Annotated in this window: 95 protein-coding genes, 3 tRNA genes and 1 pseudogene (1 of these 99 only partly in view); 61 read left to right on the top strand and 38 right to left on the bottom strand. The window is 71.1% G+C overall.

The window, feature by feature from the left end; translation table 11 throughout:
* Together AB0C19_RS15635 and AB0C19_RS15640 are read left to right on the top strand one after the other, a co-directional pair.
* Positions 1–910: the 3' portion of an aspartate-semialdehyde dehydrogenase gene (locus AB0C19_RS15635; protein WP_196919411.1), read on the top strand. 116 nt of this gene lie to the left of the window's left edge; the window shows 910 of its 1,026 coding nt (coding positions 117–1,026); its start codon lies off the left edge, out of view; its stop codon occupies positions 908–910.
* A gap of 157 nt (positions 911–1,067) precedes the next feature.
* Complete coding sequence (locus AB0C19_RS15640) at positions 1,068–1,508, top strand: PPOX class F420-dependent oxidoreductase (protein ID WP_030488140.1); 441 nt, start codon at positions 1,068–1,070, stop codon at positions 1,506–1,508.
* A 15-nt stretch (positions 1,509–1,523) separates the two neighbouring features.
* On the opposite strand, the gene AB0C19_RS15645 is transcribed toward AB0C19_RS15640, so the two are convergent.
* The gene (locus AB0C19_RS15645; protein WP_357185064.1) at positions 1,524–2,102 is read right to left on the bottom strand and encodes a nucleotidyltransferase family protein; all 579 of its coding nucleotides are present in this window, start codon (positions 2,100–2,102) and stop codon (positions 1,524–1,526) included.
* Positions 2,103–2,208: 106 nt separating this feature from the next.
* Here AB0C19_RS15645 and AB0C19_RS15650 point away from each other — a divergent pair, with 106 nt between their 5' ends.
* The 5 genes from AB0C19_RS15650 to AB0C19_RS15670 all read left to right on the top strand — a co-directional run bounded on the left by AB0C19_RS15650 (position 2,209) and on the right by AB0C19_RS15670 (position 6,946).
* Positions 2,209–2,892 carry a TMEM175 family protein gene (locus AB0C19_RS15650; protein WP_357185066.1) on the top strand — a complete coding sequence of 228 codons (684 nt, stop codon included), beginning with the start codon at positions 2,209–2,211 and terminating at the stop codon, positions 2,890–2,892.
* Between the two features lie 72 nt (positions 2,893–2,964).
* Entirely contained in the window at positions 2,965–3,381 is a 417-nt protein-coding gene (locus tag AB0C19_RS15655; protein ID WP_091405600.1) for a CBS domain-containing protein, read from the top strand.
* A 285-nt stretch (positions 3,382–3,666) separates the two neighbouring features.
* Positions 3,667–4,038 carry an SCP2 sterol-binding domain-containing protein gene (locus tag AB0C19_RS15660; protein ID WP_091405597.1) on the top strand — a complete coding sequence of 124 codons (372 nt, stop codon included), beginning with the start codon at positions 3,667–3,669 and terminating at the stop codon, positions 4,036–4,038.
* Positions 4,038–6,098 carry a glycogen debranching N-terminal domain-containing protein gene (locus AB0C19_RS15665; protein ID WP_357185071.1) on the top strand — a complete coding sequence of 687 codons (2,061 nt, stop codon included), beginning with the start codon at positions 4,038–4,040 and terminating at the stop codon, positions 6,096–6,098. Before AB0C19_RS15660 ends, AB0C19_RS15665 begins: the two co-directional genes overlap by 1 nt.
* A gap of 95 nt (positions 6,099–6,193) precedes the next feature.
* Positions 6,194–6,946: a lysophospholipid acyltransferase family protein gene (locus AB0C19_RS15670; RefSeq protein WP_357185073.1), complete on the top strand. Its 753-nt coding sequence runs from the start codon at positions 6,194–6,196 to the stop codon at positions 6,944–6,946.
* 120 nt (positions 6,947–7,066) lie between these two features.
* On the opposite strand, the gene AB0C19_RS15675 is transcribed toward AB0C19_RS15670, so the two are convergent.
* The 5 genes from AB0C19_RS15675 to AB0C19_RS15695 all read right to left on the bottom strand — a co-directional run bounded on the left by AB0C19_RS15675 (position 7,067) and on the right by AB0C19_RS15695 (position 11,439).
* Positions 7,067–7,789, bottom strand: a complete 723-nt coding sequence (locus AB0C19_RS15675) for a hypothetical protein (protein WP_357185076.1) — start codon at positions 7,787–7,789, stop codon at positions 7,067–7,069.
* A 72-nt stretch (positions 7,790–7,861) separates the two neighbouring features.
* Positions 7,862–8,575, bottom strand: a complete 714-nt coding sequence (locus tag AB0C19_RS15680; protein WP_357185079.1) for a response regulator transcription factor — start codon at positions 8,573–8,575, stop codon at positions 7,862–7,864.
* Entirely contained in the window at positions 8,548–9,756 is a 1,209-nt protein-coding gene (locus AB0C19_RS15685) for a hypothetical protein (protein ID WP_357185082.1), read from the bottom strand. The genes AB0C19_RS15680 and AB0C19_RS15685 overlap by 28 nt, the downstream gene beginning before the upstream one ends.
* Complete coding sequence (locus tag AB0C19_RS15690) at positions 9,746–10,924, bottom strand: ATP-binding protein (protein ID WP_357185287.1); 1,179 nt, start codon at positions 10,922–10,924, stop codon at positions 9,746–9,748. The genes AB0C19_RS15685 and AB0C19_RS15690 overlap by 11 nt, the downstream gene beginning before the upstream one ends.
* A 119-nt stretch (positions 10,925–11,043) precedes the next feature.
* A complete protein-coding gene (locus tag AB0C19_RS15695) occupies positions 11,044–11,439 on the bottom strand; it encodes a VOC family protein (RefSeq protein WP_357185085.1) in 396 nt (131 codons plus the stop codon).
* Between the two features lie 140 nt (positions 11,440–11,579).
* Between AB0C19_RS15695 and AB0C19_RS15700 the strand changes: the two genes are divergently transcribed.
* Positions 11,580–12,578, top strand: a complete 999-nt coding sequence (locus tag AB0C19_RS15700) for a hypothetical protein (protein WP_357185088.1) — start codon at positions 11,580–11,582, stop codon at positions 12,576–12,578.
* Between the two features lie 25 nt (positions 12,579–12,603).
* Here AB0C19_RS15700 and AB0C19_RS15705 read toward each other — a convergent pair whose 3' ends face one another.
* Both AB0C19_RS15705 and AB0C19_RS15710 read right to left on the bottom strand, forming a co-directional pair.
* On the bottom strand, positions 12,604–13,647 hold the full coding sequence (locus tag AB0C19_RS15705; RefSeq protein ID WP_357185091.1) for a hypothetical protein: 1,044 nt from the start codon (positions 13,645–13,647) through the stop codon (positions 12,604–12,606).
* The gene (locus AB0C19_RS15710; RefSeq protein WP_357185094.1) at positions 13,647–14,144 is read right to left on the bottom strand and encodes a SigE family RNA polymerase sigma factor; all 498 of its coding nucleotides are present in this window, start codon (positions 14,142–14,144) and stop codon (positions 13,647–13,649) included. Before AB0C19_RS15710 ends, AB0C19_RS15705 begins: the two co-directional genes overlap by 1 nt.
* Before the next feature lie 693 nt (positions 14,145–14,837).
* Here AB0C19_RS15710 and AB0C19_RS15715 point away from each other — a divergent pair.
* Positions 14,838–15,140: a MerR family transcriptional regulator gene (locus AB0C19_RS15715; RefSeq protein ID WP_238678144.1), complete on the top strand. Its 303-nt coding sequence runs from the start codon at positions 14,838–14,840 to the stop codon at positions 15,138–15,140.
* Here the strand turns inward: AB0C19_RS15715 and AB0C19_RS15720 are convergent.
* The 3 genes from AB0C19_RS15720 to AB0C19_RS15730 all read right to left on the bottom strand — a co-directional run bounded on the left by AB0C19_RS15720 (position 15,125) and on the right by AB0C19_RS15730 (position 17,352).
* Positions 15,125–15,298 carry a hypothetical protein gene (locus tag AB0C19_RS15720; RefSeq protein ID WP_357185098.1) on the bottom strand — a complete coding sequence of 58 codons (174 nt, stop codon included), beginning with the start codon at positions 15,296–15,298 and terminating at the stop codon, positions 15,125–15,127. The genes AB0C19_RS15715 and AB0C19_RS15720 overlap by 16 nt on opposite strands.
* Before the next feature lie 166 nt (positions 15,299–15,464).
* Complete coding sequence (locus tag AB0C19_RS15725; RefSeq protein WP_357185101.1) at positions 15,465–16,196, bottom strand: LPXTG cell wall anchor domain-containing protein; 732 nt, start codon at positions 16,194–16,196, stop codon at positions 15,465–15,467.
* Between the two features lie 1,083 nt (positions 16,197–17,279).
* Positions 17,280–17,352, bottom strand: a tRNA-Arg gene (locus AB0C19_RS15730).
* Positions 17,353–17,513: 161 nt separating this feature from the next.
* On the opposite strand from AB0C19_RS15730, the gene AB0C19_RS15735 reads away from it, so the two are divergent.
* Positions 17,514–18,209, top strand: a complete 696-nt coding sequence (locus AB0C19_RS15735) for a hypothetical protein (RefSeq protein ID WP_357185104.1) — start codon at positions 17,514–17,516, stop codon at positions 18,207–18,209.
* A 189-nt stretch (positions 18,210–18,398) separates the two neighbouring features.
* Here AB0C19_RS15735 and AB0C19_RS15740 read toward each other — a convergent pair.
* Together AB0C19_RS15740 and AB0C19_RS15745 are read right to left on the bottom strand one after the other, a co-directional pair.
* A pseudogene (locus tag AB0C19_RS15740) lies at positions 18,399–19,337 on the bottom strand (alpha/beta hydrolase); the annotation flags it as partial.
* A gap of 162 nt (positions 19,338–19,499) precedes the next feature.
* Positions 19,500–19,919, bottom strand: coding sequence for an HPF/RaiA family ribosome-associated protein (locus AB0C19_RS15745; protein WP_357185107.1), 420 nt, complete (start codon positions 19,917–19,919; stop codon positions 19,500–19,502).
* A 304-nt stretch (positions 19,920–20,223) separates the two neighbouring features.
* Here AB0C19_RS15745 and ssb point away from each other — a divergent pair, with 304 nt between their 5' ends.
* From ssb to AB0C19_RS15760, 3 genes are all read left to right on the top strand, one after another.
* A complete protein-coding gene (gene ssb / locus AB0C19_RS15750; RefSeq protein WP_357185290.1) occupies positions 20,224–21,015 on the top strand; it encodes a single-stranded DNA-binding protein in 792 nt (263 codons plus the stop codon).
* A 383-nt stretch (positions 21,016–21,398) separates the two neighbouring features.
* Positions 21,399–22,454 (top strand): cobalamin biosynthesis protein, encoded by a 1,056-nt coding sequence (locus AB0C19_RS15755; RefSeq protein WP_357185293.1) that lies wholly within the window; start codon positions 21,399–21,401, stop codon positions 22,452–22,454.
* A complete protein-coding gene (locus AB0C19_RS15760; protein ID WP_357185110.1) occupies positions 22,451–23,989 on the top strand; it encodes a cobyric acid synthase in 1,539 nt (512 codons plus the stop codon). Before AB0C19_RS15755 ends, AB0C19_RS15760 begins: the two co-directional genes overlap by 4 nt.
* Before the next feature lie 170 nt (positions 23,990–24,159).
* Here the strand turns inward: AB0C19_RS15760 and AB0C19_RS15765 are convergent, their stop codons facing one another.
* A complete protein-coding gene (locus tag AB0C19_RS15765; RefSeq protein ID WP_357185296.1) occupies positions 24,160–24,561 on the bottom strand; it encodes a rhodanese-like domain-containing protein in 402 nt (133 codons plus the stop codon).
* 272 nt (positions 24,562–24,833) lie between these two features.
* Here AB0C19_RS15765 and AB0C19_RS15770 point away from each other — a divergent pair, with 272 nt between their 5' ends.
* The 5 genes from AB0C19_RS15770 to AB0C19_RS15790 all read left to right on the top strand — a co-directional run bounded on the left by AB0C19_RS15770 (position 24,834) and on the right by AB0C19_RS15790 (position 30,037).
* On the top strand, positions 24,834–25,475 hold the full coding sequence (locus AB0C19_RS15770) for a hypothetical protein (protein ID WP_357185299.1): 642 nt from the start codon (positions 24,834–24,836) through the stop codon (positions 25,473–25,475).
* Between the two features lie 67 nt (positions 25,476–25,542).
* A complete protein-coding gene (locus AB0C19_RS15775; RefSeq protein ID WP_357185113.1) occupies positions 25,543–26,688 on the top strand; it encodes a M48 family metallopeptidase in 1,146 nt (381 codons plus the stop codon).
* A gap of 36 nt (positions 26,689–26,724) precedes the next feature.
* Positions 26,725–28,068 (top strand): dipeptidase, encoded by a 1,344-nt coding sequence (locus tag AB0C19_RS15780; protein ID WP_357185302.1) that lies wholly within the window; start codon positions 26,725–26,727, stop codon positions 28,066–28,068.
* Between the two features lie 77 nt (positions 28,069–28,145).
* Positions 28,146–28,352, top strand: a complete 207-nt coding sequence (locus AB0C19_RS15785) for a hypothetical protein (RefSeq protein WP_030488220.1) — start codon at positions 28,146–28,148, stop codon at positions 28,350–28,352.
* 92 nt (positions 28,353–28,444) lie between these two features.
* Positions 28,445–30,037 (top strand): ATP-dependent DNA ligase, encoded by a 1,593-nt coding sequence (locus AB0C19_RS15790; RefSeq protein WP_357185118.1) that lies wholly within the window; start codon positions 28,445–28,447, stop codon positions 30,035–30,037.
* Between the two features lie 10 nt (positions 30,038–30,047).
* On the opposite strand, the gene AB0C19_RS15795 is transcribed toward AB0C19_RS15790, so the two are convergent.
* Positions 30,048–30,869: an SURF1 family protein gene (locus AB0C19_RS15795; protein WP_357185305.1), complete on the bottom strand. Its 822-nt coding sequence runs from the start codon at positions 30,867–30,869 to the stop codon at positions 30,048–30,050.
* Positions 30,870–31,074: 205 nt separating this feature from the next.
* On the opposite strand from AB0C19_RS15795, the gene AB0C19_RS15800 reads away from it, so the two are divergent.
* Entirely contained in the window at positions 31,075–32,478 is a 1,404-nt protein-coding gene (locus AB0C19_RS15800) for a cobyrinate a,c-diamide synthase (RefSeq protein ID WP_357185121.1), read from the top strand.
* A complete protein-coding gene (locus tag AB0C19_RS15805; RefSeq protein ID WP_238685465.1) occupies positions 32,475–33,044 on the top strand; it encodes a GNAT family protein in 570 nt (189 codons plus the stop codon). The genes AB0C19_RS15800 and AB0C19_RS15805 overlap by 4 nt, the downstream gene beginning before the upstream one ends.
* A 25-nt stretch (positions 33,045–33,069) precedes the next feature.
* Here AB0C19_RS15805 and AB0C19_RS15810 read toward each other — a convergent pair whose 3' ends face one another.
* Entirely contained in the window at positions 33,070–35,199 is a 2,130-nt protein-coding gene (locus AB0C19_RS15810; RefSeq protein WP_357185125.1) for a transglycosylase domain-containing protein, read from the bottom strand.
* Between the two features lie 122 nt (positions 35,200–35,321).
* Between AB0C19_RS15810 and cobC the strand changes: the two genes are divergently transcribed.
* From cobC to AB0C19_RS15830, 4 genes are all read left to right on the top strand, one after another.
* The gene (gene cobC / locus AB0C19_RS15815; RefSeq protein ID WP_357185128.1) at positions 35,322–36,407 is read left to right on the top strand and encodes an Rv2231c family pyridoxal phosphate-dependent protein CobC; all 1,086 of its coding nucleotides are present in this window, start codon (positions 35,322–35,324) and stop codon (positions 36,405–36,407) included.
* Positions 36,407–37,537: a nicotinate-nucleotide--dimethylbenzimidazole phosphoribosyltransferase gene (gene cobT / locus AB0C19_RS15820; protein WP_357185131.1), complete on the top strand. Its 1,131-nt coding sequence runs from the start codon at positions 36,407–36,409 to the stop codon at positions 37,535–37,537. Before cobC ends, cobT begins: the two co-directional genes overlap by 1 nt.
* 40 nt (positions 37,538–37,577) lie before the next feature.
* On the top strand, positions 37,578–38,819 hold the full coding sequence (gene cobA, locus AB0C19_RS15825; RefSeq protein WP_357185133.1) for a uroporphyrinogen-III C-methyltransferase: 1,242 nt from the start codon (positions 37,578–37,580) through the stop codon (positions 38,817–38,819).
* Positions 38,820–38,913: 94 nt separating this feature from the next.
* Complete coding sequence (locus AB0C19_RS15830) at positions 38,914–40,200, top strand: hypothetical protein (RefSeq protein WP_357185136.1); 1,287 nt, start codon at positions 38,914–38,916, stop codon at positions 40,198–40,200.
* Positions 40,201–40,250: 50 nt separating this feature from the next.
* Here AB0C19_RS15830 and otsB read toward each other — a convergent pair whose 3' ends face one another.
* The 4 genes from otsB to AB0C19_RS15850 all read right to left on the bottom strand — a co-directional run bounded on the left by otsB (position 40,251) and on the right by AB0C19_RS15850 (position 45,073).
* Positions 40,251–42,815 carry a trehalose-phosphatase gene (otsB, locus tag AB0C19_RS15835; RefSeq protein WP_357185308.1) on the bottom strand — a complete coding sequence of 855 codons (2,565 nt, stop codon included), beginning with the start codon at positions 42,813–42,815 and terminating at the stop codon, positions 40,251–40,253.
* 41 nt (positions 42,816–42,856) lie between these two features.
* On the bottom strand, positions 42,857–44,257 hold the full coding sequence (locus tag AB0C19_RS15840) for a trehalose-6-phosphate synthase (protein WP_030333449.1): 1,401 nt from the start codon (positions 44,255–44,257) through the stop codon (positions 42,857–42,859).
* Positions 44,258–44,399: 142 nt separating this feature from the next.
* Positions 44,400–44,792, bottom strand: a complete 393-nt coding sequence (locus AB0C19_RS15845; protein ID WP_357185140.1) for a hypothetical protein — start codon at positions 44,790–44,792, stop codon at positions 44,400–44,402.
* The gene (locus AB0C19_RS15850; protein WP_238685459.1) at positions 44,789–45,073 is read right to left on the bottom strand and encodes a hypothetical protein; all 285 of its coding nucleotides are present in this window, start codon (positions 45,071–45,073) and stop codon (positions 44,789–44,791) included. The genes AB0C19_RS15845 and AB0C19_RS15850 overlap by 4 nt, the downstream gene beginning before the upstream one ends.
* 209 nt (positions 45,074–45,282) lie before the next feature.
* Here AB0C19_RS15850 and ettA point away from each other — a divergent pair, with 209 nt between their 5' ends.
* From ettA to AB0C19_RS15870, 4 genes are all read left to right on the top strand, one after another.
* Entirely contained in the window at positions 45,283–46,959 is a 1,677-nt protein-coding gene (ettA, locus tag AB0C19_RS15855; protein WP_099856650.1) for an energy-dependent translational throttle protein EttA, read from the top strand.
* A 12-nt stretch (positions 46,960–46,971) separates the two neighbouring features.
* Positions 46,972–47,418 (top strand): thioesterase family protein, encoded by a 447-nt coding sequence (locus AB0C19_RS15860; protein ID WP_112584127.1) that lies wholly within the window; start codon positions 46,972–46,974, stop codon positions 47,416–47,418.
* On the top strand, positions 47,415–48,152 hold the full coding sequence (locus AB0C19_RS15865) for a hypothetical protein (RefSeq protein ID WP_357185146.1): 738 nt from the start codon (positions 47,415–47,417) through the stop codon (positions 48,150–48,152). Before AB0C19_RS15860 ends, AB0C19_RS15865 begins: the two co-directional genes overlap by 4 nt.
* 131 nt (positions 48,153–48,283) lie before the next feature.
* A complete protein-coding gene (locus AB0C19_RS15870) occupies positions 48,284–48,868 on the top strand; it encodes a YbjN domain-containing protein (RefSeq protein ID WP_030333460.1) in 585 nt (194 codons plus the stop codon).
* A 21-nt stretch (positions 48,869–48,889) separates the two neighbouring features.
* Here AB0C19_RS15870 and AB0C19_RS15875 read toward each other — a convergent pair whose 3' ends face one another.
* The 3 genes from AB0C19_RS15875 to AB0C19_RS15885 form a co-directional block, all read right to left on the bottom strand.
* Positions 48,890–49,318, bottom strand: a complete 429-nt coding sequence (locus tag AB0C19_RS15875; protein WP_357185150.1) for a globin — start codon at positions 49,316–49,318, stop codon at positions 48,890–48,892.
* A 123-nt stretch (positions 49,319–49,441) separates the two neighbouring features.
* Positions 49,442–50,827 carry an MFS transporter gene (locus tag AB0C19_RS15880; RefSeq protein WP_357185153.1) on the bottom strand — a complete coding sequence of 462 codons (1,386 nt, stop codon included), beginning with the start codon at positions 50,825–50,827 and terminating at the stop codon, positions 49,442–49,444.
* 233 nt (positions 50,828–51,060) lie between these two features.
* Positions 51,061–52,071, bottom strand: coding sequence for a mechanosensitive ion channel family protein (locus AB0C19_RS15885; protein ID WP_357185311.1), 1,011 nt, complete (start codon positions 52,069–52,071; stop codon positions 51,061–51,063).
* A gap of 123 nt (positions 52,072–52,194) precedes the next feature.
* Here AB0C19_RS15885 and AB0C19_RS15890 point away from each other — a divergent pair, with 123 nt between their 5' ends.
* Positions 52,195–52,428 (top strand): hypothetical protein, encoded by a 234-nt coding sequence (locus AB0C19_RS15890; RefSeq protein WP_357185156.1) that lies wholly within the window; start codon positions 52,195–52,197, stop codon positions 52,426–52,428.
* Positions 52,429–52,593: 165 nt separating this feature from the next.
* Positions 52,594–53,130: an HNH endonuclease gene (locus AB0C19_RS15895; RefSeq protein ID WP_030333470.1), complete on the top strand. Its 537-nt coding sequence runs from the start codon at positions 52,594–52,596 to the stop codon at positions 53,128–53,130.
* 15 nt (positions 53,131–53,145) lie between these two features.
* Here AB0C19_RS15895 and AB0C19_RS15900 read toward each other — a convergent pair whose 3' ends face one another.
* Positions 53,146–54,741 carry a DUF6194 family protein gene (locus tag AB0C19_RS15900; protein WP_357185160.1) on the bottom strand — a complete coding sequence of 532 codons (1,596 nt, stop codon included), beginning with the start codon at positions 54,739–54,741 and terminating at the stop codon, positions 53,146–53,148.
* 3 nt (positions 54,742–54,744) lie between these two features.
* Between AB0C19_RS15900 and AB0C19_RS15905 the strand changes: the two genes are divergently transcribed.
* Positions 54,745–55,569 carry a MerR family transcriptional regulator gene (locus tag AB0C19_RS15905; protein ID WP_357185163.1) on the top strand — a complete coding sequence of 275 codons (825 nt, stop codon included), beginning with the start codon at positions 54,745–54,747 and terminating at the stop codon, positions 55,567–55,569.
* Here the strand turns inward: AB0C19_RS15905 and AB0C19_RS15910 are convergent.
* The 3 genes from AB0C19_RS15910 to AB0C19_RS15920 form a co-directional block, all read right to left on the bottom strand.
* On the bottom strand, positions 55,512–56,288 hold the full coding sequence (locus AB0C19_RS15910; protein ID WP_357185314.1) for a class F sortase: 777 nt from the start codon (positions 56,286–56,288) through the stop codon (positions 55,512–55,514). The two genes, AB0C19_RS15905 and AB0C19_RS15910, sit on opposite strands and share 58 nt — an antisense overlap.
* 75 nt (positions 56,289–56,363) lie before the next feature.
* Positions 56,364–56,888, bottom strand: coding sequence for a hypothetical protein (locus tag AB0C19_RS15915; RefSeq protein WP_357185166.1), 525 nt, complete (start codon positions 56,886–56,888; stop codon positions 56,364–56,366).
* 99 nt (positions 56,889–56,987) lie between these two features.
* The gene (locus tag AB0C19_RS15920) at positions 56,988–57,452 is read right to left on the bottom strand and encodes an Lrp/AsnC family transcriptional regulator (RefSeq protein WP_357185169.1); all 465 of its coding nucleotides are present in this window, start codon (positions 57,450–57,452) and stop codon (positions 56,988–56,990) included.
* A gap of 148 nt (positions 57,453–57,600) precedes the next feature.
* Here AB0C19_RS15920 and AB0C19_RS15925 point away from each other — a divergent pair, with 148 nt between their 5' ends.
* The 14 genes from AB0C19_RS15925 (at position 57,601) to AB0C19_RS15990 (ending at position 70,624) form a co-directional block, all read left to right on the top strand.
* Positions 57,601–58,503: a tryptophan 2,3-dioxygenase family protein gene (locus tag AB0C19_RS15925; protein ID WP_357185317.1), complete on the top strand. Its 903-nt coding sequence runs from the start codon at positions 57,601–57,603 to the stop codon at positions 58,501–58,503.
* A gap of 14 nt (positions 58,504–58,517) precedes the next feature.
* Entirely contained in the window at positions 58,518–59,795 is a 1,278-nt protein-coding gene (kynU, locus tag AB0C19_RS15930; RefSeq protein ID WP_357185172.1) for a kynureninase, read from the top strand.
* Entirely contained in the window at positions 59,792–61,129 is a 1,338-nt protein-coding gene (locus tag AB0C19_RS15935; RefSeq protein WP_357185175.1) for an NAD(P)/FAD-dependent oxidoreductase, read from the top strand. The genes kynU and AB0C19_RS15935 overlap by 4 nt, the downstream gene beginning before the upstream one ends.
* Before the next feature lie 23 nt (positions 61,130–61,152).
* Positions 61,153–62,634: a 2-hydroxymuconic semialdehyde dehydrogenase gene (locus AB0C19_RS15940; RefSeq protein ID WP_357185320.1), complete on the top strand. Its 1,482-nt coding sequence runs from the start codon at positions 61,153–61,155 to the stop codon at positions 62,632–62,634.
* Positions 62,635–62,654: 20 nt separating this feature from the next.
* Positions 62,655–63,452: a fumarylacetoacetate hydrolase family protein gene (locus AB0C19_RS15945; RefSeq protein ID WP_357185178.1), complete on the top strand. Its 798-nt coding sequence runs from the start codon at positions 62,655–62,657 to the stop codon at positions 63,450–63,452.
* Positions 63,449–64,384: an acetaldehyde dehydrogenase (acetylating) gene (locus AB0C19_RS15950; RefSeq protein ID WP_357185181.1), complete on the top strand. Its 936-nt coding sequence runs from the start codon at positions 63,449–63,451 to the stop codon at positions 64,382–64,384. Before AB0C19_RS15945 ends, AB0C19_RS15950 begins: the two co-directional genes overlap by 4 nt.
* Entirely contained in the window at positions 64,381–65,505 is a 1,125-nt protein-coding gene (dmpG, locus tag AB0C19_RS15955) for a 4-hydroxy-2-oxovalerate aldolase (RefSeq protein ID WP_357185185.1), read from the top strand. Before AB0C19_RS15950 ends, dmpG begins: the two co-directional genes overlap by 4 nt.
* Positions 65,502–66,275: a fumarylacetoacetate hydrolase family protein gene (locus tag AB0C19_RS15960; protein ID WP_357185188.1), complete on the top strand. Its 774-nt coding sequence runs from the start codon at positions 65,502–65,504 to the stop codon at positions 66,273–66,275. Before dmpG ends, AB0C19_RS15960 begins: the two co-directional genes overlap by 4 nt.
* Positions 66,272–66,694 carry a RidA family protein gene (locus tag AB0C19_RS15965; RefSeq protein ID WP_091405437.1) on the top strand — a complete coding sequence of 141 codons (423 nt, stop codon included), beginning with the start codon at positions 66,272–66,274 and terminating at the stop codon, positions 66,692–66,694. The genes AB0C19_RS15960 and AB0C19_RS15965 overlap by 4 nt, the downstream gene beginning before the upstream one ends.
* Complete coding sequence (locus tag AB0C19_RS15970) at positions 66,691–67,215, top strand: 3-hydroxyanthranilate 3,4-dioxygenase (RefSeq protein WP_112669228.1); 525 nt, start codon at positions 66,691–66,693, stop codon at positions 67,213–67,215. The genes AB0C19_RS15965 and AB0C19_RS15970 overlap by 4 nt, the downstream gene beginning before the upstream one ends.
* A complete protein-coding gene (locus tag AB0C19_RS15975) occupies positions 67,215–68,216 on the top strand; it encodes an amidohydrolase family protein (RefSeq protein ID WP_357185193.1) in 1,002 nt (333 codons plus the stop codon). Before AB0C19_RS15970 ends, AB0C19_RS15975 begins: the two co-directional genes overlap by 1 nt.
* Positions 68,217–68,394: 178 nt before the next feature.
* Entirely contained in the window at positions 68,395–69,858 is a 1,464-nt protein-coding gene (locus tag AB0C19_RS15980; protein WP_357185196.1) for an amidase, read from the top strand.
* A gap of 75 nt (positions 69,859–69,933) precedes the next feature.
* On the top strand, positions 69,934–70,230 hold the full coding sequence (locus tag AB0C19_RS15985; RefSeq protein WP_112584149.1) for a hypothetical protein: 297 nt from the start codon (positions 69,934–69,936) through the stop codon (positions 70,228–70,230).
* Positions 70,217–70,624: a DUF5130 family protein gene (locus AB0C19_RS15990; RefSeq protein WP_091405419.1), complete on the top strand. Its 408-nt coding sequence runs from the start codon at positions 70,217–70,219 to the stop codon at positions 70,622–70,624. The genes AB0C19_RS15985 and AB0C19_RS15990 overlap by 14 nt, the downstream gene beginning before the upstream one ends.
* 71 nt (positions 70,625–70,695) lie before the next feature.
* Here AB0C19_RS15990 and AB0C19_RS15995 read toward each other — a convergent pair whose 3' ends face one another.
* From AB0C19_RS15995 to pepN, 3 genes are all read right to left on the bottom strand, one after another.
* The gene (locus tag AB0C19_RS15995; protein WP_357185201.1) at positions 70,696–70,884 is read right to left on the bottom strand and encodes a hypothetical protein; all 189 of its coding nucleotides are present in this window, start codon (positions 70,882–70,884) and stop codon (positions 70,696–70,698) included.
* A gap of 52 nt (positions 70,885–70,936) precedes the next feature.
* Entirely contained in the window at positions 70,937–74,209 is a 3,273-nt protein-coding gene (locus tag AB0C19_RS16000) for an RHS repeat-associated core domain-containing protein (RefSeq protein WP_357185203.1), read from the bottom strand.
* 249 nt (positions 74,210–74,458) lie between these two features.
* Positions 74,459–77,008, bottom strand: coding sequence for an aminopeptidase N (gene pepN, locus AB0C19_RS16005; RefSeq protein WP_357185206.1), 2,550 nt, complete (start codon positions 77,006–77,008; stop codon positions 74,459–74,461).
* A gap of 221 nt (positions 77,009–77,229) precedes the next feature.
* Between pepN and AB0C19_RS16010 the strand changes: the two genes are divergently transcribed.
* From AB0C19_RS16010 to AB0C19_RS16025, 4 genes are all read left to right on the top strand, one after another.
* The gene (locus tag AB0C19_RS16010; protein ID WP_357185209.1) at positions 77,230–77,856 is read left to right on the top strand and encodes a disulfide bond formation protein DsbA; all 627 of its coding nucleotides are present in this window, start codon (positions 77,230–77,232) and stop codon (positions 77,854–77,856) included.
* A 181-nt stretch (positions 77,857–78,037) separates the two neighbouring features.
* Complete coding sequence (locus tag AB0C19_RS16015; RefSeq protein WP_357185212.1) at positions 78,038–78,553, top strand: hypothetical protein; 516 nt, start codon at positions 78,038–78,040, stop codon at positions 78,551–78,553.
* Between the two features lie 90 nt (positions 78,554–78,643).
* Positions 78,644–79,843, top strand: a complete 1,200-nt coding sequence (locus AB0C19_RS16020; RefSeq protein ID WP_357185215.1) for a DUF1015 family protein — start codon at positions 78,644–78,646, stop codon at positions 79,841–79,843.
* 87 nt (positions 79,844–79,930) lie between these two features.
* A complete protein-coding gene (locus AB0C19_RS16025; RefSeq protein WP_112584153.1) occupies positions 79,931–80,398 on the top strand; it encodes a ribose-5-phosphate isomerase in 468 nt (155 codons plus the stop codon).
* Between the two features lie 11 nt (positions 80,399–80,409).
* Here AB0C19_RS16025 and AB0C19_RS16030 read toward each other — a convergent pair whose 3' ends face one another.
* On the bottom strand, positions 80,410–80,754 hold the full coding sequence (locus AB0C19_RS16030) for a hypothetical protein (protein ID WP_357185218.1): 345 nt from the start codon (positions 80,752–80,754) through the stop codon (positions 80,410–80,412).
* 139 nt (positions 80,755–80,893) lie between these two features.
* Here AB0C19_RS16030 and AB0C19_RS16035 point away from each other — a divergent pair, with 139 nt between their 5' ends.
* Complete coding sequence (locus AB0C19_RS16035; RefSeq protein ID WP_357185221.1) at positions 80,894–81,439, top strand: hypothetical protein; 546 nt, start codon at positions 80,894–80,896, stop codon at positions 81,437–81,439.
* Positions 81,440–81,611: 172 nt separating this feature from the next.
* On the opposite strand, the gene AB0C19_RS16040 is transcribed toward AB0C19_RS16035, so the two are convergent.
* Positions 81,612–82,376 carry a class I SAM-dependent methyltransferase gene (locus tag AB0C19_RS16040; protein ID WP_357185224.1) on the bottom strand — a complete coding sequence of 255 codons (765 nt, stop codon included), beginning with the start codon at positions 82,374–82,376 and terminating at the stop codon, positions 81,612–81,614.
* A 130-nt stretch (positions 82,377–82,506) separates the two neighbouring features.
* Between AB0C19_RS16040 and AB0C19_RS16045 the strand changes: the two genes are divergently transcribed.
* The 3 genes from AB0C19_RS16045 to fxsT are packed head-to-tail and all read left to right on the top strand — an operon-like array spanning position 82,507 to position 87,137.
* A complete protein-coding gene (locus AB0C19_RS16045; protein WP_357185227.1) occupies positions 82,507–82,878 on the top strand; it encodes a CU044_2847 family protein in 372 nt (123 codons plus the stop codon).
* A 57-nt stretch (positions 82,879–82,935) separates the two neighbouring features.
* Positions 82,936–83,940: a trypsin-like peptidase domain-containing protein gene (locus AB0C19_RS16050; RefSeq protein ID WP_357185230.1), complete on the top strand. Its 1,005-nt coding sequence runs from the start codon at positions 82,936–82,938 to the stop codon at positions 83,938–83,940.
* Positions 83,937–87,137: an FxSxx-COOH system tetratricopeptide repeat protein gene (gene fxsT / locus AB0C19_RS16055; protein WP_357185233.1), complete on the top strand. Its 3,201-nt coding sequence runs from the start codon at positions 83,937–83,939 to the stop codon at positions 87,135–87,137. The genes AB0C19_RS16050 and fxsT overlap by 4 nt, the downstream gene beginning before the upstream one ends.
* A gap of 39 nt (positions 87,138–87,176) precedes the next feature.
* Here the strand turns inward: fxsT and AB0C19_RS16060 are convergent, their stop codons facing one another.
* The 3 genes from AB0C19_RS16060 to AB0C19_RS16070 all read right to left on the bottom strand — a co-directional run bounded on the left by AB0C19_RS16060 (position 87,177) and on the right by AB0C19_RS16070 (position 90,854).
* Positions 87,177–88,277 (bottom strand): HEXXH motif-containing putative peptide modification protein, encoded by a 1,101-nt coding sequence (locus tag AB0C19_RS16060; RefSeq protein ID WP_357185236.1) that lies wholly within the window; start codon positions 88,275–88,277, stop codon positions 87,177–87,179.
* An 86-nt stretch (positions 88,278–88,363) separates the two neighbouring features.
* Positions 88,364–88,558, bottom strand: coding sequence for a hypothetical protein (locus AB0C19_RS16065; protein ID WP_146765853.1), 195 nt, complete (start codon positions 88,556–88,558; stop codon positions 88,364–88,366).
* 145 nt (positions 88,559–88,703) lie between these two features.
* Positions 88,704–90,854, bottom strand: a complete 2,151-nt coding sequence (locus AB0C19_RS16070; RefSeq protein ID WP_357185239.1) for a M14 family zinc carboxypeptidase — start codon at positions 90,852–90,854, stop codon at positions 88,704–88,706.
* Between the two features lie 179 nt (positions 90,855–91,033).
* Between AB0C19_RS16070 and AB0C19_RS16075 the strand changes: the two genes are divergently transcribed.
* Together AB0C19_RS16075 and AB0C19_RS16080 are read left to right on the top strand one after the other, a co-directional pair.
* Positions 91,034–91,543, top strand: coding sequence for a SigE family RNA polymerase sigma factor (locus AB0C19_RS16075; protein WP_357185242.1), 510 nt, complete (start codon positions 91,034–91,036; stop codon positions 91,541–91,543).
* Positions 91,540–92,370, top strand: coding sequence for a hypothetical protein (locus AB0C19_RS16080; RefSeq protein ID WP_357185245.1), 831 nt, complete (start codon positions 91,540–91,542; stop codon positions 92,368–92,370). The genes AB0C19_RS16075 and AB0C19_RS16080 overlap by 4 nt, the downstream gene beginning before the upstream one ends.
* Before the next feature lie 72 nt (positions 92,371–92,442).
* On the opposite strand, the gene AB0C19_RS16085 is transcribed toward AB0C19_RS16080, so the two are convergent.
* Together AB0C19_RS16085 and AB0C19_RS16090 are read right to left on the bottom strand one after the other, a co-directional pair.
* Positions 92,443–92,835, bottom strand: a complete 393-nt coding sequence (locus AB0C19_RS16085; protein ID WP_357185248.1) for a hypothetical protein — start codon at positions 92,833–92,835, stop codon at positions 92,443–92,445.
* 199 nt (positions 92,836–93,034) lie between these two features.
* Positions 93,035–93,108 (bottom strand) — tRNA-Gly (locus AB0C19_RS16090).
* A 313-nt stretch (positions 93,109–93,421) separates the two neighbouring features.
* On the opposite strand from AB0C19_RS16090, the gene AB0C19_RS16095 reads away from it, so the two are divergent.
* The 6 genes from AB0C19_RS16095 (at position 93,422) to AB0C19_RS16120 (ending at position 98,983) form a co-directional block, all read left to right on the top strand.
* Positions 93,422–93,495: transfer RNA gene (locus AB0C19_RS16095), tRNA-Pro, on the top strand.
* Positions 93,496–93,633: 138 nt separating this feature from the next.
* Positions 93,634–94,980: a trigger factor gene (gene tig / locus AB0C19_RS16100; protein ID WP_354945627.1), complete on the top strand. Its 1,347-nt coding sequence runs from the start codon at positions 93,634–93,636 to the stop codon at positions 94,978–94,980.
* A 245-nt stretch (positions 94,981–95,225) separates the two neighbouring features.
* Positions 95,226–95,867 carry an ATP-dependent Clp protease proteolytic subunit gene (locus tag AB0C19_RS16105; RefSeq protein WP_007464111.1) on the top strand — a complete coding sequence of 214 codons (642 nt, stop codon included), beginning with the start codon at positions 95,226–95,228 and terminating at the stop codon, positions 95,865–95,867.
* Positions 95,868–95,877: 10 nt separating this feature from the next.
* Positions 95,878–96,540 carry an ATP-dependent Clp protease proteolytic subunit gene (locus tag AB0C19_RS16110; RefSeq protein WP_030333536.1) on the top strand — a complete coding sequence of 221 codons (663 nt, stop codon included), beginning with the start codon at positions 95,878–95,880 and terminating at the stop codon, positions 96,538–96,540.
* 209 nt (positions 96,541–96,749) lie between these two features.
* A complete protein-coding gene (gene clpX, locus AB0C19_RS16115) occupies positions 96,750–98,045 on the top strand; it encodes an ATP-dependent Clp protease ATP-binding subunit ClpX (protein ID WP_357185253.1) in 1,296 nt (431 codons plus the stop codon).
* Positions 98,046–98,185: 140 nt separating this feature from the next.
* Positions 98,186–98,983 (top strand): carbon-nitrogen hydrolase family protein, encoded by a 798-nt coding sequence (locus AB0C19_RS16120; protein WP_357185256.1) that lies wholly within the window; start codon positions 98,186–98,188, stop codon positions 98,981–98,983.
* A 28-nt stretch (positions 98,984–99,011) separates the two neighbouring features.
* Here AB0C19_RS16120 and AB0C19_RS16125 read toward each other — a convergent pair whose 3' ends face one another.
* Entirely contained in the window at positions 99,012–99,236 is a 225-nt protein-coding gene (locus AB0C19_RS16125; RefSeq protein ID WP_112584164.1) for a hypothetical protein, read from the bottom strand.
* Positions 99,237–99,875 lie beyond the last annotated feature (639 nt).

Here is a 99,875-nt window from a genome sequence, read left to right on the forward strand (position 1 = left end):
CGGGCGTACGCTGCCGTGGCGCGACGGCGAGGTGACAGTCGAGGACGCCGCGACCGCCGACTATTCCGAGCTGGACATCGTGCTCTTCTCGGCCGGTAAGGGCACCGCCCGCGAGCTGGCGCCCCGGGTCGCCGAGGCTGGCGCCGTGGTGATCGACAACTCGTCGGCGTTCCGGATGGACCCGCAGGTGCCGCTGGTGGTCGCCGAGGTCAACCCGCACGCCGCACTGGACCGGCCCAAGGGCATCATCGCCAACCCGAACTGCACCACGATGGCCGCGATGCCGGTGCTGCGTCCGTTGCACGCCGAGGCCGGCCTGGTCGGCCTGGTCGTCTCCACCTACCAGGCGGTCTCCGGCGCTGGGCTGGCCGGTGTGGCCGAGCTGGACGAGCAGGTCCGCAAGGTGGCTGAGCACGCCGCCGGGCTGGCCTTCGACGGGTCGGCAGTCGAGTTCCCCGCGCCCCGCTCGTTCACCCAGCCGATCGCCTTCAACGTCCTCCCGCTCGCCGGTTCGATAGTCGACGACGGCTCCTTCGAGACGGACGAGGAGCAGAAGCTCCGCAACGAGAGCCGCAAGATCCTGGAGATCCCCGACCTGTTGGTCTCCGGCACCTGCGTCCGGGTGCCGGTCTTCACCGGGCACTCGCTCCAGATCAACGCCCGGTTCGCCCGGCCGCTCACCCCGCAGCGCGCCCACGAACTGCTGGCCGACGCGCCCGGGGTGGCACTGACCGACGTCCCGACCCCGTTGCAGGCCGCTGGTCAGGACCCGACCTACGTGGGCCGGATCCGCGCCGACGAGACCGTCGAGTACGGGCTGGCGCTGTTCTGCTCCAACGACAACCTGCGCAAGGGCGCAGCGCTTAACGCTGTGCAACTCGCCGAGTTGGTCGCCGCAGAGCGCCGCTGACCGGCACGGTTGCCGAAACACCGAGCCCTCGCCGTCCGTCGGCGAGGGCTCGGTATGCCGTTGCGGGTGGTCGCCCCGCCGTTCGGGTGGTCGCCCGCGGCGGCCGGCAGGTCGTGCTTGGATGGGTCGGAGACGATCGTCCAACCTGGAGGACACCATGCCGGATGACCGCACCCAGCAGGCGTTGACCGATCTGGTGGCCGGCCGCTCGATGGGCGTGCTCGCCACCATCAAGCGGGACGGGCGTCCGCAGCTGTCCACGGTGCTCTACTCCTTCGACCGGGACGCGGGCCTGATCCGGGTCTCGGTCACCGACGGCCGCGCCAAGACCGCCAACCTGCGCCGCGACCCGCGTGCCAGCTTCCACGTCAGCAGCGAGGACGGCTGGGCGTACGCGGTGGTCGAGGGTCGCGCCGAACTGACCCCGCCGGCCACTCAACTCGGCGACGAGACTGTCGAGGAGTTGGTGGCGCTCTACCGGGGGCTGAGCGGCGAACACCCCGACTGGGACGAGTACCGCCAAGCCATGGTCGACGAGGGACGGATCGTGCTACGCCTGCACGTCGAGCGGCTCTACGGCATGCCGCCCCGAGGCTGACCCGCCCACAGTCGATCAGCCCGGCTCGATAACTGTCACGCCGGGCCAACGCTGCGCCGGCCGGTGCCGGGCCAACCGCTGCCGCGACCCGGCCACGTCCACCCGGGCCGGGTTGTGCCGCCACACCCCGACCAGCAGATCCGTCAGGCCGTACGGGGCGCAGACCCTGAGCCCGCCGGCCGGGTCCAAGCGGACGGCCACCGCTGTCGCGTACTCCGGCCAGGTGGCGACGGCCTCGGCCACGCTTCGGTACGGCTCGATCGGGTCGCCGCCGAACTTGGCCGCGTACCAGGTGTGCACCGCCGCCTGGTTGCGCGCCTGCCACGGCGGCTGCGGCCACATCTCCGCCAGCCGGGCGGTGGCCCGGTCGTCGTCGACGCGGCTCAGCCTCGCCGGGTCGAAGAAGACCACGTCGACGTCGCGGACCCGCGCCGGATCGAACCCGTCGCCGTACCGCTCGCCCCAGACCAGGTCGCGCAGTGCGCCCGCGCCGATCCAGGCGTCCGGCAGCCCAGAGTCGCGCACCACAAGCAGCGCTCGGGTCAGCCAGGCGCTGCCGGCGACCAGTTCCCGCAACTCATCCTCGCCCGTCATCATCCGCCCACCGTAGGCAGCGGAGCCCCCGCGCGCGGGTGTCCCGCCCGTCGACGGGTATACCGCCCTGCTGCGCCATTGCGGGACGTCGGGGAGGGGGTGGGCGATGAGCGCCGGTACGAGCAGCGACGAGACCGGCCCCGCGGGCCCGACCCTGCGGCGCGAAACCTCCCGGTTGCTGTCGTTCAGCGACGGGGTCTTCGCCATCATCATCACGCTGCTGGTGCTCGATCTCCAGCCGCCTCGGGTCGGCCGGGGTCAGCTTCTGCACGCGCTGATCGAGCAGTGGCCGGCGTACCTCGCCTATGTCACGTCGTACGTGTACGTGGCGGTCGGCTGGCTGAACCACCGAGCCGCGTTCAACCGGGTGGTGAACAGCGGAAAGGCGCTCCAGTGGTACAACCTCGGAGTCCTGTTCAGCACCGCGCTGCTGCCGTTCGCCACCTCGGTCGTCTCGCAGGCAATGCGGGACGGCGACCAGGCCGACCAGCGGACCGGCGTGGTCGTCTACGGCCTGGTCGGCGTGCTGGTCTCGGTGAGCTGGCTGGGGCTGTACCACTACCTCGCCCGGCATCACGATCTGCTGGACCACACGGTGCCGCTCGGGTTCTTCCCGGCCGAACGGGCTCGGGCCGCTGTCGGCCTCCTGGGGTACGCGCTGGCGATCCTGGTCGGATTCCTGGCCAGTCCGCTGTTCGCGCTGGTGATCTTCCTGCTGCTGCCGGCGTTCTACAGCCTGACCAGCAGTGGCCTCTACGAACTGCGACGCCTGCGGCACCCGCGTCGATAGGCCGGGGCCGTCGGCGTTACCCCCTCCCGGGCGGCGGGTAGACGGCCGTGCCGACACCGAGAGGGGAGCACCATGACAACGGTCGGAGAGTTCATGACGACCCGGTTGGTGACGATGGACGGCAACGACACGCTCATCGCAGCCGCGCAGGAGATGCGTGACAGCGCGATCGGCGATGTGGTGGTGACTGACGGCGACAGTGTGGTCGGCATCGTCACGGACCGGGACATCACGGTCCGAGGTGTCGCGGAGAACATGGACCCGGGCTCGACCCGGTTGAGCCAGATCACCACTCGCGACGTGATCACGGTGAGTCAGTACGACGACGCCGTGGCCGCCGCGGACCTGATGCGGACGTACGCCGTACGCCGACTTCCGGTGATCGACGACGGGCGCCTGATCGGCCTGGTGTCGATGGGTGACCTCGCGGTCGAGCGCGAACCGCAGTCGGTCCTGGCCGATATCAGCGCCGACGACCCGAACAACTGACCCGTCCGCCGCGGCGCGCGCCGGCTCTCCCTTCCGGGAGGGCCGGCGCTGTGGCGTCTCCACCCCTTCGGTGATCAAGAGATTCGCGTCACGACACGCCGGAAGCGATGACGCAAAGCTCTTGATCACCGGCGCAGGGCGGGGTGGGTGACGGCTCACCCGAATTGGGCGAGGTTGAGCGGGGGAGTGGCGGGGACCCGTGCGGGGACGTGCAACGCCGGCCATCCGTGCGACGCGAGCGCGGTGGGTGGGATCCCGGGCCCGGCAACTGGGAGGAGTGACCCGATGGTGGACGCGACCACGAGGTTCTTCGAGGACCTGGACCGGCGGGGGTACGAACCCCTGCTGGCCAAGACCTCCGGGACGCTGCGGATCGACCTGCACGAGGGGGCGCAGACCCGGCACTGGCTGCTGAGGATCGACCACGGTCGGCTGAACGTCAGTCAGGAGGACCAGGAGGCCGACACGGTGATCGGCGCCAGCCCCGTCCTCTTCGACGACATCGCCTCGGGGCGCGAGCACGGCCTGGCCGCGCTGCTGCGGGGGGACATGACCGTGTCCGGTGACGCGCGCCTCGTCGTACAGGTCGAGCGGATCTTCCCGGGTTCCCCGGACGCCCGTGGGCCGCGTCGGCGATTCGCCGGGGAGGTGCACTGATGGGGCAGAGCAACACGATCCGGATCCTGGACGGCAACACGTTCGTCGTCTGCGAGGACACCGGTGACATCGAGGCGACGCCGAGCGAGCCCACCGGGCTCTTCTCCATCGACACCCGGTTCCTGTCGACCTGGGTGCTGACAGTCAACGGTGAGCGACTCAACTCGCTCTCCTACGACGACCTGCAGTACTTCGAGTCGCGATTCTTCCTGGTCCCGGGGATGGCCACGCACTACGTGGACGCGAAGCTGTCGATCATCCGGGAGCGCACTGTGGGCGGCAGCTTCTGTGAGCAGCTGACCATCCTCAACCACGACGAGAAGCCGGTCGACCTGGAAGTCCGGATGGACGCGGCGTCGGACTTCGCCGACCTGTTCCAGGTCAAGGACGAGATCCTGAACAAGAAGGGCGAGATCTACACCGAGGTGGAGTCGGACCGGCTGCGGCTGGGGTACCGGCGGGGGAACTTCCGGCGGGAGACCGTCATCTCGTCGTCGATGTCGGCCCGGTACGACAGCAAGGGCTTCGCGTACACGGTGCACCTGGAGCCCAACGAGCAGTGGGACGCCTCGATCGACGTGCAGACCCACGCGGTCGGGCCCGGCGGCCGGGACCTGCGCTTCGGGCTGCGCAAACACGGCACCGAGCGGCTCGCCCTCCAGCACGACCTGGAGAAGTGGATCGCCGACGCACCGAAGGTCAACAGTGAGCACGGCCGGGTGGCCAGCACGTACCGGCGCAGCCTGATCGACCTGGCGGCGCTGCGTTTCTCGCCACTGTCGCTGGGCGGCGCCACCCTGCCAGCCGCCGGTCTGCCCTGGTTCATGACCATGTTCGGCCGGGACAGCATCCTCACCTGCCTGCAGACGCTGCCGTTCACCCCGCAGTTGTCGAAGACGACGCTGCGCATCCTGGCGTCGTTGCAGGGCAGCCGGTTCGACGACTTCCGGGACGAGGACCCGGGGCGCATCCTGCACGAGATGCGCTACGGCGAGACCGCGGCCTTCGAGGAGCAGCCGCACTCGCCGTACTACGGCTCGGTCGACGCGACGCCGCTGTTCATCGTGCTGCTCGACGAGTACGAGCGGTGGAGCGGGGACGTCGCGCTGGTCAAGGAGTTGGAGCAGGAGTCCCGGGCCGCGCTGAGGTGGATCGACAACTACGCCGACCTGGTCGGCACCGGCTACATCTGGTACGAGCGACGCAACACCGACACCGGCCTGGAGAACCAGTGCTGGAAGGACTCCTGGGACTCGATCTCCTACTCCGACGGCACGCTGCCACCGTTCCCACGGGCCACCTGCGAGGTGCAGGGGTACGCGTACGACGCGAAGGTCCGCGCGGCCCGGTTGGCGCGCGAGTTCTGGGGTGACCCGGAGTACGCCGACCAGTTGGAGCGGGAGGCGGCAGAGCTGAAGGAGCGGTTCAACAGGGACTGGTGGGTGGACGACGGCGAGTACTTCGCCCTGGCCCTGGACCCGGACGGCCGGCAGTGCGACATCCTCAGCTCCAACATCGGCCACCTGCTGTGGAGCGGGATCGTCGAACCCGAGCGGGCGGAGAAACTCGCCGCGCACCTGGTCGGGCCGCGGCTCTTCTCCGGCTGGGGGGTGCGCACCCTCGCCGAGGGGGAGGCCCGCTACAACCCCATCGGCTACCACAACGGCACGATCTGGCCGTTCGACAACTCGTTCATCGCCTGGGGCCTGCGCCGCTACGGCTTCGCCGAGGAGGCCGCGACCATCGCCAACGGCATCCTGGACGCGGCCACGTACTTCGACGGCCGGTTGCCGGAGGCGTTCGGCGGTTACCCGCGGGAGCTGACCAAGTTCCCGGTGGAGTACCCGACGGCGTGTAGCCCGCAGGCCTGGTCGACGGGTACGCCGCTGTTGCTGCTGCGCACCATGCTCGGTCTGGAGCCGCACGAGGGTCACCTCGCGGTCGAGCCACGGCTGCCGGTGGGGATGGGCCGCATCGAGGTGCTGGACATCCCGGGTCGGTGGGGCCGGGTGGACGCGTTCGCCCGGGGGCGACTGGACCTGGACAACCTCGGCGACTGACCGACTGGGCCGCCGAACCGGCGGTGGCGCGCCACCCGCGACGCCGCCGGTTCTCCACCCAGCCGGTCCCCAGCCGGTCAGGGTAGATTCTGCGAATGCCGGAGCTCGTGTACCCGCCCGTTATCGCCGCCGCCAAGACGCTGTTCCGGGTCCTCGACCTGAAGATCACCATCGAGGGCGCCCACCACGTACCCCGCACGGGCGGGGCGGTGCTGGCCAGCAACCACGTCAGCTACCTCGACTTCATCTTCGCCGGTCTGGGCGCTAACGCGTCTGGCCGGCTGGTCCGCTTCATGGCAAAGGACTCGGTCTTCACGCACAGGATCTCCGGTCCGCTGATGCGCGGGATGCGGCACATTCCGGTGGACCGGCAGGCCGGTGCCGCCTCGTTCCGCGCCGCCGTGGGCGCGCTCAAGCAGGGCGAGGTCGTCGGCGTCTTCCCCGAGGCGACGATCAGCCGGTCGTTCACGGTCAAGGAGCTCAAGAGCGGCACGGTCCGGATGGCCCGCTCGGCGAAGGTGCCGGTGCTGCCTGTCGCGTTGTGGGGCACCCAACGCCTCTGGACCAAGGGTCGCCCGCGCACCCTGACCCGTCGGCACACGCCGATCACCATCCTGATCGGCGAGCCGATCAACCCGGCGGACTTCCCGGACCCGAACGTGCTGGCCGCGGAGCTGACCGCCCGCCTCAGCACCCTCGTCGACCGGGCGCAGCGGGATTATCCGGACACCCCCGCCGGTCCGGACGACACCTGGTGGCAGCCGGCGCACCTGGGCGGCAGCGCGCCCACGCCGGAGGAGGCCGCCGCTCTGGACGCCGCCTCCGAACACCGCGCCCCCAGCGCCTGACGCTGGAGGAGCGTGTCGAAGTCCTCGGCCCGCGAGCCGGCCCGCGGCTGCGACACGCTCCTCAGCTTGCTGGGATCGGGCACGGCAGCACAGTGGAAGCCGCCGCGCGGGCCGTCGGCTTCACCGATGCCCGGACGCTGCGCCGCCTGCGAGCCCGCCCCACGTTGTCGGGTCCGGTCTCGAGCGGTAGTAGTCGTCCCGGGAGTGGAACTCCACAGGCAACGAGCCGGGCAGCGTGATCCGGGTGTCGCCGGCGAGCAGACCGGGACCGGCCCGCAGCAGCAGCACGTCGCGCTCCTGGGCCGAGAGGTCGACCAGTTGTGGACGGTTGAGCCGGAACATGGCCACCGCCCGGCGGACCTGCCGGGCCAGCGCCACGACCTCGGCGGTCGTCCCGCTGAGGGCCAACGCCGGCTGCTGAATGGTGCGCAGCGCGTCGCAGACGATCAGCAACTGCGCCGGGGCGTCCGGCGCGCTCGTCGGCAGCTCCAACCGGGACGGCCACTGCCAGCGGATCTGACCGCTCATCAGGCCGTTCAGTCGGGCCGGCGGTCGGGCCCGGTGCGTGCCGTCGCCGACCAGCGACAGCTGCGAGCCACTGCCCACCCAGCAGATCCGCTGGTCGGTGACTGTCACTGCGACCGGCTCGGGCAACTGCCAACGGCGGCGCACCTCGCTCGGCCCGAGCAGGTAGCCCGCGACGAGCAGCTGGTGTCGCCCGAGCAACCGCTCGCCGGGCATCGGTCGGAGGTTGTAGCGGCGGTCCAGGGTCGGGCCCACGTCGTCGTCGGGGGCGTCGAACCGGTGGGGACCGATGAAGAAGGGGGACGCGTCGGCGTGCATCGTCACGACCTTCCGGTCAGCTGGCTGTGTACTGAAGCCTTCCGGAGCGGAGCGCCCCTGTCATGACGCCTGTTAGGGGGTCGGCCGGTCGTGTGTCGCCTGTGACCGGTAGATGCCGATCTCCTCCGGGCGGACGAGACCGTCCTCGATCGCACGGGCGAGTAGTGCCGCCTTTGTGGCGGCTGGTCGCCCCGCCCGGGTGTACTTGATCCGTGCCCGGTCGACGTACTGCTTCACAGTGTGCTCGCTGATCTGCATCCGCCGGGCCACCGACGCCTTCGACATCGACTGGAACCAGAGCAGCAGCGCCTCACGCTCCTTGTCGGACAACATCGGCCGGTCCGGCCGGGGGTCGCCTACCATCGCACCGGCCAGCGCCGGCGGCACGTACGGGCGGTCGCTCGCGGCGGCCAGCACAGTTTCCACGCAGTGTTCCCGGCCCTCGTGCTTGGCCAGGAACGCCACCGCCCCGGCGTCCAGCGCGGCGAGCATCGTCTGCGGGTCGGTGTGCTCCGAATAGACCACCACCCGCCGGCCGGCGGCGCTCAGCTCGGCCAACTTGTCCAACGCCATCCGCCCGTGCAGTCGCAGATCGAGCAGGATGACGTCGGCGTCCGGCGCCGCCCGCAGCACCGCGTCCGGGTCGTCGCCGGTGGCGAGCACCGTCAGGCGGGGCTCGGTGGCGAGCCAGGCGCGGACCCCCTCGACCACCACCGGATGGTCGTCGACGATCGCCACCCCGACCGGCCGATCGCCGGTCACCGCCGCCACCGGGTCTGCGCCCATCTGATGTTCCCGTCCCGTTCGTAGAGGTACTGCACCGGCCCGTCGTCGTGATCCCCGGGGGGTGGGCCGGTCGACTCCGGCCCCTCCCGGTCCGGCGTGACCAGGCTGACCACCACCTCGTCCGAGCCGGAGACCACTGTCAGACGCGCCCATCCCCGGGCGTCGGCGAGGGTGCCGGTGAGCGGGTCGGCCAGCCTGCGGCGGACCTCCACCGGCAGCGGCGGCGGGGTGCCGATGGTGACCAGGTCGATCGGAAGGCCGTTGCGTTCCGCCAGATCGGCGGCGGCTCGCAACTCGTGCAACAGCGGGTCGGGCACATCGTCGGACTCGGCGATCAGCCGGCGCAGCCGAGCGGCGGCCAGCATGCACCGCCGCTGCACCTCCGGGTCGTCCGGGTCGGCCTGTCCGGCGGCCAGATCGCCGAGGACACGCCCGGCCGCCGAGCTGACCAGGGCGAGCCGGTCCCGGCGTTCCCGAAGGCCCCGCTCGGCGGCATCCCGCTCCGCGGCCATCGCGTGACCGGCGGCCGAGACGGCGGCCCGTTCCCGAGCCAGGCCGACGATGACGGTGCTGCCCACGAAGACCGCCACCGGCAGGGAGAACGTGCCGTAGACGTACATCACGTAACGGGCCACGTCCGCCGGATCGGGGCCGTGCACGAGCACGGCGACCAGGGCGATCAACGCGTGCGTGCCGAGGAGCGCGATCAGCCCCACGACGCGCCGACCCCAGACCGCCAGCACGAAGAACCAGCCGAGCGTGCCCCACACCCAGTTGGCGGCGGTGAACAACTGCCGCTCGCCGGCCGCGGCGAAGACGGCCGCGTCGACGAGCAGCAACAGCCCGGCCAGCGGCCACGGCGGCAGTGGCGAGCCTTGCAGCAGCCGCACCCCGGCCACCGCGCCGGTCACCGCGACCAGGATCCAGGCGCCGAGCACCACCGCTGGCGCGGCGAACTCCGCGCGGGCGGACAGCACCGCCGGCAGCGCGATCGCGACGTGCCAGGCCAACGCGATGGCGACGGCGGCGATCCGGGCACCCCGGTCGGACGCGTGCGCCACGGCGGCCGGCGCGGCGAGCGCCGCGGGGGAGTCCGGCTCGCGGGGCGTCGGAACGTTGGTCCGGTCCGGTGCCTCCGGTGCGTCGCTGACGTGCGCCGGGGTGTTCAGGTCAGCCGACACCGGGCCACTCCAGCCGAATCCGGGTGCCCGCGCCGACGGTCGAGTGCACGTCGGCCCGGCCACCGACCGTCGCCATCCGGCCGCGGATCGACTCGCGTAACCCGTACCGGTGCGGTGGGACTGTGGCCAGGTCGAAGCCGGGGCCGTCGTCGGCGACCTCGACCACGACGCCGATCGCGTCGCGCGTCAGCCGCAGCGTGGCCCCGGCGCCCGGCGCGTGGCGGACCACGTTGGACAGCGCCGCGTAGGCGCTCTCGCTGATCGCGTCGGCCACCCCGACCGGGACGGCGCAGGACGCCAAGTCCAGCCGTACCGCAAGCTCGGGCAGCCGGGCGACCACCAACCGCAACCGCCCGTCGAGCGGCACCGGGCCGTCGCCGGCCACCGGGCCGACGTCGGTGAGCGAGACGAGGGTACGCAGGTCGGCCGCGCACCGGTCCCGGAAGGCGGCCGAGGGCCCAGCCACCGCACCGAGCCCGACCATGGTCAGCGTCCCGAGCACTGTGTCGTGCAGGTCGCGGTTCTGTTGGCGTTCGGCCTCGCGGGCGGCGCGCGCTACCAACGCCTCCCGGGTCAGCCGCTGGTGTTCGACGAAGGCGCGATCCGCCCGGCCGATGCGTCGGCGCATGACCGCCGCCATCATCGCCGTGCAGGCGGTCTGCGCCAGTAGCGTGGCCGCGTGTGCCCTGGCTTCGGTGGGGTTGCCGGCGGCCTGCGCCCCTGTCACGTAGGTGGCTATCACGAGTAGACCGGCCGGGATCGACCAGCGGGCCGAGGTAGTGGCCTGCGTGTTGATCACCGTGGTGCTGGCCAGCACGGCGATCCAACTGCCCTCGCCGGGCAGCACCTCGGGCGCCACCAACACCGGGATGAGCAGGCAGGTGAGCGCGGTGACGGCCACGTCACCGCCGACAAGGCCGGGGCCGATGCCGTGGCGCAACGCGCGGTGCGCGTACCAGAGCGACCAGCCGGTCAGTACTGCCACAGCGGGCAGCAACACCGCCTGCTGCACCGGCGGGGTCTGCACCGACACGGCCACCGCCGCGCCGAACACCCCGCAGCTCAGCCGGAGCAGCGCTGGGAGCGTGGTGAAGATGAGGCCCAGGGCCCCGCCGGCCGGGTTGTCCAGCGCGGGCGGCGGCACGGTTGGGGTGGCAACGGCCGGCATCGGGAAGTGTCCTTCCGACAACGACCCGGTCCGGGTCCACACGGCGTAGATCGACATCGGACAATAGCATGGCGGACCGTGACGGGGTGATCCCTTGTGTGCGGAGTGTCGCTAATGTGTCACTCTGTGCTGCGGGGCTGAAGGAGGTCCCAGCGGTTGCCGTAGATATCGACGAACACCGCTACCGAACCGTACGCCTCGTGGCGCGGTTCCTCCAGAAAACGCACCCCGGCCGCCACCATCCGGGCGTGGTCCCGGGCGAAATCCTCCGTGTAGAGGAACAGCCCGACCCGGCCGCCGGTCTGGTCGCCGATCCGAGCCTGCTGCTCGGCGCTGCTCGGCCGGGCAAGGAGCACTGCCGTCTCCCGGGCCCCCGCTGGGCGGACCACCACCCAGCGTGAACCGTCGGGTCGGGCGGTGTCCTCCACCAGCTCGAAACCGAGGTCGCCGACGTAGAAGTCGATCGCCTCGTCGTACTCAGTGACCAGCAGCGTGACAAGTCCCAGATGTGCCATTCGGTCATTCTGCCGGCGAGCGCCCCGGGCCCGGCCGGCGACGTCCGTGCCGGTCACCCTCGTCACGCCGCGGGCCGGCCGGCCGGAACCGGACGCGCCCGTCGTCCGTCTCATCCCCGGGTGGAAGGGTGGTGAGCCGGATGCGCTCGTCCCGGACGGTACTGGCGGTGGCACTGCTCGGCATGGCGCTGGGTGGCTGCGGTGGCACGGTGATCGGGCCGGGCGATCCGAGGGAGCCCGGTCCGGCCGAGGTCGTCGACGGGTGGACCTCCTGTGCCAAGGCGGCACCCCGGGCCGGCGAGGTGATCACGGTGCCGACCACGGAGACGCCTCCGTCGGCAGTGAAAGAGCCGACGATCGGTCGCATCGACAGCGCGTTCACAGCGGTCGCGGCCGTGATCTGCGGGCGGGAGATTCGGCCGGGCCCCGACGGCGGCCAGGAGCAGATCGCCACCGAGCGGCGCGCCGAGCAGATCACACCGTTGCTCACCGCGCTACGCCTGCCCAGCGAGCAGACCGGCGGGGAGGTCGCCTGCACCCTCGAAATGGTCATCCCGCCGTGGTTGGCCCTGGTGGACGATCGTGGGCGCTGGCTGCGGCCGCACATCCCGACGGACTCCTGCGGCAAGCCTCACCCCGACGTGATCGCCGCGTTGGCCGGGCCGCAATGGACCACGGTGGACACCCGTACCATCCGGCAGATCGAATCCGCGGCGGCCGAGGCCGCCGGATGCGCGCAGCAGTGGACGGACATGGTGTGGGTGCAGACCCGAAACGGTAGCCCAGGACCGCCCGGGCCGGGGCTACCGCCGGCCGCCGGGCCGCTGCGCCTCTGCGTCTACCAGGTGCCCGCGTCGCTCCAGGAGGGCGAGAAACCGGCCGGCGATTTCGTGTACGGCGGTCCGCTGCCGACCGAGCGCCAGGCGGGCGTGTTCCGGGCGCTGTCCAACCGCCGGGCAGTGGTCGACTGTGCCACCCCAGCGACCCGCTTCGCGGTGCTACGCCCGCTCGAAGGTGCGGGCCCCGACCGGTACGTGGAACTCGACGGCTGCCGCCGGTCCCTGGTCGCGCCAGCGACCGGCGCTGCGCAGCTCGGCCAGGGCGACGACGCGCTGATTGCCCTGCTGGGGCCCGTCTGAGCCGGCCGATCCGCGACACCCGGCGTCACCAGGTGTCCGGGCGGTCGAGATCGCGGGCCGGCTGGTACCCGCCGAGGATCGCCAAGCCCTCCGCCTCGGTGTAGCCGTTCCCCCGACCCTTGCGGAACGCCTCGACGTGGCAGGGCCTGACCACCATCTCCAGCACGTCCCTGCCTTGTCGGCGGACCCGGTAGGGGCCCGCGACAAGGTCTCCGCGGCGGGCGTCGTCGCCGGCCGGGGCGAGTTGCGCCCGAACGGTCAGCCAACGACCGGATGCGTCACCGACCACCAGAGAGCCCTCGACGAAGGAGTCCCGCGCCGACCGGCCGAGCGTGACCGAGCACTCCAGCAGCCGTCCGTCGGGCGGCAGCGACTCCAGGCGGAACGGCACGACACAGCGGTGGGCGCCATCGAACCGGACCCGGCTCGCCGTACCGGCCGCCTCGTCCCGGGTGGTCGCGTAGATCTCCAACTGGGCCCAGAGCCCGTCGGCGGGTTGCCAGCGGACGAACCACAGCTTCCGGTCGCCGGACGGATCGAACCAGGCGACCCCGGGGCGGTCGCCGACCCGCACCTCGGTCCGTCCCTGCGGTTGCCCCTGCGAGGACAACGTCTGCTGGAGCCCGTCCAGCAAATCTTCGGTACGCGCCAACACGAAACGAGCCTGACCGGTCGGGCCGCGAAACTCGACGCTCTCGATGCCGCGCCCGGTGCGCCACGACGCGGAACTGGCATCGCTCACCAGCGTCTCGGTCGAGAAGTGCACAGTCGCGGGATCGGCACCGACCTCCTCGGGGCGTACGGTCCCATCGCTCTGTGCGTCCGGCAGCATCAGCGCCGCGGTCGGCATGATCGGGTCATCGGTGCCCCGAACGCCCGGGATCACCAGGACCACCGAGGTGAGAGCGGCACACGCCGCTGCCACGCCGCCGGCGATCAGTCCCCGTCGCCGCAGGCGCAACCGCCGCCCGCGATGCCGGGCCTGCTGCACGATCGTCGTCGGATCGATGTCGCCGCCCGCCCGATGCTTGAGCGTGGTGGCGAGCTGCTCGTCGAGGTCACTGAACATCAGAGCTCTCCTGCCCATGCGTGGGTTGCTGCAACCTGACGCTGACGCAGCGCCGCCAGGGCCCGCCTCGCGTGTGTGCGTACCGTCCCTGTCGAACAGGCGAGGATCTCGGCGATCGCCGTGTCGTCCAGATCCTCGTAGTAGCGCAGGACGATCACCGTGCGCTGACGTGCCGGCAGATCACAGACCAACCGCCACAGTGCGTCGCGCTCGGCGACCCCGGCGGCCTCGTCCACGTCGCCCGCCCGATCGAGCACCGCGGCAACGGAGATCTCCCGGCTGCTGCGCCGACGCCACCACGAGTTGTGGGTGTTGACGAGCATGCGCCGGACGTAGGCGTCAGGACGGTCCGTCCGTGAGATGCGACCCCACCGGGCGTACGCCCGCGCGAGGACATCCTGAACCAGATCCTCGGCTCGGTGCTCGTCACCGGTCAGCAGCCGGGCGAGCCGCACCAGCGCCGAAGTGCGAGCGAACGCGTACTCCTCGAACGTCACGCCCTATTAACGCCGTAGGCCGGCCAACCCGTAGACACCTGCCGGGCACTTTCTGCGAAGCAGGGCCGTCGTGACGCGCCTACCTGTCGCTGACGTAGGTGCCCCGCTGCGGCGCGGTCGGAGAAAATCTATGTGCGAAGCGCTAGACATTCGCGCCGTGGCCAACTAACGTTCCTGTGGTCGAGAGCAGAGCAAACAAAGACGCTGACGTTGCCGCCCCGCACGAGGGCGAAGGAGTGGGGCAGGGATCTTGCAAGTCCTGCTCGGTTCGGCGGCAGACATGTGCCGCAGTTAGGCAGTACGCGTGTGACAGCGGGTGGGGCCAACGCTTGTTCAGGGCTTCACCCGAGGTGAGGAGAGTTCGTCGTACGTGTTGGGGCCATGAAGTCGCGTGGGGCTCGGACACCGACGGACAGCACGGAGTACGACAGAGGAAATCAGAGGCAAGGGAGGGCATTACACCGTTGGATCGCCCGCTGCCAGTCGCAATCGTGGGCTGGGCGCGGACACCGCAGTTTCCCTCGAACGAGAGGTGGTCTCCGGTCACGCTTATGCGATCCTCGCACCCGAAGCCGTCCCTGACGGCTGGTGCGGACAAGACAAGCCGACGTTCTGTCGGTAGATGGTGTTCCTGACCCACAACCCTTGGGCCCCGGTGCTTCCGAGCACCGGGGCCCTCGTGATGGAGGTTCCATGGCTCAACCCGACGACATGCTCGACGACGAGGACTACCCCGCCTACACGATGGGCCGTGCCGCCGAGATCCTCGGCTGCTCGCAGGACTTTCTGCGCCGGCTCGGCGAGGCGAAACTGATCGACCCGCAGCGCTCCAGTGGAGGGCACCGCCGCTACTCCCGCTACCAACTGCGCCTTGCCGCGAGGGCTCGGGAGATGTGCGACCAGGGCACCGACATGGCCTCGGCCTGCCGGATCATCATTCTTGAGGACCAACTCGAAGAGGCCCTTCGGCGCAATGAGCGTCACCAGCAGGGCTGAGCACACCGTCCGTGCGGGCCTGCACCCAACGTGAAGCCGAGCGCCACGCGGTCCCGCACCCGGAAGGACTCGGTGAAGCCGAGGCCAGCGTAGAACTCGGCGGCGCGGGAGACGTCCTCGCTGAAGAGGATCACCTGAGGAGTGCCGAACATCGACACGGCCCGACGCCATCAGCGCAGTGGCTTCTCGCTACGCGGGCACGTCCCATGAACTCCCGCAAGCGCGCGTTCGCCCAGCACGACTGCCCCGCCGCATCCGCGACGGCCACGCACGGCGTTGACGTGCCCGGCTCGACGACGCATCGAGCCGGGCGCGTCAGGTGAGCTATGCCACGAAGCGCGAACGGCGTCGGCGGCCGATCAGGTAGCCCGCGCCGCCGAGGACAAGGAGCACACCGCCAATGCCGGCCACTGTCGCGGTGTCAGCACCGGTCACGGGCAGCCCACCGCCCTCGCCATCCTGGCCGCCGGGTGCACCCGGGCTGGCGGAGACAGTAGGAGTCGGTACGGCGGTCGTCGTGGCGCTGGGCGTAGCGCTTGGTGTGGGCTGAGCCGTCGGCGTCGGTGTGGGCTGAGACGCGCAGTCAAGCTCGCGGGCGGTGTAGAGGCCGTCGTTCAGGTAAGCCAGGTAGGCATCGATGCTCGCCTCGCCGAGCACCTTCTGCGCGGCGGCCTCCACGTTGGTGCCAGCGTCCGTCAACGTTCGAACCACACTGATCCGCAGAGCCACCGACCAGGCGTTATACACGCCCGTCTTGAGGAATGCGCGGAGCTCATCCTCGGTGCCCTTCAGCGCATCCTGAATGGCGCCGGGCAGAACGGGCAACGAGTCGGCGTTGGCCGCGGACAGGATCCGGGCGGCCAACACCCGTACCTCCTGATCGGTGGCGGTATCCAGGTCGATGGTGACCAGCTTGCGGATGTCCTTGTACGCCTTGCGCTCGACCGTTTGGCAGGCCTCGTTCAGGCCGGGCGATTCAACGTGAGCCACCGCCGGTGCCGCCGGAATCAAAAAGGCCAACGCCAATAGGGCGCCGGCCGGGAACTTCCATCGCATGTGGTCTTCCTCCCCGTTGCAAGCAAAAACACGGAGATACTACCGTCAGTGGACGGAGAAGCAAGGATGGATACACGCCCACGATTGCGCAATGGCAAGGCCGCGGCGAAACACTCACCCAAATACATCCACAAGGGACGAAGGGCCCTCCACTCAGTTTGCTTCGACAGGAGCTCTGAGCAGACTGAGATGGTCTGAGAGTGACGCTGTGCCCAGCAGGATTCGAACCTGCGGCCTTGGGATTGGACGAAGATCACGGATGGCTGGTGGCGCGGGTGCGTCCCTGGTCAGCCTGTCCGTCGCCGCCCGTTGGTGTCGGCCTGTGGCGGCGTTCTTGGCTGTACCGATGGCTGTACAGTTGATCTATGGCGGCGGCCGAGAATGGGAACATCGGGCGCTTCCGCGATCCGAGGCATTGGCTGGGCGGCTTGGCTGCTGGCGAGGTCTTCGTCCGCTGCCCACGCTGTGCAGAACGTGCCTCGGTCCTCCCTTGTCCCGAGGAGCTCGCCGACGGTACTCGGCATGATGTTTGGCTGCGTCGTCGGCTGAGTTGTCTCGGGTGCGCGTATACGGACCTCTGGGATGCCCCTCGCCTCGCCAACAACGCGCGCGCCTTCCCTGAACTCTCGGGTCCGAATGACCCCTACTTCGGCCTGCCACTCTGGTTGTCGACAGAGTGCCGTGGGCGTGTGCTCTGGGCGTACAACGCAGAGCACCTGAACCTGCTGGAGACGTACGTGTCCGCTCGGTTGCGGGAACGCGGCCAGTACATGGGAAGCCAGACCCTGGTTGAGCGCTTGCCGGCGTGGATCAAGGATGGCAGGCACCGCACTGAGGTGCTTGACGCAATAGGGCAGCTTCGGGCGCTACTTGCCTGAGCGCGGCTGACCGGCAGAGGTTGCAACAGCGGTGGTGCGGCAACGCCGGACTCGACTGGCTGCGGCTGCCGGAGATCGAACGGGCCGCCGTGGACGAGGTCGCGAAGGGACTTCTTCGGCTGACGTGGCTCTACGAATGGCTGTACGGGGGTCGGGGTGACCGACCGGACCGGGCACGGCAAGCCGCTGACCTGCGGTGGTGGGGTGCGCCCGGCAGGATTCGAACCTGCGGCCTTGGGATTAGAAGTCCCCTGCTCTATCCGCTGAGCTACGGGCGCGTGTGGCGTGGATGTCGCGCCCAGAGGGTACCGCCGTCCCACTGCCCGACGGTGAAAAGGGGTGCCCGCGTCCACGTTGCCGAGCAGAGTCTCACGTCCGCCTCGTAGCGGGCATCCGGGTTACCGCGAAGCGGCCTGGCCACGGACCGTACCTTTGGCTGGTGTTGCTGGATTCCGACGCCGAGAGCGACGTCGCCTACGAGCTGTGCCAGGTCGTCGGTCGCGCCATCCTTCCGTACCGGTCCTCGGGCGACTTCGGTACCGCTTTCTTCTTCCAGGGCGGCGACGACCCGGTGGGGGAGTCGCTGCTGACGGCGTCGGACCTGGTGGGCGGTTCGGGTGGTGAGTTGAGCCTGCGGGCGAGCGTCACCGAGCCGGCCGGGGTGGCCCCGGCCGTCATTTCCGAGGCCGCGATCGTGCCCGGGTGGGCACGCTTCGCGGGCGACGGGGTCGCGGTGTTGCCGACCGCTGGCCTGCACCGGTACGCCGGCGACGGCGGCTGGCGGTGGCGCGTCCAGCCGGTGCCGGCGGGGATCGCCGCCGGGCCCGAGGTCGTCGCCCGCCTCGGCGCCGACGCCAATTCCGCTTTCGTGCTGGCCCATGGGGTACGCGAAGACGGGTCGCGACCGCTGGAGGTCGCGATCGAGCGGGTGGTCCGCGACGGGGACGCCGTGCTGATCACCACCGAGCTGCCGCCGGGGTACGTCGGCGCGCCGGTCTTCATCGTGCAGGCTGAACCCACCGGTGAGGTTTCCCCGTACTGCCTGGGCCTGGTCCTGCCCGGCGTCGGCGCGCACCCGGTGGCGACCTTCGACCGAATCCGTGCCGTCCTCCCGGCGACACCGGGCGACATTTGACCTTTCGCGCCGGCCGGCCTGTCAGCCGCTGGGCGTCGCCGCCCCCGCCGGGTCGACCGTCTGCGCGCCGACCGTCTGCGCGCCGACCGTCTGCGCGTTGGCCGGCGCTGTGTCGGCGGCGGTAGATGCGCCGTCGGCTGGGGCAGCATCGGCCGGCGCCGCGTCGGCCGGGGCGGTGGGGCCGGCGGCGAGGAACGCCTCGGCCCAGCGGCCCACCTCGTCGAACACCTTCTTCCGTACGACGGGGCCGGAGAGCGTGAGATCGTGCAGCCCTCCGTCGAAACGGGCCAGTGTGACGTGGCGACCGAGGCGGGGCGCGTAGCGGACCATGTGCTCGACGTCCAGCACGGCGTCGGCCAGTGTCGCGTTGTCGTGCCACTTGGTGCCCCGGAAGGACCGGGTCGAGCAGGCCAGCAGCACCGGCACCTGGATGTCCAGCCCGGCCCGGAGCCGACGTTGCCCGGTGCGGATCGCGTTCAGCCAGCCGGCCCGGACCGGGAACCCGGCCAGCGGCTTCCACGCCAGGTCGTAGGTCCACTCGCCGCGGTGGTCGGAGTGGATGCTCTCGCCGTACACGGTGCCCAGCCCGAACGGGAGGATGCGGTGCGGCGCCCTGCGGCCCAGCCGGGACGCGGCGGCCGCGAGGGGGCGACGGACCGCCCAGGGGGCGTTCAGATCGAAGAAGGGGCTGTTGAGCACCAGGCCGTCGATGGTGCCGGTGTCGCGGCGGGCATCCGCCCAGAGCGAGATGATCAGGCCGCCGGTGGAGTGGCCCATCGCCAGCAGGGTGTCGTGCCCGTCGTCGGCGCGGATGATCTCGGCGGCGGCGTCCAGCTCGGGGAAGTAGTCGCTGATGTCGCGGCAGAAGTTGGGGGTCTGGGCCGGGAGCAGACTGCGGCCGTATTTGCGCAGGTCGAGCGCGTAGAAATCCCAGCCTCGCTCGGCGAAGAAGTCAGCCAGGTGCGTCTGGAAGAAGTAGTCGACGAAGCCGTGCACGTAGAGCACGGCCCGTCCGGTGGGGCGCTCGGCCCGTCGTCGGACCAGTGTCGCGACAACGGGGCCTTCGTCGTCGGTGCCCAGGTCGATCGTCTGCCGCTCGTACGGCGGCCCCAACACGTCCGGTTCCACGAACGCGACGCTACGCCGCCAACCTACCGAGCGGTAGCCCGTCCCCGCCCACACCCCGCTCGCCTCCACTCATCCCGCGATCTTGCACTTTCTGTCCCGACGTAAGGGGCAATAGCCGCTGTTCGGGAGCCGAAAGTGCAAGATCGCGGGGTGCGGCGTGGGTCAGGCAGTTTCCGCGTCGGCGCGGAGGGTCGGGTTCTCCGACTCGTCGGCCTCCAACTGCGGCTGGGGGAGGTCGCGCAGGTGCTTGTTGTGCCGCGGCTCCTGGCGGGTCTTGGCGTCGTTGAGTCGACGGCGCAGATCGTCACGGACGTCATTGAGGGCGGCGTGCAGGTCCTCCTCGGCGGAGGTGGTGACGATCTTCTGCCGGCCGGCGATCCAGCACTCCAGGGTGACCTTCTGGCCACGCGCTTCCCGGTCCTTCACCGACACCTCCAGCTCGGTGGCGTCAGCGTGGAAGCTGGCGAGCCGGGCGTCGAGGGTGGCGAACTGCTCGGCGATCCAGTTGCGGTCGCCCTGCGAGAACCCGGCGCCCACCCGCAGGCACTCAGCCACGGTGGCCGGGTTCGCCACGGCGCTCATCGCTGCGCCTCGGAAGCGTTCGCGGAGTCGATGGTGGTGATCGTCATGGCGCTGACCTCTCGTCGACGTGGAGCTGTCGGTGGTGCGTTGATCAAGTCCTTACCCAGTTCGGGTGGCCTGGGAAACCGTGGACGGCGGGTCGGGCGGGTCGGGCCTACCACGTTCGGGCGTGATCAGGGCGTTGTCCACAGGTGGGTTCGTCATCCACAGGCCGGGGATGAGCCCTCGCGATGGGTGCTTCCAGTGTCGATGCTCGGTGTCGAGTCGACTCGCGCTGGCAGGCCCCGATCCCCCTGGAGGGATGATGTTCGACACTTACGTGACAATCGTCGGCAATGTGCTGACCACGCCCGAGTGGCGTCGTACGACCCAGAGCAACACTCTGGTGGCCAACTTCAAGGTCGCCTCCACCGCCCGCCGACTCGATCGGGACAGCGGCCGGTGGGTTGACGGCAATTCGCTCCGCGTCCGCGTCAACTGCTGGCGCAAGCTCGCCGAGGGGGTGGCGGCCTCCGTCATGGTCGGTGATCCGGTGGTGGTCTGCGGGCGGCTCTACACCCGCGACTGGACCGACGACGCCGGCAACCACCGCACTGTCTACGAGCTGGAGGCGGTCGCCGTCGGCCATGACCTGTCCCGGGGTCGCGCCCGCTTCCTGCGTAACCGGCCGAGCATGGCGACCAGCACCGTGGAGGACGCGGAGGCCGAGAGTCGGGTGCACGGCGAGCCCACCGAGCCGGTGCCGGCCGGGCAGGCGCCCGTGCTGCCCGACGACCGTCCGCTGGACGACGACTTCGAGCTGCCCGACTACGCGGAGCTGCGGACCAGCCCGTTCGGCAATGGCCCGGCGGACGACGACAGCTCCCCGAGCGGCGGGGTCTTCGGTGACGGCGGAGCGGCCGCGAGCGGCGGGCAGGCCGACGGTCCGCCGGCCCTCGACGACGAGTTGGCCCCTCCGCCCGAGGCGCACGACGACAACAACGCCGACGACGACCTGGACATCGAGTTGGGGCCGGTGCCCGACGAGGGGCAGCCGGAGCCGGCGCAGCCCGGCCGAGGACGGCGTGGTCGGGGCCGGATCCCGCAGCCAGCCTGACCGATCGGCTCGGCCGTCGCGGATTGGGCGGCGGTCGAGCTGGCCAAGCACCATCTCGGTGCCGGGTGCCGGGTGCCGGGTGCCGGGTGCCGGGTGCCGGGTGCCGGGTGCCGGGTGCCGGGTGCCGGGTGCCGGGTGCCGGGTGCCGGGTGCCGCGTGCCGCGGCGAGACGGCAGCACCCGACACGGCCGGTGCGGCACGACGGGGGCGGGGTGGCGGCGCGACCAGCGTCGTCACCCCGCGTGACCGGCGTCGGCAGGTTGGTCTGCCTGTTCACTCCACAGGTTCTCGTTGCCGGTGCGGGACCGTGGGTTGGGCTGGTTCACGGATTGCTCGTCTAGGCTGGCCGGCCGGAGGTGGTGCGGGTGCGACGGACAGCGCCGATGGCGAACGCGGTGGGGCTGCTGGCCGGGTACGCGCTGGACAGGGCGCTCGGCGACCCCCGCCGGTGGCACCCGGTGGCCGGCTTCGGGCAGGCCGCGGGCGCGCTGGAGCGCCGCCTCTACCGCCCGGACCGTACGGCGGGTGCGGCGTTCACCGCGCTGGCAGTCGGCGGGCCGGTGTTGCTCGGGGCGGTCGCCGCGGCGGCAACCCGACACCGGCCGGTGACCCGGGCGGTGCTGGTGGCGGCCGGCACGTGGACAGTGCTGGGCGGCCGCACGCTACGGCATGAGGCAACAGTCATGGGTCGTACGCTGCGTAACGGCGACCTGCCCGCTGCCCGGCGACGCCTCGGTCACCTCTGCGGGCGGGACCCGTCGACGCTGGGCGAGTCGGAGCTGGCCCGTGCGACAGTCGAGTCGGTCGCGGAGAACACCTCCGACGCGGTGGTCGCTCCGCTGCTCTGGGGCGCGGTCGCTGGTCTGCCCGGGTTGCTGGGCTACCGCGCGGCGAACACCCTCGATGCGATGGTCGGGCACCGGTCGACGCGCTACGCGCGGTTCGGCACGCCGGCCGCTCGGCTGGACGACGCGCTCAACCTCGTGCCGTCCCGGCTGACCGGGCTGCTCACCATCGCCGTCGCGCCGGTCGCGCACGGGGACCGGCAGCGCGCCTGGCAGGTGTGGCGGCGGGACCGCAACGACCACCCGAGCCCCAACGCCGGTCAGTGCGAGGCGGCGATGGCCGGTGCGCTCGGGGTCCGCCTCGGTGGTCGCAACGTCTACTTCGGGCGCTCCGAGGTGCGGCCGTTCCTCGGCGACGGTCCCCGTCCGGAGGCGCGGCACCTGAAGCGGGCCGCCCGGATCTCCGGCGCGGTGGGGCTGACCGCCGTCGGGTTGGCCGCCGCGTACCCGGTGACGCTCGGCCGGCTGGTTGGCGCGGTGAGCAGGCGTGCACTGATCGGCGCGCTGGGTCGGCGGGGGCCGGTTGCTGCGGCCGGAGGGCGCGGGCCGGCTGGCGTGGCCGGGGGCGTCGGAGTGCGGGGGAGTGGGCGGTGAGCGGCGGGCTCCTGGTGGCCGGCACGACGTCCGACGCCGGCAAGAGCGTGCTCACCGCCGGCATCTGTCGTTGGCTGCACCGGCAGGGCGTGAAGGTGGCGCCGTACAAGGCGCAGAACATGTCGAACAACTCGGCGGTGGTCGTCGGGCCGGACGGGCGCGGCGGCGAGATCGGGCGCGCCCAGGCCATGCAGGCGGCGGCGTGCGGGCTCGCACCCGACCTGCGGTTCAACCCGGTGCTGCTCAAGCCGGGCAGCGACCTGGCCAGTCAGGTGGTGCTGCTGGGCGAGGCGGTCGACACGATCACCGCGGGCACCTTCCGGCAGCTGCGTCCCCGGCTCGCCGAGACCGCGTACGGCGCACTGGCCGAGCTGCGCGAGACGTACGACGTGGTGATCTGCGAGGGTGCCGGCAGCCCTGCGGAGATCAACCTGCGGGCCGGTGACTACGTCAACATGGGGCTGGCCCGGCACGCCAACCTGCCCACCATCGTCGTCGGCGACATCGACCGGGGCGGCGTCTTCGCCTCGATGTTCGGCACCGTGGCCCTGCTCGACCCGGCCGACCAGGCGCTGATCGCCGGATTCGTCATCAACAAGTTCCGGGGCGACCTCGGGCTGCTCCAGCCGGGTCTGGCCATGCTGCGTCAGGTCACCGGTCGTCCCACGTACGGGGTGCTGCCCTGGGCACTGGACCTGTGGCTCGACGCTGAGGACTCACTCGCCTACGGCCGGGTGCTCGGCCGACCCGCAGCTCCGCACGGCAGCGAATGGCTGGACGTGGCCGTCGTCCGCCTACCCCGGATCAGCAACGCCACCGACGTGGAGGCTCTCGCCACCGAGCCGGGCGTCCGGGTACGCCTCACCATCGAACCGGCCGAACTGGCCGCCGCCGATCTGGTCGTCCTACCCGGCTCGAAGTCCACCGTCGCCGACCTCGGGTGGCTGCGCGAAACCGGTCTCGCCGACGCGGTGGCCACCCATGTGGCGGCCGGCAAGCCCCTGCTCGGCCTCTGCGGCGGCTTCCAGATGCTCGGCCGCGCCATCCACGACTCGGTGGAGAGCCGGCAGGGCAGCGTGCCGGGGCTCGGTCTGCTGCCCATCGACATCACCTTCGACCCGCGCAAGACCGTCCGGCAGTCGGTGGGCAGCGGCCACGGTGGCGTCCCGGTGCGGGGCTACGAGATCCACCACGGGTACGTCTCACAGGCCGACCCGAGCCTGACCCCGCTGCTGACCGGCGACGACGGTGTCGGAGAGGGCGCAGTGTTCGGCGTGGTGCACGGCACGCACTGGCACGGGGCGTTCGAGTCCGACGAGTTCCGCCGGTGGTTCCTCACCGAGGCGGCTCGCCTGGCCGGCCGCAGCGGGTTCCGGGTCGCGCCGGCCACCAGCTTCGCCGCCGCCCGGGAGCGTTCACTCGACCTGCTCGGCGACCTGGTCGAGGAACACCTGGACACCGATGCCCTCTGGCGTCTCATCGAAGCCGGCCCACCCGTCGACCTGCCCTTCATCCCACCCGGCGCCCCATCCTGACTCTCTTGGCCGGCCCACCGTCCACTGGGGAAGGTCAGCGTGCGTGGTCGTGCTCGATCGTTGTTGTGGGGGCCTCGTCCACGCGAGGAGGGGCCTGTTTCCTGGATCGAGCACGATCTCGCGACGACCGTCCCGCCCGAAATGGGCGCGAAGGGCAGGCTCGGGGGAGTTCAGGGGCGGATGTCGGCCGGACGGTCGCTGGTGGGCAGGCCGGCGGCGAGCCAGGCGTCCACGCCGCCGATCATGTCGGTGGCCCGGCGCAGGCCGAGGGTCTGCAGGCTGGCGGCTGCCAGGCTGGAGCTGTAACCCTGTCGGCACACCAGGATGATCTCCCGGTCGTACCCGGTGGCCTCCGGGATCCGCCAGGCGCTGGCCGGATCGAGGCGCCACTCCAGTACGGTCCGGTCGATGACGACAGCGCCAGGCAGGTCGCCCTGTTCGCGGCGCTGTAGTTCGGTCCGGGTGTCGATCAGCAACGCGCCGCCGCGGACCGCCTCGACGGTCTGCTGCGGAGTCAGTCGGTGCAGCCCGGCGCGGGCCTGTTCGAGTAGGGCGTCTATACCGGGGCTCATCACGTCTCGGAGCACCACCCGATCATGCCGATTCGGTGGCACCCCGGGCGGCGAACGGGCCGCCCGTCACCCGTCGCCGCACCAAATCCCCCGGACGTGACGGTGGCCGGCCAGGGCGGTCAGCCGGACGTGTCAGAGTGGCCCACGCCGACCCCGCAACCGGCACGATCGACACGGGCCGACAGGGATACCGCGACGTCGATGAACCGAGTCGATCACACTGCCCACCAGCGGTGGCGGCATACTTCGGTCATGCACCACGGGAGGCTGCGCTGAACCCGGGAACCGGCGGGCCGACAGTGGCACTCGTCCAGGCGTACGCCGAATTGGCTCGTCGGGTGCTTGCGGGCCCGGCGCGGTTGGGGCGGACCCGGCTGGTCGCTGTCGACGGGCCGAGCGGCGCGGGTAAGAGCCGGTTCGCCGCGCGGCTCGCGGATGCCCTGGCCGGGCCGCTCGGCGACCGACCGCCGGTGGTGCACACCGACGACCTGCTCGACGGGTGGGACGACCAGGTCACCTTCTGGCCCCGGCTCGACGACTGGGTGCTCGCCCCGCTGCGTGACGGGAAGCCGGGCGCCTACCGGCGGTACAGCTGGGTCCGGCAGTGCTTCCTGCCCCGGCCGGTTCCGGTTCCGGTGGCTTCGGTGCTGGTGGTCGAGGGAGTCAGCGCTGCCCGGGCGGCCGTCCGGCCGGAGCTGACGCTGGCCGTGTTCGTCACCGCGCCCGCGTCGTTGCGGCTGGCTCGCGCTGTCGCCCGGGACGGGCCGGAGATCCTGCCCGAGCTGCGCCGCTGGCACGACGGAGAGCGGGCGCACTTCGCCGTCGACCAGACCGCCACCCACGCCGACCTGTTGGTGGACGGCGCGCCGACGCTGCCGCACGACGCGGACCGGTACTACGTGCGACTCCGCTGAGCGGGGCATGGACGTCGGCCACCGACTGCGGCACGATGCGGAGAGCTACGGCGAACGGGGAGCCACAATGACTGCAGCGGACGCGCCAGCGCGGCGTCGGATCACCCTCACCGGCATCAGCTCGCGGGCCTGGGAGCATCCGGCCGACCGGGGTGCCCTGGTCGCTCTGCGGGAGCTGCGCGGTTTCGACGACGTGGTGCGGGCGTTCTTCGGAATGTGGAACGAGCGGGGTTTCCGGCTGTCCGTGCTGGCCTCCGGCATCCGGGTCGACCACCGGCAGTACCCGGCGGTGTGGCAGCGCTACACCGAGGCCGCCGCGGCGCTCGACGTGGCCGAGCTGCCCGAGCTGTACGTGACCCAGTCGCCCTGGTTGGGCGCCGAGGCGGTCGGGCTGGAGCGGCCGTTCATCGTGCTGAACTCAGCCTGCGTGCAGCAACTCGACGAGGACGAGCTGCGCTGCCTGCTCGGCCACGAGTTGGGGCACGTGGGCAGCGGGCACGCGGTCTACAAGACCATGCTCATGATCCTCACTCGCTGGGCGGCCAACCTGAGCTGGTTGCCGGTCGGCGCGATCGCGTTGCGCGCCATCATCGCGGCGATGCTGGAGTGGTGGCGCAAGGCGGAACTCTCCGCCGACCGGGCCGGCCTGCTCGCCGGGCAGGACCCGGCCGCCGCGCTGCGGCTGCTGATGAAGCTCGCCGGCGGCGGTGACCTGTCCCAGGTCGACACCACCGCCTTCCTCGAGCAGGCCGCCGAGTACTCCGGTGGTGGCGACCTGCGCGACAGCCTGCACAAGATCCGGATGACCGCGTGGAGTACCCACCCGGTGCCGGTGGCGCGGGCGGCGTCGCTGCGCCAGTGGATCGACTCCGGGGCGTACGGGCAGGTTCTGGCCGGGGACTATCCGCGCCGCGAGGACGACAGCTCGACAAGCGTGTCCGAGGAGATCAAGGCGGCTGCCGAGTCGTACCGGGAGGAGTTCAGCCGTTCCACCGACCCGCTGGTCGGGTTGCTGCGCCGGCTCGGCGACGGCGCGAGCGACGTCGGCGAGTGGGTGGGCGGCACCGCCGGTCGGGCCCGTTCCTGGATGGACGCCGCCACCGAGGCGGCCGGCCGCGCACATCGCGCCGGGCGGGCCGCCCCGGGCGCGCGGGCCGGCGCCGGCCCCGCGGACAACGGTGACGGTACGGGCTCCGCCGACACTCCCCGGTAAGGCCGGCATACGATTCCGGTCATGACCTCACCGATCATGTCCGAGTCCGAGGTGCGGGCCGCCGTCGAGCGGGAGATGCCCGGCGTCCGGGCCGACCTGGAGCGCCTCGTCCGCATCCCCGGCATCGCCTTCGAGGGCTTCGACCACTCGCACGTGGAACGCTCCGCCGAGGCGGTAGCCGAGCTGCTGCGCGGCTGTGGCCTGGACGTCGACGTCGTTCGATCCGGCGGCCAGCCGGCGGTGATCGGCCGTCGGGCCGCCCCGCCCGGCGCGCCCACAGTGCTGCTCTACGCCCACCACGACGTCCAGCCAGTCGGCGACCGGTCGCTGTGGGAGTCCGACCCCTTCGAGCCGGTGGAACGGGACGGCCGGCTCTACGCCCGGGGCGCGGCCGACGACAAGGCCGGCGTCATGGCGCACGTGGCGGCGCTGCGCGCGTACGGTGACGCGCTGCCGGTCGGCGTCGTCCTCTTCATCGAGGGCGAGGAGGAGTACGGCTCCGACTCGCTGGAGCAACTGCTGGCCGAGCACCGCGACGAGATCACCTCGGACGTCATCGTTATCGCCGACTCCGGCAACTGGGACATCGGCGTACCGGCGTTGACCACCTCGCTGCGGGGCATCGTCAACTGCTTCGTCGAGGTGCGCACGCTGGACCACGCGGTGCACAGCGGCATGTTCGGCGGCGCCGTGCCGGACGCGCTCACCGCGCTGGTCCGGCTGTTGGCGACACTGCACGACGACGCCGGTGACGTGGCAGTGGACGGACTCGTCGGCCGCGAGGGCGCGGTCGTGGACTACCCGGAGGACCGGATCCGCACCGAGGCGGGCCTCGCCGACGGCGTGCAGTTCATCGGCACCGGCCGGATCACCGACCGGCTCTGGACCAAGCCGGCGCTGGCCATCCTCGGTGTCGACGCGCCGTCCACCGGCGAGGCGCCGAACGCCCTGGTCCCGGCCGCGAAGGCGAAGCTCAGCATCCGCCTCGCTCCGGGCGACGACCCCAAGCGGGCGTACGCGGCGGTGCGCGCGCACCTGGAGCAGCACGCGCCGTGGGGTGCGCAGGTGACTGTCACCTTCGAACACGACGGCGACCCGTGCGTGATCGACGCGTCCGGGCCGATGTTCGACGCCGCCCGTTCGGCCTTCCGGACCGCCTGGGACGGCACCGACCCGGTGGACATCGGCGTCGGCGGCTCGATTCCGTTCATCGCCACCTTCCAGGAGATGTTCCCGAAGGCGGCGATCCTGGTGACCGGCGTGGAGGACCCGCACGCCCGCGCGCACGGCCCGAACGAGAGTCTGCACCTGGGTGAGTTCGCCCGGGTCTGCCTCGCCGAGGCACTGCTTCTGCGCAACGTGGCGGCCGTGAGCAGTTAGGTGTCAGAACGGCAACTTTGGGCCTGATCTGGGAGTTTACGGCGTGTCGGATGGTCAGCTGTTATAGCCTTTCGTACATGAGTACGAACGAGGTGATGGCCCGGTTGGGGGCCGCTGTCAGCGCGCTGGGAGATGTCGATGTCTCCGCGTGGTCCGAGGACACGCTCAACGAACAGCTCGGTGAGCTCTCCGCCGCACTGGTCGCCCTCGACTCGGTGCTCTCCCGGGTCGCCGGCGAGGTCCGCGCCCGAGGGTTGCGCATCGAGGAACCCATCTCCGCTTAGGCCCTGATCCGTCGTCCGCGTGAGTGGGCGGCACCCTGCCGACACCGCCCGGGCACGGCAATGCCCGGGCGGTGTCGGAGGTGACTGGCAGGATGAGCTGCGTGCGGTTCCTCGATCTGGCAGCCACGTCCGTCGCCGTCGGCGCCACCAGCGGCCGACGGGCCAAGGTGGAGCTGCTCGCTGACGCGCTGCGCCGGCTCGAGCCCGGCGAGGTCGAGCCCGGCGCCGGCTATCTCGCCGGTGAGCTGCGCCAACGGCAGACCGGGGTCGGCTACGCGAGCCTGCGTGATCTGCCGCCACCGGCCGCCGCGCCGACGTTGACGGTGGCCGCCGTGGACGCGGCCATCGCGCAGATCGCCGCGGTGCACGGCTCAGGCTCACAGGCTCGGCGTCGGGCGCTGCTCGGTGCCCTCTACGCGGCGGCGACCGCCGACGAGCAGCGGCTGCTCACCGGCCTGTTCAGTGGCGAGCTGCGGCAGGGCGCACAGGCCGGGCTCCTCGCGGACGCTGTGGCCCGGGCCGCCGAGGTGCCGGTGGCGACGGTCCGCCGGGCGCTGCTCCTCGCCGGTGATCTCCGGGCGGTGGCGGTGGCCGCGTTGGCCGGAGGGGCCGCCGAGTTGGCCGGGTTCGGTCTACAGGTCGGCCGCCCACTGGCACCGATGCTCGCGCAGAGCGCCCCCTCGGTCGCAGAGGCGCTCGCCGCGACCGGCACGCCGGCGGTGGTCGACGTGAAGCTCGACGGCATCCGCATCCAGGTGCACCGCTCCGGCACCGACATCGCCGTGTTCACCCGCAGCCTCGACGAGATCACCACCCGGGTGCCCGAGGTGGTCGCAGCGGTCCGTGCCCTGCCGGGTCGGGAGTTGGTCCTCGACGGCGAGGCGATCGGCCTGGACGAGACCGGCCGCCCACTGCCGTTCCAGCAGACGTCGAGCCGGGCCGCCCGACGCACCACCCCCAGCACCACCGGGCGCACACCTGTCGCTCCGGCAGTGCTCGCGGCGGCCGCCAGCACGGGCGCGACGGTGCTCACCCCGTACTTCTTCGACCTGCTGCACCTCGACGGCCAGGATCTGATCGACAGTCCCGGCCGGGAACGGTGGGCCGCCCTGGCCGGTTCGGTGGATTCGTCGCTGCTGGTCGGTCGGATGGAGGTCGACGGCCCAGAGCAGGCCGCCGCCGCGTTCGCCGCCGCGCTCGACGCCGGGCAGGAGGGCGTGGTGGTCAAGGCGCCGGACGCCCCCTACGACGCCGGCCGGCGCGGTGCCGCCTGGGTCAAGGTGAAACCGCGGCACACCCTCGACCTGGTGGTGCTCGCCGTCGAGTGGGGCAGCGGCCGACGCAAGGGCTGGCTGTCCAACCTGCATCTGGGTGCGCGTGACGCGCGCACCGGTGACTTCGTGATGCTCGGCAAGACGTTCAAGGGGCTCACCGACGAGCTGCTGCGGTGGCAGACCGAGCGGTTCCTCGGCCTCGCCGTGGAACGCGGCGACTGGGTGGTCCGGGTCCGGCCCGAGCAGGTGGTGGAGATCGCCTTCGACGGGGTGCAGACGAGTTCGCGCTATCCCGGTGGGATGGCGCTGCGGTTCGCCCGGGTGGTGCGCTATCGCGACGACAAGTCCGCCGCGGAGGCGGACACCATCGACGCGGTCCGCGCCATCCACGCCGGCCGCGTGAGCGGCTGACCGGGCGAGGTCAGGCGGACGCGGTTGGTGTCGGTTCGGCGGCCCGGTCCAGCGGGGCCGGGGTGGTGCCGATGCCGGCGGCCCGGCGGGCCTCCCGACGGGCCACCCAGCCATAGCCGAAGATGGCCATCACCGCGAACAGCCACCACTGCACGACGTAGCCGAAGTTCTGCCAGTTGTTGGCGTGCCCGACCGGCACCGCCTTGAACACCGGATCGGCCGCCGGGGTCTGCTCGTCGAGCAGCAGATACGCACCGTAGACCGGGTAGGGAAGCTCGCCGGCCAGCCGCGACACCCCGATCCGCCGGATCTCCAGCAGCCCGTCGCGTCGGGCCACCGCGCCGGCGCCGCTCTCGGTCTCGTGCACCCGGCCGACCACCGTCACGTCGCCGGTCGGCGCGGCCGGCACCGACGGCTGGGCGGTCGCCCCACCGGACGCCGGCGGGATCCAGCCCCTGTCCACCAGCAGCGCCGTGCCGTCGGCGAGCACCAGCGGCGTGAGCACCTCGAAACCGACCCGGCTGTCCACCGTCCGGCCACGGACCAGCACGGTGTTCGTGGGGTCGTACCGGCCGGTGACGGTGACCCGGGTCCAGACCTTGTCCTCGGCGGGGGCCGGACCGGCCGTCCCCGCGCCGCCGGCGGGAGCGCGCAGCGCGTTGGCGAGCGGCACCGGAGCCATCCGCTGGCCCGCGTCGATCCGCTCGTTGACCTCGGTGCGCCCTCGGTAGCGGTCCAGCTGCCAGTTGCCGAGGAACACCATGACGGCGGCCGCGACCAGGGTCAGCGCGAGAGCGCCCAGCCAGCGTGGGCTCAGCAGGAACCGGTACACGGCACCGAGGCTACTCGTATGACCGGCGCCACTGACCTGGACCGGGCCGGACCGGGCCGGGCCGACGCCCCGGGGCACTGCCAGGGCCGGGCCGCCCACCCCGGTTGGCGGTGCTCGCGCCTCCAGCCGGGCGGGTATCGTCACGCCGACGGATCGGCCTCGGTCGTCCCGTCGCGTACCCGCTACCGCTCGCGAGGAGTCGATGATGACCGTCGTGCCGCGCCTGGTGCTCAGCGCGCCGTCCTCCGGGCACGGGAAGAACGCGCTGGCGATCGGGCTGCTCGCCGCCCTGGCCGAGCGAGGGGTCGACGTCGCCGGGTTCAAGCTCGGGCCGGACCACGTCGACGCCGCCTACCTCGGCCTCGCCGCCGGTCGGCCGGGCCGGGTGATCGACCCCCGACTGGTAGGCCTCGACCGGCTCGCCCCGCTGGTGGCGCACGGTGCCGCCAATGCCGGGCTGGCAGTGGTGCAGGGCAGCATGGGGCTGTACGACTCGGTCGGTGGCCGCCCCGAGCAGGAGTCCACCGCCGCTGCGGCCGCCGCGCTGCGCAGCCCGGTGGTGCTCGTTGTCGACGTGGCCGCGATGGGTCAGTCGGTGGCGGCCCTGGTGCACGGTTTCCGCTCGTACGACGAGCAGTTGTGGCTCGGCGGGGTGATCCTGAACCGGGTGGCGTCGTCGCGACACGAGGGGATGCTGCGCGAGGCGTTGGACGACGTGGGGGTGCCGGTCTACGGCGCGCTGCGTCGACAGGACCTGCCGGCGGTGCTGCCGTCGCGGCGGCACGGGGTTGCGCCGGTGGTCGACGACTCGGCCGACGCCGTCCGTGCGGTCCGCCGGCTGGGCGAGGCCGTCGCCGCCACTGTCGACCTGGAACGGCTGCTCGGGCTGGCCCGCTCCGCCCCGCCGCTGCCGGCGCCGGCCTGGTCTCCCGAGGAGGCCCTCGGCACGTTCACACCCCCGGCGAACCGCCCACTGGTGGCGGTGGCCGGTGGGCCGGGCGGCAGCTTCAGCCACCCGGAGACCACCGAGTTGCTCCGGGCCGCCGGCGCCGAGGTCGTCGTCGTCGACCCGCTGCGCGACGAGGCGCTGCCGGTCGGCACCCGCGCGCTGGTCGTGGGCGGCGCGCTGCCCGAGGCGTACGCCGAGCAGTTGTCGGCCAATCGGCGGCTCTGCATCGCGGTGGCCGAGTTGGCGCGGACGGGGCGTCCGGTGATCGCCGAGGGAGCCGGGCTGCTCTGGCTGGCCCGGGAACTGGACGGGCTGCCGATGTGCGGTGTCCTGGACGCGGTAGGCGTCAGCCGTGACGGGGTGGTGGCCGGCTACCGGGAGGCGACCGCCCAGACCGACAGCGTGGTCGCCGCCACCGGCACGGTGCTGGTCGGGCACAAGGCACACCGTGCGGTGCTCACCCCCCGCGCGGGTCAGCGCCCGGCCTGGAGCTGGGACGGCGGCGCGCCGGAGGGCTTCGTCTGGCGCAACGTGCACGCCTCGCAGCTCACAGTGCACTGGGCGAGCCATCCGGCGACGGCGGCCCGGTTGGTCGCCGCGGCGGCGGCCGACCCGACGAGCGAGGTGGTACCAGCACAGCCGGGCGAGGTGTCGGTGTGATCGGTCAGGTGGCGGTGCGCCGGTTCCCGACGCTGACCGTCTCCACCCCGCGTACCGAGGTACGTCAGCTCACGGCGGCCGACGCGGCGGCGGCCGGGGAGATCTTCGCCGACAAGCTGACCCGGCGTTGGCTGCCGCTGCCCGACGACTCCGGCCCGATCGACGGGCTGGCCTGGTGCACCGATCTGGCCCGGCAGCGGCGCGACAGCGGGGAGGGCGACCACTACGCGGTGCTCCGGCGCGAGGACGACCAGGTGGTGGGCTCGCTGTGGACCCGGCGCACCGACTGGGGCGCCCGCCTCACCGAGATCTCCTACGCGATGGCGGCGCACGCGCGGGGCTTCGGCTTCGCCGCCGAGGCTGTCGACGCGGTGGCCATCGCGCTGATCCTGGAGCACGGCTTCCAGCGGGTCGAGCTGCGGGTGGCTCCCGGCAACCTGGCCTCGCGCCGGGTCGCCGAGAAGGGCGGGTTCAGCTACGAGGGCCTGCTGCGCAACGCCGGGTTCGTCAGCGGCGGCCGCGTGGATCTGGAGCTGTGGTCGTTCGTCGCCGCCGACCTGCGCTGAGCCGCACGCACCGACCCGCGCCCCGTCAGCCGACGATGGCGTCCGATGGTGGGGTGAACTGGCGGGTCGGGGTGCCCTTCAGGCCGTCGCGCAGGGTCTCCGAAACCGCCTTGATCGGGATTTGGGACTGCCCGTCACCGACCGCGTTGAACGGGTTGTCCGGGTCGGAGATGAAGCTCGCCGCTGCCAACTCCGGGGTGTAGCCCACGAACCAGGCCGACCGGGTGCTGTCGGTCGTACCGGTCTTGCCGGCCACCGGGCGTCCGACGGTGCCCCGCACGCTGTCGGCGGTGGACCAGCCGCCGCAGCTGCCGCGCGCCGGGGTGTCTCCGGTCGGGCAGCGGGCCGCGTCGGTGGCCGCCCGTGCGGCGTCAGCGCTCACCACCTGCCGGCAGCGCGGCTTGGCCACCTCACGGTGCAGACCGCCCGCTGTGGCGTACGTGGCGGGCGTGCCGTCCCGGTTCATGATCGCCTGCACGGGGATGGCCTCGCAGTAGCGGCCGTCGGCCGCGATGGCGGCGTACGCGTTCGCCATCTCCAGCGGGGTGGCGTCGGAGACGCCCAGGGTGAACGCACCCCACTTCTTCGCCTTGTCCGGCGACGCGTGGTCCCGGTCGACGTCGGTGCGCCACCGCAGCCCGAGCTGTTCGGCCAACCGGACCGCCCGGTCCGCGCCGACCTTCTCCTCCAGCCACACGAAGTACGTGTTCACCGATTTACCGAAGCCGGACCACATGGTCTGTTGACCGGACATGGCGCCGCTGGCGTTGGAGGGAGACCAGCCGTCGTAGACCTCGGAGCGGTAGCGGTGTGGGGCGTTGAACGAGGTGGAGAGGGTCATCCCCGCGTCGAGCGCGGCCAGCATCGGGAACATCTTGAACGTCGAGCCGGCCTGGTAGCCGGCCAGGTCACCGCCGCCGAGCAGTGGTGCCACGGTGTTCGGGTAGTTGGCCTTCACCTTCGGCCCGGCCTCGGGGTTGGAACTCAGCGGGTTCTCGGCCAGGTCCAGCGAGTACGTCCGGTTCACCGCCATGGCCTTCACCCGCCCGGTGCCCGGCTCGGAGACCACGATGCCGTTGGCGAACGGGCTGCCGGTGGCTTCCTTGGCGCCGACGTTCTTCTCCGCCGCCTCCTGGATCTTCGGGTCGAGACTGAGCACGATCCGGTAGCCGCCCCGGCGCAGGTTGTCCATCCGTTCCAGCCGGTTCGCCCCGAACGCGGGCTGCGCGCTCCACCAGTTCTTCAGGTAGTCGCAGGCGAAGCCCCAGCTGTTGTACTTCTCCGCCACCGCGGCGCAGTCGTGCGGTGGGGTGGTCAGCTTGAGCCGGATCGGTTCGGACTTGGCGGCGGCGGCCGAGTCGGGGGAGAGGTAGCCGAGTTGGCTCATCCGGTCCAGCACGTAGTTGCGCCGCCCGGTGGCCTCCTTCTGGTCGGAGTCGGCCGGGTCAAACTCGGAGGGGGACTTGACCAGTCCGGCGAGGGTGGCGGCCTCGACCGGGGTGAGGTCCTTCGGGGTCTTGGAGAAGAAGATCTCGCTGGCCGCGTAGATGCCGTACGCCCGGTGCCCGAAGTACGCCGAGTTCAGGTAGCGCTCCATGATCTGTTCCTTGCTCATCTCCTTCTCCAGGTCCAGCGCCATCCGCATTTCCTTGACCTTGCGAATGCTGGTCTGCTGGGTGGCTTCCTGGACCTCCTTGGGCGTGGTCGCGCTGTCCCGCAGGGCCATCCGGACGTACTGCATGGTCAGCGTCGACGCGCCCTGGGAGCCGCCGGAGCGGGCGTTGGAGACGAAGGCCCGGGCCACACCCTTCGGGTCGACGCCGTGGTGCTGGTAGAAGCGGGAGTCCTCGGCGGCCACGATCGCCTGTTGGATGTTCGGCGACATGTCCGACAGCTTGGTGTACTGCCGGTACTCCTCGTAGAACATGGTCAGCACGGTCTTGCCGTCCGGGCCGTAGACGTACGAGGTCTCGGCGGGCAGGGCGGTCTTCAGCACCCGGGTCTTCTGTTCCACGGCGTGCGCGGTGGCCTTCGCGCCGAGCCCGGTGAGGGCGACCAGTGGGTACGCGGCGGCGGCGATCACGATTCCGGCGATCAGTCCGGCGCGGAGGAGAGGGACGAGACGACCAGCGGCAGCAAGGGGTCGGTTGCTCACCTGGTCAAGTTATGACATTTCCGATTCGTACATGAGAAGAACTCTTAAACCGGCGAGTGGGTGACGCGGCTTACCCCGACATCGACTGTCCCACCGGCCACCTTCCCGGCAGGATCGCGGACATGTCTGATCAGCTGAGCGCTGTCGCCCCACCCACAGTGGTCGAGCCGGACCTCGCTCACCACGGCGACGCCGAGGCGACCGCCGGCCTGATCGACCTCGCCGTCAACGTCCGTCGGGCGCGGCCGCCCGCCTGGCTGGCCGACCCGATCGCCGCGACCCTGACGGACCTGGCCCGCTACCCGGATCCGACACCGGCGCGAGCGGCGGTCGCCGCCCGACACCGCCGTCACCCGAACGAGGTACTGCTCACCGCCGGTGCCGCCGAGGGCTTCGTGCTGATCGCGCAGGCGCTGCGCGGTGTGCGCCGTCCGGTGGTGGTGCACCCCCAGTTCACCGAGCCGGAGGCCGCGCTGCGGGCCGCCGGGCACCCGGTCGAGCGGGTGCTGCTCGACGCCGCCGACGACTTCCGCCTCGACCCGGCCCGGGTGCCCGCCGACGCCGACCTCGTGATGATCGGCAACCCGACGAACCCGACCTCGGTGCTGCACCCCGCCCAGACGGTGGCCGCGCTGGCCCGCCCCGGCCGGGTGCTGGTGGTCGACGAGGCGTTCGCCGACACCACCATCGCCGCCGGGCGCCCCGGCGAACCGGAGTCGCTGGCCGAACGCCGCGACCTGCCCGGGCTGCTCGTGGTGCGCAGCCTCACCAAGACGTGGGGCCTGGCCGGCCTGCGGATCGGCTACCTGCTGGGCGCCGCGGAGCTGCTGTCCCGGCTGGCCGCCGTCCAGCCGCTCTGGGCTGTCAGCACACCCGCGCTGGCGGCCGCGTCGGCCTGCGCCAGCGCCGTCGCGGTCCAGGCCGAACGCGCGATCGCCGCCGACCTCGCCGCCGACCGCGACCACCTGGTCGCGCGCCTCGCCGAACTGCCCGGTGTACGCGTCGTCAGCCGTCCCGCCAGCGCGTTCGTCCTGCTGCACCTGCCGGGCGCGACAGCGGTCCGGGCCGCCCTGCGCGAGCGCGGCTGGGCGGTGCGCCGAGGCGACACGTTCCCCGGCCTCGGCCCGGACTGGCTGCGGGTGGCGGTACGCGACCGAAACACCACCGACGCGTTCATCGACGTGCTGCGCGAGATCATGGAGGCATGATGCTGGAGACCACGATCGCGGCGATCCGCCCGGCGGACGAAGCGGCCATGGCCGCCGCCCGGGAGCTGCACGGCCGGCTGACCAAGCCGGCGGGCTCGCTGGGCGCGCTGGAGGAGCTTTCGGTACGCCTCGCCGGCCTGGCCGGAGTCTGCCCACCACCGCTGCCCGAGCCGGCCGCCGTGGCGATCTTCGCCGGCGACCACGGGGTGCACGCCCAGGGGGTCAGCCCCTGGCCGCAGGAGGTCACCGCGCAGATGATCGGCAACTTCCTGGCCGGTGGGGCGGTGGTCAACGCGTTCGCCCGGCAGGCCGGCGCCTCGGTCACCGTGGTCGACGTCGGAGTGGCCACCCCGCTGCCCACCGACCCGGCCGCCGACCCGACGGCCCTCGACCCGACGGCCCTCGACCCGACGGCCCTCGACCCGACGGTGCTCGACCCGGCCGTGCCCCGGCTGGTTGTCGCGTCCGTCCGCCGGGGCACCCGTGACCTCACAGTGACCGCCGCGCTGACCCGGGACGAGGCGCTGGCGGCGGTGCAGACCGGCATCCGGATCGCCGACGAGCTGATCGACGCCGGCGCCGGCATCCTGCTCACCGGGGACATGGGCATCGGCAACACCACCCCGGCCGCCGTGCTCATCGCCGCGTTCACCGGCGCCGACCCGCTTGACACCACCGGTCGGGGCACCGGGGTCGACGACCCGACGTACGCGCACAAGGTGGCAGTGGTGCGGGCCGCGCTGGCCCGGCACACCCCCGACCCGGCCGACCCACTGGGGGTGCTGGCCGCCGTCGGTGGACTGGAGCACGCCGCCCTGGCCGGGCTGATCCTGGGGGCCGCAGCGCGCCGCACGCCGGTGCTGCTGGACGGTGTGATCGCGGTCTCGGCCGCGCTCGCCGCCGCGGCGCTCGCCCCGGCGGCGGTCTGCGCCATGGTCGCCGGCCACCGCTCGGCCGAGCCCGGCGCCACTGTCGCGTTGCGCCACCTCGGCCTCGACCCGCTGATCGACCTGGGGCTGCGCCTCGGCGAGGGCACCGGTGCGCTGCTGGCGTTGCCAGTGGTCACCGGCGCGGTCCGGGTGCTGCACGAGGTGGCCACCTTCGACTCCGCAGGGGTGGCCGAGAAGTGAGCACGCGCAGCGAACGAGCCGTCCGCCTCGGTGGTGCGGCATGACCTCCAATCCGTACCCCCTGGGTTTGCGGCTGCACGGGCGGCGGGTGGTAGTGGTGGGTGGCGGCGCTGTCGCCACCCGGCGCGTACCCGCGCTGCTGGACGCCGGCGCGGACGTCCTCCTGGTGGCCCCGGAGCTGACCCCGGCGCTGCGCGCCAGGGCCGACGCGGGTCGGCTGCACTGGGTGCCGCGCCGGTTCGTGCCCGAGGACCTGGACGGCGCCTGGCTGGTCCAGGTGGCTGTCGACGACCCGATAGCGGCGGCTTCGGTGAGCGCCGTCGCCACCGAGCGGCGGATCTTCTGCGTCCGGGCCGACGACCGGACGGCCGCCACCGCCTGGACCCCGGCCGTGACCCGGCACGGCCCCGTCACCGTGGCGGTGCTCGGCGGCGGAGACCCGCGCCGGGCGATGACCGTCCGCGACGCCATCCGCGACCTCCTGGCGGTCCGCCTGGCACCGGACGGGATCGCTGGCCGGCCCGACGCTTCCACTGGGACGACAGGTGGGCGGCAGGCCGGGCGGGTGGCGCTGGTCGGTGCGGGGCCGGGGGACCCGGAGCTGATCACCGTGAAGGGCTGGCGGCTGCTCACCGAGGCCGACGTGGTGGTCGCCGACCGGCTGGTGCCCGGGCTGCTCCTCGACGAGTTGCGCCCGGACGTCGAGCTGGTGGACGCCTCGAAGATCCCTTACGGCCCGTCCCGGGCCCAGGAGGAGATCAACCAGATCCTTGTCGACCGGGCCCTGGCCGGCGCCTTCGTGGTGCGGCTCAAGGGCGGTGACCCGTACGTCTTCGGACGCGGCGGTGAGGAGTTGCTGGCCTGCGCGGCCGCCGGCGTGCCGGTGACAGTGGTGCCCGGGGTGACCAGCTCGATCGCCGCGCCGGCCGCGGCCGGCATTCCGGTCACCCATCGGGGGGTGGCGCACGAGTTCACAGTGGTCTCCGGGCACCTGGCACCCGACGCTCCGGCCTCGCTGGTGCGCTGGGACGCCCTCGCCGGTCTGCACGGCACCCTGGTGATCCTGATGGGGTTGAAGAACCTCGCCGCCATCACTGGCACCCTGATCGCCCACGGTCGGTCGCCGCAGACGCCGGCCGCCGTCGTCCAGGAAGCCACGACGGGCACCCAGCGGGTCCTGCGGTCCACGCTGGGCGAGGTAGCGGCCGACCTGCGTGCGGCCGACCTACGCCCGCCCGCCGTCGTCGTGGTGGGCGACGTGGTGGGCGCCCTCGACGGCTGACCGACGACCGAACGCGGCGGCGACCCCTCCGGCGGTGGATGCCAGCCGCTGTCGTTGTCGGTGGTTGTCGGTGGCTGTCGACACAATGTCGCTCATGCTCACCGTGAAGGACCCTCACGAGACGTGGCGAACGGATCTGCTGACCCCGATCGCGCTGAGTTGTGGACGGCAGGGCCTGACCACCAGCTTCGAGGATCTCCCCTCGGGATGGCGCGATGCTCCGGTCCGGACTCTGAGGTGCACGGACGCCGAGGGCTCCTGGGCCGTCCTGGTCACTGTGGTCCGTGGCTATCGCCAGCCGACGGGCGACTCGCTCGTCGGCAACGAGTTCGGCCGTGATCCGCACACCGGCTACGACCTGGACTCGCCCGGCGACCTGGTGTACGAGCTGCAGGTGACCGAGGACGACGGGTCCGACGAGCCCGAGCTGCTGGAGTTCCGGCTCTTCGGCGACCCGTGGGCGGCCGGGATGGAGGTGTTGCGGTGGGCCGGGAAGACGGCGACGTACTCGGTCAGCCCGTCGGTCGAGCGGGCCGAGACACGGCAGCGCCGGGACCGCCGACAGTTCGACAATCGCCAGGCCAGCGCGGCATCGCCGCCGGTCCGGATCGGCGCGGTGTCGGATGAGGCCGCCGCCGACCTCGACGCCCTCGACCTGTCCACGTTGTGCTGGCACTTCCCACGCGGGAACACCGGCGCCTACCTGCGGTCCGCGGTGGTCGCACTGGCCGGCTACGGCGAGCAGCGGCCGCACCTGCGGGGCCGGTGGCTCACCGCGCGGGTCGAGGGCGCGGAGTTGGTCGTCGGCATCGACGACCTGATCCCGGCCAACCAGCGGCACCGCTGGGACAACGCCCGGTGGCTGTGGGACCGCCGAGCGGCGAACACCCCGGCAGGGCTTCGCTGGCAGGTCGATCGGGTCGAGCAGGCCGCCCCCGCGGTCGCGGCCGTCCGCCGAGGCGCGTTGCCCGAGGCGCTGACCAACGCCGGGGTGGAGACGGATCCGGAGCTCGACGCGTTGCTGACCGGGGTGCCGTCCCGGCTCTCCGACGCCGAACTCACGGCGACCTGGGTGGCGAACCTGTACCGCGGTCTCGCCGACCTCGCGCCCTGGCGGCTGGACGCGGCGTACCGAGGTTGGCGTGACGCGCGACAGGCGCAGGGACTTGCGGTCCAGGACCCTGTCGTCCTGTTCGGCCTCGGCGGCGTCGGCGCGGCCCGTAAACCGAAGCTCGCGCTCGACCACACCGGCGGCGCCCCACTACTGCGCCTGATCCACACCGGCAGCAACGCGGTGCTGCCGTACGCGCACTGGACGGTGCCCGCCGACCTCGTCGCCCACCTGCACGGGTGGCAACCGAGCCTGCCGTACCCGCACTGACCGACGGGGCCGGAGCGCAAGCGCTCCGGCCCCGTCACACACACGGCGAACTACTGCTTGAGCATGTTGTCCAGCAGCAGGGCGCAGCGGATCAGACCGAGGTGGCTGTACGCCTGCGGGTGGTTGCCCAGGCCGCGCTCGGCGAGCGGGTCGTACTGCTCGGGGAGCAGCCCGGTCGGGCCGGCGGTCAGCACCATCTGCGCGAACAGCTCCTCGGCGTCGGTGCGGCGGCCGGTGCGCAGGTACGCCTCGATCAGCCACGCCGTGCAGATGTGGAAGCCGCCCTCACGGCCGGGCAGGCCGTCGTCCCAGTGGTAGCGGTAGACGACCGGGCCGCTGCGCAGGTCCGCCTCGATCCGCAGGACTGTGGACAGGAAGCGCGGGTCGTCGCCCGGGAGCAGGCCGGAGAGGCCGATCCAGAGCGACGAGGCGTCCATGTCCTCGTCCCCGTACGCGACGCTGTACGCCTCGACGTCGGAGTGCCAGCCGTGCTCCAGCACGTTGGCGCCGATCCGGTCGCGCAGGTCCTTCCACTCGGGCCGGTCCTCGCCGCCGTGCTCGCGCATCACGTGCAGCGCGCGGTCGACTGTCATCCAGCACATCACCTTGGAGAAGACGTGGTGCCGGGGTGGCAGCCGGGCCTCCCAGATGCCGTGGTCGGGCTCGTGCCAGCGGCGGCGGACCGCCTCGACCATGTTCTCCAGGACCCGCCACTCGTCGTCACGGACCGAACCGCGAGCGTCGGCGACGGCCGCGATCAGGTCGGCGATCGGGCCGAAGACGTCCAGCTGCAACTGGTGGTTGGCGAGGTTGCCGACCCGGACCGGCCGGGAGCCGGCGTACCCGGGCAGCGTGTCGATGACGGCCTCGGCACCCAGCTCGTAGCCGTCGATGGTGTAGAGCGGGTGCAGTCGCTCCGGGTGCCCGCCGGTGCGCTCGATGCAGCCGTCCACCCAGCGCAGCAGCGCCTCGGCCTCCTCGACGGAGCCCAGGTCGACAAGTGCGCGGGCGGTCAGCGCGGCGTCGCGCAGCCAGCAGTAGCGGTAGTCCCAGTTGCGGACGCCGCCCAGCTCCTCGGGGAGCGAGGTGGTCGCCGCGGCCAGGATCGAGCCGGTGGCTTCGTGGCAGAGCCCGCGCAGGGTGAGGGCGCTGCGCGCGACCAGGTCGCGGGCGGTGGACGGCAGCCGCAGCGAGGCCACCCAGTCCTTCCACGGCTGCTCGGCGGCGGCCTGCCGCTCGTGGATCGGCACCCGATGGTGCTCCAGGCTGTGCGTGCCGAAGCGCAGCTCCAGCACTACCTGCCCACCGGCGGCGGAGAGGTCGACGATCGCCTTGGCGGTCTCGTACCCCCCGTCGTTGCCGACCTCCCACTCCACACCGGGGGCGTAGAGCGCTACCGGCTCGTTGGAGCCGAGCACCAGCAGACCGTCGCCGATCGGCTGCAACTGCACGGCGACCTGGCCGAACTCGGGCCTCGGCGCGAACTCCACAGTGGCCTTGCCGCTGCCGGTCAGCACCCGGACCAGTGTCGAGTCGCCGGTGATGACCGCCGGGCTGTCGCTCGGTGTGGTCTCCCGGGCCGGCTTGTCCAGCCAGTCGGTGACGGTGAGCCCGGACCAGCGGGTCTCCACGGTCATCGTGCCGGACCGGTAGCGCTGGCCCAGCGGGATGCCGCCACGTTCCGGGGTGATGCTGAAGTGGCCGGCCGGGCTGCCACCGACCAGGTCGGCGAAGATCGCCGCCGAATCGGGCTTGGGGTGGCAGAGCCAGCTCACCTTGGCCTCGGGGGTGAGCAGAGCGACGGTACGACCGTTGGCCAGCATGGAGTGCCGTTCGATCGGCACCGCCCGCTCACCGAACAGCCAGTGCCGCCGGGTTTCCAGCAGCAGCGCCAGCGCGCGGGCGGCCTCCAGCGGGTCGGCCACCCGGTAGCTGGCCTGGGTGTCGCCGGGGCCGATCTTGATGCCGAGGTCGGGACCGTGCAGGTGGCCGAACCCGTTCTCGTCGGTGACGTCGTCGCCGATGAACAGGACCGCGCTGGAGGCGAGCTGGGTCCGCAACTGGTCGAGTGCGGTGCCCTTGTGGGTGGCCACCACGGAAAGTTCGATGACCTCCTTGCCCTGGGTCACAGTGACGCCGTCGAAGGTGGCCGGACCGTTGCGGACCGCCTCGATGGCGGCGGCGGCGATCTGCGGGTCGACCCCACGGGTGTGCATCGCGACGCTCGCCGGTTTGCGTTCCAGCCGGATGCCCGGGTGCTGGGCGGCGATCTCACGCAGCGCGTTGCGGACCTGGGTCCGTACGGCGACCAACTCGGGGGAGAGCCGCTCGACGAAGCCGATGTCGAACTCGGAGCCGTGGCTGCCGACGAGGTGCACCTCGCTGGGCAGCCGCGAGAGCGCGGCCAGGTCGCGCAGCGCCCGACCAGAGACCACCGCCACTGTGGTCTGCGGCAGCGCGGCGAGCGCGCGGATCGCGGCGACCGACTCGGGCAGCGGGACGGCTGTGCTGGGGTCTTCCACGATCGGCGCCAGCGTGCCGTCGTAGTCGCAGGCGACCAGGAGCTGGGGGACCCGGGCGATCCGGCCGATGGCGGAACGCAACTCAGGGTCCATGACCCCGGTGGCGTTTGCCGCCCCATCGTTGACGGACGTGTTCACTCGGCCTCCGCCTCGGGAACTCCGAGCTCCGAGAGGAAAGACTTGGCCCAGTGGCCCACGTCGTGGGTACGCAGGTGACGTTGCATTGTCCGCATCCGGCGGCGTGCCTCGGTTTTCTCCACGTGCACTGCCCGGAGGAGGGCGTCCTTGACCGCGTCCGGGTCGTGCGGGTTACACAAAAATGCCTGGCGAAGCTCGGTGGCGGCACCGGCGAACTCACTGAGTACGAGCGCGCCACCCTGGTCGGCACGTGATGCTACGTATTCCTTCGCCACGAGGTTCATTCCGTCTCGCAGCGGGGTCACCATCATCACGTCGGCAGCAACGTACATCGCCGCCAGCTCACTGCGACTGTACGACTGATGGAGGTAATGGACCGCCGGCACGCCGACCCTGCCGAACTCGCCGTTGATCCGGCCGACCTCGCGCTCCACCTTCACCCGTAGTGCCTGGTAGTGCTCCACGCGCTCGCGGCTGGGTGTGGCGACCTGAACCATGACCGCGTCGGGAACTGTCAACTTTCCGTCAGCCAGCAGCTCCCGGAAGGCCTTGAGCCGCAACTCGATGCCCTTTGTGTAATCCAGCCGGTCCACGCCCAGGATTATCGTCTTCGGATCGCCCAACTCGGCGCGAATCTGCTTGGCCCGGGCCTGGATCGCCGGATCGGCGGCCATCCGTTCCATCTCCTGGGTGTCGATCGAGATGGGGAAGGCGCCCGCCTTCACCTGCCGACCGTCGACCTGGATCATCTGCCCCTCGTAGCGCAGCCCGAGCAGGTGCCGGGCCAGCCGGACGAAGTTCTGCGCGGCCAGCCGCTGCTGGAAACCGACCAGGTCGGCACCGAGCAGACCGCGCAGGATCTCGGTACGGAACGGCATCTGCATGAACAGCTCGATCGGCGGGAACGGGATGTGCAGGAAGAACCCGATCCGCAGGTCCGGGCGGAGTTCACGGAGCATCGCCGGCACCAACTGGAGCTGGTAGTCCTGCACCCAGACCGTCGCGCCCTCGGCCGCCACGTCGGCTGCGGCCTCCGCGAACCGGGCGTTGACCAGGCGGTACGCCTCCCGCCACCGGCGCTTGTAGGCCGGCGTCTCCACCGCGTCGTGGTAGAGCGGCCAGATCGTCGCGTTGGACTGGCCCTCGTAGTAGCGCTCCAACTCCTCGGCGCTGAGCGGGACCGGGTGCAGCCGGATCCCCTCCAGGTCGAACGGCTCGGGGGCCGCGCCGGTGCCACCGGCCCAGCCGACCCAGGTGCCCTTGTGTTCGGCGAGTACGGGATGCAGCGCGGTGACCAGCCCGCCAGGGCTGCGTCGCCACTGCCGGCCCTCGGGTGTGCTCACCTCGTCGACCGGCAGACGGTTCGCCACTACGACAAAGGAGCTACGGACGGTCACGATCGGCCACCTCCGGGTACTGACGGGTCCACCGCGATGAGCGTACTGAGCGTAGCTGCGGCGTCTTGTGCCCCGTGCCGGAGTCTCCTACCCGCCTCGGTGCGACCGAATCCTAAAGGTGATCTTGTCGACAGCCCGCAGGTCAGAGGTCGATGATCGGCCATTCCTTGGGCAGCACCTCGCCGAGCAGCTCCCGCCGGTCCGTCATGATCGGCACGAGGGGGTGGGCGGCGGCGTCCATCGCCAACTGAGCTAGGTCCGTGTGTCCGGTCATCCGGCGCGACCATCCGCCGAGAAACGAGCACATGTTCGGCTCGACAGGTGTTACCCGGATGTGCGGCAACGCGGCGAGTACTTCGAGCATCTCCCACTGATCGGGAGTGGCCTCCTGGTGCGCACGGACGAGGCAGAGTGCCGGCACCAGCACGTGCACGCCATAGTCGGCGGCTTCCGCGATGCGGTGTCCGACATCCCGTTCGGACGAGGAATATGCCAGCAGGGCGGTCGCATCCAGCGCCAAGCCGTAGCCCGTCACCGGGTGGCTCTCGCGCGTGCCGCCAAGACCTCCGCCTGGAGCTGGGCTGCCTGTTCGCGCAGTTCGGGCGTGATGCTCGCCCGCAACTGCTCCATCTCGGCGTGTACCCGCGCGACGCCCTCGTCGGTGATCTCAAAACCCACCCGCCGGAGGATCTCCCGCGTCTTCTCCCCGGCCACCCTCCGCCGCAGAGACTCAGCGACATAGGCGGAGGCGTTCGGCTCGTCGGCCAGCCTGTCGGCAAGCTCATCGGGCAGGCTGATGGTGATCTTCTTGGTCATACCGAAACCGTAATTTGCCTTACCGGCTCTGGCAAGGAGGCGCGCTCGCGTACCCCTGGGGCGGGGTGATGTGGGCGAAGCGCGCCGTACCTGTCAGGATTGACGATGGCGTGCGCGCGGCCGGCTCCCGGCCGGCGGCGGCGGGCGGTCCTCGCAGCCCGCGCCGCGCCGCCGATCAGCGACAGCAACCGACGGAGGTAGCCCGCACCGTGGCCCAGTACATCTACGTTCTGGAAAAGGCGCGCAAGGCGCACGGCGACAAGGTCGTGCTCGACAACGTGACGTTGAGCTTCCTGCCAGGAGCCAAGATCGGTGTGCTCGGTCCGAACGGCGCCGGTAAGTCCAGCCTCCTCAAGATCATGGCAGGGTTGGACAAGCCGAGCAACGGCGAGGCCCGACTCATGCCCGGCTACACCGTCGGCATGCTCGCCCAGGAGCCCCCGCTCAACGAGGCCAAGACCGTGCTCGGCAACGTCGAGGAGGCGGTCGCCGAGACCAAGGCCAAGCTGGAGCGGTTCAACAAGATCGCCGAGCAGATGGCCACCGACTACTCCGACGAGCTGATGGAGGAGATGGGCAAGCTCCAGGAGGAGCTCGACCATCTCGACGCCTGGGACGTCGACTCCAAGCTCGAACTGGCCATGGACGCGCTGCGCTGCCCGCCGCCGGACGCCGACGTGACCCAGCTCTCCGGTGGAGAGCGTCGCCGAGTGGCGCTCTGCAAGCTGCTGCTGGAGGCGCCCGACCTGCTGTTGCTCGACGAGCCCACCAACCACCTGGACGCGGAGAGCGTCTCCTGGCTGGAGCAGCACCTCGCCAAGTACGCCGGCACCGTCATGGCGATCACCCACGACCGGTACTTCCTCGACAACGTGGCCGGCTGGATCCTGGAGCTCGACCGCGGCCGGGCCATCGGCTACGAGGGCAACTACTCCACCTACCTGGAGAAGAAGGCCGCTCGCCTGGCCGTCGAGGGTCGCCGCGACGCCAAGATGAAGAAGCGCCTCACCGAGGAGCTGGAGTGGGTCCGCTCCAACGCCAAGGCCCGGCAGACCAAGTCCAAGGCCCGCCTGGACCGGTACGACGAGATGGCCAACGAGGCGGAGAAGACCCGCAAGCTCGACTTCGAGGAGATCCAGATCCCGCCGGGCCCGCGCCTGGGCAGCACGGTGATCGAGGCGGTCAACCTCAGCAAGGGCTTCGGCGACCGGCTGTTGATCGACAACCTGTCGTTCTCGCTGCCGCGCAACGGCATCGTCGGCATCATCGGCCCCAACGGCGTCGGCAAGACCACCCTGTTCAAGACCATCGTCGGGCTGGAAGAGCCGACCGGCGGGCAGGTCCGGGTCGGCCCCACCGTCTCGCTGTCGTACGTCGACCAGAACCGCGAAGGCCTCAACGGCGACAAGACCGTCTGGGAGGTCGTCTCCGACGGGCTGGACTACCTGATGGTAGGCAAGGTCGAGATGCCGTCGCGGGCGTACATCGCCGCATTCGGCTTCAAGGGACCGGACCAGCAGAAGCCGACGAAGGTGCTCTCCGGCGGTGAGCGCAACCGGCTCAACCTGGCGCTGACCCTGAAGATCGGCGGCAACGTCATCCTGCTCGACGAGCCGACGAACGACCTGGACGTGGAGACGCTGTCCAGCCTGGAGAACGCACTGCTGGAGTTCCCCGGCTGCGCCGTGGTCATCTCGCACGACCGGATGTTCCTGGACCGCGTCGCCACGCACATCCTGGCCTGGGAGGGCGACGACCAGGACCCGACCCGGTGGTTCTGGTTCGAGGGCAACTTCGAGGCGTACGAGAAGAACAAGATCGACCGCCTCGGCGCGGAGGCTGCCCGGCCGCACCGGGTGACCTACCGCAAGCTGACCCGCGACTGACCGGCCGAGAAGGTGTCTGACCGCTTCGTCTACCACTGCACCCTGCGCTGGTCCGACCTGGACGCGTACGGCCACGTCAACAACTCGCGCTTCCTCACGCTGTACGAGGAGGCGCGGGTGGCGTTGATGTTCGCCGGGGGCCGGGCCTGGGGCGTCGGCTCGTTCGCCGACGGTGTGGTGATCCGCCGGCACGAGGTCGACTACCTGCGCCCGGTCGACTACGCGCTCGGCCGGGCCACCGCGGAGGCGGCACCCACGGTCCGGATCGAGCTGTGGGTGGAGGAGATCCGGGCCTCCCGGTTCACCGTCGCCTACGAGTTGTACGACGGTGAGGTGCTGGCCAGCCGTGCCCGTTCGGTGCTGGTGCCGTTCGACCTGACCCGCCAGGTGCCCCGGCGGATCACCACCGAGGAACGGGACTTCCTGCTCACGTACGCGCCGCAGGGCGGTGTGGCGTGACCCGACCGGGCACCGCCGAGCCGGGCCGGACGGCGGCGTCCACCCACGGTGTCGTCGGGGTGGCGGACGCGGGCGCCTTCCTGGCCCGGCTGGTCCGGTTGGATCCGGTCGCGCCGGTTCGGCTGCGGCCGGCCGGCGCGCCGGGCCGGGTCGCCCTGTGGGCCCGGCTGCCGTGGCAGGTCCTGGTGGTCCGCACGGTTGCCGGTGGGCCGACCGACGGCGTCGCGGAGGACGTCACGGTGGCGGCCGCGGAGCTGCTCGCCGAGCTGGAGCGGGGCGGGGCGGCGCTGCCGACCCGCCGGGACGCTCAATGGCGGTGGCCGTTGCCGCCGACGCGGAGCCGCCAGGTGGAGTCGCTGCCCGTTGCCGAGTTGCGACGGATCGCCGACGCGGCGGCGGGCACCCTGCGGACGGCGAGCGAGCAGGGTGTGGCCGGTCGTGCCGTGGGCCAGCGGGCCTTGCGTGACGCGTTGCTCGACCACGTGGCGGTGCTGATCACCCCGGACGGGACGCCCGCCGCGCCGGTCGAGGTGCCGCAGCGGCTGGTGCAGGGGGTGGTCCGGATGGGCTTCCTCGGCACCGCCAACGGCTCGGCGGCTAGCGAGGGCGGGGATGCCGTTCAGGTGCGGGTGGCCGGTCGTTGGGTCGGCCTGGTGGGACCGCACGGAGCGGCTTGGTTGCAGAAGGCCACGGATCTTGCCGTGACACCCCTGAGCGCTCGTCCGAACGGATGACCCCGGATCATTCTTCTGGTCAGGGGCGGTCGTTGGGGGGGTGCTTCAACCCGGCTGTCCGGGTACCGTCCATCCTCGGATCCAACGCACCGTAGGCGACTGGATCCGCTGGGGAGTGAGGTGCGCGAGCGATGCCGTGGTGGTCATGGCGCCCCGGTCCCGCCGACGGCGGCGATCCGGAAACCCGAAGCGGGATCACAGTCGATAGCGCGGTCCGGATCGGGCCGCCCAGCCCTCGCCAGCCGGGGGACGACTGCCCGTCCAACGAGCGGCCCGTGCTGACCGAGATGCCCGCCACCGTCGAGCCGGTGAGTCTGCGCCGGGTCTGTGACGCACTCGATCTGCTCGACGTGCGTTACCTGGCCGACGGCGACGGCAACCTGCTGGCGATGTGGGAGCGGCACGCGGTGCTGGTCACCCTCGAAGGGCCGGAGGACGAGATCCTGGTCATGCGGGCTCGTCCGCACGCCACGGTCCCGCCGGACTGGGCCGACCGGGCGTACCGGGTGGTCAACGAGTGGAACCACACCCGCCGGTTCTGCAAGGCGTACATCGGTGACCCGACCGAGCGCGGTCAGCTACCGATCTACGCCGAGCTTCAGGTGCCCCTGGGTGCGGGCACCCACGACGCGCTCCTGGTCGAGATGCTCGACTGCGGCGCGGCGGTCGCCACCAGCTTCGTCGACTGGCTGCACGACGAGGGCGCGCTGCTCTGACGCCGCTCCGGGTGGGGTGGGTCAGCCGCCGTTGGTCGGGTCGTCCTCGACGTTGACCATGAAGTACGCGGCCCGCTCCAGGTAGTCCCAGAGGGTTGCGGCGATCTCCGGCTCAAGGTCGAGCCGGTCCACGGCGCGGCGCATGTTCCGCAGCCAGGCGTCCCGTTCGGCCGCGCCGATCCGGAACGGCGCGTGGCGCATCCGCAGCCGCGGGTGCCCGCGCTGAGCGGAGTACGTGTTCGGCCCGCCCCAGTACTGCATCAGGAACAGGGTCATCCGGTCCGCGGCCGGGCCCAGGTCCTCCTCCGGGTACATGGGTCGCAGCAGGGGGTCGGTGGCGACGCCGGCGTAGAACTCGTCGACCAGCTTGCGGAACGTGGGTTCGCCGCCGACCGCTTCGAAGAGGGTCATCGACGCACCGGGACGGTCGGATTCACCTGCGGAAGTCACAGTTCCATCCTGCCAGGTGCGTCCGGTGTCGACCCGTCCCGCACGGCGTGCGTCGGATCACGCCGGGTCGACAATCCCGAATATCGGGCGCCCGGCCTGCACGGGTGAAGGTCGGCTCGACGGTCAGGTGACCGCGTGCCGACGGTGGCCGTCACCGGCGTGTGGGTCGGACGTGCCCTCCACCGGGCGGTCGCTGGCCGGGGCGCCGAGCCCGGTGGGCGGCGGAGCGGCGTTCGCCAACGAGGCGGCAGTGATCGCGTCGTTCACCGTCTGCCGGTCCGGCCAACGCAGCGTGGCCACCGCCATCAGCACCACCCCGGCTGCGCTCCAGAGCCCCACCACTATCGGAATGGGGAACCGTTCGGCGAGCATCCCGGTGACCAGCACCGCGAGGCCCTGGATGACCTGTATGCCGGTGGCCATCACTCCGAAGGCCCGGGCTCGGAAGCCGTTGGGCAGCGCCTGGACGAACAACCCGTTGGCCATCGGCATCATGCCGGCGACCGCGAAACCGCAGAGCGCGGCGAGCAACGCGACCACCAGCGGCGGGGGATCGAGTAGCACCGGTACGAGCATCAACGGGGCGAGTACCGCGAGCGGCCGCATCAGCTTCAGCCGGCGAGCCGGCCCGAAAAGGCGACTCACCAGCAACCCACCGAGGATGAAGCCGATCGGGTTGGCCACCATGATCGCTGCTTGTGCGGTGCCTGCGCTCACCGTGCCCCGGCCCTCCTCGTTGGCCCAGGCTGCGGCCAGACCCTCGGGCACGATCGAGAAGAGCATCGAACTGAACACCAGCACCGCGATGGCGCGCAGCACCGGTGTGCGGAACACAATGCCGAACCCCTGCCGAGTTTCCTGCAGCAGGTGGCTGCGGTGCTCCGGGTCCATCACCGCCGGGCGGTGGCGCACACCGAGGCGAACCAGCAGCGCCGAGAGACCGAACGTGACCGCGTTGAACAGCAGCGCCGCCTCCGGGTCGACCGAGGCGACAGCGGCGCCGAAGACGTACCCCACGACCTGGGCGGCCTGCCCGACGCTGCTGTTCAGTGACAGCCCCAGTACCAGTCGGTCCCCGGTGAGCAATTGCGCGATCAGCGCGGACTTCGCCGCCTGGCTTGGCGGGTTGGCCAGGGTGGCGGCGAAGATGAGCACCAGCACCGCCTGGTACGGCAGGCCCGGAATGGCGATGAGCAGCATCAGCGCCATCCGGATGAGGTCGCATGCCACCATCACCCGTCGGAACGGGTACCGCTCCGCGAGTGCGGCGAGCACGGGACCGCCGAGCAGCCAGGGTAGGAAGCTGACCGCGAAGGCAGCCGCGGAGAGCGCGACGGACCGGGTCTGCTGATAGACGAGCAGGGTGACGGCGGCCTTCGCGACATAGTCGCCGATCCAGGAGAGAGCGCCAGCCATGAAAACAGCCCGGAACTCGTGCTGGCCGAAGACTTCGCGGAATGTGGCGGGGCCTTCCGCGGAAGGTCGCTCGTCAGGCACCGTCGCCTCCATCGGCCCCGGCTCGGCCGCTCGTGGCAGCCCGGCCGGAAGCGCTCGTCAGATCTACGGATCAGCGAGGATGTGATCACGCTTTGGTGGGAACGCGTGGTCCGGATTCTGCCCGATCGTCTGACAACTAGCTAGGTCGAACGGGTCGTTCGTCGCCTCCCCGACTGAACGAACGGACGATACCCGAGGGGCCGGCCGGATCGCGACCCCTGAATTGCCGGACAGTGTCGGCGGTGTCAGGTGGCGCCGCCCTGACCGGTCTCGCCCTCAGACATCGGCCGGGTCGACAGACCGGGATAGATGCGGGCCGCGGCGATCTGCGCGGTGATCCCCGAATTCTCCAGCGCCTCGGCGAGACGCCGACGCAGTTCCCGGCCCACCGCGAACTGCCCGTCCGCTGTGGTCTTCACCACGGTGCGGATGACCGCGCCGTCCACCGTCACCTGCTCGACACCCAGCACCTCGGGCGCCTCCACGATCTCCGGTGACAGCTCCGGGTCCATCGCGATCGAGGCGGCTGCGGTCCGTAGCACCGCCGTGGCCTCCTCGGTGCTGTTGAAACCGATCGGCAGGTCCACCACCACGAGAGCCCAACCCTGGCTCTTGTTGCCCACCCGGATGATCTCGCCGTTGCGGATGTACCAGAGCACGCCCCGGCCGTCGCGCACCGTGGTGACCCGCAGGCCGACCGACTCGACCACGCCCATCGCCTCGCCCAGGTCGACGTTGTCACCCACGCCGTACTGGTCCTCGATCAGCATGAACAGGCCGGCGATCAGATCCTTCACCAGGCTCTGCGCGCCGAAGCCCAGCGCGACGCCGGCGATCCCCGCGCTGGCCAGCAGCGGCGCCAGGTCGAAGCTGAACTCCCGCAGGATCATCAGTAGCGCGATGCCGAAGACGAACGCTGTGGTCAGGCTGCGCAGCACCGACCCGATCGCCTCGGCCCGCTGCCTCCGTCGCTCGGGCACGAACTCGGCAGGGTCGACAGCGGCGGTGGGTACCCGCTCGCGCAGCGGCCGCAGCATCGTCGGCACCGCACCGTCGGTGGTCGTCCGAACCAACCGGTCGATCGTCCGGTGTAGCGCCCAGCGGGCCACCATCGCCAGTGCCAGGATCAGCAGCACTCGAAGCGGTTTGAGCAGGATCCAGTAGCTTCCCTCGGCGAACCAGGCCGACTCGGTGATCCGGTAGATCCACTCGCAGGAGGTGCTGCCCTGGCAGCTCACCGAGGCGGCGTCGGACAGGGCTAGGGGCGTCACGCTGGCGGCACTCACTATGTCTTCGTACCGCAAGGAGCCCGAGCGTCCGCCGCCGACCCACCGGCCGGCGGACCGACGTGGCGAGCATGGCGGCTGGAGAGGTGGAGCGTGGGCGTCGACCCGATGGGGCGCAAGGGCCGGGACCGGGTCTTCCACGGCAGTGCCGATCGCTGGATCGGACGGCTGCTGCTGCTGGGCATCGTGGTGGCGGTGCCGAAGGGGATGTCCGAGCCGATGACACCCCAGCGCGGCGCACCGACGGAACCGGTTGGGGTACCAGTCGCGCGGAGCAACCCTGCCGAAGCGGTGCGTTCGGCATCGATTCCGTCCCGGCGCGGGTGATCCGCTTACCAGAAGAGAGATTAGTACGTGCAATCCGGGGTCCGATCAGGGACTATTGGCGCAACGGACGTCGGTGATCGGCCCGGCGTCGACCGTGTGGGCCCCTGTGCCCGGCCCCGGTCGGCGGCGGTCCCCAGCAGCCGCTGAACCGGGAGGGTGAGCGCGATGCCTGACATACGACCCACTGTGGGCTCCGGCGCGTTGGTCCTCAACGCCACCTACGAGCCGCTGTGTGTCGTGTCGGTGCGTCGCGCCGCGATCCTCGTCCTCTCCGCCAAGGCGGTCTGCGTCGCCGACGGTGACGGCATCCTGCACAGCGCCCGGGACGCGCTCCCGGTGCCATCAGTGGTTCGGCTGACGCGCTTCGTCCGGGTGCCGTACCGAACGCATGTCGGGCTGTCCCGCCGGGCGATCTTCGCCCGGGACGGGTGGCGGTGCGCCTACTGCCGGGGCCCGGCCGAGACCATCGACCACGTCTTTCCGCGCAGCCGGGGTGGCCGGCACGCGTGGGAGAACGTGGTCGCCGCGTGTGCCAGGTGCAACCACACCAAGGGCGACAAGACCCCGGCCGAGATGGGGTGGCGGTTACACGCGTTGCCGGCCGCCCCGAAGGGCACCGCCTGGCGGGTGCTGGGCCACCGTGCCCCGGACCCCCGCTGGGCCGACTGGCTGGACCTGCGGGAGCCCGAGGCAGCCGCCTGACCCCGCAGGGTGCGGTCAGGCTCCGGGTTGCGGGCGGGTTGCCCGGCGCGCAGCGCGTTCGTGGCGGTCGACCGCTCGGCGGTACGCGACCGCGAGGAGCCGGTCGATCTCGGGCAGCAGTTGCGGACCGGGCATGACGATGCTGGCGAAGCCGTACTGTGCGTAGCCCGGGTGCGGCACGAAGGTGTCCAGTCGGGCGAAGTCGAACTCGTGTCGGTGCTCCTCGAATGCCTTGGGCGGGAAGCCGAACAGCCGCTCGAACTCGGCCCGACCCAGGTCCAGGTTGAGGCGGAAGACACCGGGGCGGCCAAGCTGTGCGGCCTCGTCGAAGCCGGGCACGTCGTGCTCGACGATTGTGGCGAACGGCTGGCGGCGGTCCGGGCCGACGAAGAAGAACCGGTCGCCCCAGGCCGCCTCTGGTGATTCGTTCTCCTCGCTCGCCACGACCTGCTCGACGCCGGGCAGTGCGGCGATCCGATCGGCGAGCACGGCCGTGTCGACACCGGTCGGGACGTGCAGGACCGCGTCGGCGTTTTCGATGGTGGCCCGGTCCAGCGGGAAGTAGCGGTAGTCGTGCGTTCGCTGCTCGGCCGCTGCGATGTCGGACGTCGGCAGGTACCGGGGAAGGCTGGTCACCTGCTGGAGTCGGCCCTCGTAGGTCGTGGCGGCGGGCGGCCCGATGCCGAGCGCCGGGCTCGCGCCGAGGCTGCCGGCGATCACCGCGTACCGGTCGCCCATTAACGACGCGACGATCGCGCCGGCGCCGGCCCACGACACCTGCGTCTCGGCGAGTGTCATCGTGCTCTGGTGGCGCTGGAGGTGCGTGTTGTGCGCGAAGACCAGTGTGGGCCCGCGATGTGCCTCGGCCGATCGGATCGCGAGCAGGTTCTCGGCCATCAGCGCGTCCCGGACCCCGGCCAGGTGGGCGAAGCGTTCCTCCTGGGCCAGTGGTGCGGCGGCCGCAGCGTGGTAACGCAGCAACGCGACAGCGGCCGAGGCGTGCACGAACGCCGCCCGCCAGCCCGCTGACTTCCGCGGCGCCCGCAGGTACAACTCGGTCAGCAGGTCGTCGGCGAGCACCCGCAGTCGTTGGGCGTCTGTCGAGCGCCCGACCGAACGGCCGGACTCCCAGATCGCTGCACTGTCACTCCACCGTGCGTCGTCCCCGATCAGGTCGTCGATCTCGGCAGACCGGTCCAGGTCGAGGAAGTGGCAGACCTGGTTGAGGTGTTGGCGCGGGCTCGGAGCACTCTCCAGCTCCACCGGGGCGTCGAAGCCGTGGAACGTCAGGCGCTCGGTGACCGGCCGTCCAGCGTTCCACTCCCGCATCCGCAGCAGAAGGTCGCGGTTCGCCGGGGCCGCCCCGAACCCGTGGCTGAACCCTTCGGTGAGCGCCCGGTCGAGCGTCACGGCGGCGACGCCCTGCACGAACTCGTCGGCGATCAGCCCGGCCGCGCGGTCGCTCTCCAGAGCGATCGAGCGGTAGCCGTGCTCCGCCAGCGAAAGAAAGGCCTCGTTGCGGAGCTGGAGGAAGGCGGACTCACCGTGCGTCGGTTCGCCGAGCGCGAGTAGGTCCGGGGATACCGCCAACAGGTCGAGAAAAGGTGGCATTCCATGAACCGTATCGTTGAACCAGCGGTTGAAACTCACGAGCGGTGGAGCGCGGTGACAGCCATAAAACCTTCAAACCGACTGGTACGCCGGCCGGTCGACCTCGCGCGCGCCCACGGCCTCTCCGCGCAGGCGGTGCGCAACTACGAACGAGACGGCGTCCTGCCTCCGGCCCAACGCACCCCGAACGGCTACCGTCGCTTCACCGAGCTGCACGCCAAGGCGCTGCGTGCCTACCTCGCGTTGATCCCGGGCCACGGCTATCCGGCCAGCGGCGAGATCATGCGGGCCGTCAACCGCGGTGAGATCGACACGGCGTTGCGCACCATCGACACGGGGCATGCCCTGCTCCAGCGCGATCGGGACACCCTGGGCGCGGTCGAGGCCGCGGTGGCGACGCTCACCGGAACGAGACCGCAGCCGCAGAGCCAGAAAGCCGTGCCGATCAGCGTGCTGGCTCACCGGCTCGGTCTACAGCCGGCCACGCTGCGCAAATGGGAGCGGGCAGGGGTGCTGCGACCGGTACGTGATCCAGTGACCCACTACCGGCTCTACCGTCCCGACGACGTCCGGGACGCCGAACTGGCCCACCTGTTGCGCCGCGGCGGGTACCGGCTCGACCACATCGCCGGCGTGCTGCGTCGGGTGCGCGACGCCGGCGGTGCCGAACCGCTCGCCGCGTCGCTGCGCCAGTGGCGGCAACGGCTCACCGAACGAGGCCGGGCCATGCTCACCGGGGCCGCCCGGCTCGCCGAATACGTCGATGCCGGTCAGCCGCCTGAACGCGTCTTGACCAGCGAGGCGAAGACCACCACATTGTCCGCGTAGCCGGTCTCGCCGCCGACCCACTGGCCACCGCAGGTGATCAACCGGAGGCTCGGGCGGCTGAAGTCGCCGTACACCTCGTCCACCGGCAGGCGGCCCTTGTCGAACTTCTCCACGGAGTTGACCTCGAAGACCGCCACCCGCTGGTCGGTGCGGGTGACCTCGATCTCGTCACCGGAGCGCAACTCGCGGAGTTTGTGGAAGACCGCCGGCCCGCTGGTGGTGTCGACGTGCCCGACGATCACGGCCGGGCCGTACTGGCCCGGGGTGGGGCCCTGGTCGTACCAGCCGGCCTCCTGGGCGCGGGCCGCGTCCGGCACGGCGATCGTGCCGTCCGGGGCGATGCCCACGTCGTGTACGGGCGCTCGCACGTCGATCTTCTCGATGGCGAGGCTGGTGGGCCGGCTGGCCGGCAGTACCGGGAACTTCTTCGGCGGCGGTCGCAGTCCGGCGCTGAGCCGGTCCGGCAACAGGCTCATCCCGGTCACCTGCTCGACGCCGAGCATCGCCACGATCAGCACCATCAGCGCGGCGATGGCCAGCACCGGCAATCCGGGGCTCGTAGCGAACCGGTGTCGGGCCGACGACGGCCCGGCCGGACGCCGCGGCGGCAGCGGGCGGGCGGCCGGATCGGTGGTGGTGACGCTGGCCGACACGGCCTGCCCGGCGACCCGGCGCAGCCGTCCGGAGACGCGGGCCACCAGCCGTCCGGACGCGCGCAGCGCCGGCCCGGCCCGGAGGCGGGCGCGGCGATCCGGCCGCGCACGCGCGGATCTGCGGGTCATGGGTGATCCGGCTCAGGAGCCGGCTCCCGGTCGACGCCGGCCGCCGGCCATCCCGAGCACGATCGCGGTGGCCACCAACGCCACGCCACCGAGCACCAGCAGCGAGCCGGCGCCGCGCCCGCCGGCCATTCCGCCGCCACCGGTCGCCGGGCCCTTGCTGGGTGAGGCCATGTTCAGCACTGTCAGCGTGGTCGACGACGTCTGACCGTTCTCGCAGCGCAGGTCGACCGGGTAGTCACCGGCCGGCTTGTCCCTCGCGATGGTGACCTGCGCGGTCAGGAAACCCTTGTCCGGTTTGAGCTGCACGTGCCCGAACGCGTCGGAGTGCACGCTGGACTGCCGGTTGTTGTTGTCGTTGTCGCAGCTCGCCTTGATGCTGACGCGGCTGCCGGCCTGGGCGCTGTTCGGTGTCACCTCGACGAAGACGTTCTCGCCGGCTCGCGCCGGTGCGACCGACAACAGGACGAACGCCCCGACAAGCCCCACCAGTGTCAGTGCGGACGAGAGCGCGCGGTTGATCGTGCGGAATGCCTGCATGATTTCCCCCCAACCGGCGACGACCGCCGGAACCCTCCCCTGGGCACGCGCGCTGCTTTCCCGCTGGCGCGGGGGCAAACCCGCACTGTGGGCGGGGGGTCAGCGCGGGCGGGGGATGGGCCCGGTGGTGGGGAGGGGGGTGACGGGGTGCCAGTTCAGCGGTGAGGAGAGGACCATCGTGCTCGACGGTTGGCCGTACGGGGCGAGACGGTCGATGACCCCCTCGAACGCGCCGATCGAGCCGGCCGCCACCTTCAGCACGCTGCACGCGTCACCGGTGATCCGGTGGATCTCCAGGATCTCCGGCCAGTCGGCCACCGCCGGGTCGTGCAGGATGCACCGCGCGCCGTAGCAGGACATCCGGATCAGCGCGACCACGCTACGGCCGGCGCGGCTCAGGTCGACGTGGGCGTGGTAGCCGGTGATGATCCCGGCCTCCTCCAGCCGGCGGACCCGCTCCGCGACCGACGGTGGCGACAGGTGCACCCGCCGGGACAACTCGCTGAAGGAGAGCCGCGCGTCGGCCTGCAACTCGCGCAGCAGCGCCCAGTCCATGTCGTCCACGCTCAGACCTTACTTTCGTGAACCGACTTCGCCTAGTTGCCTTTGGTTTGCCAGGAGAAGCCGGCGAGAGCCGTTGATTCGGCATTCCGCAGGCCGATCCGACCGCGAGATCATGACGTCGGCTAGTCCGGGGGAGGGAGACGAGATGGTGGATCAGACGGAGCGGCGGGCGCCGAACCGCCGTGCCACGGTGCAACCGGTGACCCCAGGGCAGCGTGCCGCGCAGGCGGAGCGCACCGGTGGCGAGCCGACCCTGGAGTTCGCCGACATGGTGCCGTACGACGCGTACGTGCAGGCCAGCGCCCTGCACAAGATGCAGCACCCGCTCAGCAGCGACCCGGGCGAGATGTCCTTCCTGATGGTCAGCCAGATCATGGAGCTGTACTTCGGGCTGACCTGCCACGAGCTGCGGGAGACCCAGCGGCTGATCCGCGCCGACCAGATCTGGGAGGCGTTGGCCCCGCTGGGCCGAGCCAAGCTGCACCTGGAGGGGCTCAACGCCGCCTGGCAGGGCCTGCGCTGGATGAGCCCGGCCGACTTCAACAGGTTCCGCAATCTGCTCGGTGAGGCCTCCGGCTTCCAGTCGGCGATGTACCGGCAGTTGGAGTTCCTGCTCGGGCTGCGCGACCCGACGCTGATCCGCCCGTTCCGCCGGCAGACCGAGGTGCATGCCGAGCTGAGCGCCGCGCTGACCACCCCGAGCCTCTGGGACGACGTGCTCGCGCTGCTCGCCCGGCACGGCTTCGGCCTCCCCGCCGACCTGCTCGACCGGGACGTGGCCGTCGAACACGACCCGCACCCGTTGGTCGAGGCGGCCTGGGTACGAATCTACGACGACGCCAGCCCGGACAATCACCTGCGGCTGCTCGGCGAGGCGCTGAGCGCTGTCGCCGAGGAGTTCGGCGACTGGCGCTGGAACCACGTCAAGGCGGTGCAGCGGACGATGGGCGCCAAGGTCGGCAGCGGAGGCTCCGCCGGCCTGGCGTGGTTGCAGCGCAGCATGGCCCGGGTGGTCTTCCCGGAGCTGTGGTCGGCCCGCACAGCGATGTGACCGGAGAGCGAGACATGCACACCCCAGAACGCGAAGCGCACCGTCGTGACGAGGCCGACCCCGGTCACCGGCACCTGTTCCACGTGCCACCGGCCGACGGTGGTGACCACCCCGAGTCGGCGTACCTGGCCGGCAACTCGCTCGGCCTGCAACCTCGGGCCACCCGCGACGAACTCCTGGCCGACCTGGACGCGTGGGGGCGGCTCGGCGTGGAGGGGCACCTGGAGGCGGAGCGCCCCTGGCTGCCGTACCACGAGTTGTTGACCGGGCCGGCCGCGCGACTGGTCGGCGCCCGGCCCGCGGAGGCCGTGGTGATGAACTCGCTGACCGTCAACCTGCACCTGCTGATGGTGAGTTTCTACCGACCGGCCGGCGCGCGCACCCGCATCGTCATCGAGGACGCCGCGTTCCCCTCGGACAGCTACGCCGTGCGCAGCCAGGCCCGGTTCCACGGCCTGGACCCGGACGACGCCGTGGTCCGGTTGCGGCCGCGCGCGGGTGAGGACGCCCTGCGCACCGAGGACGTGACCGACTACCTGGCCGCCGAGGGCGACCGGGTGGCGCTGCTGCTGCTCGGCGGGGTCAACTACCTCACCGGTGAGCTGCTGGACATCCCGGCGATCACGGCTGCCGGCCGGGCCGCCGGCGCGGTGGTCGGTTGGGACCTGGCCCACGCGGTCGGCAACGTGCCGCTGGCCCTGCACGACTGGGACGTCGACTTCGCCGCGTGGTGCTCCTACAAGTACCTGAACTCCGGCCCGGGTGCCCTCGCCGGCGTCTTCGTGCACGAGCGGCACCTCGGCGACGAGAACCTGCCCCGGTTCGAGGGATGGTGGAGCACAGCGGCGGCCACCCGGTTCGAGATGACGCCGACGTCCCGGCCACCGGCCACTGTGGAGGCCTGGCAGATCTCCAACCCGCCGATCTTCGCGATGGGCCCGGTGCGTACCTCGCTGGAGCTGTTCGACGCGGTGGGCATGACAGCGCTGCGTGCGCGCAGCCAGCGTCTCACCGGCTGGCTGGAGTCACTGCTCGACGAGGTGACGGTCGGCCGGCCGTTGCGGGTGGTCACCCCTCGCGACCCGGCCCGCCGAGGCTGCCAGCTCTCCGTGCGCATCGGTTCCGGCAGCGCCAACGAGCTGACCAAACGCCTACGGTACGAACACGGGGTCATCGCCGACGCCCGCGAACCCGACGTCGTACGGTTCGCCCCGGTGCCGCTGTACTCCACGTACCTCGACTGCTGGCGTGCCGCCGCCGCGCTCGCCGCGACGGTGGGGGCGACCTCATGACCGCGCGGCGCGACGAGATCGCGATCATCGGTGCCGGGCTGGCCGGCTGTCTGGCGGCCTGCTTCCTGGCCCGGCGTGGCTACCCGGTGGCCCTCTACGAGCGCCGCTCCGACCCGCGCGCCGGCACCGCCGAACGCGGTCGCTCGATCAACCTGGCGCTCTCCGAGCGCGGCCTGGACGCGTTGCGCCGGATCGGGCTGGCCGAGCAGGTGATGACCGACGCGCTGCCGATGCGCGGCCGGATGATCCACCCGGTCGAGGGCGAGCAGCAGTTCCAGTCGTACAGCGCGGCCGGCGACCGGGCGATCAACTCGATCAGCCGGGGTGCGCTGAACAACGCTCTGCTGGACGAGGCCGCGGCGCTGCCCGGGGTGCGGGTCGTCTTCGACCACCGGCTGGTCGGGCTCGACCCGACCGACGGCGCCCTGAGCTTCGAGACCCCGCAGGGCACTGTCGCGGCGAAGGCGTCGGTCGTGCTGGGCGCCGACGGCGCCGGCTCCGCGGTGCGTGGGCAACTGCTGGCGTACGGGCTGCTGGACGAGAGCGTGGACTTCCTCGACTACGGCTACAAGGAGCTGACGATTCCGCCGCTGGGCGGGGACTTCGCCCTGGAGGAGGACGCGCTGCACATCTGGCCGCGCGGCACCTCGATGATGATCGCGCTGCCGAACCCGGACCGCTCCTTCACCTGCACGCTGTTCTGGCCCAACGACGGCGCCGGCAGCTTCGCCTCGCTGACCAGCCCGGCGGAGATCGAACGGCACTTCACCGAGCACTACCCGGACGTGGTCCCGCTGGCCCCGAACCTCATCGACGACTACCAGCACAACCCGGTGGGCGTGCTCGGCACCGTGCGCTGCACCCCGTGGCAGGTCAACGGAAAGGTCGGCCTGCTCGGCGACGCGGCACACGCCATCGTGCCGTTCTACGGCCAGGGCGCCAACTGCGCCTTCGAGGACGTGGTCGAGTTGGACCGCTGCCTGGACGAGTGCGCCGACGACTGGTTGGCGGCGCTGCCGCTGTTCCAGCGCCGCCGACAGGAGAACGCCGAGGCCATTGCGACGATGGCGCTGACCAACTTCGTGGAGATGCGGGACAAGGTCGCTTCCCCGGTCTTCCAGACCCGGCGACGGGTGGAGCACGCACTGGAACGGGCCCTGCCCGGCCGGTACGTTTCCCAGTACGAGCTGGTGTCGTTCTCCACCACCCCGTACGCGGAGGTGCGCCGCCAGGTGCGCCGACAGCACCGGGTGCTCGGGGCTGTCGTCGGCGGGGCCGCGCTGCTGCTGGTCGGCGCGATCGGTGCGGCACTGAGCCGAGGGAGGCGGGCATGACCGGCAACTGGGATCCGCGGCTGATGGCCGGCCACGCGCCGAGTGGCCCGCGGCGGTTGCGTAACTTCGTCGCCGGCGAGTTCGTCGACGGCGGAGACACGTTCGCCAAGGCCAGCCCGGTCACCGGGGAGCAGGTCTTCGAGGTGGACGAGGCGTCGCGGTCCACAGTCGACGATGCGGTTGCCGCCGCCCGGGCGGCGCTGCGGGGGCCGTGGGGCCGGATGGGGGAGCGCGAGCGCGCCGAGGTGCTGCGCCGTGTCGCCGACGAGCTGGAGCGCCGCTTCGACGACCTTGTCACCGCCGAGGTCGCCGACACCGGCAAGTCCATCGCCCAGGCCCGCACCCTGGACATTCCGCGCGGCGCGGCGAACTTCCGGGCGTTCGCGGAGATCGTGGCGACCGCCCCCACCGAGTCGTTCACGACTGTCACCCCGACCGGCGGCCGGGCACTCAACTACGCGCTGCGCAAGCCGGTCGGCGTGGTAGCGGTCATCGTGCCGTGGAACCTGCCGCTGCTGCTGCTCACCTGGAAGGTGGCTCCGGCGCTGGCCTGCGGCAACGCCGTCGTGGTCAAGCCCAGCGAGGAGACTCCCGCCTCGGCGACGGTGCTCGCCGAGGTGATGGCCGCCGCCGGCGTACCGGCCGGGGTGTTCAACCTTGTGCACGGCTTCGGACCGGACTCGGCGGGTGAGTTCCTCACCCGTCACCCGGGCGTCGACGCGATCACGTTCACCGGCGAGTCGGCCACCGGCGGCGCGATCATGCGGGCCGCCGCCGACGGGGTGAAGGCGGTCAGCTTCGAACTCGGCGGCAAGAACGCCGGCCTGGTCTTCGCCGACGCCGACCTGGACGCCGCGGTGGCCGGCTCGGTGCGGTCCAGCTTCACCAACGGCGGGCAGGTGTGCCTCTGCACCGAGCGCATCTACGTGCAGCGACCGGTCTTCGAGGAGTTCACCGCCCGGCTGGCGAAGCGGGCCGGCGAGCTGGCGTACGGCTGGCCGACAGACGAGGCCACCGCCACCATGCCGCTGATCTCCCACCAGCACCGCAGGAAGGTGCTCGGCGCGTACGAGCTGGCCCGCTCCGAGGGCGCCGAGGTGCTCACCGGTGGCGGCACGCCCACCTTCGGCGACACCCGCGACGGCGGGTCGTACGTGCAGCCGACGGTGCTCACCGGGCTCGGCCCGGACGCCCGCACCAACCGGGAGGAGATCTTCGGCCCGGTGGTGCACGTCGCGCCGTTCGACACCGAGGACGAGGCGTACGCCCTCGCCAACGGCACCGAGTACGGCCTGGCGGCGACCGTGTGGACCCGGGACGTGGGCGTCGCGCACCGGGCCGGCGCCCGGCTCGACGCCGGCATCGTCTGGGTCAACACGTGGTTCCTGCGTGACCTGCGGACCCCGTTCGGCGGGGTGAAGGCGTCCGGGATCGGTCGCGAGGGCGGCGTGCACTCGTTGAACTTCTACTCCGAGCTCACGAACGTCTGCGTGGACCTGTCGTGAGCCGTAGCGAGGGAGCGGGCATGGAAGCTGACATCGAGGCCGCCAACCGGGAGCTGGCCGACGCCCGCAGCACCGGCAAGCCGTGCGCGCCGCTGCGGGGCCGGCTGCTGCCGGAGGGCGACGTCGAGGCCGCGTACCGGGTGCAGCAACTCCAGGCGCGGGCCTGGCAGGGCCGCGGCGAACGCCGGGTCGGCGCGAAGATCGGGTTGACCTCCCGGGCCGTCCAGGAGACCTTCGGGGTGTTCCAGCCGGACTTCGGAATGCTTACCGACGCCATGGCGGTCGGCGACGGGGTCGAGGTGCCCATCGGCAGGCTGCTCCAGCCCCGCGTCGAGGCGGAGATCGCCTTCGTGCTCGACAAGGATCTCCCGAACCCGCAGCTCACCACCGTCGACCTGATCCGCGCGGTCGACCACGTACTGCCGGCGATCGAGATCGTCGACTCCCGGATCGCCGCCTGGGACATCTCCATCGTGGACACCGTCGCCGACAACGCCTCCAGCGGGCTCTTCGTGCTCGGCACCACGCCACGCCGGCTCGCCGACGTGGACCTGCGACTGTGCGGCATGGTGCTGGAGCACGCCGGCGAGCCGGTCTCGGTGGGCGCGGGCGCCGCCTGCCTGGGCAACCCCCTGCACGCCCTGCAGTGGTTGGCGGGCACCCTCGCCCGCGCCGGTGACCCGCTGCGCGCCGGGGACGTGGTGCTCTCCGGGGCGCTCGGTCCGATGGTGCCGGTCACCCCGGGCGCCGCGTACGAGGCCCGGATCTCCGGCCTCGGCTCGGTGCGGACGTGTTTCAGTGATGGAGGCAACCAGTGACCACTAACGTGGCGGTGCTGGGATCGGGAAACATCGGCACCGACCTGATGATCAAGGTGTTGCGGCTGAGTGACAGCCTGCGCATGGTGGCGATGGCCGGCATCGACCCGGCCTCCGACGGCCTGGCGCGTGCTCGCCGGCTCGGCGTCGCCACCACCGCCGACGGCGTGGACGGGCTCGTCGCGATGCCCGAGTTCGCCGACGTCGAGTTGGTGTTCGACGCCACCTCGGCCGGCGCGCACCGACGCCACGACGAGGTGCTGCGCGCCCACGGCCGCACCGTGGTCGACCTGACCCCGGCCGCGCTCGGCCCGTACGTGGTGCCGCCGGTCAACCTCGACGAGCACCTGCACCAGCCCAACGTCAACATGGTGACCTGTGGCGGGCAGGCGACAGTGCCGATCGTCGCCGCGGTACGCCGGGTCACCCCGGTGGCGTACGGCGAGATCGTCGCGTCGATCGCGTCGAAGTCCGCCGGGCCGGGCACCCGGGCCAACATCGACGAGTTCACCGAGACCACGGCCCGCGCCATCGAGGTGGTGGGCGGTGCCGAGCGGGGCAAGGCGATCATCGTGCTGAACCCGGCGGACCCGCCGCTGCTGATGCGGGACACCGTCTACTGCCTCTGCCCGGACGCCGACGCCGACACCGACGCCATCGCCGCCTCGGTGGCCGAGATGGTGGCGGCCGTGCAGGAGTACGTCCCCGGCTACCGGCTCAAGCAGGACGTGCAGTTCGACCGGGTCGAGGCGTACCTGCCGACGCTCGGGCGGCGACTCACCGCTCTTCAGGTGTCGGTCTTCCTGGAGGTCTCCGGCGCCGGGCACTACCTGCCCGCGTACGCCGGAAACCTGGACATCATGACCTCGGCCGCGCTGCGCACCGCGGAGCGGCTGGTCGCCCTGCGTTCTTCGGAGGTGGCCGCGCCATGACCGAGCTGTACATCCAGGACGTGACGCTGCGCGACGGCATGCACGCCATCGCCCACCAGTACACGGTCGACCACGTACGCACCATCGCCGCCGCGTTGGACGCCGCCGGGGTGGCCGCCATCGAGGTGGCGCACGGTGACGGCCTCGCCGGCTCCAGCGTCAACTACGGCCACGGCGCCGCCAGCGACGCCGAGTGGATCTCGGCGGCGGCCGAGGTGCTGACCACTGCGAAACTGACCACCCTGCTGCTGCCGGGCATCGGCACCATCGCCGACCTGAAGGCCGCGAAGGCGCTCGGGGTGACAAGCGTCCGGATCGCCACCCACTGCACGGAGGCGGACATCTCCGCCCAGCACATCTCCTGGGCCCGGGAGAACGGCATGGACGTGGCCGGGTTCCTGATGATGTCGCACATGTTCGATGCGGCCGGGCTGGCCGGGCAGGCCAAGCTCATGGAGTCGTACGGCGCGCACTGCGTCTACGTCACCGACTCCGGCGGCCGGCTGCTGATGTCCGACGTGGCGCAGCGGGTCGACGCGTACCGGCAGGTCCTCGCGCCGGAGACGCAGATCGGCATCCACGCGCACCACAACCTGTCGCTCGGGGTGGCCAACAGCGTGCTCGCCGTCGAGCACGGCCGGGTCACCGGGTCCGCGCCGGTCGGCCCGGACGCGGTGCACGGCCGGACGGTCCGCGTCGACGCCTCCCTCGCGGGCATGGGCGCGGGTGCCGGCAACGCGCCGCTGGAGGTCTTCGTCGCGGTCGCCGAGCTGCACGGCTGGAAGCACGGCTGCGACGTGTTCGCGCTGATGGACGCCGCCGACGACATCGTCCGCCCGCTGCAGGACCGGCCGGTCCAGGTGGACAGGGAAACCCTCTCCCTGGGGTACGCCGGGGTCTACTCCAGCTTCCTGCGGCACGCCGAGCGGGCCTCCACGAAGTACGGCGTGGACGTCCGTTCGATCCTGGTCGAGCTGGGCCGCCGCCGGATGGTGGGCGGCCAGGAGGACATGATCGTGGACGTGGCACTCGACCTGGCCGACAAGGAGCAGGCTGCGAGCGCGAGGAGTGAGCCGGGTTTGCGAGCCCCGCAGTCGCGAACGGAAGGTGGCGCAGCATGATCGGCGTGGACATCGTCGGGATCGCCGACAAGCTGGGCACGGCGGCCGACACGGCCACCGCGATCCCGCAGCTCGCCGCCGAGACCGGCCTCGACGTGGACACCGCGTACGCCGTGCAGGCCGCGCTGCTGCAACGCCGGCTGAACGCCGGTGAGCGGTTGGTCGGGCTGAAGATGGGGCTGACCAGCAGGGCGAAGATGGCCCAGGTCGGCGTGGACGAGGTGATCTGGGGGCGGCTCACCAACGCGATGCGGGTGCCCGACGGCGGCGCCGTGGACCCGGCCGCCTTCATCCACCCCCGGGTCGAGCCGGAGGTGGCGTTCCTGCTGGACCGGCTGCCCGAGCCGGGTGAGCCGGTCGGCGACTTCGCCACGGCGGTCCGCGCTGTCGCCCCAGCCATCGAGTTGATCGACTCCCGGTACGCGGACTTCCGTTTCTCGCTGCCGGACGTGGTCGCTGACAACACCTCGGCCGCCGCCTTCGTGATCGGGCCGTGGTCGCCGGTGCCGGCGGGGCTGGACAACCTGGGCGTGCTGCTGGAGGTCGACGGGCGGGTGGCGCAGGTCGGCTCGACGGCGGCGATCCTCGGTGATCCGCGCCGGGCGCTCGACGAGGGCATCCGGCTGGCGGGCCGGCACGGGGTGCGGCTGGAGTCCGGCTGGGTCTTCCTGGCCGGTGCCGCCACCGCCGCTGTTCCGCTGCGTCCCGGCGCCCACGTTCGCGCCGTCGTCGAGAAGCTCGGCACCGCCTCGCTGCGGGCGTCGTCGTGACCGCCCGGGTGGTGGCCGGGAAGGCCGTCCCACGGGGGGCTTTTCCGCACGTCAAGGTCGCCGGCGGGTTCGTCTTCGTCTCCGGTACGTCGTCGCGGCGCCCGGACAACACCTTCGCCGGCGTGGAGGTGGACGGGTTCGGCACCACCAACCTCGACATCCGTGTGCAGACACGGGCCGTGATCGAGAACGTGCGGGATCTGCTGCGTTCGGTCGGCGCTGACCTCACCGACCTGGTCCAGGTGACGACCTACCTGGTCAACATGAACGACTTCGGTGGTTACAACGAGGTGTGGGCCGAGTTCTTCGACGCCTCCGGACCGACCCGTACGACGGTGGCGGTGCACCAACTGCCGCACCCGCACCTGCTGATCGAAATCCAGGCCGTGGCCCTTCTTCCCTCGGGAGGTCAGTCGTGAGTGAGATCGCCGAACCGTTCAGCTTTCCGGGCTGGATCGCCGACAACCAGCACCTGTTGAAGCCCCCGGTGGGCAACAAGGAGATGTTCCCCGGCGGGGACGACTTCATCGTGATGGTGGTGGGCGGGCCCAACCAGCGCACCGACTTCCACGTGGACCCGTACGAGGAGTTCTTCTACCAGGTCAAGGGCAACATGCACATCAACCTGGTCACCCCGGAGGGGCCGCGTACCGTGCACGTGCGCGAGGGTCAGATGTGGATGCTCCCGCGCAACACCCCGCACTCGCCGCAGCGGCCGGAGGCCGGCTCGATCGGCGTGGTCGTCGAGCGGGTCCGCGAGGAGGGCACGCTGGAGACGTTCCAGTGGTACTGCCCGGAGTGCGGCAGCAAGGTGCACGAGGTCGAGTTGCAGGTCCGTGACATCGCCGCCGATCTGCCCCCGGTGTTCCAGGCGTTCTACGCCGACGAGCAGGCACGTACCTGCGCCAACTGCGGCACCCTGCACCCGGGCAAGGGCTGATGCCCGCAGGCGTGGTCGACGTGCACACGCACGTCGTACCGAAGGGTTGGCCGGACCTCGGCGCGGCGTGCGGCGGGTCCGGCTGGCCGTGGTTGCGGGTCGACTCCGAGCGCGCCGCCATGATCATGGTGGGGGAGACGGAGTTCCGTCCGGTCGGCGCCGAGTGCTGGGACGCGTCGCGCCGACTGGCCGACATGGACGCCGATGGCGTGGCCGTGCAGGTGGTCTCGCCCACCCCGGTCTTCTTCAGCTACGACCGCCCGGCCGACCAGGCGGTGAAGGTCGCCCGGATCTTCAACGACCTGACCCTGGAGGTCACCGCGGCCGGGGGTGACCGACTGGTGCCGTTCTGCCAGGTGCCGCTCCAGGACCCGGACGCCGCCTGTGCCGAACTGGACCGCAGCCTCGCCGCCGGGCACGTGGGCGTGGAGATCGGCAACCACGTCGGCGACCGGGACCTGGACGACGCCGGCGTGGTCACCTTCCTCCAGCACTGTGCCGAGGTGGGCGCACCCGTCTTCGTCCACCCGTGGGACATGCCCGGCGGGCCGCGACTGGACCGCTGGATGGCCCGCTGGCTCGCCGGGATGCCCGCCGAGACGCACCTGTCGGTGCTGGCGATGATCCTCGGTGGTGTCTTCGACCGGGTGCCCGAGACGCTGCGGATCTGCTTCGCGCACGGCGGCGGCAGTTTCCCGTTCTGGCTCGGCCGCGCCGACAACGCCTGGCACCGCCGTGGCGACCTGGTCCGGGGCGCGTCCGCCGGCCCGCCCAGCAGCTACCTCGACCGGTTCAGCGTCGACTCGGTGGTCTTCGCGCCACCCGCTCTGCGGCTGCTTGTCGACACCCTGGGGGAGGATCGGGTACTGGTCGGCAGCGACTACCCGTACCCGCTTGGCGAACGGCCGGCCGGCGCTGTGGTTCACGCGGCCGACTTCCTCACCGACGGCCAACGCGACAAGCTCCTGTCCACCAACGCCATGCGTTTCCTGCACGGCTGAGCACAGCGCCTCGCCTCGACGTGAGCAGATCTTGGACATTTTCCGTCCGGCGCTGACGGAAACTGTCCAAGATCTGGGGCTCGACACGCCAAGCGTGCGTCCGGCGTCCGGTTGGTCCGTTTCCGGCCGCCAGCGCGTGTCGGCTGCGCGAAGGGCCGATGGCCGGCAGGATGGCGGCATGGCCGAGCCGCACGACCTGACCGCGTTGGAGCAGGCCGCCGCGATGACCCGCGGCGAGCTGTCCAGCGTCGACCTGGTCGAGCATTCCCTGCGCCGGGTGGCGGCGCTCGGCGACACAGTGGGCGCGTTCGTCACCGTCACACCGGACCTCGCCCGGCAGGCCGCGCGCGCCGCCGACGCGGTGCCGATCGAGGAGCGCGGCCCGCTGCACGGCGTGCCGACCGCCATCAAGGACCTGACGCTCACCGCCGGGGTGCGCACCACCTTCGGTTCGGCCGCCTTCTTCGACTTCGTCCCGCCGGTCGACGCCGACGTGGTCCGCTTCATCAAGGCCGCCGGTCTGGTCAGCCTGGGCAAGACGACCACCTCCGAGCTGGGCTGTTCGCTCTACTCGGAGGGCCGGGTCGCGCCGCCGGCCCGCAACCCGTGGCAGTTGACGTACACGGCTGGCGGGTCCAGCGGCGGCGCCGCGGCGGCGGTCGCGGCCGGGCTGGTCCCGGTCGCCCAGGGGTCCGACGGCGGTGGGTCGCTGCGCATCCCGGCGTCGCTCTGCGGCCTGGTCGGCTACAAGCCCAGTCGGGGCCTCGTCTCCGGCGGGCCGATCGGCTCCGGCGCGTTCGGCCTGCCCACCAGCGGCCCGCTCGGGCGGACGGTCACCGACGTCGCCGCTCTGCTCGACGTCATGGCAGTCCCGGTCCCCGGCGAGCCCTACCTGCCGCCACCCGCGCCGCCCGGCGGCTACCTGGCCGTCGCGCGCCGGGCCGAGCCCGGCCCGCTGCGGATCGGCCGGTTCACCACGCCGATGCTCGCCGACGAACCGGTGCACCCCGACTGCGTGGCCGCCGTGGACCGGGCCGCCGCGCTGCTCACGGCGGCCGGCCACGAGGTGGTCGAGGTGCCGCCGCCGCTCGGGCCGGCGGCCTGGCCGCTGTTCGAGATCCTCTGGTACGTCCTGGCGCTCACCCCGGTGCCACCGCAGCGGGAGGCGGAGCTGCTGCCGTTGACCCGGCTGCTCCGGGCCCGGGGCGCCGAACTCTCCGCCGGCACCCTGGCCGCCACCCTCGGGGAGTTGCAGGCGCAGGTGCGCCTCGGTGCCCGCCGCACCGCCGGCTGCGACCTGCTCCTCTGTCCCACGCTGGCCACCCCGCAGGCACCCGTCGGCTGGTTCACCGCCGACGCGGACCCGGCCGCCGACTTCGACAGGCAACGCCGGTTCTCGCCCTACTGCGCCATCTTCAACGTCACCGGGGATCCCTCCGTCTCCCTGCCACTGGGTACCACCACCGACGGCCTGCCCGTCGGGGTGCTGCTCACCGGCCGGTACGGCGACGACGCGCGGCTTATCGCTACCGCTGCGCAACTGGAGAACTCGAGTGACGGATGGGATCGGCACCCCGCAATCTGGCGGGCCGTCGACTCCGCTAACGTGAATGGCGACGGAGTCGGGCGGTCGGCAGCGTGATCGTCCATCCGACCCGGTTGTTCAAGGTCGTCCTTCTTCCGCCTGGGGGCGTTGGGATTGTCTGTTACCGAGACGTTGCTGGTCTTCGTCGGCATCCCGTTGGCCGCGGTGCTGGTCATCGCCGGCCTGTCGTACGCCGGTAGCCGCGGGGGTGCCACCGGCGGTGGCGGTGGCGCCAAGCGCTACCGTCCGGGCCGGCCCTTCGACTTCACTCCGGTCTGGTTCCTGGGCCGCCCGGAGCAGCTGGCCGACTCGGCCGGCACCGCGCTGACGGCGGGGGCGCAGGCGCCCGCGCTGACCAGCCACAAGCTTGAGCAGGCCAGCGTCGAGGCGCCGGCCGGTGGAACCGGAGGCGCAAGTGACCGTTGGTGAGAAGCAGACCGGGTCGGAAAATCCGCCCGAGGTGCTCGACGGGCCGTTCTCGACCCGCCAGCTGCTGCGCATCGACGAGGCCCTGCGCCTGGCCGACAAGGGCACCGGCCTGGTCTTCTCGGTCTTTGTCGGTGGTCTCGACGAGCCGATCCGGGAGCACGCCCAGCGGCTGCACCGTCAGCTCGCCGAGCCCGACAAGTCGGTGCTGATCGCCGTGTCGCCCAACCAGCGTCAGCTGGAGATCATCACCGGGCGGTACGCCCGCAAGCGCATCCCCGACACCTACGCCAAGCTGGCCGCGCTCTCCATGGTCGGCGCGTTCAGCGGCGGGGACCTGGCCGGCGGCATCATCAACGGCCTCGACCAGCTCGCCAGCCACGCCGGCAAGGGCTGACCCACCCGTACGACGAACCCCGGCCCGCTGATCGCGGACCGGGGTTCGTCGGGTGCTGGCCTACCGCCTCGTCAGCGCTGGCCGCTGCGGGACCGAAGTCGGGTGAGCGCGAGGGCGAGCGGGACGGTCACCACCGCGCTGACGGCGACCCAGCTGACCAGCGCGACCCAGATCGGGCTGTCGTTGAGCACCGCCAGCAGGATGCTCACCGGTAGCAGCGCCAACACCGCCGCGAACACCGGTCGTCGTGACCTTTTCATCTGCGTGTCCCCCTTCGTCACTGCGTCGACCACTACCCGCGGTCTCGCGCCGTCAGTCCTTCTCGGCCTCGTCGGTCAGGTACTTGGTGACGATGCCGCCGGCGCAGCCGCCCACCGCACCGAGGGCACCACCGGCCAGGGCGCCGGCGACTCCGCCGGCCGCCCCACCGATCGCACCTGTGACGAGGCCGCCGGCGGCACCGATCGCGCAGGACTCGCCGTAGTCGACTTCCAGGCCGGTGGGGTCGAGGTAGTTCACCGGGTTCGCGGCGGCGTAGGCGTACCGGTTGCCGGTGGCGGGGTCTCCGATGAAGGCGAGGCTGTCCTGCTGGGTGAAGCGACCCGTCGCCGGGTCGTACCAGCGACGGCCGAACTTGGTGAGGTCGTCGTTGCGCAGACCAGCGGCGAAGCCGAGCGCGTTCTCCTCGGTCTCGTCGCCGTTGTCGACGGTCTTGACCACCTTGCCGTACGGGTCGTAGGTGTAGGAGGCGGCCAGTGAACCGTCGTACTTGACCAGGGCCACCACCGACCCGAGTCCGTCGAGGACGTAGAAGTAGTGGTGGAAGACCCCGTTCGTCTTCGCCCGGAAGCCCAGCGGAGTGCCGAGCTGGTCGCGCTCGACGTAGTGCCTGCTGTACGAGCTGGGCACCGTGTAGCTCTGCAGCATCGGCTGGCCGTTCTGATCGTCCAGCCCGTAGAGGTACCGGTGCTCGAACGAGGGGGTGGTCTTCCAACCGAGCTCGACCTGGTTGGGTCCGCTGTACTCCCAGGTCACCGACGCGTTGGTGGAGTCCTTGCCGCTGGTGAGCTGTCCTGCGGCGTTGTAGACGAAGGAGCGGGCGGCGGACCCGCTCTTCTGGTTGCCGGCCCCGTCGTAGCTGTAGCCGGAACTGGTGATCTGGTTGCCGGCGTTGTACGTCAGCGTCTGCGTTGTGGTGCCGTCAACCTTGACCGAGGTGCGGTTGCCGTTGCTGTCGTAGGCGTAGTCGTAGGTCTTGCCGTCGATGCTGGTGGCCTTGGTGAGCCGGTTGCCCTGGTCGTAGGTGTACAGGCTCACCGCGCCCGCGCGGTGGTGGTCGGTCTGCCACTGCCGCAGACCGGTGTCGTCGGTCTTTGCCGTGGAGCAGGCGGCGGTGCCGACTCGCTTGGCGTAGCAGTAGGACACGTCGAAGACGGTGCTGGCCGTGCCGGACTGCCAGCGCTTACTGGTGGTACGGGTGATCCGTCCGGACTGGTCGTACGCGGTGACCGTCTCGGCCGCTGTCACCGAGGAGACGGCAAGTTTGGTCGAGGTCCGCCGCCCGTCGTCGTCGTAGCCGAAGGTGTAGGTGCCGTTGCCGGCGACCAGCTTGGTGAGCAGGTTGCGGGCGTTGTACGTGTAGAACGAGCTGCCCCGCTGGTCGCGCAACTCGACGAGGTTGCCGACCGGGTCGTAGACGTACTGGTGGGTGGCCTGACGGCCGACCAGCCGGTTGAGCCGATCGTGCGCGAAGTTCTGGTAGCCGTTGCCGTCCTCTCGGGCGTAGACGTTGCCGGCGGCGTCGTAGGTGTACGAGACGTCGTGCGTCGCGTCCGAGTAACTGATCTTCGTAACCCGGTCGTTCTTGTCGTAGTCGAAGTGGGTGGTGCGCCCGGCGCCGTCGGTGGCCTCGTGCACCCGGCCGAACTCGTCGTAGTTGATCGTGCGGACGCCCAGCGAGGTGCCACTCGGGGGAGTCACGGAGATCAGCTGCTTGTTGGAGTCGTACTGGTAGGTGGTCCTGTTCGTGCCGTTGCCCGGATCGGTCGAGGACTTCACAGTGCCGTCGCTGTTGTACTCGATCTTCGCCTCGGCGGCCTGGGCGTCCTTCGAGGACAACCGGTTGCCAGCACCGTTGTACGTGTAGGTGTTGGTGTTGCCCTGCGCGTCCGAGCTGGACGACGGTTGGAAGTTCGCCGTCGGATTGCTGGGGGTGGCGGAGTTCGCGTACGAGTAGGCGATGTCCGCGCCGGTCGGCGCGGCAGAGGCGGTCAGCGACTGCCCGCCGTTGGCCGCGTACCCGTTGCTGGTGACGCCGCCCGTGCCGTTGGTGGAGGTCAGCACGTCGTTGTACGGCGTGTAGGAGTTCTCCCGCGTCTTGCCCTCCGGGTCGACGGCCTTGGTCACCCGCTTGTCGGAGTTGATCGTGTAGGTGGTGCGCGGCACGGAGGTGACCGGCTGCGACTGGTTGGTGTTGGCGTCGGCGATCAGCGTCTGCGTGGCGGACGGGTACGCCCAGCGGGTGACGGCCGTCGCGCCCGGCGCGTCCTCCTCGTCGACGACCCGCTGGATCGAGGTGACCCGGTGCGCGGAGTCGTAGGTGAGGGTGGCGACGGAACCCACGTCCGAACCCCTGATGCCGCTGGAGATCTTCGTGATCCGGTGTGCGGAGTCGTAGACGAAGCGGATGTCGTCCTCGGTCAGCGAGCAGATCTCGGTGAGGTCACCGTTGGCGTTGTACGCGTACTCGATGCGCCGGTACAGGCCGCCGTCGCCGTGCTGCTCGATCTTCGAGATGTAGCCGTGGCTGCCGTAGAGCACGGTCGCCGTGCGCACGGCCTGGGTGCCCCGGTCGGAGACGACAGTGGTGAGTCGACCGTTGCCGTCGTAGGCGTAGTCGGTGACGTTGTCGTTGCGGTCCAGGCTGCGGTCCAGCAGCCCGGCGGAGGTGAAGTAGAGCCGCCGTCCGCTCTCGTGCTCGGTCAGCTTCCAGCCCGAGCCGTCGGTGGCGAGGGTCGCCTTGAACTCGTTCGGGGTGGTGTAGCCGGACCCGTTGGGTGTGAACCTTCCGACCACCCCGTCCGAGGCGACATAGGTGACGGAGTTGTCGTCGGCCTTGATCAGCTTCACGTCCACGCCGGTGCGGGTCCGCCAGCCGTGACCGAGCGATCCGGTCGCCAGCCCGCTGCCGGTGAACAGGCTGTTGTAGGCAGAGCCGAGAACGAGGTCGCGGGCGATGCCGGGAAGTACCAGGTCGGTGCTGCGGATGAGCAGGTTGCCCGAGCCGGTGTTGACCTCGGCGGTCACCCGGTCGGTCAACGCGAAGCTGGTGAACGAGCCGTTGCGGACCGGGCCGGTGCCGACCGGCACCGAGATCGGGCCGGCGAGCATGCTGACCGGCGCGCTCGACGGGCCCAGCGCGATTGCGGCGGACGAGCCGGGTGAGCCCGGTTGTGCCGGCGCAGCGATGCGGTCGGCGGTGGACTCCGGGCGACCGAGTGCGGCGGCGGCAGGCGCCGTCGGTACGGTGAGCACCGATGAAGTGACGATCAGTAGTGTCCAGAACGCGCGATGGCGTAAGGCCACGGTTCCCTCCCGTGCGTTGGTGGCGACAACGCACGAGATCGTCACACATCGATTACTTGATGCGCGGCAATCATTCGGATCTTTTGTCAGTGATCCAGAAAGTTTCGTCGATGCGTACCGATGCGGATGACCGCGTGTTATTGGCCGGTCACAGGAGTGACCAATGATGGATCTTCGGACGGGATCGGGAAACGGCTCGGGGCCGGCGCGGGTTCACACCCACGCCGGCCCCGAGCCGGACACCGCTGCTCAGGCGCTCTGGGCGTCCTTCGCACGGGCCTTCAGCGCCCGCACCACACCGTCGCGGCCCTCGGCCACCAGCCGACGCAGCGGGGCGGGGTGCCCGTCACCGGCCAGCCACGCGTCGGTGGCCGCCACCGTGTCGTCCTCCACCAGGTAGGTCGGGTACGCCAACTGGGCGAACTCCTGCGCCGGCTCGCTGTCCCGGGTGGCCCACACCTGCCCGACCGCCGCGAAGTACCGCTCCCGGTACGGGGCGACCAGATCCACCTGCGCCGGGTGGGCGAAGCCCTGCAACAGCGCCCGGTGCCGCCAGTTGGGCAGCGCGTCCGGGCCGGTGAGCAGGGCCCACACGGCGGCCTTGTTCTCGGCAGTCGGCATCAACGCGTGCGCGTACGCGGCTTCCCGCTCACCGCTGGCAGTGCGGTCGCTGCTCAGCTCCGCCTCGATCTCGGCAGTCCCGGCGGCACCGTTGGCCACCAGGGCGGCGAGGACCGACCAGCGCAGCTCGGTGTCGACTGTCAGCCCGGCCGGCATCCCGGTGCCGTCCAGCCAACCGCGCAGCGTCGCCAGGTCTTCCTCGGAGCGGACCGCCGAGGTGAACGCACGGGCCCAGGCCAACTGGAACCCGCTGCCGGGCTCGGCGGCGGCGAGTGCGTCACGGGCGGTACGGGCCAGGTCGGCCCAGCCGGTCGGCGCCCAGGCCGGGTCGGCGTACAGGGTCAGCGCGGTGGTCGCCTGCCGCAGGGTGGCGGTGACCAGGTTGATGTCGGTCTCCGCGGGCAGCCCGCTCAGCGTGAGCGCCACGTAGTCCCGGGCGGACAGCTCGGCGTCGCGGATCATGTCCCACGCGGCGGTCCAGCAGAGCGCGCGTGCCAGCGACGAGTCGAAGCCACCGATGTGCTGCACCACTGTCGCCATCGAACGCTCGTCGAGGCGCAGCTTGGTGTAGCTGAGGTCGTCGTCGTTGAGCAGCAACACGTCGGCCGCCCGGACGCCACGCAGCGGGGCGAGATCCGTGTGCTCGCCGGTCACGTCCACCTCGTACCGCTCCCGACGGACCAGCCGCCCGTCGGTCAGGTCGTACAGGCCCACGCCGATCCGGTGGGTCCGCAGCGTCGGGTACGCCGCAGGAGCCTCCTGCCGCACCAGCACCTGCTCGTACGTGCCGTCGGCCCCGATGGTCACCTCCGGGCGCAGCGTGTTGACCTGTGCGGTCTCCAACCACTGCGCGGCGAACTTGCGCAGCTCCCGCCCGGATGCGGCCTCCAGCTCGGTGAGCAGGTCGTCGAAGGTGGCGTTGCCCCAGGCGTGCTTGCCGAAGTAGGCCCGCAGCCCGGCCACGAACGGCTCCTCACCCACGTACGCGACGAGCTGCTTGAGCACGCTCGCGCCCTTGGCGTAGGTGATGCCGTCGAAGTTGACCTCCACGGCCTCCATGTCCGGCATCTCGGTGTAGACCGGGTGGGTGGAGGAGAGCTGGTCCTGCCGGTAGCCCCAGTTCTTCCGGATGGACAGGAAGGTCGTCCACGCCTCGGTGAACCGGGTCGCGTTGGTGTTGCACCAGTGGCTGGCCCACTCGGCGAACGACTCGTTCAGCCACAGGTCGTTCCACCAGCGCATGGTGACCAGGTCACCGAACCACATGTGGGCCAGTTCGTGCAGGATCGTGTTGGCCCGCTGCTCGTACTCGAAGTCGGTGACCTGCGAGCGGAAGAGGTAGTGCGACTCGGCGTGCGTGACGCAGCCGAAGTTCTCCATCGCGCCGGCGTTGAAGTCGGGCACCCAGAGCTGGTCGTACTTCGGCAGCGGGTAGCGCACGTCGAACTTCTCGTGGAAGAAGTCGAAGCCCTGCTTGGTGATCAGGAACAGGTCGTCGGAGTCCAGGTACTGGGCCATCGACGCCCGGCAGAACACCCCCAGGTCGATGCCGTCGTGCGCGTCGCGCACCTCGTGGTACGGCCCGGCGCACATCGCCGTGATGTAGGTGCTCATCCGGGGCGACTCGGTGAAGTGCAGCGTCTTGAGCGCCTCACCCGCCGGCTCCTCCCGCTGCACGGGCATGTTGGAGACCGCCCGCCAGTGCGCCGGCACCGTGACGTGCCAGGTGTAGACGCTCTTCAGGTCGGGCTGGTCGAAGCAGGCGAACACCCGCTGCGCGTCGGCCGTCTCGAACTGGCTGTAGAGGTACGTCTCGCCGTCCACCGGGTCGACGGTCCGGTGCAGACCCTGGCCGCTGTTCGAGTAACCGAAGTCGGCGTCGACCACCAGGACGTTGTCGCTGTCCAACCCGGACAGGGTCAGGCCCTTCTCGGCGGACCAGGCGGAGAGGTCGACGGGCGTGCCGTTCAGCGTCGCGGACCGCACCGACTCGGCGGCCAGCTCGATGAAGGTGCTCGCGCCCGGTTCGGAGCAGCGGAACCGAACCTCGGTCGTCGACCTGAACGTGCGGCCGTCGGCCGCCAGCACGGCGCTGGACAGGTCCAGACTGATGTCATACCCCGTCACGTTGAGCAGGCGTGCCCGCTCGGTCGCCTCGACCTGCGTCAGGTTGCGCACTCCCGGCACTGTTCGTCTCCATCCCACATGTCGCCGTACGCCCGGCGGCGCCCGTTCGCCTACCGCTCGTGACGGCTGGCCCGATTCGAGTCTTCCATGTACGGGCAGCCCGCGGTGGCCGAGGTCACGCTCTCATTCGGGTGCCGGTCGATGCGCTGCGGGGTGAAGATTCTCCTGAGACGCCGACCTGTCGGCGCCACCCGTCGCGAAGGGATCTCACAGTGACCGAACGTGTCACCGCCGACATGTGGTTCGACCCGGCCTGCCCGTGGGCGTGGATCACCTCCCGCTGGCTGTTGGAGGTCGAGCAGATCCGGGATGTGGACATCCGCTTCCACGTGATGAGCCTGGCCGTGCTCAACGACGGCCGGGACGAGCTGCCCGAGGACTACAAGGAGTTCCTGAAGACCGCGTGGGGCCCGGTGCGGGTCTGCATCGCCGCGGAGCAGCTGCACGGCAACGAGGTGCTGCGCCCGCTCTACACGGCGCTCGGCACCCGGATCCACCTGCAGAAGCAGGAGCGGGGTCCGGAGCTGTACGTGGCCGCGCTCACCGAGGCCGGCCTCGACCCGGCACTGGCCGCGGCCGCCGACAGCACCGACTACGACGAGGCGCTGCGGGCCAGCCACGAGGCGGGCATGCGCCCGGTCGGGCAGGACGTGGGCACTCCGGTCGTGCACGCGCCAGGCCCGGACGGCGCCCCTGTCGCGTTCTTCGGCCCGGTGATCACTCCGGCGCCAAAGGGGGAGGCCGCCGGCCGGCTCTGGGACGGCGTGTTGCTTGTCGCCGGCACCCCGGGCTTCTACGAGCTCAAGCGCACCCGCGAGCAGAGCCCGATCTTCGACTGAGCGACGACCACCGCGCCCCCGTCCGTGCTTCGTCAGTCGCGCGGACGGGGGCGTTTCTCGTCGGGTGCCGAGGTCGGCGGAGGGTTGTGGCGTCACCGGGAGGCGGGCGGCGTCGTTTCCCTCGGTGTCCGCCGCAGCGACCCGTAGGGCCGCACGCCGCAGTTCGTGGAGGCAAATCCCGATGGCCAAGCACCGTGCGTCCGGTGACGATCAGTTGACCCGGCAGGGGGTGATCGAGACTCCCGGCGCTGACTACTGGTCCGTTGACGACTCCCGCTGGCCGACGGTCCGCCCGGACCTGCCCGCCCACCTGGTGGATCTACTCGCGCCGCCCATCGTGGTGGGCGTGGCCCGGGTCCCGGTGACCTCCCGGCTCACCCCGCCCAGAGCGGTCGACCCACTGCCGTCGTCCATCGACGCGGTGCCGACCAACGCGCCGGCGCTGGTGCCGTCGGGAGCGGCACCGGCCGAACCGGCTCCTCCGCCGCCGGCGCCGGCTCCTCCGCGCCCGGTGCCGACGCCGCCGCTGAGCCCGCGGCCCGTTCCCACGCCTCCTCCCGACCGTCCCGTGCCGGGGCCGCCCGCGTCGCCCCGCCGCGCCCTGAACACGGGGCCGATCGGGACCGGCCGGCGTGGCAACGGTGGGCCGGTGAGCGCAGGTAAGCACCGCCGGGGCACCTCCGATCGCGCCGGCTGACCGGCCGGGCCCCACCGGGCGCTTTCATCTGGTGGACGCCCCCGCGGGTCCCCGTCGGCGGCGACACCGTCGCCGGTAGCGTCAGTGGGCATGACGGTCGTGCATCCGATCACCCGGGCCTGGGTCACCACTGGCGGCACCGGCGCGCAAAACTACGACGAGTTCGCCGACGACGCGGAGATCACCGCGATCATCGAGTCGAACCCGCACAGCGCTCTCGGCATCGAGATGCCGCATCGCGCCCCGCAGAGCCTGGGCAAGTCGTTCCTGGAGGCGCTGCCGGACGCGGTGGCCCGCCTCGCCGAGGCCAAGGCCGACGGCAGTTACACCCCCGCCGAGCAGGTGGTGGTGCTCTACCGGATCAGCGCGCCCGGCGAGGAGCCGGCGTACGGGCTGTTCGCGATGGTGGACACCGATCAGATCTCCACCCGGGCAGACGAGCCGGGCCTGGTCATCCGCAACGAGGACGTCTTCATCGCCAAGGTGCGCGAGCGGGTGGCGCTGGCCGACGCGCTGGGGCACCTGCTCTCACCCGTACTCCTGCTCCAGACCGGGCGTGGCGACGAGCTGCACGCCGCGCTCGCCGCGGCGACCGACACGGCCGGTGCGCCCGCCGCGACGGACACCGACCAGGCGGGGCGCACGCACGCCATCTGGCTGCTCGGCCCCGGCCCGGAGCAGGCCACGCTGACCGCCCTCGCCGGTGGCGGGGACCTGGTCGTCGCGGACGGCAACCACCGCAGCCTTGCCGCCCAGACCGGAGGGCTGCCGCGCTTCCTGGCCGTGGTCACCACCCCCGCGTCGGTGGCCATCCAGCCGTACAACCGGCTGGTCAGCGAGCTGACCACCACCCCGGCCGAGCTGCTCGACCGGCTGCGGGCCGCAGGCGCCGAGGTCGAGCCGATCGACGGCCCGGTCGAGGTCCCGGCGGCCGGCGGCACCGTGCACCTCCGCCTCGACGGCCAGGGGTACGCGGTGCGCCTGCCCGCCACCGCCTCCGCCGGCCTGGAAAACCTTGACCACGCCCTGGTCGAGCGGCTGGTGCTGCGCGACGCGCTCGGTCTGGACCCGGGCGACAAGCGGATCACCTACGTCGGCGGTGACTACCCGGCGAGCTGGCTCACCGGTGAGGTCGACGCCGGGCGGGCCGAGTTGGCCATCCTGATCGCGCCGGTGACCGTGGCGGATTTCGTCGCCGTCAACCTGGCCAGGGAGAAGATGCCCCGCAAGAGCACCTGGTTCACCCCGAAGGCGCGCGGCGGTCTGGTCGTCGCCGAGCTGCCGCGTTGAGCGTCATCCGCACGACCGTGTGACGAACCCGGCTCGGGGACGCCGCCCCTGTGACGTCCCCGAGCGCGGCCTGACAGACTGCCCGGTATGCGCGTCTACCTGGGATCCGATCACGCCGGTTTCGAGTTGAAGGTGCACCTGGCCAACCACCTGGCCATGCAGGGCTACGACGTGGTCGACGTCGGCCCGCACAGCTACGACCCGGACGACGACTACCCCACGTTCTGCCTGCACACGGGCGACCAGGTGGTGGCTGACGAGACGGGCCTCGGAGTGGTCATCGGTGGCTCCGGCAACGGTGAGCAGATCGCCGCGAACAAGGTCGCCGGCGTCCGCGCCGCGTTGGCCTGGAGCGTCGAGACCGCTCAGCTTGCCCGTCAGCACAACGACGCGAACGTCGTCGCCATCGGTGCCCGCCAGCACACGCTGGACGAGGCGACCGGCATCGTCGAGGCGTTCCTGAACACGCCGTTTTCCGGCAACGAGCGGCACGCTCGTCGGATCGCCCAGGTAGCCGAGTACGAGCGGACCCGGAAGCTCCCCGACCTGCCCTGACCGTGCGGCGCTCAGCGCGGCGAGCGGGGCAGTTCCTCGCGGGGCACCCAGTTTCGCCGGACGACCACCACCCGGGCTTCCGCCTCGGCCAGGTCGTCGTCGGTGGGGCGGGCCGCGTCCCGGGCCCGTAGCGCGGCGCTCAGCCCCACCTGGGACGAGCCGGAACCGACCAACCCGCGCAGCCCCCGCTCGCCGTCGCGCTCGTCGCCGCCCGCGCTCCTGCGTCGCGGCGGCGGCGGCTCGTCACCGTCGTGCACGCCCGGCGTGCTGACCGTCGGGCCGTTAGCGCCCGGTCTGGCCGTCTCGGTGTCGCCGTGGTGGCGCAGCCGTCGCCGTCGTCGGTCGCTGTCACCCATCAGCCGACCGTACCCTGGCCGGGTTCGATCCGGCACCGTCGCGGGGCCGCGCCTCCCGGCCGGGGTCGGCGACCGATTTGCCGGCTGGCTACCCTCGAATCAAGGCGGTGCTGTTGCCGTCGGTCAGGGGGAGGACGAGATGGCAGACCAGACGCAGCCGTGGGCGGAGCGGACCGTGGAGGTGCCACCGCAGGCCGGCGTCGGGGTGCCGCCGCAGCGTGACGGTTTCCGCCGGGGGGTCGCTCCGGTGGGTGAGCGCCGCACCCCGCGGACGGAGCCGTTCCCGGTGGTCGAGCAGGAGCCGACCGGCACCGGTTGGCCCGGCGAACCGATGCCCCGTCGCTCGCTCAGCTCCCGGATGGCGCAGCTTCGACGCGGCGGTGAATGGAGCGCGGCGGCAGGCCTCTTCGCGTTCGTGTGTTGGGGGATCTGGGCGCTGTCCGGCCAGGGCGACCTGAGCGGCCCGCTGCTGGTGCTGGTGCTCAGCCTGCTGGTGGCCCTCGGCCTGTTCGCCCTGTTCCGGCTGATCGGCCGGGTGGTGTGGGAGCGGCAGTTGGGCCGGGTCCGGCGCAGCGCCCGAGGTGCGCACCTGGCGACGGCGGTGTTCCTCGTCGGCCTCGGGGTGGCGTGGCTCCAGCAGACCGAGTGGGTCGTCTCGGCCTGGAACTGGATCTCCTCGAACTGACCGGGCGTGCACGGGCGGGCCGGTCCAGGACCGCCCACCCGTGCACCCGGTCGTCTCCCCACCAGGCAAGGTCGCTGCTTACCCGGCCGGCCGCGGTTCATCCGTGGCCGGCCGCTCCGACCGGTACCCGTTCGTGGGACCTGCTCCGCCCAGCGGTGGCGGCACGTTCGCGTCAGTGCTCGGGCTTGTGCGCCCGGACCAGGATGCGCTGGGCGTGGGCCACGAACGGGCCGTGGCGACGGATGTGGTCGTGCAGATCGGCGAGGCGGGCCCGGTAGCGGTCCACGGTGAAGTCCGGCACCGTCCAGATGACCTTGCGGAGGAAGTGCACCACCGCTGCCACGTCGTTGAAGGTGGTCGGCAGCGCTTCGTGCCGCAGCTCGTCGATGACCAGGCCGGCGGCTCGCGCGTCGGCGGCGGCGCGGGCCGGGCTGCGTTCGTCACCGACCTCGCGGGGACCGGTGAGGAACTGGGCCAGCTCCCGGTTCGAGCCAGGGCCGATCTGCTGGGCCAGGTACTGCCCGCCGGGAGTGAGCACCCTGGCGATCTCGTCCCAGAGCACGACGTTGGGATGCCGGCTGACCACCAGGTCGAACGTCCCGTCGGGAAACGGGAACGGCGCGTCCTCGGCGACGTCGACCACCCGCACGCCGCGTGGTTCGAGCGCGCGTCGGGCCAGCCGGAGGTTGGGCGGCCAGTGCTCGGTGGCCACGGTCACCGGCGGGAATGCCGGCACCTCGGAGAGCACCTCGCCGCCGCCGGTCTGGATGTCCAGTGCGGCGCGGGCCACCCTCATCTGGGCTGCCATGAGTTTCAGATATCCCCAGGACGGCCGCTGCTCTGTCGCGCGGCCGTCGAACCAGGAGAAGTCCCAACCATCCACGGATGCGTCGACGCCTTCGCGGAGTAGATCCTGGAAGGTCGCCGTATCCTGCATTGCGTCAGGCTGACAGGCCGCAGTGGTGATGGCAAGCAGATGTGCCAGGTGTCGGCGCACTGTGCACGCAATGACTCCTGTCAGTGATCTGACACCAATTCCGAACGATCTTTCGGCGAGAATTTGTCACGTGGCGGATCTCCTTCGTTTCGAGACTGATCAGGGCGTCCTCCTCGTCGAGGAACACGCTGGCACCGATCTGGAACGGGTCGGTCTGCTCGACCGGATACGCCCCGCCCGGCAGACGCTGGAGATGGCACTGGCCCACATCAAGCCCGCGCTCGACGCGGCGCTGGGCGTGGTCCGGGGCGTGGCGGTGCGCCCCGATCAGGTGGAGGTCGAGATCGGTGTCACCCTCACCGCGGAGGCGGGTGCCGTCGTCGCCCGCACCAGCGCGCAGGGCCACCTGAAGGTCAAGCTGATCTGGACCTCGCCCGTCCCCGCGCTGCCGTCGGCGGCTGAGGACGGGGCCGGCGCGCAGGAGAACGCCGCGCATGACTGACCGCAGCGCCGGCCGTCGGCCAACGGCCGTCCTCGTCGAGTGGTTGGCGGAGCACGGATGACCGGCACCCGGTCGCTCGCCGGCCGGGTGCGGATACTCGGTGGCCACTCCTCGTCGGTCGTCGGCGCGGGCATCCAGTTGACCAGTGAGCTGGTGCTGACCTGCTGGCATGTCGTCGGCGACGGCACCGGGGCGGGTCAGCCCGGGGTGCTCGTCGAGACACCGAGCCACCCCGGCACCCGGGTCGCCGCCGAGGTGACCTGGTCCCGGGGTGTCGGCCCAGCGGGCGACGGTGACCTGGCGCTCCTGCGCTGCGCCGCGCCGCTGGCGTCCGCCCCCGCCACGCTGGCCGATCGCGGCGACGACGAGTTCGACGTGCGGATCGTGGGTTTTCCGGCCAACACCCCGGCGTCCGTCATGGTGCTGGCGCGGGCGGTCGGTCCGGTCGACGCGGGCACCGGATGGCGTCAACTCGACCGAGTTTCCCCTGCCACGGCCGGAATCGACAGGGGGTTCAGCGGTGCCGGGGTGTACGGCCCGGATGGCGCCGTGGTGGGCATGGTGCTGGCCCGCGCGAGCGTCGGCCAGCAGTTGGTCGGCTGGATGTTGCCCGTCGGGCAGTGGCGTGCCCTGCTGCCGCCCGGCAAGCTGCCGCCTGCCCTGCTGCCGCCCGGCAAGCTGCCGCCTGCCCTGCTGCCGTCCGGCCCGCTGACAGCCGTCGCCCGGGCGACGCCCCGGCCGGCACCCGCCCCGCTCGCGTTCGCGCAAAAGATGGCGCTGGCCCGACTGCTGGAGGAAATCCCGGTACTCCGGCACCCCGACAGCCGTCAATTGGTCATTCAGTCGCTGCCGCCGCACATCAGCCGGATGGTGAACCCATTCGGGCCATTGGGTCTCGACATGTTCGGCCTGATTCGGACGGCCCTAGAATACGAGGATGGGATCGCGGCTCTCTATCGCGTCCTGCTGTTGACGGAAGGGTCGGCGAGTACGCCACTGCGGGCCTTCCGTGACCTTGCCGAGAGCCTCGGTCTGCTGACGGGTACGGAGGACAATCGGTGACGACGCCCCGGATGCCGAGCGCCCAGGTGCAAGCCATCTGCGACGCACTGCTCTCGATGAGTTCGATCAATGACGGGAACACCCGCTCGCTCTACCTCGACGAGGTCGAGGGGGAACTGCGCAAGCGACTGTCGGTGCCCCGGCACTCCGAGGTCCGGTACGACGTCTACCGCATCGTGCGCGCCTGCGCCCAGGAGCCCCGGGGCATGTCGATGCTGTTGCAGGTCATCGCCAACTTCCACCCTGGTGCCAGCGCGGTCACCTCCGCCCAGCAGATCTACCTCTCCTGGCTCCTCGCACAGTTGCTCACTGACGTCCCGCCCGAGGTCGTGACCGGGGCCGTCGCGGCAGTCACGGATCATCCGCAGTCGCCAGATGACCTGCCCGCCCTGGTGGAGGCCGTCGGCTGGCAACCGGTGGGTGACTGGCAGGTCCCGGCCGCCGTGGCGCTGGCGGGCCTGGTCCTCGCCGGCCTCGAGTCGGACGGCAAGCCGTTGGAGCAGTGGTTGCGGGACGCGGCGGCGGCCCTGCGGCTCACCACCGCCGACCTCGACGATATGCGCATGGCTGCGAAGGCGCACTGGACGTCGCTACGATCCCCGCACCAGGCGGCACCGGCCGAGGCCGGTGGAGAGGAACCTGAATCCGACATGCGCAGGACGATCATCATCGAGGAGACGACACCCCAGCGATCCCGAACTCTCATCCGGGGCGGCGTCCCACCGCGCAACCTGTACTTCACCGGCCGGGAGAAGCAGCTCGTCGCGCTCGACGAGCTTCTGTCGTCACAGCACCGGGCCTCGGTGCTGCCGGAAGCGGCGCTGCGCGGTGTCGGTGGGGTCGGCAAGACCCAGCTCGCTGTCGAGTTCGCCTACCGGTACGCGGACCGTTACCAGCTGATCTGGTGGATGGCCGCCGAGGATCTCAGTGCGCTGCGTACCTCGATCGCTGCCCTCGGCGAGCGGCTCGGCCTGGCCGCGAGCGCCAGCCTGGAGCAGACCGTGCGGACGGTCCTCGACTCGCTGTCGACGAGTTCGCTCAGTTGGTTGCTGGTCTACGACAACGCCGACGACCCGCACGAGCTGGCTCCGCTCATGCCCTCGTCGAACCTCGTCGGCGAACGCGGCCACGTCCTCGTCACGTCGCGGAACATGGCCTGGTCGGCGAGCGCCATGACCCTGGACGTCGACGTGTTCACCCGAGCCGAGAGCGTGGAACTGCTGCTCAAGCGGCGTCCCGCGACCAGCCCCGACGACGCCCGCCGGCTCGCCGCGGAGCTTGGCGACCTGCCACTCGCCCTGGAACAAGCAGTCAGTTGGCTGCTCACCATGCTGTCGTCGGTCGACGAATACCTCGTCGACCTCAAGGAACACGCCCGGGAGCTGCTGGGGGAGGGGCAGCCCCGGCAGTACCGGGGCACCGTGTTGACCGTGGTGTCGATGGCGCTCGCCGCGGTACGCGAGCAGAATCCCGCAGCCGCGCAGCTGATCCAGCTACTCGCCTTCCTCAGCCCCGACCCGGTCCCGATGCGCCTGCTCTGGGAGGGGCGCCGCGCCGGGTTGGACGAACCGCTGCGCACCAGCCTCCAGGAGCGCAACGACATAGCCCGGGCGATCCGGCAACTGGCGTCGCTCGGGCTCGCGAAGGCGGACAACGCCAGCCGGCACGTACAGGTGCACCGACTGGTGCAGGCGGTCATCCGGGAGGGGCTCGCCGAGCAGGGCGACGACAGCCCGCTGACGCACGCCCGCCGGTTGCTGGCCGCCGCCAACCCGGGCTTCCCCGACGACCGGAGCACCTGGCCCCGCCACGCCGACATCGCGCCACACGTCCGCGTCGCCGGTCTGATCCACGGTGACCTCGACGCCCGCCGGACGGCGATGGACCAGCTGCGCTACATCTACAACCTGGGTGACTTCGAAGGTTGTCGGGACTTCGCGGAGGAGATCCTGGCCGCCTGGGACCAGCCCGGTCCGGACGGCCAGCGCAGCGGTGACCCGTTGACTCTGCTGGCGATGCGACGGTACGCGGACGCCCTGCGGCTGCTCGCCGACCCGCGCGCGGCCGCGTTCAGCCTCGAAGCGCTGGAGCGGATGCGGACGAGCCTCGGTGAGGAGCACGAGTACACACTGGGTGCGGCGAACAGCGTCGGCGCGGACCTGCGGCGGATCGGCGACTTCACGGCAGCGGCCGACCTCGACCGGCGCAACCTCGACGTGCACCGCCGGGTGCTCGGCGACGGGCACCCGAGCACGCTGCGGGTGATGAACTCGATGGCAATCAACCTTCGCCTGAGTGGTGACTTCGCAGGGGCGTACGAACTCAACCTCGAAGTGGCGCGGCACGCCGGTGCGGCCGCCGAGGACGGCACCTATTCACTGGTGCTGGCCCAGGAGGCCCAGGCGCGCGACCTCTACCTCCTGGGCCGGTACGCCGACGCGCTGGAACTGCTGGACAGCTCCCTGCCGGTGCAGCGGTCGCTGCTGGGCGCGGAGCACCTCACAGTGCTGCGCGCCACCTGCATCCACATCGCCTGCCTGCGCAAGACCGGGCGGCTCGACGCCGCCGTGACCGAGGGCGCGGCCAACTACCGGCTGGTGACCCGCCGCTTCGGCACCGATCATGTGCTGGCCGCGGAGGCGGGCATGACCTGCGCGAACGCCATGCGCGCTGCGGGCGACGCGACCCAGGCGTACGCCCTGGCAGCCCAGGGGCACGCCACCTTCCGAGCCGTCTTCGGGGAGCGGCATCCGGTCACGCTCTGCGCTGCGGTCAACCTCGGGGTGATCCTGCGGGCTCGCAACTTCGACCGTGAGGCGCGGGAGTTGGGTGCGGCCACCCTGCAGGCGATGGGCGAGGCGTTGCCGCCCACCCATCCGTACCTGCTGAGCGCGCGCTCCGCGCAGGCGATCAACCTGGTCCGGTCGCACCGGCTGGAGCAGGCGCAGGTGCTCTCCCAGGCGATCCTCGAGGACTCGCGTCGCCTGCGTGGGCCGGGGCATCCGTACACGCTTTACTGTGCTGTCAACGCGTCGGTCGATCTGATCGAGGTCGGCGAGGAGGATCGGGGTCGCGAGCTGCTCGACGAGGCTGCCGCGGCGCTGGAGGCCGTGTTCGGGCCGGACCATCCGGAGGTGGACGCCGCGCGGGGCCAGCGGCGCATCGAGTGTGACATCGAGACCGTCGGGCTGACCTGACGCCTCGCCCACCGGCGGTGGCCGCACCGAGCCTTGGACTCATCGGGTGGTGATCGTCGGTCGCCGGTCGCGCTCGGCCCGCGCCACCTCCCGGCGCCCGGCGGCGTCGGCGGACGCCGGGACCGGCACGGCGGCCAGGTGGCCGATCCGTTCGGCCAGGCGCTCTGCCCAGAGCCGCCCGGCCGAGGTGAGACTTCGGGCCCGGGCGAGCTCGACCACGGCGCGCTCCAACTGCGCCCGCACCACCGCGAACCGCGCGGTGGCCTGGGCCGCCAGTTCCGGTTGGGCGCGCAGCGCGGCCCACACCTCGGCGACGGCAGTGAACGCGTAGGTGCCGTGCAGCAGCCCACCGATCGGACGGGGGTCAGGACGCCAGGGCGCGAAGTACCGCACCGGGTCGGCGGGTTCGTGCAGCTGGACCAGGCCGAGGACAGCGTTGAGTTTGCTGTGTTGCAGCTCGTGCACCATCGTCACGGCCAGATCCACCGGGTCGAGGTTGGCGTCGGCGGCCAACGCCCCGAAGGCGTCGGCGTGCGTGACACTGTGCCCACGCTCGGTGCCGTCGGCCAACGGTACGAAGGTGCTGATCCCGGCGGCCACCTCGGCGGCGTGCGTCGGGGCGTACCCGACGAGCAGGTCCCAGGCGTGCCCGATGGACCGTTCCAGCTCCGCGGCCTGCGGTGCGGAGAGCCGGGCGGCGACCGGTAGCCCGAAGCAGTCGCGGTAGGGGTCCAGGTCGTCGACGCGGAGGTCGAGGGTGACCGGCTGGTCGGTGAAGCGCCACCAGCGGGTGGGCGTCCACTGGCGTCCGGTCAGGTCGGCTGGCGTCACGGCTGTGCTGCCGCCGTGTCGACGCAGCACCCCGAGGCCCGGCACGGGCACCAGGCCCGCACAGGGTGTGACCGGCACCGACGCGTCCGACCGACCGCTGAGGGCGGCCGCCGCGAGCGCCGCGAACGGGAGGTAGTCGGGTCGGCCGGTCGCGCCGTGCCGGACCCGCTCGATCGCCCAGACGGCGAGCCACGGGTGATCGAGCAGCACGTCCGCGGCGGCGGGGTCGAGGCGGTGGGCGTGGCCGAGCAGGTGCGCCGACGCCGCCAAGGCGTCGTCGGTGTCGGCCAGGTTCTTGAGGACGAGCATCGTGCGGTTGCGTTGCGCGCGCCGCAGAGCGCGGATGGCAGCCGGGCCAGCCCGGCCGTCGGCCAGGTGTGTGAACTCCGAGCGGGTCAGCTGGAGTCGGCGCCGGGGTCGAGGAAGCTGTTCCAGCCGGCCAGCGTCGTCTGCCGGGGACTCTTCAGTGTCGCGACCAGTTCCTCGATCCATCGGGCCAGTTCCGGATCCTCGTCGCGTAGCAGGTGGCTCAGACCCTGCGTCAACACGTCGACCACAACGAGGTGATCAGGTGCGGGTTGCTCAGTCATCGATGTCCCGGGTTGGCGCAGGCGTCCTGACATCAAAACACGTCAACGTCTGTGATCACCATCGGCTTACCGTCCGTCACCGGGGGTCGCCCGTCATGGGCCGTACCGCCGCCGGCTGCTGCCGGCGGCGGTACGGACCCGCGGGTCAGCCGGCGGCCGCCTCGGCGGCGGCGTGGTCGCGGGCCACCCGGACCATTTCCACCAGCCCGCCGGCGTATTCCTGGGACTCGCCGTGCGCCTCGTCGAACGGCGGCTGGAAGCCGACGCCCTCCCACTGGTTGGTCGCCGGGTTCCACCGGTCGTTGCCGACCTCGAAGTCCCAGGCGAAGATGCCCAGCTCGTAGTAGAGCTGGTCGGCCGAGTTGCCGGCGGCGGAGTAGAGCACGTCGGCGACCGGTCCGGTCTGCGACGGCCAGGTGACGGTGCCGCGCTCCTGAGCGATGGCGCCGACGATCCGTCGGGCGCTGTTGAGGAACAGCGTCGACTCGTCGATCGACGGTCGCGGCAGGGTGACCCTGCCGTCGGCCCGGTACGCCCCCGGCGGCCACATGAAGTACCCGCCGTAGGAGTGCACGTTCATCGCGAACTTGATGTTCGGGTGGTCCTGAGCGAGCGCGATCACGTTGCCGCTCTCCGCCTCGGACAGCTCGGCGGTGCCCGCGTAGGTGCCGGACAGGCAGTTGGCGCTGGCGCCCACGTAGCCGTCGAAGTACGACCCGACGGTGTAGTTGCGGTTGATGTCGACGCCCCACGAGGTGCGGTTCTTCGGGTCGCGGGCCGCACCGGTGCAGTGGTTGACGAGGTTCTTGCGCTGGAAGTTGAAGTCGTTGAACGAGTAGTTCGCGCCGTCCGGGTTGACCATCGGGATGACGAAGATGTCGACCTGCTCCAGCAGCTCACGGGTGGCCGGGTCGGTCCGGGCGTTGGCCAGCATCCGCTCGGCGAACTCCAGCGTCACGAGCGGGGTGGCCCACTCCCGGGCGTGTTCCTGGGAGTACGCGAGCACACCGACCCGGGAGCCATCCCGGTGTACGCCGAGGCGCAGCGCCTGCACCGTCCACGGCCGAGCCGGCACCTCGGTGCCCTGGAGGCCGTCGTCGAGTCGGGTGGGGCCGGCGACGGGCATCGGCAGCCCGGCCGAGCCGTCCTCGACGGTGGCCCGGAACCGGTCCGGCTGACGGGCATTGATCGCCGCCGCGACCTCGTCGGTGGTGCTCACCGTCTTGCCCGCGGTGTCGGTGGCCAGTGACACGGTGAGGACGCGGTCGCGGTAGCCGACGGTCAGTGGCCGGTTCGTCCGGCCCGGGTCGACAGTCCGCACCTGGACGCCGTTCATGTTCTGGTCGCCGAAGCGGACCGACTCGACGACCAGGGCGGCCACCGCCGGGTCGCCCAGGTAGCCGACTGCGTTGCGTCGGTATCCCTGGGTCTTGTTCGGCAGGTCGATCACGTCCACCAGGTCCCGGTACTGGCGGGCCAGCCGCTTGATCCGTGCCTGGATGTCCACCGGCGTCAGGTACGCGTCGATGAAGTCCTTCTGGTAGCCGGCCGGCAGCGGCGGCGGGGAGGCGTTCGGCCAGAGTGTCGGGGTGATCGCCCGGCTGACCCCGCCGAGGCTGGAGGTGGCCGTCAGCTGAACCGGTCGGTTCGGCACCGGCTGGGGGAGGGCGTAGTGGTACTGGTACTCGCCGGAGTCCTCGAACCGGTACAGCGGGAACGAGCCGGTGGTGCCGTCCGCGGTGCGCCAACTGACGGTGATCTCCACGTCCGGGTCGTCGGTGGCGGTGGTGGCCACCTGGGCCTGCAGGAAGGTCTGTCCGGTAGTGGTCCACCAGTACGCCTGCTGCACCTGGAGGGTGTCCACGGCGGTCGCGGCGGCGGTGGACCGCTGGCCCGCGGCCGGCGCGCGCAGCCCGGCGGCGGTGCGGGCCTGTGCCGCGCGGACGCTGGCGGCGTAGTGCCGGTTGCCGTCCCCGGCGCGCTGCACGATCTGCACTGCCGTCGCGCCCTGCGCGGTCAGGTCGTCGAGCTGCGCGCCGCTGAGCACCAGGTCGGCGATGATCCGGCCGTCCCGCCCCCGGGGCCGGTTGGCCAGGTCCGCGCCGGTGGCGACGAGCCGGTCCAGCTGGGCCTGATCGCGGAGCTGGACTCGGACCACAGCGGTTTCGGTGGCGCTCAGAGCGATCGGTGCGGCCGGGTCGGCTGGTGCGGCCGCTCCGGAAGTGGGATGGGACAACACTGCGCTGAACAGGATCACTGTGGTGGCGGCAGCTGTCCACCGTCGTCGGACGATCATGTGCCCTCCTGTGACGGACGTCGATGTGCTTGGTCCTTACACCAGTGCACAGATCGACACCTGTCAAGGTTCCCTCCGCGCCTTCCCGGCGTTGATCCCGTGACATGTCCGCGAGATCCGGAGCAACCCCCTGGTGCAGACCCCGCGTGACTAACTCGAAACGGGGATCGGAGGCCTGAATGAGCGATCGCGACGAGGCGTTCGCCGAGTACTTCGCGGCACGGTCCGGTGCCATGCGCGGCACCGCGTACCTGCTGTGCGGCGACTGGCACCGTGCCGAAGACCTGGTCCAGACCACGTTCGTCAAGCTCTACCGGGTCTGGAACCGGATCTCCCGGCACGAGGTGCTCGACAGCTATGTACGCCGGATCCTGATCCGGACCTTCCTCGACGAGCGCCGCCGCGGCTGGTGGCGGCGTGAACGGGTGGGTGGGGAGGACGCCGAACAGGCGGCCCCGCCCGACTCGCCGGAGAGCCGACTGGTGCTGCTGCAGGCGCTGACCCGGGTGGCACCGCGTCAGCGGGCAGTGCTGGTTCTGCGGTACTGGGAGGACCTGTCGATTGAGGACGTCGCGGCGCTGCTGGAGTGTTCTCCAGGGACGGTGAAGAGCCAGGCGGCACGCGGGCTCGACACCTTGCGCGGCCTCCTGACACCCACCTACAGCGGGATCGAGATGGGGGAGCGATGAACGAGCAGGAGTTGCGCGAGGGGCTGCGCAGCGAGATGGCGGGGACGACCCCGCCACCACCATTGAGTACGACGGCCGCGCTCGGCGCGGCACGCAGGACGCACTTCCGTCGACGCGCGCTGTGGGCGTCCCTCGGATCGGCGGCTGTCGTGCTGGCCGTCACCGGCTTCGCGGCCGTCGCCACCCCGGACGGCCACGTCTACCAACCGGCGGGCCAGGGGCCACTGGCTTCTCCGGACACCAAGGAGCCGTGGCCGACCGGGCCGGACGGGCAACCGCAGGAGGACCGGACCGCCCGTGCCGGGTCCAAGCACGACCAGGGGGTCCACCTGCTCACTGAGGCCGTCTCGGTCGTGCCCGCCGGTTTCACCGCGCCGGAGGATCCGCCGGGCCGGTCCGCAGAACAGCGGACGCTGCGGACCCACCAGGCGCAGTTCGAGGCCAAGGTGGACGGCGTCGACGTGTGGAGTTACTCGTCCTCGGTGGCGGTGGCGCAGGGCAAGGGCACCGGTCGCGTGATCGTCGAGGCGTACGACGCCGGCAACCAGCTGCCGATGGAACCGTGCAACCTGGCCCAGGCATTCTGGGGCATGCGGGGCGAGTGTCAGGTCGAGACCGTCGGAGCCGTGCGGGTCGGCGTCGTGGTCCGACCGAGCGGCGACGATCGGCTCGACCAGTGGTCGGCGTACCGGCACCCGGACGGCGTGGTGGTCTTCGTGGCACAGGGCGTACGGCTGGACGAAGGTCGGCCGGCGTTGACGAAGCTGCCGTTCTCCGTGCCGCAGTTGGCGGCTCTCGCCGTGGACGATCGGTTCCATCTGAAGTGACACGGCGACTCGGCCTCGCCGAGTGGGTCCAGGTGCCGGCACCGTGCCGTTCACCTGGGCCTTGCCGTTCTCTCAGCGGCGCGCTGTGAGGGGCACGAGGATGAGGAGGGCAATGCCGAGCGTGGCGGCGCCGACAGCCCACCACCAGAAGAATCCCGAGAAGACCGAGGCGATCAGGAGCCCCACGCCGAGACCGGCCAGCAGGCCGAGTGCGAACAGGGCCCGTGGGGTCAGGGCGAGGTACGGCAGGCGTCGTACCACCAGCACCTCCAGCCAGGTACCACCTACCGCCAGCAGCGCTGCGCCCACGCCGTCGACGGCGGACAGCCCGTGACCCTCGCTGACGGGCACGAGAACGCGGCCCTCATCACCGGCGGGGACGAAGAGGACGAGCACGCCAACGACGATGAGCAGGGCGGCAGCGCCGACCTGCCGGCGCGGGGCGCCCTCGCCAACGGCTGACATCGCTACAGTCTCGGCCATCCGCCATCGTCCGCGCAGCGGCCGTATCGGCAAACATCGAACTCCCGGCGCCCGGCTGGTCGCCTGTCAGCGCCATTCAGCAGATGTCGTTGTGCAGCCGCTGGTCGTCGAGCGCCGGCTCGCGGATCGCACAGGCACAGGCCGCCCACTAAAATGCCCTCCGACCTGGGCCGGAGGGCGTTGGAGCGGGCGACGAGAATCGAACTCGCGTAGTCAGTTTGGAAGACTGAAGCTCTACCATTGAGCTACGCCCGCGTGCTTCCCGCCGAAACGGGACGCGCCCACAGCGTACCCAATGTCGAGGCCCGACGCGTAACCGCGTCACCGCCCCGCGGTGCCGCGCCGTCCGCGACCCGGCGGCCCAAGATCCGCACAGCATCCGGGATGTAGTGGCCTCGCCGCGCGAGGAGGCCACTAGATCCGTGAAGTTGTGCGGATCTTGGGATCGCCCTGCGGATCGTGGCGGCACGTGGGCGGAGCGGAATGGTAATTTTCGGGTGATGTGTCCGGGTGGGGGATGCCCCGGCACCGACTGAGGCGTGGCGACGGCATAGACTGCACGTCGCCACGGGGTGTGGCGCAGCTTGGTAGCGCACTCGCTTTGGGAGCGAGGGGCCGTGGGTTCAAATCCCGCCACCCCGACTGTCGTCCGCGGCCGGGCCGCCCCGGGTGCCGCCCAGTGCGGTCCCCGGGCGATGCCGGAGCGTCAGGCCGGCTCGCCTACACTCGATGGGCTGAATCACGCCCAGACTCAACTGAGATCCGTCAAGGAGTACGCCTGTGAAGAGCACCGTCGAGACTCTGAGCCCGACGCGCGTGCGGCTCGCCATCGAGGTGCCGTTCGTCGAGCTCGAGCCGAGCCTCAAGAAGGCGTACCGGGAGATCGGTTCGCAGGTCCAGGTTCCGGGCTTCCGCCGGGGCAAGGTGCCGACCGCGGTGATCGACCAGCGGGTGGGCCGGGGCACCGTCCTCAACGAGGCGGTCCAGGAGGCCATCCCGGAGAACATCCTCGCCGCGGTGCGCGAGCACGACCTGAAGACGCTGGGGCGCCCGGAGGTCGAGATCACCGAGTTCAACGACGGTGACTCGCTGAACTTCACGGCCGAGGTCGACGTCCGCCCGGAGATCACCATCCCGGACGCGAGCACCATCGAGGTGACCGTCGACGAGCTGCAGATCGACGAGAGCGAGATCGACGAGCAGGTGAAGAACCTGCGGGAGCGTTTCGCGACCCTCAAGACCGTCGAGCGGGCCGCCGCCGAGGGCGACTACGTCCAGATCGACCTGAACGCCACCGTCGACGGCGAGGACGTGCCGGGCGGCCAGGCCAGCAACATCTCCCACGAGGTGGGCAGCAAGCAGCTCCTGCCGGGCCTCGACGAGGCAGTGGTCGGCCTCGCCGCCGGTGACGACACCACCTTCACCACCCAGCTGGTCGGCGGCGACTTCGCCGGTCGGGACGCCGACGTGGCGGTGACCGTGCGCACGGTCAAGGAGAAGGAGCTGCCGGAGCTCAACGACGAGTTCGCCCAGATGGCGAGCGAGTTCGACACGATCGAGGAGCTGCGCGGCGACCTGCGGGCGCGGGTCACCCAGGGCAAGCAGGTCGAGCAGATCTACGCCGCTCGGGACAAGGCCCTGGCCCAGCTGGTCGAGGCCGCCGACATCCCGGCCCCGGAGGGTGTCGTCCGCGAGGAGGTCGAGAGCCGCAAGCAGGCGATGGTCGACCAGCTGGAGCGGATCGGCGCCTCGATGGAGGAGTACCTCGCGGCCGAGGACAAGACCGAGGAGCAGATCGACGCCGAGCTGACCGAGGCGGCCACCGAGGGCGTCAAGGTCCAGCTCCTGCTGGACACGCTCGCCGACGCGGAGGACGTGCAGGTCTCCGACGACGAGTTCGGGCACGAGATCGTGCACCGGGCGCAGCGTGCCGGGATGGCCCCGCAGCAGTACTACGACCAGCTGGTGCGCTCCGGCGCGGCCGCCGCGGTCTTCGGCGACGTGCGCCGGGGCAAGGCGCTCGCGGCCGTCATGGAGAAGATCACGATCAAGGACTCGGCAGGCAACGGGATCACCCTCGACGCGCTGCGCGCCGCCAACGAGGCGGAGCACAACCACGACCACTGATCGTCGGGTGCGGCCGCCGTCCGCCGCTGAGCGGCGGACGGCGGCCGTTTCCTTTCCGGGTACGCCCGGGCGGTAAGCACTGCCGGGTACGCCCGGGCGGTAAGCACTGCCGGGTACGCCCGGAAGCCCGCGCCGCGGGTACCCGACACAGCTGCGCTGAGAGCGAACACTGCCCCGACCGGGACTCTGCCGCCCCGCACAGCGGTTAGTGTCGGGAAAGACGGTACGGAGAGCGAAGGGCTGCCATGACCGACATGCACATCCCCAAGAAGTCGCTCCGGGCGATTGACGCGCGCGGTGGCGACTCCATTGGCAACCTCGACGACTCGGTCTACAACCGGTTGCTCAAGGAACGCATCATCTTCCTGGGCAGTGAGGTGACCGACCAGGTCGCCAACCGCATCTGCGCGCAGCTGCTGCTGCTCGCCGCGGAGGACCCGGACCGCGACATCAACCTGTGGATCAACTCGCCGGGTGGCTCGGTCTACTCCGGCATGGCGATCTACGACACCATGCAGTTCATCGACAACGACGTGTCGACCGTGGCGATGGGCATGGCTGCCTCGATGGGTCAGCTGCTGCTCTGCGCGGGCACCAAGGGCAAGCGGTACGCCCTGCCCCACGCACGGATCATGATGCACCAGCCGTCCGGTGGTCTGGGCGGCACGGCGTCCGACATCGCCATCCAGGCGGAGCAGATGCTCTACACGAAGCGGATGTTCCAGGAGCGGGTCGCGCACCACACCGGCCAGAGCCAGTCGCAGATCGAGGCCGACTCGGACCGGGACCGTTGGTTCACCGCCCAGGAGGCCATGGACTACGGCTTCATCGACAAGGTGATCATCGGAGCCGCACAGGTTCCGGATGGCGCCGGGACCCTGAGCTGAGGAGCTGACGATGACCGATCTGAGCCTGCCGCCCCAGTTCGCGGCCGTGCACAACCGCTACGTGCTGCCGTCGTTCGTCGAGCGCACGTCGTACGGGGTCAAGGAGTCGAACCCGTACAACAAGCTCTTCGAGGACCGGATCATCTTCCTCGGCGTCCAGGTGGACGACGCGTCGGCCAACGACGTGATGGCCCAGCTGCTGACGCTCGAGGGCACCGACCCGGACCGCGACATCATCATGTACATCAACTCGCCGGGTGGTTCGTTCACCGCCATGACGGCGATCTACGACACCATGCAGTACGTCCGTCCGGACATCTCGACGGTCTGCCTCGGGCAGGCGGCGAGCGCGGCGGCGGTGTTGCTCTCGGCGGGCACCCCGGGTAAGCGGATGGCCCTGCCGAACTCGCGGATCATCATCCACCAGCCGGCCACCGAGGGCGGCTACGGGCAGGGCTCGGACATCGAGATCCAGGCCCGGGAGATCCTGCGGATGCGTACGCAGCTGGAGGACATGCTGTCCCGCCACTGCAACCGCCCGATCGAGCAGGTTCGCAAGGACATCGACCGTGACAAGATCATGACGGCCGAGGAGTCCAAGGAGTACGGGCTGGTCGACACGATCCTGACCAGCCGCAAGAAGGGTCTGCTGGCGGCCAACGCCGCCCGCTGAGCTGTACCGGGTCAGAGGTTGGCCGGGGCTCCGTTCCCGGCCGACCTCTGACACACCCGTTTTGGGGGTCGGAGAATGCCCCGCCAGCGGGTAACGTCGGGTCCGTACCGCTTCGCCGGTTGGGCCGGCGGCGCGAACTAAGCCGGGCGGCGCGCAACGTCCGCAGGTCAGGGCCGGGTCTCCGGCCGATGAGTGCAGGGAGAACGTAGGTGGCACGGATCGGTGACGGCGGCGACCTACTGAAATGCTCCTTCTGCGGCAAGTCGCAGAAGCAGGTCAAGAAGCTCATCGCGGGCCCAGGGGTCTACATCTGCGACGAGTGCATCGATCTCTGCAACGAGATCATCGAAGAGGAGCTGGCCGAGTCCGGCGAGGTGAAGTGGGAAGAGCTTCCCAAGCCGATGGAGATCTGCCAGTTCCTCGACACCTACGTCGTGGGTCAGGATCAGGCCAAGAAGGCGCTCGCCGTAGCGGTCTACAACCACTACAAGCGGATCCAGGCCGAGGCCGCTAATGCGCCGGGCTCCGGCAGTGACGCCGTCGAGCTGGCCAAGTCCAACATCCTGCTGCTCGGCCCGACCGGGTGCGGCAAGACCCACCTGGCACAGACCCTCGCCCGGATGTTGAACGTCCCGTTCGCCATCGCCGACGCCACAGCGCTGACCGAGGCGGGCTACGTCGGCGAGGACGTGGAGAACATCCTCCTCAAGCTGATCCAGGCCGCCGACTACGACATCAAGCGCGCCGAGACCGGCATCATCTACATCGACGAGGTCGACAAGATCGCCCGCAAGTCGGAGAACCCGTCGATCACCCGGGACGTCTCCGGCGAGGGTGTGCAGCAGGCCCTGCTCAAGATGCTCGAGGGCACTGTGGCCAACGTGCCGCCGCAGGGTGGCCGTAAGCACCCACACCAGGAGTTCATCCAGATCGACACCACCAACGTGCTGTTCATCTGTGGTGGCGCCTTCGCCGGGCTCGACCAGATCATCGAGTCCCGCACCGGGCAGGGCGGCACCGGCTTCGGCGCCCGGCTCCGGTCGGTCTCCGATCGGTCGACCGACGACATCTTCAGCCAGGTCATGCCGGAAGACATGCTCAAGTTCGGGCTGATCCCCGAGTTCGTCGGCCGGCTGCCGGTGATCACCAACGTCCGCAGCCTGGATCGCAGCGCCCTCGTTCGGATCCTCACCGAGCCGCGCAACGCACTGGTCCGGCAGTACCAGCGCCTGTTCGAGCTGGATGGTGTCGAGCTCGAGTTCGACGAGCCGGCGTTGGAAGCCATCGCCGATCAGGCGATGCTGCGGGGCACCGGTGCTCGTGGTCTGCGAGCCATCATCGAGGAGGTTCTGCTCTCCGCGATGTACGAGGTGCCGAGCAACCCCGACGCCGCCCGCGTGCTGATCACCCGCGAGGTCGTCCTGGAGAACGTCAACCCGACGATCGTGCCGCGTGAGTTCACCGGGCGCCGGGCTCGGCGCGACCGCGAAGAGAAGTCCGCCTGATCCTTCCCGCATCACGCCGGCCGTTCGATCCTGAGCGGCCGGCGTGATCGTGTTCGGCGCCGTCCGCCAGTGACCACCACCCGTGCGGGCCAGACTGTTGACGCTGTCCGTCAGCGGCCCTCCAGCCGTACCCTTTGCTCATGCGTGTCGCCGTCTGCCAGTTGAACGCCCGGGACGACCGTAAGGCCAATCTGGCGGCCGCGGAGGCCCTACTGGAGCGCGCCGCCGCCGGCGGCGCGGATCTCGCCGTCCTCCCGGAGTACGTCGACTACCTGGGTCCTGCGGCTGGGTTGCCCGAACCGGAGCCGGTCGACGGTGAGGTGGGCAGCTTCTTCGCCGGGGTCGCCAGGCGGCTCGGGATCTGGTTGGTGGCCGGCTCGTTCCACGAGGCCGGCCCGGACCGGGACCACACCTGGAACACCTCGCTGGTCTTCGACCGTTCCGGCAGCCTGGCCGCGACCTATCGCAAGATCCACCTGTACGACGTGGAGATCCCCGGTCGGGTCTCCTACCGGGAGTCGGCGAGCGTCGCGCCCGGGGCCCAACCGGTGGTGGTCGACGTCGAGGGGCTCCGGGTCGGCCTGTCGATCTGCTACGACCTGCGCTTCCCGGAGCTGTACCGGCTACTCGCGTCCGATGGCGGCGCGCAGCTGCTGGTAGTTCCGGCCGCCTTCATGATGCACACCGGCCGGGACCACTGGGAGGTCCTGCTGCGGGCCAGGGCTATCGAGAACCAGTGTTTCGTGGCTGCGGCCGCTCAGACCGGCGACCATGAGCCAGGTCGCACCTGCTTCGGGCGCAGCATGGTGGTCGACCCGTGGGGGACTGTCATCGGTCAGGTGCCGGACGGCCCGGGGGTCTCCGTCGTCGACCTGGACCTGGAGCGGCTCGACACGATCCGCGCCGAACTGCCCAGCCTGGCCAACCGCCGGCTTTGAGCTGCCCTGCGCGCCGGCTGGGAGACCCTCAGCCCTCCAGCAGGACGCCGATCACCGCGAACCCGGCGATGGCCGCTGCGGTGACCAGCAGCGCCGTGGTCATCCGGGACCTGCCCCGTCGGGCCAGCCGTCCCACCGAGAGCACAAGTACGACAAGCACGACCGCACCGATCACCACCTGCCAGAACGGCCCGATGAGGCCGAGCAGCGCCTCCTCGGCGAACACCCTGGCACCGTGCCCGGACTCATCCATGACTGACACTCTGGCACGTCGAGGTGGCCCGCGTCCTCGGCTGAGCCGGGGAGGCGGGGTGCTCGCGTCCTTGGTGCCGGCGAGGGCCGGCGAGGGCTCTTCGTCCGAACCAGTGATGAACCCTGATTTGCCTTCTCCGGGCCGTCCGCGTAACTTTCTCTCTGCACGGGGGAGGCCGGACAAACCGGCCGAGAACGGGCGCCAGGCTCGTGGCGGGAACGCCGAGCGAGACTGAGGATCGGGCGGTGCGGAACACTCCGGAAACGGGGTTGCGAACGCGAAGCCGACCGGGTAGAGTTTCGAAGCCGGCAGGAGCCGGGCGGAGAGCCGCGAAGCGGCGATCGGCCGGTCTGCGGCTTCCCACGACAGAAACGAACGTCGGCAACGACGTGCGTCATCGTGGACTCGAGCAAGCAAGACCACCCGCATTATCGGGTTGAAGCAATGACGAACCGCGAAATATCGGTTTGACACGGCGGAAACGAGCGGGTAACGTAGTAAAAGTGCCTGGCGCTGAAAGCGCCGGGTGCGAGAGCGGGAAATACCCCGGTTGGGGTTCCACTGTGGTGGGGCTTCTGGTCGGTGTGTGGTTGTTCTTTGAGAACTCAACAGGGTGCTTGTAAAGCCAGTGCCAATTAT

The sequence above is a fragment of the Micromonospora sp. NPDC048842 genome, from assembly GCF_040649935.1.
Lineage (GTDB): Bacteria > Actinomycetota > Actinomycetes > Mycobacteriales > Micromonosporaceae > Micromonospora > Micromonospora hortensis.

What these genes read in the sequence shown, in the direction of transcription:
- cobA (WP_357185133.1), top strand. Translation starts at nt 37,578, where the DNA reads ATGACCTCCAATCCGTACCCCCTGGGTTTGCGGCTGCACGGGCGGCGG.
- AB0C19_RS15900 (WP_357185160.1), bottom strand. Translation starts at nt 54,741, where the DNA reads ATGCCACCTTTTCTCGACCTGTTGGCGGTATCCCCGGACCTACTCGCG.
- AB0C19_RS16110 (WP_030333536.1), top strand. Translation starts at nt 95,878, where the DNA reads ATGACCGATCTGAGCCTGCCGCCCCAGTTCGCGGCCGTGCACAACCGC.
- AB0C19_RS15975 (WP_357185193.1), top strand. Translation starts at nt 67,215, where the DNA reads ATGCCCGCAGGCGTGGTCGACGTGCACACGCACGTCGTACCGAAGGGT.
- AB0C19_RS15880 (WP_357185153.1), bottom strand. Translation starts at nt 50,827, where the DNA reads ATGGAGGCGACGGTGCCTGACGAGCGACCTTCCGCGGAAGGCCCCGCC.
- AB0C19_RS15705 (WP_357185091.1), bottom strand. Translation starts at nt 13,647, where the DNA reads ATGTTCAGTGACCTCGACGAGCAGCTCGCCACCACGCTCAAGCATCGG.
- AB0C19_RS16015 (WP_357185212.1), top strand. Translation starts at nt 78,038, where the DNA reads ATGGCCAAGCACCGTGCGTCCGGTGACGATCAGTTGACCCGGCAGGGG.
- AB0C19_RS15995 (WP_357185201.1), bottom strand. Translation starts at nt 70,884, where the DNA reads ATGAAAAGGTCACGACGACCGGTGTTCGCGGCGGTGTTGGCGCTGCTA.
- AB0C19_RS15895 (WP_030333470.1), top strand. Translation starts at nt 52,594, where the DNA reads ATGCCTGACATACGACCCACTGTGGGCTCCGGCGCGTTGGTCCTCAAC.
- AB0C19_RS16085 (WP_357185248.1), bottom strand. Translation starts at nt 92,835, where the DNA reads ATGTCAGCCGTTGGCGAGGGCGCCCCGCGCCGGCAGGTCGGCGCTGCC.
- AB0C19_RS15935 (WP_357185175.1), top strand. Translation starts at nt 59,792, where the DNA reads ATGACCGCGCGGCGCGACGAGATCGCGATCATCGGTGCCGGGCTGGCC.
- kynU (WP_357185172.1), top strand. Translation starts at nt 58,518, where the DNA reads ATGCACACCCCAGAACGCGAAGCGCACCGTCGTGACGAGGCCGACCCC.
- AB0C19_RS15645 (WP_357185064.1), bottom strand. Translation starts at nt 2,102, where the DNA reads ATGACGGGCGAGGATGAGTTGCGGGAACTGGTCGCCGGCAGCGCCTGG.
- cobT (WP_357185131.1), top strand. Translation starts at nt 36,407, where the DNA reads ATGCTGGAGACCACGATCGCGGCGATCCGCCCGGCGGACGAAGCGGCC.
- AB0C19_RS15765 (WP_357185296.1), bottom strand. Translation starts at nt 24,561, where the DNA reads ATGAGCCCCGGTATAGACGCCCTACTCGAACAGGCCCGCGCCGGGCTG.
- AB0C19_RS15850 (WP_238685459.1), bottom strand. Translation starts at nt 45,073, where the DNA reads ATGACCAAGAAGATCACCATCAGCCTGCCCGATGAGCTTGCCGACAGG.
- AB0C19_RS15870 (WP_030333460.1), top strand. Translation starts at nt 48,284, where the DNA reads ATGCCGTGGTGGTCATGGCGCCCCGGTCCCGCCGACGGCGGCGATCCG.
- cobC (WP_357185128.1), top strand. Translation starts at nt 35,322, where the DNA reads ATGTCTGATCAGCTGAGCGCTGTCGCCCCACCCACAGTGGTCGAGCCG.
- AB0C19_RS16125 (WP_112584164.1), bottom strand. Translation starts at nt 99,236, where the DNA reads ATGGATGAGTCCGGGCACGGTGCCAGGGTGTTCGCCGAGGAGGCGCTG.
- AB0C19_RS16035 (WP_357185221.1), top strand. Translation starts at nt 80,894, where the DNA reads ATGGCAGACCAGACGCAGCCGTGGGCGGAGCGGACCGTGGAGGTGCCA.
- AB0C19_RS15945 (WP_357185178.1), top strand. Translation starts at nt 62,655, where the DNA reads ATGGAAGCTGACATCGAGGCCGCCAACCGGGAGCTGGCCGACGCCCGC.
- otsB (WP_357185308.1), bottom strand. Translation starts at nt 42,815, where the DNA reads ATGGACCCTGAGTTGCGTTCCGCCATCGGCCGGATCGCCCGGGTCCCC.
- AB0C19_RS15665 (WP_357185071.1), top strand. Translation starts at nt 4,038, where the DNA reads ATGGGGCAGAGCAACACGATCCGGATCCTGGACGGCAACACGTTCGTC.
- AB0C19_RS15940 (WP_357185320.1), top strand. Translation starts at nt 61,153, where the DNA reads ATGGCCGGCCACGCGCCGAGTGGCCCGCGGCGGTTGCGTAACTTCGTC.
- AB0C19_RS15655 (WP_091405600.1), top strand. Translation starts at nt 2,965, where the DNA reads ATGACAACGGTCGGAGAGTTCATGACGACCCGGTTGGTGACGATGGAC.
- AB0C19_RS15785 (WP_030488220.1), top strand. Translation starts at nt 28,146, where the DNA reads ATGAGTACGAACGAGGTGATGGCCCGGTTGGGGGCCGCTGTCAGCGCG.
- AB0C19_RS15775 (WP_357185113.1), top strand. Translation starts at nt 25,543, where the DNA reads ATGACTGCAGCGGACGCGCCAGCGCGGCGTCGGATCACCCTCACCGGC.
- AB0C19_RS15915 (WP_357185166.1), bottom strand. Translation starts at nt 56,888, where the DNA reads ATGCAGGCATTCCGCACGATCAACCGCGCGCTCTCGTCCGCACTGACA.
- AB0C19_RS16060 (WP_357185236.1), bottom strand. Translation starts at nt 88,277, where the DNA reads ATGCTCGTCCTCAAGAACCTGGCCGACACCGACGACGCCTTGGCGGCG.
- AB0C19_RS15745 (WP_357185107.1), bottom strand. Translation starts at nt 19,919, where the DNA reads ATGAGCGCCGTGGCGAACCCGGCCACCGTGGCTGAGTGCCTGCGGGTG.
- AB0C19_RS16105 (WP_007464111.1), top strand. Translation starts at nt 95,226, where the DNA reads ATGACCGACATGCACATCCCCAAGAAGTCGCTCCGGGCGATTGACGCG.
- AB0C19_RS16025 (WP_112584153.1), top strand. Translation starts at nt 79,931, where the DNA reads ATGCGCGTCTACCTGGGATCCGATCACGCCGGTTTCGAGTTGAAGGTG.
- AB0C19_RS16075 (WP_357185242.1), top strand. Translation starts at nt 91,034, where the DNA reads ATGAGCGATCGCGACGAGGCGTTCGCCGAGTACTTCGCGGCACGGTCC.
- dmpG (WP_357185185.1), top strand. Translation starts at nt 64,381, where the DNA reads ATGACCGAGCTGTACATCCAGGACGTGACGCTGCGCGACGGCATGCAC.
- AB0C19_RS15700 (WP_357185088.1), top strand. Translation starts at nt 11,580, where the DNA reads ATGCGCTCGTCCCGGACGGTACTGGCGGTGGCACTGCTCGGCATGGCG.
- AB0C19_RS16070 (WP_357185239.1), bottom strand. Translation starts at nt 90,854, where the DNA reads ATGATCGTCCGACGACGGTGGACAGCTGCCGCCACCACAGTGATCCTG.
- AB0C19_RS15640 (WP_030488140.1), top strand. Translation starts at nt 1,068, where the DNA reads ATGCCGGATGACCGCACCCAGCAGGCGTTGACCGATCTGGTGGCCGGC.
- AB0C19_RS15680 (WP_357185079.1), bottom strand. Translation starts at nt 8,575, where the DNA reads ATGGGCGCAGACCCGGTGGCGGCGGTGACCGGCGATCGGCCGGTCGGG.
- AB0C19_RS15690 (WP_357185287.1), bottom strand. Translation starts at nt 10,924, where the DNA reads ATGCCGGCCGTTGCCACCCCAACCGTGCCGCCGCCCGCGCTGGACAAC.
- AB0C19_RS15660 (WP_091405597.1), top strand. Translation starts at nt 3,667, where the DNA reads ATGGTGGACGCGACCACGAGGTTCTTCGAGGACCTGGACCGGCGGGGG.
- AB0C19_RS16020 (WP_357185215.1), top strand. Translation starts at nt 78,644, where the DNA reads ATGACGGTCGTGCATCCGATCACCCGGGCCTGGGTCACCACTGGCGGC.
- AB0C19_RS15695 (WP_357185085.1), bottom strand. Translation starts at nt 11,439, where the DNA reads ATGGCACATCTGGGACTTGTCACGCTGCTGGTCACTGAGTACGACGAG.
- AB0C19_RS15725 (WP_357185101.1), bottom strand. Translation starts at nt 16,196, where the DNA reads ATGCGATGGAAGTTCCCGGCCGGCGCCCTATTGGCGTTGGCCTTTTTG.
- AB0C19_RS15715 (WP_238678144.1), top strand. Translation starts at nt 14,838, where the DNA reads ATGGCTCAACCCGACGACATGCTCGACGACGAGGACTACCCCGCCTAC.
- AB0C19_RS16065 (WP_146765853.1), bottom strand. Translation starts at nt 88,558, where the DNA reads ATGACTGAGCAACCCGCACCTGATCACCTCGTTGTGGTCGACGTGTTG.
- AB0C19_RS15755 (WP_357185293.1), top strand. Translation starts at nt 21,399, where the DNA reads ATGGCGAACGCGGTGGGGCTGCTGGCCGGGTACGCGCTGGACAGGGCG.
- AB0C19_RS15670 (WP_357185073.1), top strand. Translation starts at nt 6,194, where the DNA reads ATGCCGGAGCTCGTGTACCCGCCCGTTATCGCCGCCGCCAAGACGCTG.
- AB0C19_RS15650 (WP_357185066.1), top strand. Translation starts at nt 2,209, where the DNA reads ATGAGCGCCGGTACGAGCAGCGACGAGACCGGCCCCGCGGGCCCGACC.
- ssb (WP_357185290.1), top strand. Translation starts at nt 20,224, where the DNA reads ATGTTCGACACTTACGTGACAATCGTCGGCAATGTGCTGACCACGCCC.
- AB0C19_RS15800 (WP_357185121.1), top strand. Translation starts at nt 31,075, where the DNA reads ATGACCGTCGTGCCGCGCCTGGTGCTCAGCGCGCCGTCCTCCGGGCAC.
- AB0C19_RS15780 (WP_357185302.1), top strand. Translation starts at nt 26,725, where the DNA reads ATGTCCGAGTCCGAGGTGCGGGCCGCCGTCGAGCGGGAGATGCCCGGC.
- AB0C19_RS15980 (WP_357185196.1), top strand. Translation starts at nt 68,395, where the DNA reads ATGGCCGAGCCGCACGACCTGACCGCGTTGGAGCAGGCCGCCGCGATG.
- AB0C19_RS15675 (WP_357185076.1), bottom strand. Translation starts at nt 7,789, where the DNA reads ATGCACGCCGACGCGTCCCCCTTCTTCATCGGTCCCCACCGGTTCGAC.
- AB0C19_RS15830 (WP_357185136.1), top strand. Translation starts at nt 38,914, where the DNA reads ATGCTCACCGTGAAGGACCCTCACGAGACGTGGCGAACGGATCTGCTG.
- AB0C19_RS15905 (WP_357185163.1), top strand. Translation starts at nt 54,745, where the DNA reads ATGAACCGTATCGTTGAACCAGCGGTTGAAACTCACGAGCGGTGGAGC.
- AB0C19_RS15960 (WP_357185188.1), top strand. Translation starts at nt 65,502, where the DNA reads ATGATCGGCGTGGACATCGTCGGGATCGCCGACAAGCTGGGCACGGCG.
- AB0C19_RS15790 (WP_357185118.1), top strand. Translation starts at nt 28,445, where the DNA reads ATGAGCTGCGTGCGGTTCCTCGATCTGGCAGCCACGTCCGTCGCCGTC.
- AB0C19_RS16050 (WP_357185230.1), top strand. Translation starts at nt 82,936, where the DNA reads ATGACCGGCACCCGGTCGCTCGCCGGCCGGGTGCGGATACTCGGTGGC.
- AB0C19_RS16030 (WP_357185218.1), bottom strand. Translation starts at nt 80,754, where the DNA reads ATGGGTGACAGCGACCGACGACGGCGACGGCTGCGCCACCACGGCGAC.
- AB0C19_RS16080 (WP_357185245.1), top strand. Translation starts at nt 91,540, where the DNA reads ATGAACGAGCAGGAGTTGCGCGAGGGGCTGCGCAGCGAGATGGCGGGG.
- AB0C19_RS16040 (WP_357185224.1), bottom strand. Translation starts at nt 82,376, where the DNA reads ATGCAGGATACGGCGACCTTCCAGGATCTACTCCGCGAAGGCGTCGAC.
- AB0C19_RS16120 (WP_357185256.1), top strand. Translation starts at nt 98,186, where the DNA reads ATGCGTGTCGCCGTCTGCCAGTTGAACGCCCGGGACGACCGTAAGGCC.